Below are 115,343 nucleotides of genomic sequence, written 5' to 3'. Positions count from 1 at the left end.
TTCACCCCGACCGGCGCCGACGTCGACGACGTCCAGCCGGGCAGGACGACCGAGGGCGGTGTCGACCCGGTCGAGCAGGCGCAGCACCGCCGCGCCGAGCACCGGTGCGGCATTCGCGCTGGTACGGAAGTGCGCCGCCGGGCCGGCCCCGGTGACGAAGAACCCGTCGGCGCCGTACAGGGCGGTGGTCATCGCCGCCCGCCAGGTCATCGACATCCGTTCATCCGTTGTTCAGGGCATGTCACGGTGCAGACCCTACGGTCGGCGAACATGCGACGACTTCTGATCCCTGCCGCGCTGACCGTACCGCTGCTCCTGGCCGCCGCCGCTCCGGTGGGCGCGAACGGGACCGCCGGGGGACAGACCCGAGTGGTCCGAGCCGTGGTCGAGACCCCGGCGCTGTACGACGACGAGGCCGGTGGAGACGCTGACGCCGACGACCCCGCGATCTGGGTCAACCCGGCCGACCGGGCCGGCAGCCTCGTGATCGCCACCGCGAAGAACGGTGGCCTGCGGGTGTACGACCTGCACGGTCGGCAGCGGCAGGCGATCGCCACCCCACCCGCGCCGGGACCGGACGACGAGCCCGGCCGGTTCAACAACGTGGACCTGGTCGACGGCTTCAAGCTCGCCGGGCGGCGGTCCGACCTGGCGGTGGTCAGCGACCGGGGTCGGGACCAGCTCCGGTTCTACCGGATCGACCCGTCGGGGCGCCGGCTGACCGACGTCACCGCACCCGACGTCCCGTACGCCTTCAGCCGGGACCAGGCGGAGGTCAACCAGCAACGCACGGCGTACGGCCTGGCGACCTGGACCGACCGCGACGGCACCGTGTACGTGGTGGTGAGCCGGCGCAGTACGCCGGAGGTCGGCATCTTCCGGCTGGTCGCCCGGGGTGACCGGGTCAGCTACCGCCCGGTGGACCGGCTGACCCTGCCGTCGGAGTTCACCCTGCCCGACGGCGAGCGGTGGGCGCCGTGTGCCGATCCGGGCGACGGGCCGCAGGTCGAGGGGATGGTGGTCGACCCGGCGACCGGGGTCGCGTACCTGGCGCAGGAGACGGTCGGGCTGTGGCGGATCCCGGTGACCGGTGGACGGTTCCGGGGCCAACCGGCGTCGGTCGAGCGCACCCGTGAGTACGGCGTACCGGCGGTGTTCGATGCCGAGGAGGACGACTGCGTGGTCGACTACGCCGCCGACCCCGGATTCGGCGGGCGGATCGCGGCGGACGTGGAGGGCCTGACCATCCACCGGACCGGTCGGCTCGACGGCACGCTGGTCGTGTCGAGCCAGGGCGACGACACGTTCTTCACCTACGACCGGCGGACCAACCGGCCGGTCGGGCGGTTCGTGGTGGCCGACACCCTGCGCGCGGGCGTGTCCGTGATCGACGGCGTACAGGAGTGCGACGGCGCGTCCGTGGTCTCTACGCCCCTTCCCGGCTTCCCCGGCGGCCTGCTGGTCGTGCACGACGGGCAGAACACGCCCGAGGTCGTGGACGGCGACGGTGAGGTACGGGCGAACACCAACTTCAAGTTCCTCGACGCGGGCTTCCTGCGCCGCTGACACATGGCTTCTCGGCGCCGGACGAGTGACCGGGGCCACGGTCGGCGGGGTTGACGAAGGCGCCCTCTGGGAGCGGGAGAACGTCCGGTTTCCGCCGGGCGTTTTTCCGCTGCTCGGGGCGGTGAAGGTTTTCACACATGCTTGTCGCAGATCCGTAACAACGGCGCATAATTGCGATCGACCGGTACCACTTATCGAGGACTGGATCGAAGACATGAGCGCATCGCCGCGCCCGCGTCCGGCCACCCCTGTCGGGGTGACCGCGCCGGCTCACCGCCCCGCTGTCGCCGTACCCGAAGGCGGGCGGCTCGGGGCCAGGACGTTGACCGTCGGTGTGATCGGCACCGGCCGGGTGGGTGCCGTACTCGGCGCCGCTCTGGCTCGGGCCGGGCACAGGGTGCGCGCCGCCTCCGGTGTCTCCGAGGCGGCCAAGGCGCGGATCGCCCAACTGCTGCCCGGCGCCGTGAACCTGCCCGCCGCCGAGGTCGCCCGGGCCGGAGTCGACCTGCTGATCATCGCGGTGCCGGACGACGCGCTCGCCGCCGTCGTGTCCGGTCTGGCGGAGACCCGCGCGCTGCGCCCGGGCCAGCTTGTCCTGCACACCTCCGGCGCGCACGGGCTCGGGGTGCTCGCACCCGCTGCCGCCGTCGGCGCCCGTACGCTCGCGGTGCACCCGGCGATGACCTTCACCGGTACCGCCGACGACCTGGCCCGACTGCCCGGCATCTCGTACGGCGTGACCGTGCCCAGGGACCTCCGTCCGCTCGCCGCCCGGCTCGTCGCCGACCTGGGCGGGGTGCCCGAGTGGGTGGCCGAGGATGATCGCCCGCTCTACCACGCGGCCCTCGCGCACGGGGCGAACCACCTGGTCACCCTCGTCAACGAGGCGATGGACCGGTTACGGGACGCGGGTGTGGCGCAGCCGGAGAAGGTGCTCGGGCCGCTGCTGCACGCCTCCCTGGACAACGCGCTGCGGCTCGGTGACGCGGCGCTGACCGGTCCGGTCGTCCGTGGCGACGCCGGCACCGTGGCCAAACACCTGGACCGGTTGGCCGCGACCGCACCGGAGTCGGTCGCCGGTTACCTGGCACTGGCCCGGCGCACCGCGGACCGGGCGATCGCCGCCGGCCGGCTCCGCCCGGTCGACGCGGTGTCGCTGCTCGGCGTGCTGGCCGACCGGCAGCGGCAGGCGGTGTGATGGCGACCCGCCGGGGCCACCTCACCGAGCACGGAACCGTCGGGAGCCAGGCAAGCGTCGGCGGGCAGGGAAGCGTCGGGAGCCAGGGAAGCGTCGGGAGCCGGGGAAGCGTCGGCGGGCAGGGAAGCGAGGAGCGGGCATGACCGAGGTGGTACGCAGCCGGGCCGAGTTGGCGGCGGCGCGCGACGCGTTGCCGGGCACGGTCGCGGTGGTGATGACCCTCGGCGCGCTGCACGCCGGGCACGAGGCGCTGCTGCACGCCGCGCGCGAGCGGGCCGACCACGTGGTGGTGACGATCTTCGTCAACCCGTTGCAGTTCGGGCCGACCGAGGACTTCGACAAGTATCCGCGTACCTTCGATGCCGACCTGGCGATCTGCGCGGCCGCCGGGGTGGACCTGGTGTTCGCGCCGTCCCGCGAGGAGATGTACCCGGTCGGCGCGCCGCTGGTCCGGGTCGACCCCGGCCCGCTCGGCGGGGAACTGGAGGGCGCCAGCCGTCCCGGCTTCTTCCACGGGGTACTCACCGTGGTGCTCAAGCTGCTCCAGGTGGTCCGCCCGGACTTCGCGTTCTTCGGCGAGAAGGACTACCAGCAGCTCACGCTGGTCCGCCGGATGGTGCTCGACCTGAACGTACCGGTGGAGATCGTCGGTGTGCCGACGGTTCGGGAACCGGACGGACTCGCCCTTTCCAGTCGTAACCGCTACCTGTCGGCGGACGAGCGGGTGACCGCGTCGAGCCTGTCTGCCGCCCTGCGCGCGGGCGCGGCGGCCGCGGCGGCCGGGCTCGGCCCCGACACCGCGCTCGCCGCCGCCCACCAGGCATTCCAAGCCACCGGTACGCCGGGCGCGAAGCTCGACTACCTGGTCCTGACCGACCCCGATCTCGCTCCGGCCCCGCTCACCGGCCCGGCCCGGATGGTGGTGGCCGCCTGGGTCGGCGGTACCCGCCTGATCGACAACCTGGCCGTCCGGCTCGCCGACCCGGCCACTGATTCGTCCGGCCACCCGGCCGTTGATTCGAAGGAAGAAATCTGATGTTCCGCACCATGCTCAAGTCGAAGATCCACCGCGCCACGGTGACCCAGGCCGACCTGCACTACGTCGGTTCGGTGACCATCGACGAGGAGCTGCTCGACGCCGCCGACCTGCTGCCCGGGGAGAAGGTGGCCATTGTGGACGTCACCAACGGGGCGCGGCTGGAGACGTACACCATCCCCGGTGCGAGGGGCAGCGGCGTGATCGGCATCAACGGTGCCGCCGCGCATCTGGTGAACCCCGGTGACCTGGTCATCATCATCGGGTACGGGCAGTTCGAGGACGCCGAGGCGCGGTCGTACCAGCCTCGGGTGGTGCACGTCGACGTGGACAACCGGGTGATCGAACTGGGTGCCGACCCGGCTGGGGTGGCGCCCGGGATGGCGGGCGAACTGGTCCGCGGTGACCTGGTGGCGGACGCCAGCTGAGCACACCGAGCTGATGGGTCGATCACTATCGACCACTTCGCCGAGGCGACGCAACGGCACCGGACGGCTACGCTGTGACTCAGCCGTCCATACTGGTGCCGCCCCGGGGGAGGGACGCGATGCGTCGTTGGTGGAGCGTCCTGGTAGCGGCGGGAGCGGCGGTCGTCCTGCTGTCCGGCTGTGGGAACTCGGCGGGTATCGACGGTTCGCTGATGGACGACTGGGCTCCGCTGGCGGAGGCGAAGCCGTTCGTCCCGCCGGTCGGCACCTGCCATCCGGCCGACCCGGTCAAGGTTGCCCCGCTCTCGTCGTACGCGCCGGTCGACTGCACCGCCCCGCACCGGACCGAGACGGTGCACGTCGGCACGTTCGCCGCCCCGGCCGCCGGGCGGGACGCACCACCGGCCGAGGGTTCGCCGGAGATTCGTACCGCCTTCGGCGAATGCGACGGGAAAGCACGGGAATACGTCGGCAACGAATGGCGGGCTGGCCGCCTCCGGCTGGAGGTGGCACTTCCCTCCCCGGTGGCGTGGACGGGTGGTGCGCGGTGGTTCCGGTGCGACATGGCGGAGGTGGCCAACGTCGAGCCGACCAACGGCGTCGTGACCAGCCGGACGGCCAGCGTACGGGGCGCCCTGAAAACTGCTTCGCCACTGGCCCTGGCCTGCTACTCGATCAAGCGGGCGGCGAACCGGGGCATCACCGGGATGGTGGTCGTCGACTGCGCCAAGGCGCACAACAGCGAGTTCGTCGGGGTGTGGAACGCACCGGAGATGAACTACCCGACCAAGGACCTCGACTGGGTGCCGATCTTCGGCGAGTGCCAGAAGTTGATGGCGACGCACATCGGCACGCCCAATGACGTCAACCTCGCGCTCCGCGCCGGTGTGGTTCCCCTGCCGCCCACCCGCGACGACTGGCAGGCCGGTAACCGGGGTATCCGCTGCTACCTCGACCTGTACGGCGACGGCACGGTCAGCCGCCATCTGCGGGGCGCCGGTCTCGCGGCGTTGCCCATCCCCACCAAGTAGCCGCGGCCCGATCGGATCCAGATCACCCTCGCCGCCCCCGGCCGTCGGGCCGTGCATCGAGCGGAGTTCACTGTGCTGATGCATGTGCCGACCCTGGATCTGCCGGTGTTGCCCACGCTGCTCGCCGCACCCGCGCCGGGCTGGGTGGAGACCACCGACGTGGTGGTGGTCGGGTCGGGTATCGCCGGCCTGACCGCCGCGCTGCAGCTACGCGAGGCGGGCCTGCACGTCACCGTCGTAACCAAGGTCAACATCGACGACGGCTCCACCCGCTGGGCCCAGGGCGGCATCGCCGCCGTACTCGACCCGCTGGACACCCCGGCCGCGCACGCGTACGACACCGAGGTTGCCGGGGTCGGGCTCTGCGACCCGGAGGCGGTCCGGGTGCTGGTCGAGGAGGGCCCGGCCCGGCTGCGCGAACTGATCCGGATCGGCGCCGAGTTCGACCGCAACGCGGACGGCTCGCTGATGCTCACCCGCGAGGGCGGGCACCGCACCAACCGGATCGTGCACGCCGGGGGTGACGCCACCGGTGCGGAGGTGCAGCGCGCCCTGCACGAGGCCGTCGGCCGGGACCCGTGGATCCGGCTGGTCGAGCACGCGCTGGTGCTGGACCTGCTGCGAGCGCCCGGCTGGGGCGACGCGCCGGGCCAGGCCTGCGGTATCACGCTGCACGTACTCGGTGAGGGCAGCGAGGACGGGGTCGGTGCGATCCTGGCCCGCGCGGTCGTGCTCGCCACCGGCGGAATGGGACAGGTCTTCTCCACCACCACCAACCCGGCGGTCTCCACAGGGGACGGTGTCGCGTTGGCGATCCGCGCCGGTGCCGCCGTCACCGATCTCGAGTTCGTCCAGTTCCACCCGACCGCCCTGATCAGCCCGGCCGACGCGACCAGTGTGCTCGGCGCCGCCCAGCAGCCGCTGGTCTCCGAGGCGCTGCGGGGTGAGGGCGCGTACCTGGTCGACGCGGACGGCAAGCGGTTCATGCTGGGTCAGCACGAGCTGGCCGAACTGGCCCCGCGCGACGTGGTGGCGAAGGGCATCCACCGGGCGCTGCAGGCCTCCGGCGAGGACCACGTCTACCTGGACGCCCGGCACCTCGGCGCGGAGTTCCTCAACCAGCGCTTCCCCACCATCGTCGCCTCCTGCCTGGCGATCGGCATCGACCCGGCGGTGGACCTGATCCCGGTCGCGCCGGCAGCGCACTACGCCTCCGGTGGCGTCCGTACGGACCTGCACGGCCGTACCTCGATCCCCGGCCTGTACGCCTGCGGCGAGGTCGCCTGCACGGGCGTGCACGGTGCCAACCGGCTGGCCAGCAACTCGCTGCTGGAGGGGCTGGTCTTCGCCCGGCGGATCGCCGACGACATCACGCACAACCTGCCGCCGCAGGTGCAACCGGCACCGGGCGGGGCCTGGCAGGGCGGCACCGGCTGGGTGGTGCAGCCGGAGAGCCGGACCACCCTGCAACGGGCGATGAGCCGGGGTGCCGGCGTACTCCGGTCGGCGGAGTCGTTGCGGGCGACCGCCGCCGAAATGACCGGGGTCGCGTTGAGCCGGGGCGCGCCCCGAACCGCGAGCTGGGAGGCGACGAACCTGGTCACCGTGGCGTCGGCCCTGGTGGCGGCGGCGTACGCCCGGGAGGAGACGCGGGGCTGCCACTGGCGGGAGGACTTCCCGACGGTGAGCGACGAGTGGCGGGGTCATCTGGTCGGTTCGATCGGACCGGCCGGCGAACTGCTGGACAGCTGGGAGGCGCTGTGAGGACCGCTACCGAGGACGCGTTGCGTACGGCCGGGCTGGATCCGGTGGCCGTGACCCGGATCGTGCAGACCGCGCTGGAGGAGGACCTGGGGCCGGACCGGGTCGACGTGACGAGCGTGGCGACGATCCTGGCCGGACAGGTCGACACGGTGGACGTGGTGGCCCGCGCCGACGGGGTGGTGGCCGGGCTGGCCGTGGCGGCGGCGGTGTTCGAGCTGGTCGGCGACGAGGCGTCCGGTCGTACGGTGGAGGTGTTGGTCCGGGCCCGCGACGGCGACCGGGTGGCCCGCGGCGACGTGCTGGCGACGGTGACCGGGCCGACCCGGGTGCTGCTCACCGCGGAGCGGACCGCGCTGAACCTGCTCACCCGGATGTCCGGGGTGGCGACCCACACCCGGGCCTGGGCGGACGCCCTGGTCGGCAGCAAGTCGACGGTGCTGGACACCCGCAAGACCACGCCGGGCCTGCGCGTGCTGGAGAAGTACGCGGTCCGGGCCGGCGGCGGGACCAACAAGCGGATGGGCCTGTACGACGTCGCGATGATCAAGGACAACCACAAGCTCGCGGCCGGCGGGATCACCCCGGCCTACCAGCGGGTGCGGGAGGCCTTCCCGCAGGTGCCGATCCAGGTCGAGGTGACCACCGTCGCGGAGGCGGTCGAGGCGGTCGAGGCGGGGGCGAAGTTCCTGCTCTGCGACAACATGACACCCGGTCTGTTGGCCGAGGTGGTGGCGGTGGTCGGCGACCGGGCCGAACTGGAGGCGACCGGCGGGCTGACCCTCGACGTCGCGGCCGAGTACGCCGCCACCGGGGTCGACTACCTTTCGGTTGGGGCGCTGACCCACTCGTCGCCTATCTTGGACATCGCACTAGACCTCCGGCCGGCAGATCACGGCCGGGACGAGGGTACGGACCTGGAGCACCGGGGCTGACGAATGCTGCTCTGCATCGACATCGGTAACACCAACACCGTTCTGGCGACGTTCGACGGCGACAAGCTGGTCCACTCGTGGCGGATCAAGACCGATGCCCGGTCGACCGCCGACGAGCTGGGCCTGAAGTTCCGTGGGCTGCTCGCCGGTGACGCGGTGGAGATCACCGGAGTGGCCGCCTGCTCGACCGTACCGGCGGCCCTGCGGTCGCTGCGCAGCATGCTGGGCCGCTACTACGCCGACGTACCGAGCGTGATCGTGGAGCCGGGGGTGAAGACCGGGGTGCAGTTGGCGATCGACAACCCCAAGGAGGTCGGCGCCGACCGGGTGGTGAACACCCTGGCCGCGTACACGATCTACGGGGGGCCGTCGATCGTGGTCGATTTCGGCACCACCACCAACTTCGACGTGATCAGCGGCCGGGGCGAGTTCCTCGGCGGTGCGTTCGCGCCCGGCATCGAGATCTCGTTCGACGCGCTCGCCGCCCGCGCCGCCCAGTTGCGCAAGGTGGAGCCGACCAAGCCGCGTTCGGTGATCGGCAAGAACACCGTCGAGTGCCTCCAGGCCGGTCTCTACTTCGGCTTCGCCGGGCAGGTGGACCGGATCGTGGAGCGGATGACCGAGGAGTTGGGTGAGGTGCGGGCCGTCATCGCCACCGGTGGCCTGGCCCCGCTGGTGATCGGCGAGTGCGCCACCATCACCCACCACGAGCCGATGATCACCTTGATCGGCCTGCGGATGGTCTACGAGCGCAACCTCTGACCGCTGCCGGGTCAGCGGCGGCGGGCGCGGTAGACGGTGGTGCGGTAGGGCAGGTCGAAGGTGTCCCGGCCGGCGAGGTCGGGGTGGTGCAGGGCCAGATCGCGTACGGCCGTCTCCAGCTCGCGTTGCCGCTGCTCGGAGGCGGTCAGGTAGTAGGAGCGGGTGCTGACCAGACCGACCAGGGTGTCGGCGGTGTGGCTGGTGGTGTGCGTGAACTCGGCCCGTTCCAGCGGCTCGAAGCGGTCGCCGAACGTGGTCAGGTCCGGGGCGGTGTCCACGCTCGTCCGGCCGGCGAAGTCGGCCAGCAGCCGGCTGAGCGCGGCCACCCAGTCCACCGACTCGTCCCGGCTGTTCCAGATCGGCGCGAAACGTCCGCCGGGGCGGAGCACCCGGGCGGCCTCGGCGTGCGCGCGGTCGCGGTCGAACCAGTGGTACGCCTGCCCGCTCATGATCGCGTCGGCGTCCCCGTCCGGCAGCGGAATCGACTCCGCGCTCCCGGCCAGCGCCGTCGTACCCGGGGTGGCGACCGCCAGTTGGGCCCGCATCCCCTCGTCCGGTTCGACGGGTACGACCCGGTGCCCGAGCCCGAGCAGTTGCCGGGTCAGGATGCCGGTCCCGGCGGCCAGGTCCACCACCCGGACCGGGGCGGGGGCGTCCACCGCCCAGGCGAGCGCGTCCACCGGGTACGTCGGACGGAAGCGGTCGTAGGTTTCGGCCGCGGCCCCGAACGACAGCGCCTGCTCAAGATCAGCCATGGTTCGATGCTATCCCCGGGTTATCCGCTGCCCGGCCGGAAGGCACTTGAGTAGGCTCGGGGAATTCTGCCGAACTCACTGTCCTGAGGAAGCCTGCCGTGACCGAGCACATCCCCGCCCCCGCCGAACCCGTGGACGACCTTCCGGAGCAGATGCGGGTACGGCGGGAGAAGCGGGACCGCCTGCTCGCCGACGGCGTCGAGCCGTACCCGGTGGGTTATCCGCGTACCGCGACCCTGGCCGAGGTCCGCGCCAGGTACGTCGACCTGCCCACGGACACCCAGACCGGGGACACGGTCGCGGTGACCGGCCGGGTGATCTTCGTACGGAACAGCGGCAAGCTCTGCTTCGCCACCCTGCGCGACGGCGACGGGACCGAGCTACAGGCGATGATCTCGCTGGACCGGGTTGGCCCCGAGCGGCTGGAGGAGTGGAAGCGCCAGGTCGACCTCGGTGACCACGTCGGCGTGACCGGTGAGGTGATCACGAGCCGGCGTGGCGAGTTGTCGGTTCTCGCCGCCTCCTGGATGATCACCGCGAAGGCCCTGCGACCGCTTCCGGTGGCACACAAGCCGCTCAGCGAGGAGGCGCGGGTCCGGCAGCGTTATGTCGACCTGATCGTCCGGCCGCAGGCCCGCGACACCGTTCGTACCAGGGCGACCGCCGTACGGAGCCTGCGCGATTCTCTGCATGCCCGGAGTTTCGTCGAGGTCGAAACCCCGATGCTCCAGTTGCTGCACGGCGGCGCCACCGCCCGGCCATTCGTGACGCACAGCAATGCACTCAGCACCGACCTGTACCTGCGAATCGCCCCGGAGCTTTATCTGAAGCGTGCCGTGGTGGGCGGGATCGACCGGGTCTTCGAGATCAACCGTAACTTCCGTAATGAGGGCATCGACTCCTCGCACTCTCCCGAGTTCGCGATGCTCGAGATGTACGAGGCTTACGGCGACTACGACACTATGGCCAAGCTCACCCGGGAACTGGTGCAGGAGGCGGCGTACGCGGTGGGCGGCTCGCACGTCGTGACGCACGCGGACGGGACCGAGTTGGACCTGAGCGGCCAGTGGCGTACGACGACGCTCTTCGGCTCGCTTTCGGAGGCGCTCGGCGAGGAGGTGACGGTCTCCACCGATCGGGCACAGCTCGTGCGCTACGCCGAAAAGATCGGTCTGGGGGTCGATCCGAAGTGGGTGCCGGGCAAGCTCGCGGAGGAGCTGTTCGAGGAGCTGGTGGTGCCCGGACTGCGTGAGCCGACCTTCGTACGCGACTACCCGGAGGACACCAGCCCGCTCGTCCGCGCCCACCGTGAGCAGCCAGGACTCACCGAGAAATGGGACCTGTACGCGCTCGGATTCGAACTCGGCACGGGCTACTCGGAACTGGTCGACCCGGTGGTGCAGCGTGCCCGGCTGCTCGCCCAGGCGCAACTCGCGGCGAAGGGCGACGATGAGGCAATGCGCCTGGACGAGGACTTCCTCCGCGCCTTGGAGTACGGAATGCCGCCCTCCGGCGGCGTCGGAATGGGAATCGACCGGCTGCTGATGACCCTCACCGGCCTCGGAATTCGGGAAACCATCCTGTTCCCCTTGATCCGCGCGGAGTAGTCGCGTAAGTCCTGTTGAGTAATTTCCGGGTCCTATTGACGCAACGAGCGCGTTGCGGGCTATTGTGCTCTTGTTTGCCGAACAACCTGCGGTTTGCGGAACACCCTGCTCGAGAGGATTACGGCACGTGGCCAAGCAGATCATTCACAAGCTTGTCGATGACCTTGACGGCGGCGACGCGGACGAGACCGTCAAGTTCTCGCTCGACGGCGTTCAGTACGAGATCGACCTGTCGAAGAAGAACGCCGGGAAATTGCGGGACCTATTCGCCCCGTACGTGGCGTCCGGCTCGAAGGTCGGCCGTGGCGGTGTTGTCGTCGGTGGCCGGGCTGCCCGCGGGCGCGGTGGCGCCACCGCGGACCGGGAGCAGAACAAGGCGATCCGGGCCTGGGCCAAGAAGGAAGGCCGGGACATCTCCGACCGCGGGCGGATCCCGCAGGAGATCGTCGACGAGTACCACGCCAAGGCCGGCCGCTGAGGCCTGGTGCGCCTGACCGGCTCCCCGCGCCGGGTCCGGAGCGAATGCGACGCTTCTGGCCCGGCGCTGGATTTTCTCCCCGACACCCCCAACCCCCCACCCCCGCCCCCCCACCCCCCCACCCCCCAGGAAGCGCGCCGATCTTGCAGTTGTGGTTGTTGACAAATCCGATCAAGGCCATGATTCGGGCACCCAAACTGCAAGATCGCCCACGTCGGTGGGTGTGACGGGGTGAGTGACGGGGCGAGCTTGGTTGTGATGGGTGGGGGTCGTGCCCGTTCTGGTCCGACTTGTCTGTTTCGGTTGGATGTTGTTGGACTGCTGCCCGGGACCTGGGCGGTCCGGAAAGATCTGCGGTCACCGGGAACGAACCCGGTGCCGCCGACGTTGTCCACAGGCAGTGGAAGAGTTATCCACAAGCTGTGGATGGACTCGGGACTGCCTGTGGACGTCAGACCGCCCCGCTGGATTTCGCTCTACGCGTAGAGCCGGGGGCCGGGGAACACGCTCTGAGCGCGGGCAGTTGGGAAAAAACGTCGCGGACGTGGCGCATTCCAGCAACACACGACCTCAGAAGAGTCGGTTCGCGGCGATAGAGTGATGGCACGGGTGTCACCTGGACGCCCGGGCGCTGGCCCCGCCAAGATCAATGGCGCACGGCACGTGAGGAGCACGAGGGCATGTTCGAGCGGTTCACCGACCGAGCGCGGCGGGTTGTCGTCCTGGCTCAAGAAGAAGCCCGGATGCTCAACCACAACTACATCGGTACGGAACACATCCTGTTGGGTCTCATCCACGAGGGCGAAGGCGTCGCCGCCAAGGCTCTGGAGAGCCTGGGTATCTCCCTGGAGGGCGTCCGCCAGCAGGTCGAGGAAATCATCGGCCAGGGTCAGCAGGCGCCGAGTGGGCACATCCCGTTCACGCCGCGGGCCAAGAAGGTGCTGGAGCTGTCGCTGCGCGAAGCGCTGCAGCTCGGCCACAACTACATCGGTACGGAGCACATCCTGCTCGGTCTGATCCGTGAGGGTGAGGGCGTCGCCGCCCAGGTGCTGGTCAAGCTCGGCGCCGACCTGAACCGGGTCCGCCAGCAGGTGATCCAGCTCCTCTCCGGCTACCAGGGCAAGGAGCCGGCCGCGGCCGGAGCCGCGCCGGGTGAGGCCGCGCCGTCGACCAGCCTCGTGCTGGACCAGTTCGGCCGGAACCTGACCCAGGCCGCCCGGGAGGGCAAGCTCGACCCGGTCATCGGGCGCGAGAAGGAGATCGAGCGGGTGATGCAGGTGCTCTCCCGCCGTACCAAGAACAACCCCGTCCTGATCGGCGAGCCCGGGGTCGGTAAGACCGCGGTCGTCGAGGGGCTGTCCCAGCGGATCATCAAGGGCGAGGTGCCGGAGACGCTCAAGGACAAGCAGCTCTACACGCTTGACCTGGGTGCCCTGGTGGCCGGCTCGCGTTACCGCGGTGACTTCGAGGAGCGCCTGAAGAAGGTGCTCAAGGAGATCCGCACCCGCGGGGACATCATCCTGTTCATCGACGAGATCCACACTCTGGTCGGCGCTGGCGCCGCCGAGGGCGCGATCGACGCGGCAAGCATCCTCAAGCCGATGCTGGCCCGCGGCGAGCTGCAGACCATCGGTGCCACCACGCTCGACGAATACCGCAAGCACCTGGAGAAGGACGCCGCGCTCGAGCGCCGGTTCCAGCCGATCCAGGTGGGCGAGCCGTCGCTTGCCCACACCATCGAGATCCTCAAGGGTCTGCGTGACCGGTACGAGGCCCACCACCGGGTGAGCATCACCGACGCCGCGTTGGTCGCGGCGGCCACGCTGGCCGACCGGTACATCTCCGACCGCTTCCTGCCGGACAAGGCGATCGACCTGATCGACGAGGCCGGCGCACGGATGCGCATCCGCCGGATGACCGCGCCGCCAGACCTGCGTGACTTCGACGAGCGGATCGCCCAGGTACGTCGGGACAAGGAATCCGCCATCGACGCGCAGGACTTCGAGCGCGCCGCGCAGCTGCGGGACAAGGAAAAGCAGCTGCTCGGCCAGAAGGCCCAGCGGGAGAAGGAGTGGAAGGCCGGAGACCTCGACGTCGTGTCCGAGGTCGACGACGAGCAGATCGCCGAGGTGTTGGCGAACTGGACCGGTATCCCGGTCTACAAGCTGACCGAGGAGGAGACCTCCCGGCTGCTCCGCATGGAGGACGAGCTGCACAAGCGGGTCGTCGGCCAGGAGGACGCGGTCAAGGCGGTGTCCAAGGCGATCCGGCGGACCCGGGCCGGCCTGAAGGACCCGAAGCGGCCTTCCGGCTCGTTCATCTTCGCCGGCCCGTCGGGTGTGGGTAAGACCGAGCTGTCCAAGGCACTCGCCGAGTTCCTGTTCGGCAGCGAGGACGCCCTCATCCAGCTGGACATGTCCGAGTTCCACGACCGCTACACGGTGTCCCGGCTCGTCGGCGCGCCCCCCGGATACGTCGGTTACGACGAGGGTGGCCAGCTGACCGAGAAGGTGCGTCGGCGGCCGTTCTCGGTGGTGCTCTTCGACGAGATCGAGAAGGCCCACCCGGACGTGTTCAACACGCTCCTCCAGATCCTGGAGGATGGCCGGCTCACCGACGGTCAGGGCCGGATCGTGGACTTCAAGAACACGGTCATCATCCTGACCACCAACCTGGGTACGCGGGACGTCGCGAAGGCGGTGTCGCTGGGCTTCCAGGCCTCTGAGGATTCCGAGTCGAACTACGAGCGGATGAAGCAGAAGGTCAACGACGAGCTCAAGCAGCACTTCCGGCCGGAGTTCCTCAACCGGATCGACGACACGATCGTTTTCCACCAGCTCAACCAGAACGAGATCCTGCACATCGTCGACATCATGATCCAGCGGATCGAAACTCAGCTCCGCAACAAGGACATGGGGCTCGAGCTCACCGACAACGCCAAGAAGTACCTGGCGAAGAAGGGGTTCGACCCGGTGCTGGGAGCCCGGCCGCTACGCCGGACCATCCAGCGCGACATCGAGGACAACCTGTCCGAGCGGATCCTGTTCAACGAGCTGACCCCCGGTCAGATCGTGGTGGTGGACTGCGAGGGCGACCCGGAGAACATCGACAAGTCCAAGCTGGTGTTCCGCGGTGCGGAGAAGCCGGTGCCGGTGCCCGACGCGGTGCCCGCCGACCTCGGCAACACGGCCCCTGCCGGCGCGGACGAGTAAGCAGCACAGCAGCACCAGAGCGGCCCCGGACAGCGGCGAGAGCCCGGTCCGGGGCCGCTCTGCATCCACCGGCCGCTCCGAGCAGCTAGGTGTTCTGTTCGCTGAGGTCGCGTACGCGCTCGACAGCCGGGTGGCCGGGAAGGGCGTAGGTGGCGTGCGGGAGGGCGGTCACCAGGCCGTCTTCGACGAGGGTGCTCAGGGCGCGGGTGCGCTGGGTGTCGTCCGGCCAGACGAGGTCGAGCCGGGCGAGCGGGACGGGGGCGGTCGCGTCCCGCAGCACCGCCAGCAGCAGGCCGCGTACCTGGCGGTCGGTGCCGGCGTAGCGCTGGGGGCGGCGGGTCGGACCGGTCGGCGGCAGCGCGCCCGAGGCTCGCCAGGCGCAGCGGTCGGCGAGCGGGCAGTCCACGCACCGGGGCGCGCGGGCGGTGCAGACCAACGCCCCCAATTCCATGAACGCGGCGCTGGCCCGAGCCGCCCTGGCCGGCTCCACCGGCAGCAGTTCCGCGGTGGCGACCAGGTCGGACGGGCGGGTTGCCGCACCCGCGTCCGCCGCGCCGGCCACCGCCCGAGCCACCAACCGTCGTACGTTCGTGTCCACCACCGGGTGCCGCTGCCCGTACGCGAACGCGAGCACCGCCCGTGCCGTGTAGTCACCGACGCCGGGCAGGGCGAGCAGGGCGGTCAGCTCGGCCGGCACCTCGCCACCGTGCCGCTCCACCAGCGCCACCGCGCAGTCCCGCAGACGCAGCGCCCGACGGGGGTAGCCGAGCCGCCCCCACATCCTGATCGCCTCGCCGGGCGGGTCCGCCGCCAGTTCGGCCGGCCCCGGCCAGCGGGCCAGCCACGCCCGCCAGGCGGGCAGGACGCGTACCACCGGGGTCTGCTGCAACATGACCTCGCTGACCAGCACCGCCCAGGCGGCCACGCCGGGCTCCCGCCACGGCAGGTCACGCGCGTTCTCGTCGTACCACCGGATGGCCACGGTGGCGAGCGTTGGTTCGGACATCGCGCCCGATCCTGTCACGGCCGTCGGTGCCGCGACAGCGGGCCGTGCCGGGCGCCGATCGCCAGCCACCATCCCGCAGCGTGGACCGCGGACCGGTCAGGGACGGGAGACGGGCACCGATCGGGCAGAATGCCCGGATGAGCCAGCTCGCGATCACCGTCATCGGTCATGACCGGCCCGGCATCGTGGCCGACGTGGCGGAGCTGCTCGCCCGGCTCGGCGCCAACCTGACCGACTCGACCATGACCCGGTTGCGTGGGCACTTCGCGATGACGCTGATCTGCGTCGGCCCGACCGCCGACGAGGTCGAGGCCGCGCTGGTCCCGCTGCGCGCGGACGGTCAACTGCTCGCCACCGTACGGTCCGTCCAGGCGGACGGGGAACAGCCGCCGACCGGAGAGCCGTACGTGCTCGCGGTCCACGGCGCCGACCGTCTCGGCATCGTCGCCACGGTTACCCGGGTGCTGGCCGAGTACGGCGGCAACGTCACCGACCTCACCACCCGGCTCAGCGGGCAGCTCTATCTGATCGTGGCCGAGGTCGACCTGCCGCCCGGCACCGCTGGCCCGCTCGCCACCCGGCTGAGCGAGGTGGCCGCCGGTCTGGATGTCGAGGTGACGCTACGGCGAGCCGACTCGGACCTGCTGTGACCGCCGAGGACACCGGCAAGGCGACCGCAGCAGAGACCGCCGAGGACACCGGCAAGGTCACCTCGGAGGAGACCGGCGGGGTGACCGCTGGCGATGCGGCCCCGGCCGAAGGGGGTTCGGCGGCGGTCACCCAGGCCGTCGGACTGGACGGCTGGACCCCTGCGACCCTGACCGCGCTCGGTGTGGTGGGACGGGTGCGACCCGTCGTCTGCGCGCCCGACCCGGTGCTGAGCCGGGCCGGCAGCGACGTCGACCCGACAGCCGACGAGGTGGTGCAGCTCGCCGCTGACCTGATCGCCACCATGCGCGCCTCGCCCGGGTGCGTCGGGCTGGCGGCGCCGCAGATCGGCGTCGGGGCGCGGGTGTTCGCGGTCGACGTGACCGGTCATCCCAAGGCGGTGACCGTGCACGGCACCTTCGTGCTGTGCAACGCGACCGTGGTCGAGGCGAGCCGGTGGCGGCCGGGCCGGGAGGGCTGCATGTCGGTGCCGGACCTGACCGGTGACGTCAAACGGGCCAGCCGGCTCGTGGTGACCGGCGAACTGCCCGGTACGGGCGAGCCGGTCCGGCTGGTGGCGGACGGCTTCGAGGCACGGGCGTTGCAGCACGAAATCGACCACTGCGCCGGTCTGCTGTTCCTCGACCGGGTGGCGGGTGCGCACGCGGTGTACCAACGCAAGGTCTACCTGTGATCATGGCCGGATCGGCTTGGCCCACAGGGGATTCCGGGCTCTCGAACCGGCGATTCCGGCCCCGCGAACCCCGGCGCGTCGCCCGAGTCCGCCGAGTGCACCCCGATACGGTGAACGCATCATGCGTTTGACGGTTGGCCCCCTGTCACCCGCCGTCTATTGGCGGCGTCGAGCCGTCGTGCTCGGCGCGGGTTTGCTTTTTCTCATCGTCGTCCTGTGGTCGTGCACCCAGCAGCCGGACAAGCCCGGTTCGAACGCGGCAAATACCACGCCGACGACGCCGGCCGGGGTGCAGCCCACCTCGTCGGTGCTCACCCCGGAGAGCGGTGCGCCGGCTTCGGATCCGGCGGCGGACCCGTCGGCCGGCGTCGACCCGGCAGCGGGCGACCCGCAGCAGCCGGCGGGCGGTGATCCGGCGGGCGGTGACCCGGTGGTACCGCCGGCCGGGACGGTCCCGGACGTGCCGCCGCCGGCCGCCGGTTCGTGCACCGACGAGGAGATCTCGGTGGTGCCGGTGCCGCTGGCGAAGTCGATCCGGCAGGGCGGGACGGTCGGCCTGCAACTCGAGGTCAAGAACACGTCGAACCGCACCTGTAGCCGTGACCTGGGCGCCGACCTCCAGGAACTGTTCATCAAGCGCGGTGCGGAGCGGGTCTGGTCGTCGGACACCTGCGGGGCGAAGGGCACCAGCGTGGTGACGCTCGTGCCGAACGTCAAGCACACCTTCCAGGCCGACTGGAACGGCAACCGCGACACCAAGTGCAGCGGTGCCCTGGCGGCCGGACCGGACGCGGAGGCCGGCGAGTATCAGATCTTCGCTCGGCTCGGCACCAAGCACAGCGACCCGGTGACGTTCACCATCACCGGCTGAGCGTCGGCCTTCACCCCGGACTGAACCCGGTCGCCACCCACGCCGGGGCGTGGACGGCGGCCGGGTGGCGGGCCGAGTTCAGACGTACCGCTCCAGGATGGACGCTTCGGCGAGCCGGGAGAGGCCTTCGCGTACGCCACGGGCCCGCGCGTCGCCGACGCCGTCGACCGCCTGCAGGTCCTCGACGGTGGCGCCGAGCAACTGCTGCAGGCTGCCGAAGTGACCGACCAGCCGGTCGACCACCGCGCCGGGCAGCCGGGGCACCTTGGCGAGCAACCGGAATCCGCGTGGGCTGACCGCCGCGTCCAGCGCGTCGGAGGCACCCGGGTAGCCGATGGCCTTCGCCACCGCGACCAGGTCGATCAGCTCGGTGGCGGTGAGCAGGTCGAGTTCGACCAGCGCCTCGTCGAGCGTACGGGCCTTGCGTCCGGTGGGCAGGTAGTCACGGATCACCAGGGTCCGGTCGGCGTCGACGCCGGCCATCAGCTCGTCCAGTTGCAGGGCGAGCAGTCGACCGTCGGTGCCGAGTTCCACTACGTAACCGGCGATCTCGTCGGCGATCCGGCGCACCATCTCCAGCCGCTGCACCACGGCCACCGCGTCCCGTACGGTGACCAGGTCCTCGATCTCCAGCGCGGAGAGCGTGCCGGAGACCTCGTCGAGTCGCAGCTTGTAGCGTTCCAGCGTGGCGAGCGCCTGGTTGGCCCGGGACAGGATCGCCGCCGAGTCGTCCAGCACGTGCCGCTGGCCGTTGACGTAGAGGCTGATGATCCGCATCGACTGGCTGACCGAGATGACCGGGTAGCCGGTCTGCCGGGCGACTCGTTCCGCGGTGCGGTGCCGGGTGCCGGACTCCTCGGTCGGGATCGACGGGTCGGGCATCAGGTGCACGGCCGCCCGTACGATCCGGGTGCCGTCGCTGGAGAGCACGACCGCACCGTCCATCTTGCACAGTTCGCGTACGCGGGTCGCGGAGAACTCGACGTCGAGCGGGAAGCCACCGGTGCAGAGCGTCTCGACGACCTTGTCGTAGCCGAGCACGATCAACGCGCCGGTACGGCCGCGCAGGATGCGCTCCAGCCCGTCGCGCAGGGCGGTGCCCGGCGCCATCAGCGCGAGATTTGCGCGCAGCGGGTCGCCGGTGGTTCCGGGTACGTTCACGGTCACCCCCGCGCTGATGGTGCGTGCCAGAGAACCCACGGCGCTGCCGTTGGCCGGGGCACTCGCGCCAGCGCTTCTGCTCGCGTCGCGGTCGGTCGGCACCCGGACAGTCTACGGACCGGCATGCACTCGGTGCTGCCGCGGTTACTGTGATGTGCCACTGCGCCCGTTTCCCTTCGCCGCGATCGGGGTCCACGCCACGGTGGCGCTGACCATCCGGGGTCTGTCAGATTCGGTCGTACCAGGATCTATCAGGGACTTTCCGGTCACTCGGCCGACACCCGCGCGGCCTGCTGCAGGGCCGATCGTACGTCGGTGACCTCCAATACCCGCATGTTCTCCTGGCTCACCCCGGTCGATTCGGGTCCGCAGCCCTGCGGCACCAGGGCGAAGCGGAAGCCCAGCCGGGCCGCCTCGGCCAGTCGCCGGGGCACCGCGCCGACCCGGCGCACCTCGCCGGTGAGGCCGACCTCCCCGATCGCCACCAGGTTGGGGGCGATGGCGAGGTTGAGCCCGCCGGACGCGACAGCGAGCGCCACCGCCAGGTCGGCGGCGGGCTCGACCACCCGGATCCCGCCCACGGTGGCGGCGAAGACCTCCCGGTCGTGCAGGGTCAGCCGCTCCGTACGGCGTTGCAGCACGGCGAGCACCATGGCCAGCCGGGCCGAGTCGAGGCCGGAGACCGTACGCCGTGGTGAGCCGGCGACGGTGGCGCCGATCAGTGCCTGGACCTCGGTCAGCAGGGCCCGTCGCCCCTCCATTGCCACCGTCACGCAGGTGCCCGGCACCGGCTCGGTGTAGCGGGTGAGGAACAGTCCGGACGGGTCGGCCAGGCTGCTGATCCCGCCCTCGTGCATCTCGAAACAGCCGACCTCGTCGGCGGCGCCGAACCGGTTCTTGACCCCGCGCACCATCCGCAGCGAGGAGTGCTTGTCGCCCTCGAAGTGCAGCACCACGTCGACCAGGTGCTCCAGCACCCGCGGGCCGGCGACCTGGCCGTCCTTGGTGACGTGGCCCACCAGTACGACGGCGACGCCGCGTTCCTTGGCGACCGACACCAGCGCGGCGGTGACCGCCCGGACCTGGGTCACCCCGCCCGGCACCCCGTCGCTGTCCTGGGTGGCGATGGTCTGCACCGAGTCGAGCACCAGCAGACCGGGCTTGACCGCGTCGAGGTGGCCGAGCACCGCACCGAGGTCGTTCTCGGCGGCCAGGTAGAGCTGTTCGTGCAGGGTCCCCATCCGCTCGGCCCGCAGCCGCACCTGGCTGACCGACTCCTCGCCGCTGACGACCAGGGACGGGCTGCCGGCGACGGCAGCCCACTGCTGCGCCACGTCGAGCAGGAGGGTGGACTTGCCGACACCTGGCTCACCGGCGAGCAGCACCACCGCGCCGGGCACCAGGCCGCCGCCGAGCACCCGGTCCAACTCGCCGATGCCGGTCGGTCGGGCCTTGGCCGGGGCGGCGCTGATGGTCGCGATCGGTCGGGCCGGCTCGCCCGGCACGCGGGAGCTGACCACCCGGCCGGCGACCGTCGGTCCGCTGACGGTCTCGATCACCGCACCCCACTCGCCGCACTCGGGGCAGCGGCCGACCCACTTGGGTGGCTGGTGCCCGCAGGCGTCGCACTGGTAGGCGGGCCGGGGCTCACGGGCCGCGGCTCGGGAGCGCGTGGGGGTCGCGCGGGGAGCGGGGGGCGGGGTCACCCCGCGACGTTAGCCAATCCGTACGACGAAACGGGCCGGTCGTGGTCACTGCCACGCCGGCCCGGTTCGGAGATCTTGTGGTGCACCGGCGTCCGCCGGCCTCGCTGGATGCCGAGGATCAGCCCTCGTGGCCCTCGCCACCGACGATCGGGGTGGCCGGCGGTGCGGCCGTCAGCGGGATCGCGACCGGGGCGGGCGTCTGGATCTGCTGACCGCCGAAGTCGAAGACCAGTTCCACCGACTGTCCCGGCCGCAGCGCCTCGTGGAGCCCGGCGAGCTGCAGGAAGCTGCCGCTGGTGGGGTTCAGCACGACGTACTCGTGCGCCGGGATCTCGATCTTCGCCGGCTGGTTGATCGGCGCCTGGCTGGTCGCGGCGGCGCTGGGCGAGGGGGAACCGCTCGCGGCCCCCGACGGGCTGCCGCTCGGCGAACCGGACGGGCTGCCGCTGGGTGAGCCGGAGGGGCTGCCGCTCGGCGAACCGGACGGGCTGCCGCTGGGTGAGGCCGGCGCCGACGGCGAGGCGCTGGACGCGCTGGGCTGCGGGCTCGGCGCCAGCTTCCCGCCGAGCACCACGCCCTGGGCGCTGGTGGTGGTGACCGACACCGTCACCGGTTTCGCTGAGTCGTTGTAGATGGTCACCTCGATCGGCGCGTCCGAGCCGGCCGGGTAGCCCTTGGTGTCCTTGTAGACGACCGCGAGGTTACGCAGCTTGAAGGCATCGTCCGCCGTCTGGGTGTTCACTCCGGAGACGGTCGGCCGCATGGCCGCGGTCTCGGCGATCTGACCCGTCCCGCACCCGGAGAGCAGCAGAGCGGCAGCGGTCGCCGCACCGCCCAGCAGCAGCGCGGCCCGCCGGGGTCGCCTGATCGAGCGCGTCACGTCGGTCCTCCTCGTTGCGATCCGCGCCCAGCTGACACCGGGCGCGGTGGCCATACCCGCGCAGACCGGCCTCCAGGGTAGTGGGGTGTCGTCCCGTCCCGTACGCCGACCCGGTTAACCGGTGCGCACGGCACTGACCAGGGAGAACCCGCCTACACCACCCGTCCGCTGGCAACCAGGAGCACCACGTCGATCACGGCCACCAGCATCACCGCCCGGAATACTCCGATGCCGCGTTCGCCCCGGCGGCCGGCCGAGCGGCTGGCGTACCAGCCGGCGGGGAGGACCACCGCGGCGGCCGCGATGGCCGCGAGCCCCGCCCACGACGGCGGTCCGGACGGGCCGAAGACCAACACCGCGGTCGCGGTGAGCAGCAGTACGGCGGCGGCGACCCGCGAGCCGGCCGGGCCGATCCGGTGCGGCAGCCCACGCACCCCCGTACGGGCGTCGTCGTCGAGGTCCGGCAGCACGTTCGCGAAGTGGGCACCGGCGCCGAGCAGCGCTCCCGCCGCGACCAGCCAGCCGGGCGGTGCGGGCGATCCGGGCAGGGCGAGTACGACGAACGCCGGCAGGGTGCCGAACGAGACCGCGTACGGCAGCACGGAGGCCGGGGTGAACTTGAGCGGCCAGTTGTAGAGCAGGGCGGAGAGCAGTGCCACGGTGATCGCCGCCGCCGCGGTCGGGTTGAGCAGCAGCCCGAGCGCCGGGGTGGCGAGTGCGGCGGCAACCCCGCACAGCAGCACCAGGCGGCGGTCGAGCGTCCCGTTGGCCAGCGGTTTGTCGGTCCGGCCGACGGCCATGTCCCGGTCGGCGTCGAGCCGGTCGTTGAGCCAGCCGACCGCCAACTGGGTCGCCAGTACGGTCGCCGCCACCGCGACGATGCCGCCGACCCGGTGTCCGACCCCCCACGCGAGTAGTGCCGACACGCCGGTCACGGCGACCGCCGGCTCGGGGTGACTCGCCCGGACCAGGCCTAACACCATTCGCGACATAGAAGAAGTCTGTTCGTTACCGGCGAGTCGTGCCAGGCTCAACGCCATGGCGAGTGAGGATCCCGAGGTGGGCGACGTCGAGACGGCGCGTGCCGGGATTCCGGCCCGGCCGCGTAATGATCCACGACAGTACGACGATCTGGCCGACGAGTGGTGGCGGCCGGATGGTGTCTTCGCGATGTTGCACTGGTTGGCGCAGGCGCGGGCGCAACTGGTGCCGACGGCGACCCGCGCCGGGGCGGTCCTGGTCGACGTGGGCTGCGGCGCGGGTCTGCTTGCCCCGCACGTGGCGGGGCACGGTTACCGGCACGTCGGGGTGGACCTGACCCGGTCGGCGCTCGCCCAGGCCGCCGGGCACGGGGTGGTGCCGGTCAACGGCGACGCCACGGCGCTGCCGTTGGCGGACCGCTGCGCCGACGTGGTGGCCGCGGGTGAGGTGCTGGAGCACGTACCGGACTGGCGGGCGGCGGTGGCCGAGGCGTGTCGGGTGCTCCGTCCGGGCGGGACGCTGGTGTTGGACACGCTCAACGACACGGCGATCAGCCGGTTGGTGGCGGTGACGCTCGCGGAGCGGGTGCGCGGGGTGCCCCGGGGGATCCACGACCCCCGGTTGTTCGTGGACGCGCGGGCGCTGGTCGCCGAGTGCGCCCGGCACGGCGTTGCCCTGCGGCTGCGGGGGATCCGCCCGGCTGTGCCGGGGCTGTTGCGCTGGCTGGCCCGCCAGTCGGCCAACGGTGCCGGCAAGGCGGTGGCGGGCTCGGCTGACGGCGGCGGGGTGGTCGCAGGGTCGGCGGGTGGCGGGAGCGCTCCGGCCACGAGGTCGGCCGGCGCCGACGGCGGGCGCGGCGTGATCGGGCGGGCCGGCAGCGGCCGGGGTACGCCCCGGATCGTGCCGACCCGGTCGACGGCGGTGCTCTACCAGGGCCGCGGGGTGAAGCACGGGTAGGGGTCGAGGAACGGGTACGGGCTGGAGCACGGGTAGGTAGGGGTCGAAGCACGGGATGGGCAGGCGGTAGCCGGCGGTACGGGTGACGTGCAGGAGGGGGCAGGTATGGCGGTGGACGCGCTCGGAACCGCGCGCCGGTTGGCGCCACGGTTGGCCGCGCGAGCGGCCGAGCATGACCGCGAGGGCACGTTTCCCGTTGAGGATTTCGTGGATCTCCGGGATGCGGGCCTGTTCGGGCTGATGGTGCCGGCGACGCTGGGCGGCATGGGTGCCCGCTTCGCCGAGTACGCGGCGGTCGCCACCGAACTCGCTCGGGGCAACGGTGCGACCGCACTCGTGTTCAATATGCACGCGTCGGTGACCGGTGCGCTCGGCGCGGTGACCGAGGAACTGGCCGAGGCGCTCGGCGTACCGGCCGAGGCGTTGGCGGCGCGGGACCGGCTGCTCGCCGAGGCGGCGGCCGGGGCCTGGTACGCCGTGGCGATGAGTGAACGGGGTGCCGGCGCCCGGCTGTCCCAGCTCTCCACCGTGTACGAGCCGGTCGACGGCGGTTTCCACATCAAGGGCGCGAAGACGTTCTGCTCCGGTGCCGGGCATGCGGACGCGTACCTGGTCGCGGCCCGCAGCGTCGCCGACCAGTCGGTGGTGTCGCAGTTCCTGGTGCCCGCGTCGGTGGACGGGCTGCGGGTCGAGCCGACCTGGGATTCGCTCGGCATGCGCGCGACGGCCTCGCACGACCTGCACCTGGACGTGACGGTGCCGGCGGACCGGCTGCTCGGCGGGGTGGAGGGGCTGGCCCTGGTGGTGGCGCAGTTGATGCCGCACTGGCTGGTGGCGAGCTACGCGGCGGTCTACGCGGGGGTGGCCCGGGCGGCGGTGGACGCGGCGGTAGCGCACGTCGACGCCCGCAACCTGGGCGAGTTGCCGGCGATCCGGGCCCGGATCGGTCGGGCGGACGCGGCGGTGGCCGCGGCCGAGCTGGTGGTGGCCGAGGCGGCCCGTCGGGTGGACTCCGAGCCCGGTGACGCGGAGACCAACCGCTGGGTGTGGCGGGCCAAGCTGCTCGCCGGCACCACGGCGGCAGAGGTGGCCGCCTCGATGTTGGAGGCGGCGGGGACCTCGGCGACCCGGCGGGGCCATCCGCTGGAGCGGCTCTACCGAGATGCCCGTTGCGGCTCGCTGCATCCGGCGACCTCCGACGTCTGCGCCGACTGGCTCGGTGTGGCGGCGATCGGTGGGGACCCGGACCGGGACGGGTCGGCACCCCGATGGTGAGCGGCGACGGTACGAGCGGGTTGCCGGTGATCGCCGGCCTGGGTGTCGCCCTGCCGCCCCGGGCGACGCAGAGTGATCTGTGGACGGGCTTCTTCGCCGAGCACTTCGGCGGTACGACCCGTGCGCTGGCCGAGCGGATCTTCGCGAACTCGGGGGTGGTGACCCGGCAGGCGGCGGTGAACCCGCTGCTGGAGGACGTTTCGGCCTGGCCGACCGAGCGGCGGATGCGTCGTTACCTGGTGGAGGCGTTGCCGCTGGGCAAGGAGGCGGTCGGCCGGGCGTTGACCGACGCCGGGCTTGCCGCCGGGGACGTGGGTCTGTTCGCGGTCTGTTCCTGCACCGGGTACGTCACCCCGGGCCTGGACATCCTGCTGGCCCGGGACATGGGCATGTCCACCGCCACCCAGCGGATCTTCATCGGGCACATGGGCTGTTACGCCGCGCTGCCCGGACTCGGCGCGGTGAGTGACTTCGTGGCCGCCCGTGGGCGACCGGCGCTGCTGCTCTGCGCCGAGCTGACCAGCCTGCACATCCAACCGTCGTCGGCCCGGGTGGACACCCAGCAGATCGTCTCGCACGCGCTTTTCTCGGACGCGGCGGTGGCCACGGTGCTCACCCCGGCCGGACGCCCCGGGTACGCGGTCCGCGAGGTCGTCGCGGTGACGGACACCTCGACGGCCGACCACATGACCTGGGACGTCACCGAGACGGGGTTCCGGATGGGGTTGTCCCCTCGGGTGCCGGAGGTGCTCGCGGCGCACGTACGTGGCCTGGTGGAGGACCTGCTGGCCCGGCACGGGCTGGGTATAGCCGAGGTGGACGGCTGGGCGGTGCATCCGGGCGGTCCCCGGATCCTCAACGTGGTCGAGCGGGAGTTGGGCCTGGCACCGGAGGCGCTGGCGGACTCCCGGGCCACCCTGGCCGAGTACGGCAACTGCTCGTCGCCGACGGTGTTGCTGATCCTCGATCGGTTGCGGTCCATGCCGGTGCCGCCGCGCCTGGTGGTGATGCTCGCGTTCGGCCCAGGTCTCACCCTGTACGCGACCCTGCTCGAATTCGCGGCCCCATGCTGACCGGCGCGAGCCCGAGTCCGAGCGGCACGAGCGGGGATCCCGCAGGCAGTGGCACGAGCGGGGATCTCCCAGGCAGCGGCACGAGCGGGGATCCGACGGGCGGCGGTCCGACGAGGGGTGACCGGGGTGTCGGTCTCCTGCTGGCGGCGGGAACGGCCGTGGTACTGGCGGTCGGGGGCTGGTGGTGGGTGTCCGCTGCACCCGCGCCGGCCGTGCCGGTCGCCGAACCGCCGGTCGTGCCGCAGGTGGTGCCGTCGGTCGGAGCGTCCGACCTGTTCCTGCTGATCGATCCGGCGACCGGGGACATGGTGCTGCCGGATGCCGGCAACGCGTTGCCGGAGTTTCCCGGGACGGTACGGCGGGACCTGTTCGCGGTGCACGAGGGAACCAGCACCGACTGGCCGGTCCCGGTCGAGCCCGGTGGGCGTTACCTCCTGCAGTACGTCTGCACCGGTCCGGGCGAGCTGACCATCCGGCTCGACGGCACCCGTACCGGGTCGACCGAGACGGCGTTGGTCTGCGGGGACGGGTTCACCAGCACCGAGGTGACCGCGGCGCAGTCGCGGATGGTCATCCAGGTGTCCCGCTCGCGTCCGCAGCCGGGACGGGCCGAGGTGGCGATCCAGTTGCTCTCCCTGTCCTGACCTGCCCCGGGCAGCACGGGTCCACGGGAGTCGGCCTCAACGACGGGTGAGTACGGGCAGGTCGGTCTGGTAGTCGGTGGGCGAGGTCAGGGTGGGCAGGACCCGGACGATCTCGCCGAACCGGTCGACCAGTACGGCGGTGGCGGCTCCGGGCTGTGGTTCCACCTGGATGGCGCCGCGCAGTTCCGCGGCGGGGTCGGCCAGCGCGCGCAGCGGTGCGCCGGCCACCGGTGGTGGGCTCGGCAGCGGGCTGGGTCGGGACTGGCCGCTGGTCACCACGATCACCGTCACCCCGACGGGTGCCGCCGAGGCGGTGGCCCGTACCTGGTCGGTGCAGGTGCAACTGTCGGTAAGCAGGATCACCGCGGGAAGCAGCCCGCGCAGGGCGACCGGGGTGGCGTTCGAGTCGACCAGGTCGAGCGCGGGCAGGGTGGCGAGCGCGGGCAGCGTACGGCCGGGGCTGCCGCCGGTGCTGGTGCGCGGTGCGGCGGGTTGGCGTTGCTGGCCGGGCCAGACGACGGCGAACAGGCTTCCGAGGGCGGCGATCAGCGCCAGCGGCATGATCAGCAGGGTGAGCCGGACCGCGCTGAGGCGGCGGGTGGAGCCGAGTCCGAGTCGTCGCCGCCAGGCCGAGCGCCGGGCCCGCTGGCGCAGCTCACGGCGGACCAGTGCCGCCTCGGCGGCCAGTTCGGCGGGGTCGTCGGGGATGACGATCGGGCCCCAGTCCGGTGGCAGGTCGGGCAGGCCGTCCGGCGGTCCGCCGTTTTCCGGCCAACCCTCGCTGTTTCCCGGCGTGCCCATCGTGCCCCCTGGCCGGTCACGTGATAATGGATCGGGCTCCTCGTCCAGCGTCCCGTACGGGGGCCCTTACCGCTAGTCTCCGGCGCCCCCTAAGGGGGAGAGATATGATTGAACCACCGGAACGCCCTACATCCGATTCTTCCGACTAGCCTCGCCGGCCGGTGATCCGGAGGTTACGCAGCGTGGTGGAACTCGTGGTCTGGCGGCCTGTCAAGCGGAAGAAAGACCTCTCACAGGGCCTCTGAGCTGCGCTAATGGTCAGGACTGAGGTGGGACATCGGTGCCTGAGCGTGTTACCCTAGACACAGCGAAAGGGGTTTCGAACCTATGGTTTTCAGTGTCGGCGAGACCGTTGTTTACCCCCACCACGGGGCCGCACTCATCGAGGCAATCGAGACTCGGGTCATCAAGGGCGAGCCAAAGCAGTACCTCGTCCTCAGGGTCGCTCAGGGTGACCTGACGGTCCGGGTGCCCGCTGAGAATGCCGAGATCGTCGGCGTCCGCGAAGTGGTTGGCGAAGAGGGCCTGGGCAAGGTCTTCGATGTCCTCCGGGCACCTCACACGGAGGAACCGACCAACTGGTCGCGGCGTTACAAGGCGAATCTGGAAAAGCTGGCTTCCGGAAACCCCCTGAAGGTGGCGGAGGTTGTTCGCGACCTTTGGCGCCGGGAGCGGGAGCGGGGCCTGTCGGCGGGTGAGAAGCGGATGCTCGCCAAGGCCCGTGACATCCTGGTCGGCGAGGTCGCGCTTGCCGAGAAGAGCACCAAGGACGAGGCGGAGAACCTCCTCGACAAGGTGCTCACCGAGGCGTAACACCCGAGTAGGGATGATCCGCCTGAATCCCTCTCACGGATTCGCAGAGAAGACGAGGACCGCGACGTGACCGCGCAGCTCAATCCGCGCGGTGACGTCGCGGTCCTCGTTCCTGCGGCGGGTGCCGGCGTACGACTGGGGCCTGGCGCTCCGAAGGCGCTCCGGCTGCTCGCCGGGGAGCCGCTGCTGGTACACGCGGTTCGCCGGATCGCGACCGCGCCGTCCGTACACACGATCGTGGTCGCCGCGCCGCCCGCCGAGGTCGAGTCCGTACGCCGACTGCTGGCACCGATCGCCGAGCTGACCGTGGTGGTCGGTGGCGCCACCCGGCAGGCATCGGTCGCCGCCGCGCTGGCCGCCGTACCGGACGGGCCGTCGATCGTGCTGGTGCACGACGCGGCACGGGCACTGATCCCACCGGTGCTGGTCGAGTCGGTCGCCGCGACCATCCGGGCCGGGCACGACGCCGCCATCCCGGTGCTGCCGGTGATCGACACGGTCAAGGAAGTCGATGCCGAAGGTCTGGTGCTCGGCACCGTGGACCGGTCGTCGTTGCGGGCCGTGCAGACGCCGCAGGGCTTCCGCCGGGAGGTGCTGGCCGCCGCGCACGCGGCCGCCGTCGACTCGCTCACCGACGACGCCGGCCTGGTGGAGAAGCAGGGCGTACGGGTCACCTGCGTGCCCGGATCGCCGTACGCCATGAAGATCACCCAGCCGTTCGACCTGGCCCTGGCCGAGCACCTGTTGCAGAGCCAGCCGGGCGACGCCTGACCGGTCCCGGGCCAGCCGCTCGGTACCCTGTCCCGGTGATCGTTCCCCGGGTCGGCATCGGCACCGACGTACACGCCTTCGAAGCTGGCCGGGCCTGCTGGGTGGCGGGCCTGCACTGGCCCGGCGTCGACGGGCTGGCCGGGCACTCCGACGGTGACGTGGCCGCGCACGCCGCCGGTGACGCGCTGCTCTCCGCCGCCATGCTGGGTGACCTCGGCGCCAACTTCGGCACCGACCGGCCGGAGTGGGCCGGTGCGGCCGGGGTGGTGCTGCTCGCCGAGACCGCCCGCCGGGTACGGGCCGCCGGTTTCGAGATCGGTAACGTGTCGATCCAGGTGATCGGTGTGAAGCCGAAGATCGGTCCCCGGCGCGACGAGGCCCAGCGGGTGCTGGCCGAGGCGGTCGGCGCCCCGGTGTCGGTCTCCGGTACGACCACCGACGGCCTCGGACTGACCGGTCGGGCCGAGGGGCTGGCCGGGCTCGCGGTGGCCCTGATCCATTCACGTTGACGGTGCCGGCCGTCCATTCCCGCCGAGGCGTGTTCGCCCGGCCCGTCTAGGCTCGGGCGGTGTCCAGCGACGCCGCACCCGAACAGCACGCCTCCGCCGACGACTACCTTCAGCGGGCCGACCTCATGGCCGAACTCGGCCGGTACGACGACGCCGTGGCCGAGTTGGGCTACGCCATCACCCTTGACCAGGCGAGCGTACGGGCGTGGACGATGCTCGCCCGGGTGCAGTTGGCGGCGGAACGCCCCGAGGATGCACTGGCCGCCGCCGACACCGCGGTTGCCGTGTCGACCGCGACGGCAGCCGTACCCGGTGCCGCGCCGGACTGGGCTGCTCCGCTGGTCGCCCGAGGGCTGGCCCTGGTCGACCTGCGCCGGTTCAAGGAGGCCGCCGAGGTCGCCGACGACCTACTGCGTCGGGGACCCGCGGACGCGTACGCCCAGCGCAGCGCCGCCGCGATCCTGGCCGACGCGCGCAACGGCCAGCCGGCGCTGAACGCGGCCTGGCGTGGGGTCGAGCTGGCCCCGCGCGAGGCGCAGGCGCACCTCGTGCTCGGCATGGTCGCCGCCCGGCTGAACCTGTTCGACCTCGCCGAGCGGGCCTACCGGGAGGCGTTGGAACTCGACCCGGAACTGGCCGAGGCCCGCAACGACGTCGGGCAGAGCCGGCTGGAGCGGCGCCGGTACGTGTGGGCGCTGGAGGAGGTGGCCGCGACCGTCGCGGTCACCCCGGTACGCACGAACAGCGCCCGGTCGGTCGGCGAGAGCCTGCTCCGCCTGGTCCTCTACGGCGCCGGTTACTCGATCGTGGCGGCGGTGCTGGTGGCGTTCATGGCCACCGGCAGCGGTGCCGGTTCGAGGCTCTGGGCGGCGCTGCTGGCGATCGCCGGCGGGGTGCTGCTGTGGCGGTTCGCCTCGGCCGTGCCCGGGCTGGTCCGGACGATCCTGCCCGAGCTGCTGCCCCGGGACCGGACCCTGGCCCTGGCGGTCTACGCGTCCCTGGCCGCGCCCGCGCTGATCCTGCTCTACGCCCTGCTCGGCTCCCCGTGGCCGCTGGTCCTGGCCATCGCCGCCGCCTCGGTGGCCGAACTGGCCGTCCTGCGCCGCTACGGCCCCGCCCCGAGCTGAGACCGGGCTACCCACGGCCCTGCGAGACCCGCACCCTTTCAGGGAAAGCGTGCCCACTCCCGCGCGGACGGGCACGCTTTCCGTGGAAGGGTGCGGATCTCGGGTCGGACCGGGCTCAGACCGTACGGCGGGCCCAGGTCCAGGCGTAACCGGGATCCTCGACGCTCAGACCGGGTTCGCAGAGGTCGAGCGGTCGGAACGTGTCGACCATGACGGCGAGTTCGTCGAAGTAGTCGACGCCGATCGCGCGCTCCGCCGCGCCGGGCTGCGGTCCGTGGGTGAAACCGGCCGGGTGCAGCGAGATCGAGCCCTGTTCGATGCCGGAGCCGCGCCGGGCCTCGTAGTTGCCGCCGGTGTAGAACAGCATCTCGTCCGAGTCGGTGTTGTGGTGGTTGTACGGCACCGGGATCGCCAGCGGGTGGTAGTCCACCTTGCGCGGGACGAACGAGCAGATGACGAAGTTCGGGCCCTGGAAGGTCTGGTGCACCGGCGGCGGTTGGTGCACCCGACCGGTGATCGGCTCGAAGTCGTGGATGGAGAAGGCCCACGGGTAGAGGTGCCCGTCCCAGCCGACCACGTCGAACGGGTGGTTGGCGTAGACGTACCGGGTCCAGCCGCGCCGGTGCTGGACGTACACCTCGACGTCCTCGTCCTCGACCAGGAACGGTTCGGCGGGGCCGCGTACGTCGCGTTCGCAGTAGGGGGAGTGCTCCAGGAACTGGCCACGGGCGGAGAGGTAACGCTTCGGTGGGCCGATGTGCCCGGTCGCCTCGACGGTGAGCAGGCGCAGCGGTTCGGGGGCGACCGGCACGATCCGGTGGATCACCGAGGTCGGGATGATCACGTAGTCGCCGGCGGTCACGCCGAGCACGCCGAAGGTCGACTCGATCCGGGCGGCGCCGGACTCGACGTACAGGCACTCGTCGCCGATGGCGTTGCGGTAGAGCGGGGAGGGCCGGTCGGCGACCACGTACGAGATGCGTACGTCGTCGTTGGCGAGCAGGTGCTGCCGGCCCAGTACGGGGTCCGCCCCGCTCGCGTCGAGCTTGTGCGTACGCAGGTGGCGGGGCTTGAGCGGCAGGTTCGGCAGCCGGGACCAGGCCGGCGGGGTGAACTCCTGCGCGCCCACGATCGCGGTCGGGGGGTAACGGTGGTAGAGCAGCGACGAGTCGGAGGAGAAGCCCTCCTGGCCCATCAGCTCCTCGGCGTACAGGCTGCCGTCGGGCTGGCGGAACTGGGTGTGGCGTTTACGGGGCAGCTCACCGACGCTGCGGTAGTAAGGCACTTTGACCTCCGCATTTGTCCCATTCAGCGGCCGAGGGTGTCCGATAATCGGACGCTGTTGTCCGTTAGTCGTAGCGTCCCGTAAGTTCTCTGTTCGTGTCAACGCAGGTGCCCCGGCTCTTCGCCGGCCTGGTCGACGACGCGGCCGTCTTCCCGCCCGGCAGCGCGTCGCTCGACGATGCCGTCGTCGCCCACCGGGAGCACCGCGCCGCCTGGTACGCCGACCTCGTCGGCCCGCTGCTCCTCCCGGCCTCGGCGCTGGTCCACCTGCCCGCCCTCCTGCACCCGGACGAGCGGATCGACGTCGGGGTGATCGGCGACGTGCCGATCCGTCGCCTGTCCGGCCTGCTGGCCGCGGCCGACCCCCGGCTGGTCCCGCGGCAGCTCGAAGCGGCGGTCGCCAAGCGCGGCGAGGACCCGCTTCCCGGCCTCACCGAACTGCTCGCGCTCGGCGCCGACCTGCCGAAGATGGACCTCTACGCCGAGATCCCGCTCACCTGGGGGCTGCTCGCCGCCCTGGACCGGATCGCGCAGGCACGGGCGGACGGCGTACGGGTCGCGGCGAAGTTCCGTACCGGTGGACTCGCCGCCGAACTCTTCCCCAGCCCGGTAGAACTTGCCGCCGTCATCCGCGCCTGCCGGGACCGGGACCTGCCGTTCAAGCTCACCGCCGGGTTGCACCACGCGCTGCGGCACACCGACCCGGAGACCGGCTTCACCCACCACGGCTTCGTCAACGTACTGGTCGCCACCACAGCGGCGGCCGAGGACGCCGAGGTGGCCGAGATCGCCGAACTGCTCGCCAGCGGTGACCCGCTGCGCCTCGTCGAGCCGGCCCGGATCCGCCGCGACGGGCCCCGGCCGCTCTGGCGCGGCTTCGGCTCGTGCAGCATCGACGAACCACTGACCGACCTGGCCCGGCTGGGGCTGATGAACCACGGGGAGACCGAGTGAGCTGGGTCGAGGGCGCGGCGGGTTCGCCGTACGACGTGCACAACCTGCCGTACGGCGTGTTCGTGCGCGGCGACGAGGCAGTGCGGCGGATCGGCGTACGGATCGGGGAATTCGTCCTCGACCTCGACGGCGCGGAGGCGGCCGGGCTGATCCTGGCCGGCGGTGCGCTCCGCGAGCCGTCGCTCAACGGGTTCATGGCGCTCGGGCACGCCCAGTGGGGCACCGTCCGGCAGCGGATCGTGGAACTGCTCACCGGGACCGAGCACCGGGCGGCGGTCGCGCCACTGCTGGTCCCGCTCGCCGAGGTGAGTCTGGTGCTGCCGTTCGAGGTCGGCGACTATGTCGACTTCTACTCCTCCGAGCAGCACGCGAGCAACGTGGGCCAGATCTTCCGTCCGGGTGAGCCGCCGCTGCTGCCGAATTGGAAACACCTGCCGATCGGTTACCACGGCCGGGCCGGCACGGTCGTCGTCTCCGGTACGCCGATCGTCCGCCCGTGTGGGCAACGCTCCACCCCGGACGGTCCGGTCTACGGCCCGTCGATCCGCCTCGACATCGAGGCCGAGGTCGGCTTCGTGGTGGGGCTGCCGTCCGCGCTCGGTGACCGGGTGCCGGTCGAGGACTTCGCCGAGTACGTCTTCGGAGTCGTACTGCTGAACGACTGGTCCGCCCGCGACCTGCAGAACTGGGAGTACCGGCCGCTCGGCCCGTTCCTGGGCAAGTCGTTCGCCACCTCCATCTCGCCCTGGGTGGTGCCGCTGGACGCGCTGGCGCACGCCTGGGTGCCGGCGCCGGAGCAGAACCCGCCGGTTCTCGACTACCTGCGCGACGACCCGCACCTCGGCCTCGACCTGCGCCTGACGGTGGACTGGAACGGCAGCCGGGTGAGCGAGCCGCCGTTCGCCGGGATGTACTGGACCCCGGCCCAGCAGTTGGCCCACCTGACCGTCAATGGCGCCTCCGTACGCTCCGGCGACCTCTACGCCTCGGGCACGGTGTCGGGGGAGCGGCGTAACCAGGTCGGCTCGTTCCTGGAGTTGAGCTGGGGCGGCAGCGAGCCGTCGACGTTGGCCGACGGCAGCACCCGTACCTTCCTCGAAGACGGGGACACCGTCACCATCACCGCCACCGCACCGGGTCCGGACGGCCGCCCGCTCGCCCTGGGCGAGGTAACCGGCACCGTCTCCCCCGCCCGCCGGTAACCCCTTCCGGGGCGCGTCGATCGGTCACAGCGAGCCCGACTCGCATCGATGGTCGAAGAGACAAACCTCGTCCATCGATTGTGGAACGGGCGAAGTGCGTTGTCCGTTGCGCCCATCGCACAGCGCGTCCGTAGCCCCGCCGCTGTTCTCCGGCATGTTGCAGTCGGTAACGCGTGTCGCACTCTGCGCCGTGTAAGAATACCGGCGAATGCACTGTTATGTGCATAAACTCGGACCAAAGGGGTATAAAATGCAGATCGATCTCGCGCGCGCGACGTGGCGTAAGAGCGCCCGCTCGAACGACCAGGGCTGGTGTGTCGAGGTGGCCGACAACCTGGCCGACGTCGTCGGTGTCCGCGACTCCAAGGACGTCACCGGCCCGGTGCTGGCCTTCAGCCCGACCGACTGGTCCGCGTTCGTCGGCGCGGCACGATCCGGCGCCTTCGACGGCTGATTCAGACCAACCGCAACGCTTGGTTTTCGGGCGGCCCCGCCCACTCCGTGACTGGCCGGGGCCGCCCCTGTGCGTCTGCCGCCGAGGCATGCTCGACGTTGATCCACGCGCGCTGAGCTGTTCTGGGAGTGGCCTGGAAACAGCTCAGCGCGCAGTGATCATGGTTCCCGTGGGCGCTGTGGCGGGCGAAGCCCGGATTCTCGTGGTTCTACGAGTCCGCGGGATTGGTGGCGGTGGGGTCGGTGGCGGTGCGGATGCGGCTGACGAGTTGTTCCAGGGCGGCGACCTCGGCCCGTAGGGCGGCCCGCCCCTGCCTGGTGAGTCGGAGCCAGGTGCAGGGGCGGCGCGCCTCGTAACCCTTGATCACCTGCAACAACTCGGCCTGTTCCAGGATCCGCAGGTGCCGGTTCAGGTTGCCGTCGGTGAGCCCGAGTTCGTCCCGCAGGGTGGCGAACTTGCACTCCTGCGTCGCGCTGAGCACGGTGAGAATGCCCAGGCGTACGCGTTGGTGGACGGTGTCGTCCAGCGCGAGCGCCGGATGCGGCGCCTGCGGGTCATTCACCGGCATACCTTCGGGACCGCCGGGCGCGTACGGCGGCGAAGATGACCAGGGGCAGTGCCATCAGCACAAGATAGTGGCCCGGTCGGAGGGCGAGTTCGCCACCGAGCGCGTCCGGGTTGCCGTCGATGAGTTGGATCACCCACGGCGGCAGGTAACCCAGGCGGGGATTGCCGCAGAGCCAGACCGCCAGCAGGGCGATCCACACCCCGGCTACCGCGAGGCCGAGGCTACGTTCCACCCGGGCGAGCGCGACCAGGGCCGCCGCGATCGGCAGCAGTGGTGTCAACAGGCCCTGCCACCAGAAGCCGGTGTTGGCGATCAGTTCGTCGGACGGTGGGCCCTTCGGTACCGCCGCGAGTATCGCGAGCAGCACCAGGACGCCCAGGGCGGTCCCCGCGAACGGCCACCAGGCCACCCGGAGCCCCAGTTGGCGGGAGCGCCACCGGTACCAGGCCCCGATTACCGCGATCAGCAGCGGTGTGCCGAGGAACCAGAACAGGTACGACGCGAGCGGGCTGCGCTGCTGGTCGGGCAAGCCGGCCCAGTACGGGTACTCGGCGGTGATCGCGTACGCCGGCTCGAACGGGTAGCGGTAGAGGGCGATGCTCAGCAGCAGCAGGGCCGCCACACCCGCTGCCGGTAGCCAGGCCCCGCCGTGGGCGCGGGCGTGGGTGCGTTGACGCAGGCGCCTCAGTTCGACCAGTGTCCGTTCGGCTTCCCCCGTGTCAGCCGGGCTCATGGCCCCTCCTCAACTCTGCAACAGTGATTTACTCTGCAATGCAAAGTATGCGGGCGGGTCCCCAGTGGAGGCAAGGCCCGGAGAAGATCAGACGGAGGGACGCCAGCGGTCCTGGTGGATCGCCGCCGACAGTGGACGGCGCCGACGCCAACCGTGTCGTTCCAGGTCGGGGGTCTGCTCGAAGTGGGTCACCGGGCCGAGGCAGAGCCAGGCGACCGGGCGGATGGTGGCGGGGATGCCGAGCAGGTCCCGCAGGAACGGCTCCCGGTAGAACGACACCCAGCCGACCCCGAGCCGCTCGGCGCTGGCGGCCAGCCACAGGTTCTGGATCGCCAGGCAGACCGAGTAGAGACCGGCGTCGGCGATCGCGTGCCGACCGAGCACCGCCGGACCACCCCGGTCCGGGTCGTACGTGACCACGACCGACAGGGTCGACTCGCGTACGCCGTCGATCTTGATCCGGGCGAAGCGCTCGGCGGCGTCGCCGTCCAGGGTGGACGCGAAGGTGTCCCGCTCCCGTTCGACGTGCTGGTGGAACCTCTGCCGCAGGTCCGGATCCCGGACCAGGACGAAGTCCCAGGGCTGGGACAGCCCGACGCTGGGCGCGGCGTGCGCCGCCGTCAGGACCCGGTGCAGCACCTCGTCCGGGATCGGGGCACCGGTGAACTGGGCACGTACGTCCCGGCGGCGGTGGATGACGTCGTAGAGATCGGTGTCCAAGGCAGGCTCCCGCTGCGCTCGCGCCCCCGAAGGGGGCTGGTGACAGCGAGGCCGGTCTTCGGACTTCCGGATCTGCGCTGGTCACCCGCCTTCCCAGCCCCTCGGGCCAGTGGCTGCGTCTCGTACGCGTGGGTGGCAGCTCCCCGGTCACCGCGGCGGGCCCGTGCCGGAATCACACCGGCTTCCCGATTCTCCCCGCTCGCGCGGGGCACCTCGCAACAGTTCGTGCCGCTGCGCACCCTAGCGGGACGGGCTCCGGGATCCGGGCGGGGAGGGTTCGATCGTCACTCGGGTCACGTTCTCGTCGCCTTCCGCGAATGTTCGCGTTAATGGTCGGTCACCGGCCGTACGGTGGAGGTTCGGGAGGTGTGATGGCGACGGTAGCGGTGACCCGGCTGGTGCAGGCGTCCGCCGAGGAGTTGTGGCAGGTCTTCACCGACCTGCCCGGCCGATCCGACTGGCTTTCCACGATCAACGGGATCGAGGTGCTCACCGCCGGCCCGATGCGGGTCGGCACGGTCTGGCGGGAGAGCCACCACCTGCCCGACGGCACCGAGTTGCTGGAGGAGTTCCGGGTGGAGGAACTCAGCCCACCGCACCGGCTCACCGTCAGCTCGTCCGGCGTCGGCGTCGACTACCGGACCGTGTACACCTTCACCGCGGTCCAGGGGCGGCGTCGGCGGCGGCGCAGCGGCTGGACCGCGGTCAGCGTGGTGCAGCAGGGTGCGGTCACGGCACCGTACGCGCGGCTGCTCGCGCTGGTGTTCGGTGGACTCGCCGCTCGTACCGTCGAGGGTGCGTTGCGTCGTGACCTGGCCGACCTGGCCGCCGTGGTCACCTCGACCGGGCATGATCATCGCGGGAACCCGGCCGCTGCCGCCTGACCTGCCAGCCGCACGCCAGGGTTGTCTGGGTAGGGTGCCCAGCGGAGGTACTGGATGCGATCGCGGGGCGGCGTGTGGGGCCGGCGCCGGCCGGCCGTGGTCGCGCTGGTGGCGGTGCTGGTCGTCGCGGCGGCAGCCGTGGTCACCTACCGTGTGCTCGCCCCCGCCGAGGTGCTCACCCCCGCCCGCGCCGACTATCCGGCCCCGGTGCGGGCGGCGACCGGGGTGGTCGGCACGCTCGCCTCCGCCCCGCTGATCGTGGACGGCCGGCTGCGGGTGTACGCCACCACCCGCCAGATCCGCGCCGACGAGCCGGTCGACGCCCGGACCCGGCGTACGCCGTACTGGTCATACCGGCGCTGGCCGGCCGAGCTGATCGGCATCGTGGCCAGTGGCACCACCGTGGTCAGCCGCTGGTCGGACGGGGATCTGGTCGCGCTGGACGCCCGTACCGGCCGGATCCGGTGGCGGGCCGACGGGCCACCACCCGGACACGGGTACGACGGACGCCGTACCGGGGCCAGCACGGTCTACACCCCAGCCGGACTGATCCCGGCCACCGCCAGCGGCGGACGGGCCGTACTGGTGGTGATCGGTGGGTCCGGGCTGCGCGGTCTCGACCTGACCGACGGGCGCGAGTTGTGGCGGGTCGACATCGACGGCTCCTGCCGGGCCGGGGCGCTCACCACCACCGCCGGTCAGCTCGTCACCGTCGACGCCTGCGCGTCGCCCCAGGTGGTGGAGTTCCACGACGTCCAGACCGGTCGGCTGGTCAACCGGTGGCGGCCGGAGGATGCCGGTCCGGAGTTGGCGGTGGCGCCGGTCGGCTGCGGCAACGGTGGCTCGAACTGCCCGGCGTTGCGGACCACCAGTGGTGGCAGCAGCCGGGGTTGGCTTCTGGGCCGGGGTGAGCCGACGCCGATGCCCCTGCTCGACCCGAACGAGGTGGTGCTCGAGGGCGACGTGGCGCTGACCCCGAGCGGGAACGAGCTGGTGGCCCGCTCGGTCCGGGAAGGCACCGAGTTGTGGCGGCGTACCGGGCCCGGGCCGGTGCGGATCGTCGCCGTACAGCCGGGGTTGGTGCACCTGCTCACCGACGCGCACGAGCTGATCACCCTGAACTCGACGACCGGGGCGCAACGGTCGAGCTTCCCGCTGGTCGCCGGTGACGAGGTGGTGCCCTGGCGGCCCGGCTTTGCGTACGCGGCGGACGGCTTCGTCGCGGTGGAGCGGCTGGCGCGGGCGGCACCCTCGGACGCGGCCGACGCGCAGTTCTACGCGGCGCCGCAGCCGGTGATCCTGGCCGCCAGCTGACTCGGCGCCGACGGCCAGGGGTCTCCGGTCGGGCTAGACCGACATCTCGGCCCGGCGGCGTCGGGAGCGGCGGATCAGGAACACCAGTACGGCGATCAGGATCAGGCCTGCCAGTGACCCGGCGGCGAGGACCCACGGCGAGTCGAGGCGGCTCAGGGGCGAACTGGGCTTGCCGACCTTGCCCGGGTCGGGGAAGGTGATCCTTCCGGACGCGCTCTGTTTGACCTGCCCACTTTCCAGGTTGACGTCGATCTGCCAGGGCCCGTTCGGTATTTCGCGGGGAAAGGCCGCGAGTACCGTCCCGGACTCGCCGGGTGCCAGAGTGGTGCCCGCGATCACGTCGAACGGGCCTGCGCGCATGCCGGCGGGGCCGTCGGAGAGGGCGACCGAGCCGGTCAGGTCGAGGGCGCGTTCACCCGTGTTCCTTACGGCGATGCGTACCGAGGGCACGCCGAGAGTGTCCCGGGCCGGGACCAGATCACCGATGCTGAAACTGGACGGAGGCTCGCCGCCGATGCCGATGTCGAGATAGGTCCGGACACCGACTCTGTGGATCTTGTTGACGTTGGCCCCGGGATCGGTCGCCGACGATATCGAGGCCCAGATCACCGCGTACCGTTCGCCCTTCGACGCCGCCGGCGGCACGGTGATGGTGGCCCGGAACCGGGCGTCCTCACCGGGGTCCAACTCCACCGACTCGCGGTCGAGCGAGATCCAGGAAGACAACTCGTTGGCAGTGCGTCCCTCGCCGAACTGGAACCGGGACTCCGATACGGACGCCGCAGCCGGGTAGAGCTCGATCTCCTGCCGTTCGTCGGTGTTGTTCGCTACCAACATCTGTCGATGGATGACCGTGCCGGGTGGCAGGTGGTCCACGATGTAACGCCGGGCGCGTGGATCCGCGCGGCGGTCGGCCGGGCCCTCCAGCAACTGGATGCCGATTCTCTCCAGATCGGGGTCCGGCTCAGCCGCGCTGGCCTGGGCGGGAAGGCCCAGGCCAGCGAGGCAGAGCAGGGCCAGGGACACGTGCCGTGCCGACCTGCTCCGGCGGCTACGCCACCGAATGCGTCACCGTCCCGGTGTAGGTACCGGCCTGGCTGTCCAGCGGTGCGTGGACGATCAGGGTCGGGTTCCAGGTGGCGGTGTTGTTACCGGTGCCGCCGACGTGGGAGAACGCGATCAGCGGCGCGACGTTGTCCAAGGGCGCGGCGAGGAGGGCCGTGGCCTGGCCGGGAGTGAACGTGCCGTCGCCCGTGGTCGCCGTGGCCGGTCCCGACCAGTAGTCGACCTCGGAGGCCAGGATCGTCTCGGAGGCGGTGCCGCCGCCCGTGACGAAGTCGGTCGAGGTCACGGTGACCTCCCACGACGCGTCCGCCGAGGCGCGGGAGTCGGTGACGGTGACCGGGCCGATCGGGCCGGTGATGTCGGTGTCGGGTGCGCCGCCGCCGATGTCCGCGGCGGCGGGCGCCACGATGTCCAGGGTGCCGGCCTCGATGTCGAAGGTGACGACGGTGTCGGCAGTGGGTGCCGCCGCAGCGGGCGCTGCGGCGAACCCTACGGCCGCCACGGCGGCGGTGCCGACGAGAAGAATTTTGCCAATGCGCACGGCTCTAGCCTCAGCTTCCTTGAAGTGTCGATCAGGTCGTGGCGCCCAGGTATGGCGCTACGGGGCACTTCGAAACATAAAGGAGCTAGAGCTGTGATACCCACAAAACGGACCAAATCGGGACTACTGCTGGCAAAGCAGATCAGAGGACCGACTCGGCGACAGCAAGGAAGGCGTCGTTCTCGGCCGGCGTCCCGATGGTGACCCGTACGCCCTCGCCGGGGAACGGGCGGACGATCACGCCCCGGGACTCGCAGGCGCGGGCGAACTCGACCGCCCCGTCACCCTGCCCCGGCACCCCGGACAGCGGCAGCCAGACGAAGTTCGCCTGGCTCTCCGGCACCTCCGGCAGCAGCTTGCGCAGCGCCTCGGTCACCCGGTCCCGCTCGGCCACCACCAGCGCGCAGCGGCGGCGTACCTCCTCGGCCTGCGCGAGCGCGGCGAGCGCGCCGGCCTGGGCGACGATGCTGCTGGAGAACGGGGTGACCACCTTGCGGACCGCGGCGGCCACCTCCGGGTGCGCGACCAGGAAACCAATCCGCAGCCCGGCCAGGCCCCACGCCTTGGAGAGCGTCCGCAGGATCACCACGTTCGGCCGGTCGCCGTACGTGACCAGCGCGTCCGGCACGTCCGGGTCGGTGACGAACTCCCGGTACGCCTCGTCGAACACCACCAGCACGTCGTCCGGAACCGCGTCCATGAACCGGTCCAGTTCCTCCCGGCGCAGGCTGGTGCCGGTCGGGTTGTTCGGGTTGCAGACGAAGATCAGCCGGGTGCGGTCGGTGATCGCGCCGGCCATCGCCGCCAGGTCGTGCCCGTGCCCGCTCGTGTTCGGCACCCGTACGCTGGTCGCCGCGCTGGTCGCAGCGATGATCGGGTACGCCTCGAACGACCGCCAGGAGTAGACCACCTCGTCACCCGGCAGGCTGGTGACCCGTACCAGGTGCTCGGCGAGCGCCACCGAACCACAGCCGGTCGCGATCCGGTCCGCGGCCACGTCGTACTGCTCGGCCAGGGCGTCCCGCAGGGCCACCGCCGCCAGGTCGGGGTAGCGGTGCATGCCGGCAGCCGCCTCGGCGACCGCCTCCACCACACCCGGCAGCGGGCCGTACGGCACCTCGTTGCTGGCCAGCTTGATCGCCTCGGGCAGGCCGAGTTCCCGGGCCAGGTCGGCCGGGCTGCGTCCGGGTACGTAGTTCGGCAGCCCGGCCAGGTCGGCTCGGGTGAGCCGGTTCGGCTGGCTGGGGTCGCGGCCGGTCATGACGTGGGACCTCCTGGGGTGTCGCCACGGTCTGCCGTGGGCGGCGGGGACGGGGTGTGTGCCGACCGGTCGAGCCGTACGACGACGGTCTGGGCGCGCTTGTCGTGCAGGGCCTGGCGCAGCGGTCGGTCGAAGAGCACGAAGGCGCAGTCGATGATCTGCAGCAGGAAGCCGAGACCGCAGCAGTACCAGAAGAAGGTCGGCAGGCCGAGGGTGTTCCACCGGCGGGCGGAACGACCGAAGCCGAGCCGTTCGTCGGTACCGAGCGAGACGACCTTGAGGCGGAGTACGCGCTTGCCGAAGGTCTGTCCGGTGTTCGCCACCGACGGCACCTCGTACGCGAACCAGAGCGCGGCGGCGATCACCAGGATGACCAGGAGCAGCCAGTCGGCCTGCTCGCTGACCGGGGGCAGCCCCTCGGTGGAGGAGTTGCCGGCCACCGAGCGGCGCACGATCTCCCGGTAGACCGGGCCGATCTCCTCCACGTACCGCCAGACGAACCAGCCGTTGACCAGGACGTTGAGCAGCAGGACGGCGCCGATGTCGAGCAGGCGGGCGGCGAGCCGGGCACCGAGCGGCGCCAGCGCCTTGCCGTGCGGCCGCGGCTCCTGGACCGGGAACCGGTAGGGCGGGTAACCCCAGGCCGGCGGGACCGGACCGCCCTGGGCGGGCGAGGTCGGACCGGGCGCGCCGGGCCACGGCGGTACGCCGTTGGCCGGCGGTGCGCCGGGTGGACCGGGCTGGACCGGTGATCCGGGTACGCCCGGCAGACCGCTGGTCGGGCTCGCCGTCGGTGTGGCGGTGGTGGTCGTCCCGGTTCCGCCAGGTGTTCCGGGCGCGCCCGTCGCCGGGGTGCCGGGCGCCGGGCTGGCGGGCGGCTCCGGCTCGGCGGGCGGCGGACCCGGCGGTGGGGTGGCGTCGGCGGGCAGTGGCGCACCGATCCAGCCGCCGCCGTCCCAGTAACGCTGGGTGTTCGGCTCGGCGGGGTCGGTGTACCAGCCCGGTTGCACCGTCATGGCGCCAGCCTCAGTTCGTTCACCCTGGGAACCTTAACGACTGCCGTTCGCGCGGCCTTGTCGTGGAGGCACTGTTGGTACGGCTTGTCCCACAGTTGCCAGAGCACGTCGAGGTAGATCAGGAGGGGTACGAGCGAACTGGCCAGGAACTGCACCAGGTAGCGCTTGACCGCGGCGCCACGGGTGAGGGTGGCGTTCGGGTCGAGCGGCACCACCCGGATTTTCATGATCCGCTTCCCGACCGTCTGGCCGGTCCGGAACATCATCTCGACGTGGTAGACGTACGCCAGCGCGAGCACGACCACGAACAGGACGAGTTCCATCAGCAGCATCGGCACCAGGACCGCGAGGAAGTCCGGCTCCCGCATGGTGCCGTCCGGGTTCGTCTCGAACAGCTCCGGCAGCACCCGGGTGAAGTAGTAGACCATCACAGGCACCGCAAGGACCAGGCTGGTCAGGAAGTAGATCCCGTAGTCGATCAGCCCGGCGAGGAACCGGTCGGAGAACTCGGCCAGCGGCTGACCGGCCGGACTGACCGGCGGCGGGGTCGGATACCCCGGCCGGTAGAGCGGCGGTACGGCCGGTCGCGGCTGCCCGTACGGGCCGGGGGCCGGGTGGGCGGGCGGTGTGCCGTACCACAGGCCGGGCGGCGGCCCGGCCTGTGCCGGGATGTGGCCGCCCGGCGGGACCTGTCCCTGGGGGTTGGGGGTGGGGGTCCCGCCGGGCGGCGGCGACGAGGGTGGGGGCGGGGCGGTCACGCGGACAGTGTTACAGGTTCCCGCGTGCTTCCTGCTCCCGCTCGATCGCCTGGAACAACGCCTTGAAGTTGCCCTTGCCGAAGCCGAGCGAGCCGTGCCGCTCGATCAGCTCGAAGAAGACCGTCGGCCGGTCCTGGACCGGCTTGGTGAAGATCTGCAACAGGTAGCCGTCCTCGTCCCGGTCGACCAGGATCTTGCGGGCCTTCAGCTCCTCGATCGGCGCCCGTACGTTGCCGATCCGGTCCCGCAGCTCCGGGTCGTCGTAGTACGAGTCCGGGGTGTCCAGGAACTCCACCCCGGCCGCCCGCATCGCGTCCACGCTGGCCAGGATGTCGTTGGTGGCGACCGCGATGTGCTGCGCGCCGGGGCCGCCGTAGAACTCCAGGTACTCGTCGATCTGCGACTTCTTCCGGGCCACCGCGGGCTCGTTCAGCGGGAACTTGACCTTGCGGGTGCCGCTCGCGACCACCTTCGACATCAGCGCCGAATAGTCGGTCGCGATGTCGTCGCCGACGAACTCGGCCATGTTCGTGAAGCCCATCACCCGCCGGTAGAACTCCACCCACTCGTCCATCCGGCCCAGCTCGACGTTGCCCACCACGTGGTCGACGGCCTGGAAGAACCGCTTCGGCTGTACGCCCGCGTCGATCATCGGCTGCCGGTTCACGATCGGCGCGCGGGCCACGAAGCCCGGCAGGAACGGCCCGGTGTACTTCGACCGGTCGACCAGGGTGTGCCGGGTGTCGCCGTACGTGGCGATGCTCGCCATCCGGACCGTGCCGTGCTGGTCGGTCACGTCGTACGGGGCGACGATCGCGGTGGCGCCCTGGGTGAGCGCGTACGCGTACGCCGTGTCCACGTCCGGCACCTCCAGGGCGATGTCCTGGATGCCGTCGCTGTGCTTGGCCACGTGGTCGGAGCCGGGCGCGTTCGCGTGCACCCCGCCGGTCAGTACGAACCGGGCCGAGCCGCTGGTCAGCACGTACTCGGCGTGGTCCCGGAAGCCCTGCTCCGGACCCCGGTACGCGACACAGGTCATGCCGAAGGCGGTGGAGTAGTAGTGCGCGGCCTGCTTCGCGTTGCCGACCAGGAACTGGATGTGGTCGATGCCGCGTACCGGGAAGGGGTCGGCCGTGATGTCGTGGTCGACCGCGCCCACCAGCACGTCCACGTCGACGTCCTGGGTGTCGGTCGATGGCCGATCGATCGCCTGGGTCATGGTCGCGACTCCCTCCGTGCCGGCGCCCGACGATGGGCGGCCGTCCTGTGGCGAGGATCTCGTCCCGGCAGCAGGGTGAGCAACCGTCACGTTTTCGGCTGGTCAGCTTGCACATTCGGTATGGTCGAACACCGTGACCGCTGTACAGGATGTCCAGCTTGATCGGCTGGATGCCAGACTGATCGACCTGCTCGCCGCCGAGCCGCGGATCGGGGTGCTCGAATGCTCCCGCCGGCTGCGGGTGGCCCGGGGCACGGTCCAGGCCCGACTGGACAAACTGCTGGCCCGAGGGGTGATCCGCGGGTTCGGCCCCGAGCTCGCGCCGGCCGCGATCGGCTTCGGCGTGACCTCCTTCGTCACCCTGGAGATCAGCCAGCGGCACGGCCACGACCCGGTGGCGGCGCACCTGCGGCAGATTCCCGAGGTGCTGGAGGCGCACACCATCACCGGCTCCGGCGACATGCTCTGCCGGATCGTCGCCCGATCCAACGCCGACCTCCAGCGGGTGATCGACCAGATCGTCTCGTACGAGGGGATCGCCCGGGCCTCGACGATCATCGCGCTGGCCGAGCAGATCCCGTACCGGGTGCTGCCGCTGGTCCGCTCGGCGGCGGCCGGTGGGCCGACGGCCGGCGGGAAGTCGAGCTGAATGCCCTGATAAATCGTTAAGTCAGGACGACACGGGCGGCGAGGCGTCCCGCGTTTGCCCCTCTGGCCTCGCTACGGTAGCCCGATGGCGAAGGGGAGCGCCGGGCGGAGCGCGAAGTGGTTCCTCGCCTTCATGCTGGTCGCGGTCATCGTGCTCTCGGCCACCGGGGTCTGGAACCCCTTCCCCAACTTGGTGGCCTGGATCAACCGCAGCCAGCCACTCTCCGAACCGGACGTGGTCTGGCAGCAGCGGGTCGGCGGCACCCCGCAGAGCGTTACCATCGCCGGCAGCACCGTCGTGGTCGAGCAACGCACCTTCGTGGAGGCTCGCAGCCTGGCCACCGGCAGCAAGCTCTGGGAACGCAAGGTCGACTGGGCCGCGGTCGCGGGCGGCGAGACCGACCCGGTCGTCGCGACCGGCAAGCTGCTGGAGAAGGGGTACGAGCTGATCGACCCCGAAACCGGTGCGGTACGCCGCCGCGACACCAAGGCCAGCGGGGTCTGGACCTACCGCAACGCGCTGCTCGACGTCCGCTGCTCCGAACCGCGCGAGTGCACCCTGAGCCGCTGGGATCCGCGCGGCACCAAACCGGTCTGGACCGCGTTCCTGCCCGGGGTCGGCACCGGACTCTTCGCCGACAACCCGGAGGTCCTCGGCACCCGGAGACTGACCACCAAACTCGTCGCCGACGACGCGAGCGGCCCGGAGACGATGCCGTCGCTGCTCGGCTTCCCGGTCGACGGCCGGGTGCACATCGTGGACACCGCCACCGGGCGGGTGCTGCGCGACATCCAGCCGGGCCGGGCCGACCGGCTGGTGGTGGTCGGCGGACGGATGCTGCGCATCGAGGCCCGCGCCGAGGACGGCAGCTGCTACTTCACCGTACTGGCCCGCGACCCGATCAGCGGCCAGGAGGTGTGGCGGCGCTCCGGGATCAACCTGCGCACCGCGAACGCGGGCGGCTGCGTACAGCGGGAGGACCCGCAGGGCGGCCAGAGCGTACTGGTCGGTGTCGGCCCGGACGGCCGCGAGACGATCCTCGACGCGTACGACGGGCGGGTGCTCTGGTCCGGCGCCGAAGGCGAGAAACTGCTCGCCGTCGACGACCGGTACGCACTGGTCCGCTCCGCCGACCGGCAGACCGTCACCGGTCGGGAACTGGGCCGCGACGCGCCCCGCTGGAACCGTCCGCTGAGCCCGGAGGGCGCCTCGACGCTGACCCGCTCCGCGGCCCTACTGGTCGACGAGAAACCGAACCGGGTGATCGCCCTCGACCCGCTGCGCGGAAGTGAGCTGCTCACCCTCGCCACGTCGGCGAGGGTGCTCGCGGTCGGCCCGGCCGGGATGGTGATCGGCGACGGCCGGGACATCGGTTATGTCCAATTCAGCACGGCGGCCGGTATACCGGGACCCGGTCCCGGCGCCCCCGGCACGTCCCCGGCACCGGGCGCCGGTCCCGGCGACGTCGGGCCTACCTGCGGCGGACCGAAGATGGAGCAGTGCCAGCCCGCCGACTCCGGCAAGGACGGTTGAGCGGCTTCACCCCCTCCCACAGCGCGGCGGAGACCGGAGACGGCACGGGACCGACCCGGCGGCTAGGACGGTTCCGGTCGGCTGGCCTAGGCTTTCCGCTCATGAGCAGTGCCGCCGCGTTCTCCTACGCTCCCTTGCTCCCCGTCGGTGCCGACCAGACCGAATATCGGCTGATCACCGACGAGGGTGTCGACGTGGTACACGGGCCGGGTGGCCGGCGTTTCCTCACCGTGGAGCCCGCCGCGCTGACCGCGTTGACCGCCGAGGCGATGCACGACATCGCGCACTACCTGCGCCCCGCGCACCTGGCCCAGCTCCGGGCCATCATCGAGGACCCCGCCGCCTCGCCGAACGACCGGTTCGTCGCACTCGACCTGCTGCGCAACGCGAACATCGCGGCCGGCGGGGTGCTGCCGATGTGCCAGGACACCGGCACCGCGATCGTGATGGGCAAGCGCGGCCGGCACGTACTCACCGACGGGTCCGACCACGAGGCGGTGTCGCGTGGGGTCTACCAGGCGTACACCCGGCTGAACCTGCGCTATTCGCAGCTCGCCCCGCTCACCATGTGGGACGAACGCAACACCGGCAGCAACCTGCCCGCCCAGGTGGAGATCTACGCCGAGGACCCGGACGGGCACCCGGACGCGTACAAGTTCCTGTTCATGGCCAAGGGCGGTGGCTCGGCCAACAAGTCGTACCTCTACCAGGAGACCAAGGCGCTGCTCAATCCGACCAGGATGATGCAGTTCCTGGAGGAGAAGCTGCGGCTGATCGGCACCGCCGCCTGCCCGCCGTACCACCTGGCGATCGTGATCGGCGGCACCTCCGCCGAGTACGCGCTGAAGACCGCGAAGCTGGCCTCGGCGAAGTACCTCGACGCGCTGCCCACCGAGGGGTCGATGCTCGCGCACGGTTTCCGTGACATCGAGCTGGAGGCCGAGGTGCTGGAGCTGACCCGCCAGTTCGGCATCGGCGCCCAGTTCGGTGGCCGCTACTTCTGCCACGACGTACGCGTGGTCCGGCTGCCCCGGCACGGCGCCTCCTGCCCGGTGGCGATCGCGGTTTCGTGTTCCGCCGACCGGCAGGCGGTGGCGAAGATCACCCCGTCCGGTGTCTGGCTGGAACGGCTGGAGACGGACCCGGCGCGGTTCCTGCCCGAGGTGACCGACACCCAGCTCGACGCGGGCGCCGAGGTGGTCCGGATCGACCTCAACCGGCCGATGGACGAGATCCGGGCCGAGCTGTCGAAGTACCCGGTCAAGACCCGGCTCTCGCTCACCGGTCCGCTGGTGGTGGCCCGGGACATCGCGCACGCGAAGATCGCCGAGCGGCTGGACGCGGGCGAACCGATGCCGCAGTACCTGCGCGACCACGCGGTCTACTACGCCGGCCCGGCCAAGACCCCCGAGGGCTACGCCTCCGGCTCGTTCGGTCCGACCACCGCCGGCCGGATGGACGCGTACGTGGAGAAGTTCCAGGCGGCCGGCGGCTCGCAGGTGATGCTCGCCAAGGGCAACCGGTCCGGCCAGGTCACCCGCTCCTGCCACGAACACGGTGGCTTCTACCTCGGCTCGATCGGTGGCCCCGCGGCCCGGCTGGCGCAGGACTGCATCAAGCGCGTCGAGGTGCTGGAGTACCCGGAGCTGGGCATGGAGGCGATCTGGCGGATCGAGGTCGAGGACTTCCCGGCCTTCGTCGTCGTCGACGACAAGGGCAACGACTTCTTCGCCGAGGTCACCAAGCCGGTGCTGACCGTCGGCCGGCGCTGAGCACCGGACCAACCCGACACCGGTACGACCGCCCGGTGCACCCGTCGCACGACGACTCCGTGGCACCGCCACGGAGTCGAGGAAAACGCCGACGGGTGCACCGCCCCCGATCAGGGCAGACCGACGATCGTCGGGAACCCGCTGCGCATCGTGCACCGGGCCGCTCTCGAATCACTCCCGGACCGCTATCGCCGGCCGATAACGATCTGTGCCGGAAAGGTTAGGCTTCGGTCATCGCTGGTCGCACGAGGGCGGGGAATGCGCTTCGGAATCCTGGGTCCGCTGGAAGTGGACGGTGGAATAACGGTCACCGCCGGTCGAGACCGGACAGTGCTCACCATGATGCTGCTGCGGGCGGGCCGGACCGTACCGGTGGACGAACTGGTGGACGCGGTCTGGGGCGACGACCCACCGGCCACCTCCCGGGCCCAGTTGCAGACCTGCGTGTCCCGGTTGCGCCGGCTGTTCACCCAGGCGGGACTGGGTAACGACGTCATCGTCACCGACCCCGTCGGGTACGGCTTCCGGCCGGGCACCGTCGAGTCGGACGCGCAGGCGTTTTCACGCCTGGTCGACGCCGGACGGGTCGAGGTCGCCGCGGGTGGACTGCCCGCAGCCCGCCAACACTTCCGGGCCGCGCTGGCCCTCTGGCGGGGACCCGCGCTCGGCGGGATCTCCGGTGCCGGCGTACGCCGGGCGGCGGTCGCGCTGGACGAGGAGCGCACCGTGGTGACCGAGGAGTGCGTGGAGGTCGAGCTACGGCTGGGTCGCGACGGCGAACTGATCGGCGAGCTGACCGACCTGGTGGCCCGACACCCGCTCCGGGAGCGGCTGCGCAGCCAACTGATGCGTGCCCTCTGCGGGGTCGGCCGACAGGCCGACGCACTCGCCGTCTACCGGGACGCCCGGCGCGCACTGGCCGAGGAACTCGGCATCGATCCCGGCGCCGAGCTGCGTGAACTGCACCGCCGGATCCTCGCCGGTGAACTGCCCGACCAGGTGCCCGACGGCGACGAGGCGACCCCGGCCCGGTGCCTGCCCCGGGACGTGGCGGACTTCACCGGACGGGCCGAACTGCTCGGCCGGGTGCGGCACGCGATCGAGACCGCCGATCCGGGCAAGCCGGTGGTGGTGCTCGTCGAGGGGATGGCCGGCAGCGGGAAGACCGCGCTCGCGGTGCACCTGGCTACCTCGCTGGCGGCGAACTACCCCGACGCCCACCTCTTCCTCGACCTGCACGGGCACAGCGAACGCAGCCCGGTCGAGCCGGCCGCCGCCCTGGTGACCCTGCTGCGGCAGTTGGGCGTCGGCAGCGAACGGATCCCGGGGGACTTCGAGGAACGGCTGGGGTGCTGGCGTACCGAGCTTGCCCGGCGGCGGGCGGTGATCGTGCTGGACAACGCGGCCAGCGCGCAGCAGGTCGGTCCGCTGCTGCCGGCGGGTGCCGGGTGCCTGGTGCTGGTGACGACCCGGCGCCGGCTGGTCGGCCTGGACGGGGTGCAGCCGTACCCGTTGCCGGTGTTCGACCCCGACGAGGCGGTGGAACTGCTCGCCCGGATCGCCGGCCCGGAGCGGGTACGGGCCGAACCGGCCGCCGCGGCCGAGGTGGTCCGCAGGTGCGGGTACCTGCCGCTGGCGATCCGGCTGGCTGGTGCCCGGTTGGCGCACCGGCCCCGGTGGACGGTCACGGACCTGGTCGAGCGGCTGGCCGACGACGGGGCGGTGCTGACCGAGCTGGCGGCCGAGGAGCGGACGGTGGCGGGGGCCTTCACCCTGTCGTACGTCCAGCTCCCCGCGCCGGCACAGCGGATGCTCCGGCTGCTGGCCCTGCATCCGGGCGAGTTGTTCGACGCGGCGGCTGCGGCGGCGCTCACCGGCGGCACCCTGCTGGCCGCGCGGGACCTGCTCGACAGCCTGGTCGACGGCCACCTGCTGGAGGAGCCGGCCGCGGGGCGGTTCCGGTTCCACGACCTGATGCGCCAGTACGCGGCGAACCTGGTCGCCACCGACCCGCCGGAGGTACGGCGTACCGCCGGGGCCGGGCTGTTGGACCACCTGTTCCACCTGGTCGCCCGGGTGACCCGGCCGATGGAACCGTTGACCGTGCCGCTGACCGGATACGAGCCTGCCGCCCCGAGCCGCCCGGAACTGCTGCCCGGCCCGGGCGAGGGCGGGCTGGACCGGTTGGAGCCGGAGCGGGCCACCGTGGTCCGCGCCGTCCGGTACGCGGCGGCCCAACAACACGACTCGTACGCCTGTGCGCTCGCCCGGGCCCTCTGGTTCTACCTCTACCTGCGCGGCTACCACGACGACCTGATCGACACCCATCAGCAGGCGATCGTCTCGGCGCAACGGCTCGACGACCCGAACCTGGTCGCGTTGCTCCGCGTACAGGCCGCCTCGGGCTACTACGGGGCCGGCCAGTGGGCGGCGGCGAAACATGAGCTCGAAGCGGCGTTGCCGGTGTACGAGACGCACGGGGACCTGCTCGGGGTCGCCCGGGTCCGGACGAACCTGGCCGGGGTGCTCACCCACATGGGCAAATTCGAGGAGTCGGAGCGGCACGTGCGGCTGGCCGCGGTGGAGTGGGGCAGCGAGAAGCTCACCCTGCTCCGCCTCCCGCAGGGGCTCAGCGACCTCTATCTCCAGATGGGCCGGCTGACCGAGGCGTTGCCGCTGGCGCGACAGAGCCTCTTCCTGGCCCGGGTGTACGGCACCGAACGGAACCTGACCACGGCGCTGTGCAACATCGGCCACACCCGGGCCCGGCTGGGCCACCACCGCCCCGCCCTCCGGCTGCTCACCGCCGCGCTGCGGCGTGCGGTCGCCACCGCCGACCGGCTCACCGAGGGGGAGATCCGGCACAGTCTCGGGCTGACCCTGCGTGGGCTCGGGCGGGACGAGGAGGCGGTCGGCGTACTGCACGAGGCCCTGCGGATCCTGCAGGGGTTCGGTGTGACGCGGGTGCTGGTCGACTGCCAGATCGAGTTGGCCCGGGCGGTTTGGGACACGGGCGACCGGGTCAGCCCGCTCCCGCTGTACGAGCGGGCGCTGGCGTCGGCCACCGCGCTCGACTACCCCGCCGGGCGAGCGCTGGCGCGGGCCGGGATCGCCGCCTGCGCGCCGGAACTCCAACCCGTCGGCGGCCGGTGACGGGGATCATCTGCGCGTCGGCGCGAGGCGCGGCAGGATGGAACACGTGAGCACATCAGGGACAGCGGGCTACCGGGTCGAGCGGGACACCATGGGCGAGGTCGAGGTCCCCGCCGATGCGTTGTGGCGGGCACAGACCCAGCGGGCGGTGCAGAACTTCCCCATCTCCGGACGCGGGCTGGAACCGGCGCACATCCGCGCCCTGGCCCAGATCAAGGGCGCGGCGGCCCAGGTCAACGGCGAACTCGGCGTGATCGGCTCGGACGTGGCGGCGGCGATCGCGACCGCGGCGGCGCACGTCGCCGACGGCGGGTACGACGACCAGTTCCCGGTGGACGTGTTCCAGACCGGGTCCGGCACCTCGTCGAACATGAACGCCAACGAGGTGATCGCCACCCTGGCCACCCGCGAGCTGGGCCGCGACGTGCACCCGAACGACGACGTGAACGCCTCCCAGTCCAGCAACGACGTCTTCCCGTCGTCGATCCACCTGGCGGCCACCCAGTCGGTGATCCAGGACCTGATCCCGGCGTTGCGGCACCTGGAGCTGACGCTGCGTTCCAAGGTGGAGGAGTTCGCGGCGGTGGTGAAGGCCGGGCGTACGCACCTGATGGACGCCACCCCGGTCACCCTCGGACAGGAGTTCTCCGGCTACGCCACCCAGGTCGCGTACGGCGCCGAGCGGATGGAGTCGGTGCTGCCCCGGCTGGCCGAGTTGCCGCTCGGCGGGACCGCGGTCGGCACCGGGATCAACACCCCGGCTGGTTTCGCCCCGGCGGTGATCGCGAAGCTGCGCGAGCAGACCGGCGTACCGGTGACCGAGGCGGGCAATCATTTCGAGGCGCAGGGCGCGCGGGACGCGCTGGTGGAGACCTCCGGCCAGCTCCGGACGATAGCGGTCGGCCTCTACAAGATCGCCAACGACATCCGCTGGATGGGCTCCGGCCCCCGCGCCGGGCTGCGCGAGTTGCAGATTCCCGACCTCCAGCCCGGCTCGTCGATCATGCCCGGCAAGGTCAACCCGGTGGTCTGCGAGGCGGTCCGCCAGGTCAGCGCCCAGGTGATCGGCAACGACGCCACGGTCGGCTTCGCCGGCTCGCAGGGCGACTTCGAACTCAACGTGATGCTCCCGGTGATGGGCCGCAACCTGTTGGAGTCCATCCGCCTGCTGGCCGCCGTGAGCCGGTTGCTGGCCGACCGCTGCGTGGCCGGCCTGGTCGCGAACGCGGAGGTCGCCCTGGCGTACGCGGAAGGCTCGCCCTCCGTGGTCACCCCGCTCAACCGCTACCTCGGGTACGACGAGGCGGCGTCCATCGCCAAGGAGGCGCTGGCGAGCGAGTCCACCATCAAGGCGGTGGTGCTCGCCCGCGGCCATGTCGACGCCGGCAAGCTCACCGAACAGCAACTCGACGACGCCCTGGACGTGCTGCGCATGACCCACCCCTGAGCGGCGGGACACTTCAGGCGAGCGCCCGGGCGATGGCGCCGGCGGCGGCGCGTACCTGCTCGCCGACGGTGAGTACGTCCAGCGGGGCGAGTGCCACCACCCCGACGCTCGCCTCCAGCCCCGGTACGCCGAGCACCGGCGCGGCCACCCCGTACGCCCCGGGTTGCAGTTCGCCGGTGGTGGCGACCGGATCGACCTGCCCGGCGCGCCCGCCGATGATCGCCTGCCCGGCGGCCCCCCGGTCCAGCGGGTGCCGGGAGCCGGTGCGGTAGGCGACGTGGAACGAGGTCCAGCTCGGCTCCACCACCGCGACGGCGACCGCCTCCGCCCCCTCCACCACGGTCAGGTGCGCGGTCGCGCCGGCCTGCTCGGCCAACCGGCGCAGCGCCGGCAGCGCGCCCTCGGCGAGCAGCGGCTGGGCCCGCCGGGCCAGGTGCAGCACCCCGACCCCGAGGCGCAGCCGCCCGGCGGAGTCGCGCCGGACCATGCCGTGCTGGGTGAGGGCGCCGACCAGCCGGTAGACCACCGCCCGACCAACCCCGAGACGGGTCGCCGCCTCGGTCACCGTCAATCCACCGGGTGCGTCGGCGACCAGGTGCAGCAGGCGCAGGCCCCGGTCCAGGGTCTGTGCCGTCTCGCCCGCGTGACCCGTCGGCTCCACAACACGCAGCGTACGGCGACGCCGGTCCCCGATCGCGGCTGAGGGCCGCCGCGCGTACGACGGTCGGAACCGGTGACCGTTACCCTGGTGCGGTGACGCTACGCCTATATGACACCGCCACCCGATCGGTGCGGGACTTCGTCCCGCGGCAGCCCGGCAAGGTGGGGGTCTATCTGTGTGGTCTCACCCTCCAGGGCCCGCCCCATATCGGCCACCTTCGCTCCGGTGTCAACTACGACGTGCTGCGCCGCTGGCTGACGTACGCCGGTCTCGACGTGACCTTCATCCGCAACCTGACCGACATCGACGACAAGCTGCTGGTCAAGTCGCAGGAGCAGGAGCGCCCGTTCTGGTCGATCGCGTACGCCAACGAGGTGATCCTGGCGCAGACGTACCGGACGTTGAACGTGGCGCCGCCGACGTACGAGCCGCGGGCGACCGGGCACATCCCGGAGATGCACGAGCTGATCCAGACCCTGATCGACAACGGGCACGCCTATCCGGCCGGGGACGACTCGGGCGACGTCTATTTCGACGTGAAGTCCGACCCCGACTACGGCTTCCTCTCCGGCCAGCAACTGGAGGCGGTGCAGGCCGGTACGGACGAGCTCGAACGGGGCAAGCGTGATCCCCGCGACTTCGCCCTCTGGAAAGGCGTCAAACCGGAAGAGCCGGCAGACGCCTCCTGGCCGTCGCCCTGGGGGCGGGGACGGCCCGGCTGGCACATCGAGTGCTCGGCGATGTGCCGCCGCTACCTCGGCGCCGAGTTCGACATCCACGGCGGCGGTCTCGACCTGGTCTTCCCGCACCACGAGAACGAACTGGCCCAGTCCCGCTCCGCCGGGCTCCCGTTCGCCCGCTACTGGGTGCACCACGGCCTGCTCAACCTCGGCGACGCGAAGATGGGCAAGTCGCTCGGGAACGCGCTCGACCTGGCGCACGTCACCGCGCTCGGCGTACGCCCGGTGGAACTGCGGTATTACCTGGCGTCGCCGCACTACCGGTCCCGGATCGACTACTCCGACGAGGCGCTGGGCGAGGCCGCGGTCGCGTACCGCCGGCTCGAGGGCTTCGTCCAGCGGGCGGTGGAGCGGGTCGGCCCGGCCGAGTTGGGCGCCGTACCGGCTGCCTTCGCCGCCGCGATGGACGACGACCTGAACACCTCGGCCGCTCTCGCCGTGGTGCACGACGTGCTCCGTGACGGCAACAACGCGCTGGCCGAAGGCGACAACAACGCCACCCGCAGTACGCTGGTGGCGGTCCGCACGATGCTGGACCTGCTCGGCGTCGACCCCCTCGATCCGGCCTGGGCCGGTCACGGGCAGGACGGCGAGCTGCGGGACGTCATCGACGCGCTGGTGGCGCTGGCGCTCGAACAGCGGGCGCAGGCCCGCGCCCGGAAGGACTGGACCGCCGCCGACGGGGTGCGCGACCAGCTCAGGCACGCTGGTGTTGTGGTCGAGGACACCCCCCACGGACCCCGTTGGACGATCGGAGAACAGGACTGATGGCCGGCAATTCACAGCGGCGTGGCCGGCGGGTGACCGCCAAGAAGGGCGCTCCCGCCGGATCCGGCGGCAAGAACCGGGCCTCGCTCGCCGGCCGGGGTCGTACCCTGCCCGCGGACGAACGCCCCTGGCACAAGGGCTACTCGGGCACCGAGCAGCTTCCGCAGCGCACCGCCTGGAAGCAGGACAAGGAGCGCCGGGCCGCGGCCGAGGAGGGCCGGGCGCCGAAAATCGGTCAGCCGGGCAGCAAGGACACCACCTGGGGCGCCGGTGGCGGCGGCACGGGTCGGGGCAGCCGGGCTGCCGGGGCGACCCGGGGCGCGGGTGCCGGCCGGGGTGCCGGCGGCCGGGGTGGCGTGAAGCAGCCGAGCCGTGGACCGCGGGTCGCGCCGGGACGCAAGTCGAACCCGGCCAAGGACGTACCGGAGCTGTTGGTCGGGCGGAACCCGGTGGTCGAGGCGCTGCGGGCGAACGTGCCCGCGACCGCGCTCTACGTCGCGCAGGGCATCGAGATCGACGACCGGGTGAACGAGCTGGTCCGGATCGCCGCCGACCGGGGCATCGCGATCCTGGAGATCAGCCGGGCCGAGCTGGACCGGATGACCGGCGGGGTGCTGCACCAGGGTGTCGGCATCCAGGTGCCGCCGTTCGCGTACCAGCCGTTCGACGACCTGATGACCGCGGCGCTCGAACAGACCGCGCCGTTGCTGGTCGCGCTCGACGGGGTGACCGACCCGCGCAACCTCGGTGCGGTGATCCGGTCGGCGGCGGCGTTCGGCGCCCAGGGGATCTTCGTACCGGAGCGCCGGGCCGCGGGCATCACCGCGACCGCGTGGCGGACCAGCGCCGGGGCTGCCGCCCGGGTGCCGGTGAGCCAGGTGGTCAACCTGACCCGGTCGTTGAAGGCGTGCCAGGAGGCCGGCTTCATGGTGGTCGGCCTGGACGCCGACGGCGAGACTGATCTGTACGACCTGGAGGCTGCGGTCGGGCCGCTGGTCGTGGTGGTCGGCTCGGAGGGGCGCGGGTTGTCGCGTCTGGTCGGGGCGACCTGTGATCTGCGGGTGAGCATTCCGATGATGTCCGAGGTCGAGTCGTTGAATGCGAGTGTGGCGGCGGCGGTGACGTTGGCTGAGGTGGCTCGGCGGCGGGCTGCTCTCTGATTTTGGTTTTGGCTCGCCGTGACCGGCGAAGGGTTGGGCCCGCCGTGCCCGGCGAGGGCCGTCAGGCTTGATCCCCTCGCCGGTCACGGCGGGCCCAACCCTTTTCGTGGCTGGCTGGCTGGCTGCCTGGCTGGCGGCGGTGGGGCTGGTCAGCGGGTGGGGGCGGTGGGGGCTGCTCGGTGGGTGGGCGGTGGGGCTGCGGGGTGGCCGTAGCATTCGGGGCCGGGTAATCCCCTCGGGCCCCTAGGAGTCGGTAGATGGCAGGGCAGGACGGCGGCTTCGCACTCGGCGTCGACCTTGGTACGTCCAACACCGTCGCGGTGCTGCGGTGGCCGGACGGGCGGACCCGGCCTCTGCTGTTCGACGGGCAGCCGGTGATGCCGTCCGGGGTTTTCCTCGACGGCGCCGGTCTGTTGCACGTCGGGCGGGACGCGCAGCGGTTGGCCCAGGCGGATCCGGGACGCTACGACCCGAACCCGAAACGGCGGATCGACGAGCCGGGTGTGCTGCTCGGCGACGCCGAAGTGGCCACAGTGGACCTGCTGGGCGGGCTGTTGCGGGCGGTGGCGCAGGCGGCGGTCGAGGCGGTCGGCTTCCTGCCGCCAGCGGTGTTGACGTACCCGGCGAGCTGGGGTGCGCGGCGCAGGGGTGCGCTGGCCACGGCTGTTGCTCGGGCGGGTTGGCCGCCGGTCCGGCCGGTCGACGGCGGGGCGGGTGCCGGTGGTGGCGGGACGCTGCTGGTGACGGAGCCGGTGGCGGCGGCACGGTACTTCGCCGACGTGCTGCGGCGTCCGGTGCCGGTGGGTGCGGCGATCGGCGTCTTCGACTTCGGCGGCGGGACGCTCGACATAGCGGTCGTACGCAACGAAGGGCTCGACCAAAATGGGCGGGCCCGGTTCGTCGTGGTCGGCTCGGGCGGGCTGCCGGAGTTGGGCGGGCTCGACCTGGACGCGGCGCTGGTGGAACACCTCGGTCGGCTGGTCGGCGCAACGCAGCCGGAGGTGTGGCGGCAGCTTTCGCAGCCGGAGAGCACCACCGGTTGGCGCAACCGGCGGCAGTTCTGGGATGACGTACGCGGCGCGAAGGAGATGCTGTCGCGTACGACGGTGGCGCCGGTGGCGGTGCCCGGCGTCGAGCAGGCGGTGCACCTGACCCGCGAGGAGTTGGAGCGGCTGGCTACTCCGCTGCTGCGGCGCGCGGTCTTCGAGGCGGCCACGGTGATCGGCCACTGTGGACTCCGGCCGGACCAGCTCGCCGGGTTGTTCCTGGTCGGCGGCTCGTCCCGGGTGCCGTTGGTGGCCCGGTTGCTGCACGCCGAGTTGGGCGTGGCGCCGACGGTGCTGGAGCAGCCGGAGCTACCGGTGGCGGAGGGAGCACTCGCCGAGCTGAACGGGAACGGGAATGGGAAGGGAAGCGGCGGCGGGGGCGCGATCGGCAGCAGCGTCGGGGGCGCGGTCGGGGGCGGGGGTGCGGTCGGGGGCGTGGCGTCGGCTGGGGCGGTGGTGGATTCGGATGCGTCGGAGCCGACGGTGGTGGGTTCGGTTGTGCCGGTGTCGGGGGCGGCCGGGGGATCCGGGGCGGCGGGTGCGGGCGGGACGGCGTACGCGGGCGGGGTTGGGCTGGCGGGAGGCTCGGCGTACGGCGGGGGTGTTGGTCGGGCGGGTGGCTGGCGTAAGCGGCGCGCGGTCCTGATCGGTGCGGGCGCCGTGCTCGCGCTTGCCGGGGTGGTCACCGCGGCGGTGATCTACTTCGCGCGGGGCGGCTATGCCGACATCGCCTTCGAGCCCTTCCGGGACATCGGCGAGGGCATCCCGTTGGGGGAGGAGCGGCCGTCCTACATCTACACGGCGCTGAGCGGGGACCGGGCCTACGTCGCCTACGAGCGCGAGGACAAGCGGCTGGAGGTGATCGGCGCCAAGGCCGGTACGGGAACCCGGGCGTGGCAGGTGACCACGGAGATGAGTTCCGACGGGTGGGACGGGATCACCGCCCTGCCGCGCGCGTTGGTGCTGCTGAGCGACGAGTCGACCGGTACCCAGTCGCGGGAGTTGGTCGTGCTGGACCCGGCCGACGGGGACGAGATGTGGCGGCGCACCATCCACGGTGACGACTCGGTGCTGTACTTCGACCAGACGCTGGTGCTGGTGGATCGGGTGTCCGCGCAGGTGATCGGGCTCGACCTGGGCACCGGGAAGACGCGGTGGGACGAGCCGAGCCCCAAGGACCCGTACGGCAATGCCCCGACCTCGGTCTATCCGGTGACCGTGCCGGCGGACCTGGGCGGTGCGGCCAGTCTGGCCGGTGGGCAGGCACCCGTCGGTGGGAAGGATCCGCGGATCGTGCAGATCGGTGCGGATCGCTCGGCGCGGGTGATGGACGTGAACACCGGCAAGGTGCTCAAGACGGCGAAGAGTGCCGCCGACTACACCGATCTCGTCGTGGCGCACGACGGTCGGCTGTACGTCGCGCCGAAGGAAGGGGCGTACCGGGTCACCGCGTACGACCTGGAGCGGATGGGGGAGCCGACGAGCCTCTACACGGCCGACCCTCGGCATTATCCGGACAGGTTGGTCGCCTGTGGTCGGGCACGGGTTTGCCTGTTGGACCGGGAGAACTTCGACATCGAGACGACCGAGCTGCTCTCGATTCCGGCCAAGGGGGGCGACGGCGCCAAGGAGGAGGCGGCGCTCTGGCGCAAGCCGGCGGCGAAGGCGGACGAGCTGCTGCCGGTGGGCGACCACGTGGTGGTCGGCAGCGGGACGCTGGACAGCGTCACCGTCTACGGCCCCGACGGCGGTCAGGTGATCAGCAAGGAGGGGGTCGCGGTCCGGGTCGACGGCGGCAACCTGCTGCTCTTCGCCGACGAGCCGTCCTCCGGCACCACCGACGTCAGCGTGGCGGGCGTACGGGTCAGTTCGAGCCAGCCGGTCGAGCTGGGCGAGCTGAGGGGCGTACGGCCCGCGGCCTGCTCGTGGAACAGTTCGGTGATCGTCTGCCCCGGTGAGTCGGATCTCCGCTTCCGGAGCTTCGCGGGGTGACTGGATCGGGCGAGGCGGCGGGTGTACGGGGTGCGGGTACACCCGCCGCCTCAATTCGTACCGGTACTGCCTAGCGGGGGATCCGGGATCCGGCGAACGCCGCCTGGATCCAGTTCGGGTACGCCGCAGGCAGGGCGCTGACCTTGTCGAGTTCGGCGAGATCCTGCTCGGTGAGCGTCAGCCCGCTCGCGCCGATGTTGTCCTCGAGCTGGTCCAGCCGACGGGCGCCGACGACCACGCTGGTGACCCCGCGCTGCGCCAGCAGCCAGGCGAGCGCGACCCGGGCGCAGCTCACCTCGTGCCGGGCGGCAACGGCCCGCACGGCGTCGAGCACGTCGTGCGCACGCTCGTAGTCGATGGGCGTGAAGTCGGCGAAGCCCTCCTGTGCCCGGCGCGAGCCGGTGTCGTCCAGCGTGCCGTCGCGGCCCTGCTTGCCGGCAAGGAATCCACCGGCGAGCGGGCTCCACACCGTCATGCTCAGGCCCTCGGCCTCGACCATCGGCAGCAGGTCCCGCTCCGCGTCGCGGCCGACCAGCGAGTAGTAGGACTGGACCGAGACGAACTTGGCCTGGTCGTGCAGGGCGGAAATGCCCAGCGCCCGGCTGATCTGCCAGGCGGCGAGGTTGGCGCAGCCGATGTAGCGGACCTTGCCCTGGGTGACCGCGTCGTCGAGGGCGCTCAGCGTCTCCTCGAACGGGGTGATGTGGTCGAAGTTGTGGATCTGGTAGAGGTCGATGTGGTCGGTGCCCAGCCGGCGCAGGCTGTCCTCCAGCGCCTGCATCACGTGCAGCCGGGACAGGCCGTTGTCGTTGGGGCCCGGGCCGGTCGGCGCGTGCAGCTTGGTGGCCAGGACGACATCGCGGCGACGGTGCTTGAGCGCCCGGCCGAGTATCTCCTCGGACTCGCCGTCGCTGTAGACGTCGGCGGTGTCGACGAAGTTGACCCCGGCGTCCAGCGCGGTGCCGACCATCCGATCCGCGTCGTCCTGCTGCAAACCGCCCAGACTGCCGTAGATCGGGTGATCCTTACCGCCGAAGGTCATGGCTCCCAGCGAGATCTCGGAGACCCAAACCCCCGTACGTCCCAGAAGGCGGTATTCCATGCGTAACTCCCCTGTTTGTGCGCTCGATCGAGCGTGATCGCGGGCCCACCGCGCCGCTGCCCCAACTGGGCCGGACATGCTGTCCGACGATCCGTCAGACACAGTGTCCGGCGAAATGCTACACCGGTCGGGCGCGGGTCGACAGGGTGTGACGAGAGGGGCCCTGACCTGGGCGGAAGAGGAGCAGAAGGAGGAGGGTCGTCGGATCCTCAGACGTTGGCGGCGGCGCGCTGGGTGGCGCGACGCAGGCACAGCATCGAGACGAGCAGGCCGGCACCGAGAGCGAGCGCGGGCCACCAGGCGGGGTAGCCGTTCACCGAGCCGACCGCGACCATCGAGCCGACGGCGACCACCGAACTCACGAAGGTCCCGCGCAGTACGCCACGGCTTCCGGCACGCGTCTGCCGCCCGGCCTCCTGCGGGCGCAACCCGCGCAGCAGGACCAGCCGGCTGGCGAGCTTCAACGTGCAGAAGGCGAAGACGGGGAAGAGCAGGATCACGGTCACGAACCGGGTCGGGGTCTGCCAGCCCGGATGCACGTCCGTGCCGTTGACCTGGATGATCGTGTTCCGCCAGAGGCGTACCGGTACCTCGGTGGCAGCGGGTCCGACGGTGCCGTACGGGACCGAGATCTCGGTCCGGCCAGCCTGGCCGTGCAGGTCGAGGGTGAGCCGGGTACGGGTCAGCCCGCCGCTGTGGCGGTCGGGCACGGCGGGTTCCGTCTCGGCGTCGACCACCCGCGCGACCTCCGGCCGCAGGCAGCTCTGCGGGCAGGTACGGGCCCGGTCGATGGCGGTCTCGTGCACCGCCCAGCAGCCGAAGAGGAATCCGAGGGCGACCGCCACCAGCAGGTAGTTACGGAGTCCGGCGAGGTCATGGGCGTTGGATGTGGAAACCGACTGCTGCGCCATGACCCGTGCCTCCGAGCTGATCCATGTCTGTCCGGCAGCCTAGTGACCGGCGCCGGTTGCCGCATCGATCGAATCGGGGATGGCGGTGCCGGCCCGCGCCCCGCTGACGGACGGCGGCCGAAAAGGGCTGGGTCGATCCGACCGTTGGCGCTGGTCAGCGGTTGGCGGGGCCCCGTTCGATCCGGCGTACGGTCGCGTGCAGGGCGAGCAGCGTGTATCCGGCGAGGATCGGCGTGATCAGCGGCAGGATCAGACCGCAGAGTACGGCCACCAGCCCGAGCACCCCGGTCAGCGCGATCGGTATGACCGGCCGAGCCACCGAGGTCCGCCCGGCCTGTCGGGCGGCTTGCCGCCACCCCAGCCCACCGAGCCGGCCGAGTTGCACCACGGTCAGCCCGGCGAACCCGGTCACCGCCCCGGCCAGCAGGACGGTGACCACGATCAGCGCCGGACCGCCGGGCACGACACCCCGGCTCAGTGCGAGCAGGTTGACCGTGAACAGGGCGGCGACCCCGGCGGCGATCAGGGTGGCGACGGCGCCGGGCAGCAGGGCGCGTACGAACCCGCGCAGCACCGTACGGATTCCCGGCCAGCTCTCGTTCTCGCTCCAGTGGTGCACGGCCGCGCTGGCGGTGGCGACCGCGGCACCCGCGGTCAGCACCGGCAGCGCGGCCACCGTGGTGAGGATGCCGACCAGGGCAAGGTCGCTGGCGTTGCGCAGGGTGTCGCGCCAGTCCGGCCGCCGGGCCACCGACCCGCCCGGCTCCTCCGGCCACCCCGCCCCGCCCTGAACCACCCGAACCACCCCACCCATCACGACTTCAGCCCTTGAGACCGCTGGTGTTCAGGCCTTCTACCAGCATTCGTTGGAAGGCAACGAAAAAGAGGAAGACCGGTAGCAGGGAGAGTACGGACATCGCGAACATCGGTCCGACCGCGCTCTGGCTGGTCGAGTCGATGAACAGGGTGAGCGCCACCGGCACGGTGTAGTCCTCCAGGTCGGAGAGGTACACCAGTTGCCGGAAGAAGTCGTTCCAGGTCCAGATGAACGAGAAGATCGCCGTCGTGACCAGGGCCGGGCGGCTCAGCGGCAGGATGACGTGCCGGAAGATGCCGAACGGGCTCGCCCCGTCGATCTTCGCCGCCTCGTCCAGTTCACGCGGGATACCGCGGATGAACTGGACCATCAGGAAGACGAAAAACGCCTCGGTGGCCAGGAACTGCGGCACCACCAACGGCAGGTACGGCCACGGGCCGCCGACCATGTCGAAGGTCCGGAACAGGATGTACTGCGGCACGATCAGCACGTGACCGGGGAGGAGCAGGGTCCCGATCATGATGGCGAACCAGAATCCGCGCAGCCGGAACCGCAGCCGGGCGAAGGCGTACGCGGCGAGCAGGCAGGAGATCGCGTTGCCGAGCACGGTGAGCAGGCTGACCATCGCGCTGTTGAGGAAGAACCGGCCGAAGCTGACGTCGAAGTTGCTCCAGCCGTCGGGGTAGTTGCCGGGGGTGAACTCCCGGGGCAGCAGCCCGATGTTGTTGACGATCTCCTCGGGCGACTTGACCGACGTACCGATCATCCAGAACAGCGGGTAGAGCACCACCGCGAGGATCGCGACCAGGACGAGCAGGCGGCCGAGGTGCCGGCCGGTGCCGCTGGGGCGCCTGGTCGGCGTCGACGCGGTCGCCGGGGTCGTGACCACGGCCTCGGTCTGGGTAACCATCAGCGGCCCTCCCCGTCGGAGTAGTGCACCCAGAACCGGCCGGTGCTGAACAGCACGATCGTGATAACCGCGATGGCGAGCAGGAAGACCCAGGCCATCGCCGAGGCGTAGCCCATCTCCAGGTCGACGAAGCCCTTGATGTAGAGGTTGAGCGTGTACATCAGGGTCGAGTCGACCGGGCCGCCGGTGCCGTTGCTGAGCACGAACGCGGAGGTGAAGCCCTGGAAGCCGTTGATCGTCTCAAGCACCAGGTTGAAGAAGATGACCGGTGAGAGCATCGGCAGGGTGACGCTGAGGAACTGCCGGACCTTGCCGGCGCCGTCCACCGACGCGGCCTCGTACAGCTCGGTCGGCACCTGCTTGAGCCCGGCCAGGAAGATCACCATCGGTGCGCCGAACTGCCAGATGGCCAGCACCATCAGGGTCTCCAGGGCCCACTCCGGGTCGTTCACCCAGGGCTTGCCCTCGATGCCGAAGAGGCTGAGGAACGAGTTGAACGCCCCGTCGCGGTTGAACATGCTGACCCAGACGATGGCCAGCGCCACGCTGCCGCCGAGCAGCGACGGCAGGTAGAACAGGCCGCGGAAGAGCCCGACGCCGCGCCAGGCGCGGTTGAGCAGCAGTGCCACGCCGAGGGCGGCGGCCAGCTTCAGCGGTACGGCGATCAGCGCGAACGAGAGCGTCACCTGCACCGCGTGCCAGTACGACGCGTCGCTGGTGAACATCCGCTTGTAGTTGGTCAGCCCCACCCACTCGATCTCCGACCAGGGGGTGAGGATGTCGTAGTTGGTGAAGCTCAGATAGAGCGACAGAAGCATGGGGACCGCCGTGATGGCCATCAGGCCGATCAACCACGGCGACAGGAAAACGTACCCGGCCAGACCCTCGCGCTGCCAGATCCGTCCGGACCCACGCTGGTCAGCGGGGGTCCGGACGGGGCCGGTGGCGCGCGGAGTCGAGCTGGGCGCCGTGGTCAGCGCCACGAGCCGGCTCCTCTCCGAATGGTGCGCCGATCGTCAGGCGATCGCGCTCTTGCAGATCTCCAGGAACGCGCCGGCGGACTGTGACGGTGACTGGCGGTTGTACTGGACCTCTTCGGCCGCCTTGATCAGCTCGGCCCGGATCTTGCTGTGTCCCTTGAGCGGCACCTGCGGGGACTGGCCGAACTTGGCGGCCAGCTCGGTCTCCACGTCGATGGAGAGCTTCATCGCCGGGTCGGTGACGCCTTCGCTGACCGACTTGCGTACGTCCAGGTTGGACGGCAGCCCTCGGTCGGTGCCCAGGATCTTGCCCGCCTCCGGGTCGTTGACCAGGAAGTTCAGTACGTCGACCGCGACGTCCTTGTGCTCGCTGCTGCGGGCCACCGAGTAGTAGAGCGAGGCCCGCGCCCACTGTGCGCTCGGGTCACCGGGGTAGGCGACCACGCCCAGCTCGTCCTTGGTGGCCTTCTTCAGCTCGGGTAGCTGGTTCGCCCAGACGAACGAGGTCGCGGCCTTGCCGGTGACCACCAGCTGCTTGGTGATGTCGGTGGCGTTGCCCTCGTGGATCACGTCCGCGGTCGGGGTGGCACCGCGCTCGCGGGCGCCCTTCCATAGGTCGAACCACTTGGTGACGTCGTCGGCGGTGAAGCCGAGTTCCTTGCCCTTGTACAGGTCCTTGCCCTGCTGGCGCAGCCAGACCCAGAACGCCTTGTAGTCGGCGCTCGGGTCCATGGTGCCGGGGACCTTGGTCGTCTTGGAGACGTTCTCCGCCCAGGTGATGAAGTCCGCCCAGCTCATGCCGGTGGTCGGCTCGGGCAGGTTGTGCTTCTGGAGCAGGGTCTTGTTGTAGACCAGCCCCTGGGTGTTCTCACCACCGGCGATCCCGGCCAGCTTGCCGTCGACCACGCCGTACTGCCAGAGGCTTTCCGGGAGCTTGGTGACGTCGAGCTTCTTGTCGTCCTTGTACTTGGTCAGGTCGAGGGTGACGTTGCGCGACGCGTACTCGGTGAGGAAGTTGTCGTCGATCTGGAAGATGTCCGGCGCGTCACCGCTCGCGGTGAGGGTCGCCAGCTTGTCGAAGTAGCCCTGGTTGGCCTGCCAGGTCTTCTTGAACGTCACGTTGGGGTGCTTCGTGGTGTAGAGGGCGAGGGCGTCCTCGGTGAGCTTGGCCCGCGCCTCACCGCCCCACCAGAAGACCGACAACTCGACCGGTGTGTTCGGGGCGGCGGGACCCTCGTCGTCCTCGCCGCCGCAGGCTGCGGCGCCGAGAACGAGCGGTAGGACGATGGCGGCGGCCACCAAACGGTGGATCAGGCCGCGGCGGGGGAACGGGGTACGGTGATCATGCGCGGCACGTTCGTCCGCCATCGGGGGTGTTGCGGGGTGCATGTGCGCTCACTCCTTGGCGTTAGGAGGCGACAGCTTCGGGGTTGACCGCGGCCGCGTTGACCGGGTCCGCAGGGCTGTGCGGGCCCGGGTCAGCGGTTGTGGTGGTGGCCGCGGGGCTGGTCCGGCCGGAAACGGCCGGTGGGCGGGGCCCCGTCGAGTCGCGGATGACCAATTCGGTCTGGAGCATTACCTGTGCGGTGGTACGACGGTCGTCTGCTGCGACGGTCCTGTTCCCACCCCGGTTGCGGTGGGCGGCGGCACTGTCGTGTTGGAGCAGCATGTCGACGGCCGTCCGGCCGGCGGCCGCTGTTGGTGTGGCCACCGTCGTCAATTTCGGCCGGACCAGTCGGCTCAGCGCGATGTCGTCTATTCCGACGACGCTGACCTCCTGGGGCACCCGGATCCCGAGCGAGTCGAGCCCTTCCATCAGGCCGATCGCCATCAGGTCGTTGTAGGCGAGGACAGCGGTGACGCCCGCCCGGCGGACCTGTTCCGCGTTGGCGATGCCACCACCCTCGGTGGGCGGGTTGGGGCCGAGTACGGTCAGCGCCGCGTCGGCGGAGCGGGCGGCGGCGGTGGCCGCCCGACGGATCTCACGGCTGGTCCAGGAGCCGCGGGGGCCGCCGAGCAGGGCGAGGTTGTGGTGTCCGAGCCCGGTCAGGTGCTCGATCGCCAGCCGGGCCCCCTGTCCGACGTCCATCACCACCGCCGGTAGTCCGGTCACCTGGCGGTTGATCACGACCAGCGGCACCTCGCGGCTGAGCTGCTCGATCAGGCTGTTGCTCATGCGGGGGCTGCAGAGCAGGATGCCGTCGACCTGTTTGGCCAGCGCGTGGACCAGGTCCTCCTCGGCGGCCGGGTCCTCGTTCGTGTCGGCCACGAAGATGTGGTAGTCGCGGTGCCGGGCCTGGCTTTCGGCCGCCTTGATCAGTGGTGGGAAGAAGGGGTTCGCGATGTCGGCGACGATCAGGCCGATGTTGTGCGTACGGCCGGTGATCAGCGCGCGAGCCGCGCGGTTGGGTCGGTAGCCGAGGTGCTCGGCGCAGGCCAGCACGCGGAGACGGGTCTCCGGGTTGACCAGGTGCGGGGCGGAGAACGTGCGGGACACGGTGGAGATGTGCACGCCGGAAGCACGTGCGACGTCTCGGATGGTGGCTGGCACGCGAGTCCCTTCGATCTCCACGCCGGCCGGTGTCCGGTGGCCGACGGTTGTGCTTGTCATCACATTGGGTGTCGCCAATTAATGCAAACGGTTGCTCTGGTGTCAACGGGCCTTGGTTACGGGTTTGTTGCGGCGAGCGGCCTTCGATGCCGTCATACCTTCGTAAATCCGGAGAAAATACGCCGGTTTGTTGTCGATCGTTGACGACGAGAGTCCTCACGTGGTTACTTCGGCTGCAAACCTTTGCAGTCACACCGAGGCCACCACCGGCCTTTGGCAGTCACACGGAGGCCGAGCGGGATGTCCACAGAACCCGGAAAGCGACTTCGTTACGCCGTGGTCGGCACCGGCGCACGGGCCGAGATGTTCGTCCGCGCGCTCGTACTCGACCACCCCGCGACCGCCGAGCTGGTCGCGTTCGCCGATGTCAACCAGGCCAGGATGGACGCACACAACGAGTGGCTGGAGGAACTCGGCTTCGACTCGGTGCCGACGTACCTGGCCGCCGACTACACGACCATGCTCGAGAAGGAACGGGTCGACGTGGTCCTGGTGACCACGGTGGACCGGGTGCACGACGAGTACATCGTGGCCGCGCTGCGCTCCGGCCGGGACGTCATCACCGAGAAGCCGATGACCATCGACGTGCCCCGCTGCCAGCGGATACTCGACGCGGTGGCGACCACCGGCCGAAAGGTTTCGGTGGCCTTCAACTACCGCTACAACCCGTTGCACGAGAAGGTGCGCGAGGTGCTCGCCGCCGGTGAGATCGGCGAGATCGGGTCGGTCCACTTCGAGTGGCTGCTCGACGTCCGCCACGGCGCCGACTACTTCCGGCGCTGGCACCGGGAGAAGGCCAACTCCGGCGGCCTGATGGTGCACAAGGCCAGCCACCACTTCGACCTGGTCAACTGGTGGCTGGACGCGGTGCCGGAGGAGGTCTACGCCTCCGGTCGGCTCTTCTTCTACGGCGAGAACGGCAAACGCCACGGGTACGCGCGCGACTACGAGCGCGCACACGGCTCCCCGGCCGCCGCCGGTGACCCGTTCGCGCTGCACCTGGCCAGCCACCCCCGCCTGCGGGCGCTCTACCTGGACGCGGAGGCCGAGGACGGCTACCACCGGGACCAGAACGTCTTCGCGCCCGGCGTCACCATCGAGGACGACATGTCGGTGCTGGCCCGGTACTCCAACGGCGCCACCATGACGTACCACCTGACCGCGTACGCGCCCTGGGAGGGCTACCGGGTGATGGTCAACGGGAGCAAGGGGCGGCTGGAGCTTGAGGTCGTGGAGAGCGACTTCGTCAGCCCGTACGCGGCCGGTGAACTCAAGGGCGCCGCGCTGCACGGCGTACAGGCCGCGATCGAGGAGGGCTGGGCGAAGCTGACCGTCCGGCCGTTCTGGGAGCAGGCCCGGCAGGTGCCGGTGTCCGGCTACACCCGTACCGGTCACGGTGGTGCCGACGTACGGATGACCGGGGTGCTCTTCGGTGGGCACCCCGACCCGATGGACCGCGGTGCCACCGCCCGCGACGGCGCGCTCGCGCTGCTCACCGGTCTGGCGGCGAACCGCTCCTTCGAGACCGGCCAGCCGGTCCGCGTTGCCGACCTGCTCAACATTCCCTGATCACGAGGAGCCCGCTTCCGTGCCCCCACTACCAGGAGCTGACCTGCTCCTCCCGGCCGAGCCCACCCAACGGGCGATCGCGCGGGAGCTGTACGCGTTGGCGAAGGACCAACCGCTGATCTCCCCGCACGGGCACGTCGACCCGGCCATCCTGGCCGAGGACGCTCCGTTCCCCGACCCGGCGCGGCTGATCATCGTTCCTGACCACTACCTGACCCGGATGCTGCTCAGCCAGGGCATCCCCCCGGCCGACCTGGGCGTGCCCACGGTCGACGGCGCGCCCGTGGAGACCGACGGGCGGACCATCTGGCGCCGGTTCGCCGCGAACTGGCACCTCTACCGGGGCACTCCGTCGCGGCTCTGGCTGGAGCAGACGTTCCGCCGGGTCTTCGGGGTGAGCACCGTGTTCGGGCCGGAGACGGCCGACGAGATCTACGACGAGATCGCGGCGAGGCTGGCCGAGCCGGCGTTCCGCCCCCGGGCGCTGTTCGAGCGGTTCAACATCGAGACCTTGGCCACCACCGAGTCGCCCCTGGACGACCTGGGCCGGCACGCCAAGCTGGCGGCCGACGGCTGGGGCGGACCGGGCGGACGGGTGATCACCACGTTCCGGCCGGACAACGTGGTCGACATGGAGTTCGACGGCTGGGCCGAGAACGTCGAACGGCTCGGTGCCGTCGCCGGCACGGACACCGCGTCGTACGCCGGGTATCTCGAAGCCCTGCGGCTGCGCCGGCAGGCGTTCATCGCGGCCGGGGCGACCTCGTCCGACCACGGTCACCCGACCGCGTTGACCCTGCGGTTGAGCCAGGCCGAGGCGGCCACCCTGTTCGACCGGGGTCGGCTCGGCACCGCCACGCCCGAGGACGCCGAGGCGTTCCGGGCGCACATGCTGGTCGAGTTCGCCGCGATGTCGATCGAGGACGGCCTGGTGATGCAACTGCACCCGGGCGCCGTACGCAACCACAACCGCTGGCTGTACGGCCGGCACGGGCGCGACGTCGGCGGCGACATCCCGCAGGCCACCGAGTACCTGCACGCGCTCACCCCGCTGCTCGACGCGTACGGCAACGACCCCCGGCTGCGGCTGGTCGTCTACACCTTGGACGAGTACACCTTCACCCGCGAACTCGCCCCGCTGGCCGGCGGTTACGCCGCGCTCTACCTCGGTGCGCCGTGGTGGTTCCTGGACTCGCCCGAGGTACTGCGCCGGTTCCGCGAAGCGGTCACGGAGAGCGCCGGTTTCTACAACACCGCCGGTTTCGTCGACGACACCCGTGCGTTCTGCTCCATCCCGGTACGCCACGACGTGTCCCGCCGGATCGACGCCGGCTTCCTGGCCCGGCTGGTCGCCGAGGAGCGGCTGCCACTGGACGAGGCCGCCGAGACGATCGTCGACCTGGCGTACCACCTGCCCAAGCGGGTCTTCAAGATCGGGGAGAAGCTGCAATGACGGTGACCATCACCGCCGCCGAGGTGCACGACGTACGCTTCCCGACCGCGGCGGCCGGCGACGGCTCCGACGCGATCAACCGGGGCGACTACTCGGCCAGTTACGTCGAGCTGCGCACCGACGACCCGAGCGGGGTCTTCGGCGCCGGCTTCACCTTCACCAACGGTCGCGGCAACGAGCTGACCTGCGGTGCCATCGAGGCGCTGGCCCACCACGTGGTCGGCCGTACGGTGGAGGAGATCTTCGCGGATCCGGTCACGTTCTGGCGCTCGCTCAGCGCCGACGTGCAGTTGCGCTGGCTCGGCCCGGAGAAGGGCGTCATCCACATGGCGACCGGCGCGCTGGTCAACGCCGTGTGGGACCTGCGGGCCAAGCTCGCCGGCAAGCCGATGTGGCGACTGCTGGCCGAGATGCCGACCGAGGAACTCGTGGCCAGCATCGACTTCCACCACATCAGCGACGCCATCACCCCGGCCGACGCCACCGCCATCCTCGACAACGGACTCGTCGGGCTGAAGGAGCGGCTGGCCGAGCTGGAGGAGAGCGGCTTCCCGTCGTACACCACGTCGGTCGGGTGGCTCGGTTACCCGGACGAGAAGGTGCGGGCGCTGACCCGGGCGGCGTACGCCGACGGGTGGCGGGCGATGAAGATGAAGGTCGGCGGCCCGATCGACGACGACGTACGACGGGCCCGGATCATCCGGGACGAGATCGGCCCGGACGCGCTGCTGATGATGGACGCCAACCAGGTCTGGGACGTGGACGAGGCGATCGCCAACATGGAGCGGCTGGCCGAGGTGGAGCCGTACTGGATCGAGGAGCCGACGCACGCGGACGACGTACTCGGGCATGCCCGGATCGCCCGCGCGGTGGCACCGGTACGGGTGGCCACCGGTGAGGTCGCGGCGAACCGGGTCATCTTCAAGCAGCTCCTCCAGGCCGAGGCGATCCGGGTGTGCCAGATCGACGCCTGCCGGGTCGGCGGGGTCAACGAGGTGCTCTCGGTGATCCTGATGGCGGCCAAGTTCGGCGTGCCGATCTGCCCGCACGCCGGTGGGGTCGGCCTCTGCGAGTACGTCCAACACCTGGCGATCTTCGACTACCTGCGGGTCGGCACCTCGCTCGACGGCCGCATGGTCGAGTACGTCGACCACCTGCACGAGCACTTCGAGGACCCGGTACGCACCCGCGAGGGCCGGTACCTACTGCCGGAGCTGCCCGGTTACAGCGCCACGATCAAGCCCGCCTCGATCGCGGAGTTCAGCTTCCCGGACGGCCCGGCATGGCGGTGACCGTCGGCGCGTCGCCGCTGGGGCTCGGTGCCCTGCGCCGGCTGCCCTCCTCGACCCGCCCGCTGGTCCGGCCCGGGACCGTTCCGGCCGGCATCGTGCACCTCGGCCTCGGCGCGTTCCACCGGGCCCACCAGGCGGTCTACACCGAGCAGGCGGTCGCGCGGGGCGGTGGCGACTGGGGCATCGTCGGGGTGGCGCCGCGCAGCACCGAGGTGGTGAACCAGCTCGCCGCGCAGGACTGCCTGTTCAGCGTCACCACGCTCTCCGGGGCCGGCAGCGAGACCCAGGTGATCGGTGCGCTCGCCGGGGTACGGCACGCGCCCAGCGATCCGGCCGCGATCGTGGCGCTGCTGGCCGATCCGGCGATCCGGATGGTCACGCTCACGGTGACGGAGAAGGCGTACCAGCTCGATCCGGCCAGTGGCCGGTTCAGCCCGGACGCCGAGGTGACCGCCGACCTGACCACCGACCGGGACCCGCGTACGGTCCCCGGGTTGCTGGTCCGTGGCCTGCTCGCCCGAGCCGTCGCCGATGCCGGTCCGCTGGCCCTGGTGAGCTGCGACAACCTGCCGTCGAACGGCAAGCGGCTGCACAGCCTGGTCGGCCAGGCGCTGGCGATGCTGGCCGAGGCGGCAGGTGGGCGCAACGGGGCCAACCGGGCGCGGGCCGAGCGGATCGCCGACTGGTTGCGTACGAACGTGACGTATCCGGGGACCATGGTGGACCGGATCGTGCCGGCGAGCACGGCCGAGACGTTCGCCGCCGCGCAGACCGCGCTGGGCTTCACCGACCTGGCCGCGGTGGCGGCGGAGCCGTACCGGCAGTGGGTGATCGAGGACAACTTCCTCGGTGGACGTCCGGCCTGGGAGCAGGCGGGTGCGGTGCTGACCGACGACGCCGGCCCGTGGGAGCGGCTGAAACTGCGGGCGCTCAACGGGGTGCACTCGGCCACCGCGTACCTGGGCGCGCTCGCCGGGCGGGAGACGATCGCCGACGCGCTGGAGATCCCGCACCTGCGTGAGGTGCTGCGTCGGCTGATCGCCGAGGACGTGGCACGTAGTTTCAGCCCGCCGGACGGTGTCTCGGTGGTCGACTACGGTGAACAGGCGCTGGAACGGTTCGCCAACCCGGTGATCCGGCACCGGACCATCCAGGTGGCGATGGACGGTTCGCAGAAGCTGCCGCAGCGGATGCTGCACACGGTCATCGACCTGCGGGCGGCTGGACACTCACCCCGTTACGCGGCACTGGCGGTCGCCGCCTGGATGCGGTTCGTCCAGGGGCGCGCCGACGACGGCACCCCGCTGCCGTTGGACGACCCGCTCGCCGACCGGATCCGGGCGGCGCTCAGCGCCGGCAAGGACACCCCGGCCGGCGTGGTCGACTCGCTGTTCGGCCTGACCGAGATCTTCCCCTCCGAACTCGCCGCCGACGAGGTGGTTCGCGAACTGGTGCTGGAGTGGCTGACCGCGCTCGACCGGCACGGGGTCGAGGCGACCCTGGCGGGTGCGACATGACCGACCGGCGGTCCGGAGCGGTGGCGGGCGGGCGACAATCCGCCGGGCCGCCCCGGGTGGCGTTGATCGGTGCCAGTGGCCACGGCCGCTGGCACCGGCAGGTCATCGCCGAACTGGGTGCTGCCGCCCGGCTGGAGTTGGTCGCGCTGGTCGACGTACGGCCGGTCGAGCCGCTGCCGGACGCGGAGGCCGCCGAGACCGCGGCGGTCTTCACCGACCACCGCGAGATGCTCCGGGCCGTCCGCCCGGACGTGGTGGTCGTCTGTACGCCGCCGCACACGCACCTGCCGATCGCCCTGGACGTGCTCGCGTCCGGGGCCGATCTGCTGCTGGAGAAGCCGCCGGTGCTCGGTACGCACGAGCACCGGGCCCTGTCGATGGCGCGGGCGGCCAGTGGCCGGGCGATCCAGGTCGGCTTCCAGGCGCTCGGCTCGGCGGCCCTGGTGGAACTGCTCGCCGCGGTCGCCGATGGCAGGCTCGGCACGATCACCGGCATCGCCACGGTCGCTTCCTGGCAACGCACCGACGCCTACTACGCCCGGTCCCCGTGGGCCGGCCGGCGCAGCCTGAACGGGCATCCGGTGCTCGACGGCGCGCTGGTCAACCCGCTGGCGCACGCGGTCATGCAGTGTCTCGCGGTGGCCGCCGCCGTGCCGTCCCGGCTCGGTGGACGGGGAGCCGATCCGGTGGCGGTCGAGCTGGAGCGGTACCGGACCCGGCCGATCGAGGTGGACGACACCGCCTCGCTGCGGGTGACGCTCCGCTCCGGCCTGCCGGTGGTGGCGGCGGTGACCCTGGCCGGGGAGGAGTTCGTCCCCGGTGAGGTGATCGTGCGCGGTACGGCGGGTCGGGCCGTGTTGGAGTATCCGACCGACCGGCTGCTGTTGCCGGGTTACCCGGAGCCGCGCGAGGTCCCCGGTCGGGTGGGCCTGCTGGCGAACCTGCTGGACCACCGGGCCGACCCGGAAGGGGTGCCGCTGATCGTGCCGCTGGACCGTACGGAGGGTTTCACCGCGCTGATCGAGGCGATCCACGCGGCTCCCGAACCGGCCCTGCTGGGCGGCGAGAACGTGCTCGGTACGGGTGAACCGCCGGACCGGGTGTGGTCGATCCGGGGGGTCAACGGGGTGCTGCGGCAGGCCGCCGAGTCCGGTGCGCTGCTGCACGAGTTGGGCGTGCCGTGGGCGGTCAAGCCGTACCGGGTGACGCTGGGCGAGGAGACGGGCAATGGCTGAGCCGCGTACGGAAAACCGGCTGCAAATTATTGGAACAGCCGTGCGGTAGGAATCGGACCGAATACCCACTTCTCGGCCAACGGGTGGCCGAGGCAATTAATAATGCCTCCATTCTCTGCAACATAACTGCACACGCAGCGCATTGACTCATATGACTGCGTTTCCTTACCGTCTGTTTGTGAACAGGTTTCGTACGCGTTACGGAACCGGAAATCGACAGGCAGACGCGGAGAGTGCAGATGCGACTGATCAGGTTGACCGCCGTACTGGTGGGGATCTCGCTCGCGGTAGTGCCGGGAACGGCCGTAACCGCAGGTGGATCACATGACCGACTGTCCTGGGGAGCCCGTCTGCTGGGCCGGCAGGCATTGCCGGCGAATGACGGTTGGGCCGCCGCCGGACCTGGTACGACCGGCGGTTCCGCCGCCACCGAAGACCAGATCCACGTGGTGGACAGCCGTGCCGAACTGGTGGCCGCACTCGGTGGCGACAATGCCACCAACCGGAGCAACGCCACCCCGAAGATAATCTACGTCCAGGGTTCCATCGACGGTTACGAAGCCGCTGACGGAACGCTCCTGGACTGCGCCGACCTGGCTGATCCGGAATACAGCCTGCCCGCCTATCTGGCCGCGTACGACCCGGCGGTCTGGGGGCGGGTGGCGCCGAGCGGACCGGTCGAGGCGGCTCGGGTGCGGTCGGTGGCGAACCAGACCCGACAGACCCAGATCAACGTCGGGCCGAACACCACCATCATCGGGCTGCGTGGCGCGACGCTGGCCGGGCTGACCCTGATGCTCGACGGCGCCAGCAACTCGATCGTCCGCAACCTCACCTTCGACGACGCCCGCGACTGTTTCCCGGCCTGGGCGCCGACCGACGGTGAGAACGGAAACTGGAACTCGCAGTTCGACCAGGTTTCGGTACGCCGCAGCGAGAACATCTGGGTCGACCACAGCACCTTCACCGACGGCGACAACCCGGACTCGGCGCAGCCGGTCTACTTCGGTCGTCCGTACCAGGTGCACGACGGGTCGCTGGACATCACCCACACCGCCAGCCGGGTCACCGTCTCCTACAACCGGTTCACCGGCCGGGACAAGGTGATGCTGATCGGCTCGTCGAACACGGTCGGCCCGGACGTCGGCCGGCTCAACGTCACCCTGCACCACAACCTGTTCGCCGGCACCCTCCAGCGCCTGCCCCGGGTGCGGTTCGGCCAGGTCGACCTCTACAACAACCACTACCAACTCGCCGGACCGGATTTCCAGTACGCGCTCGGCGTCGGCGTCCAGTCGGCCCTCTACGCGGAGAACAACTTCTTCGCCGTCGACGACGGGATCGCGCCGGAGGACCTGCTCTACGACTGGGGCGGCACCGCGCTCACCGAGCGCGGTAGCTGGGTCCGTACCGATGGGGGTTGGCCCCGGCCGACCAGCCTGCTCGACGCCTACAACAGCACCCACGACCCGGATCTGGGTGCGGACGCCGGCTGGACCCCCACCCTGCGCGCCACCTCACCCCTGCCCACCGCGTTGGTCCCGCTGGCCGTCCAACTCCTGGCCGGCGCCAACCGCCTACCCGTCTGACCCGGTGGGAAGGGCCCGCCCGTCCCGCAGGCCCTTCCCACCACCCCCGAACCCGTCCGCCCGAACCCGTCCCACCCCCAACCCTGTCCCACCACCACAGGAGGCCCACTGTGAAATCCATCCGGACCCGGGGACGACCGACCTGGCGCGTGCTCGCCGCGACGGTCGCCGCCGGCACCCTCAGCGTCGCCGCGGTGACCTTCGGGATGCCGTACGCGTTCGCCGACACGCTGCTGTCGGACACCTTCGAGGACGGCAACTCCAACGGCTGGTCGAAGTCCGGCGGTAGCTGGTCGGTGGTGACCGACGGCTCGCTGGCCTACCGCCAGTCCGGCCAGAGCAGCGACGCCCGCACCCTGGTCGGCCAGCCGACTTGGGGCGACTACGGCGTGCAGGCGCGGGTGAAGCCGACCGGCTTCAACGGCGCCAACCGGCACGTCGGCGTGGTCGCCCGCGCGCAGAGCAGCAGCAGCTACTACGCCCTCGTGGTGACCAGCGGCGGCGCGGTGCAACTGGTCAAGCGGGCCGGCGGCGACCCGGTGGCGCTCGGTACCGGGTCGGCTGCGGTGCCGGTCGGCACCTGGGCGACCCTGCGGCTGGACGCCGTCGGCAGCTCACTGCGCGGGTACGTCAACGGCAACCTGGTGGTCCAGGCCACCGACAGCGGCTTCAGCTCCGGCCGGGCCGGGCTTGCCACCTCGTACGCCAGCGCCTCGTTCGACGACGTCGAGGTGGCGACCGTGACCGGCCCGCCGCCGACGACCGGCCCGACCACCGGCCCGACCCTGCCGCCGACCGAGCCGCCGCTGGATCCGGGTGCGCCGCCGATCGGTTTCGCGTCGGTCAACGCACTCGGCCAGAACGGCACCACCGGTGGGGCCGGCGGCCCGACCGTGACCGTCGACACCCCGGCCGAGCTGCTGAGCGCGATCGCCCAGTCCGGTCCGCTCAACATCCGGGTCAGCGGCATGATCGCGCTGCCCGGACCGATGCACGACGTGACCTCGGACAAGACCATCGTGGGCGTCGGCGCCAGCTCCGGGATCACCGGCGGCGGACTCAACATCGGCATCCCGGTCAGCGACGCGACCAGTCCGCCCGCGGACGCGGTGCACAACGTCATCGTGCGGAACCTGAACTTCCGCAACACGGTGGACGACGCGATCAACGTGCAGATGTTCACGCACCACGTCTGGATCGACCACAACGACCTGTCGCTCGGCTACGACGGGCTGATCGACATCAAGCGGGGGGCCAGCTACGTCACGGTCTCCTGGAACCACACCCACCACCACACGAAGAACATGCTGCTCGGCCACGACGACAGCAACGCGGCCCAGGACGTCGGTTACCTGAAGGTGACGTACCACAACAACTGGTTCGACCGTACGCCGCAGCGCAATCCGCGGGTCCGCTTCGGTGAGCCGGTGCACGTGTTCAACAACTACTTCGTCTACAACACCGATGTCGGTGTCGCCTGCCAGCTCAACTCCGGCTGCGTGGTCGAGGGCAACTACTTCGAGGACGTCGAGGTGCCCTGGTCGGTCAGCTACGCGGGGTCGCGCGGCCGGCTGGTGGCGCGGAACAACGTACTCGCGGGCACGAGCGAGCCGGGTGACTCCGGCGGCACGGTGCAGGAACCGAGCACGTACTACAGCTACACGGTCACCGATCCGAACAACATCAAGTCGGTCGTGACGGCCGGCTCCGGCACGGGCAAGATCGGCCTCTGACGGCCGTCGGGGTCGGCTGCCGACGTACGGCGGCCGAACCCTCCGGTGCGCGCCGGGAGCGGGTACGGGCGAGTCAGCCCGGTTCTCCCGCATCCCTCCCGGCGTGGCGCCGATCGATCCGAGTGGGTCAGGGCGGCACTTTCCCCAAGGGCGAACCCTGTCCACAAAGATCGAAAGCTATCGATCTATCTGTCTACCTGGGCGGATAGCCACCAAGGAGGTTCAGTGACAACCACCGAAACCCGGCGCAGGCATCGCCGCGGTCTCCTGATCGCGGTCGGCGCGGCAATCGCCGCAGTCGCCCTGGCGCTCGGCATGGGCGCCACCGCCTACGCCGCGACGCTCTTCTCCGACGACTTCGAGGACGGCAACTCGACCGGCTGGACGCCGTCGGGCGGAAGCTGGTCGGTCGCCACCGACGGCTCCCGGGTCTACCGGCAGAGCGGCACCAGCAGCGACGCCCGCTCCATCGCCGGTACGGCGAGCTGGACCAACTACTCGGTCCAGGCGACCGTCAAGCCGACCGCCTTCAACGGCTCCAACCGCTTCGTCGCCCTGCTCGGCCGGGTGCAGAGCAGCACCAGCTACTACTACCTGGCCCTGCGCAGCAACAACACGGTCGAACTGAAGCGGCTCTCCGGCGGCTCCTCCACCACGCTCGACACCGCCAGCGTCACGGTGAGCGTCGGCACCACGTACACGCTGCGGCTCGACGTCAACGGCAGCTCGCTGCGGGGGTACGTCAACGGCACCCTGCTCGCCGAGGGCACCGACAGCCAGTACGCCACCGGCCGGATCGGCGTCGCCACCTTCAACGCCTCGGCGAACTTCGACAACGTGCTGGTCTCCTCCGGCGGAAGCGACCCGACGCCGACCCCGACCAACCCGACCCAGACCCCGACCACACCGAGTCCCACCCCGCCCGGCAACCCGGGCAGCAACGTCGCCGACGGCTGGGCCTCGGTCGACGCGTGGGGCCAGAACGGCACCACCGGCGGTGCGGGCGGCCCGACCGTCACCGTCACCAGCGCCTCCCAGTTCATCGCCGAGGCGGCCTCGACCGGACCGAAGATCATCCAGGTCAGCGGCCTGATCGCGCTGCCCGGACCGATGCACGAGGTCACCTCCGACAAGACCATCGTCGGCCTCGGCGCGAACTCCGGCTTCACCGGCGGCGGGCTCAACATCGGCCTGCCGATCGACAACGCGATCACCGCACCCCCGGCGAACGCCGTACACAACGTCATCCTGCGCAACCTGAACTTCCGGGACTGGGCGGACGACGCGGTCAACGTGCAGATGTTCTCGCACCACATCTGGATCGACCACAACACCTGGACCACCGGGTTCGACGGCGGAGTCGACGTCAAGCGCGGCTCGTCGTACGTGACGATCTCGTACAACCACGCCGACGGGACCGACAAGAACATGCTGCTCGGCCACGACGACGGCAACGCCGCGCAGGACGTCGGCCGGCTGAAGGTCAGCTACCACCACAACTTCTTCGACAACACCAACCAGCGCAACCCCCGGGTCCGCTTCGGCGACCAGGTGCACGTCTACAGCAACTACTACCTGAACACCGGCAACTACGGCGTGGCCGCCACCGAGGACTCCGGCGTCATCGTCGAGGGCAACTACTTCGAGAACGTCGACGACCCGTACCACCTGGGTGAGGCGTCCTCCGGGGACGGCCGGCTGGTCGCCCGGAACAACTGCCTGGTCAACTCCGGTGCCGGCGAGACCGGCGGCAGCGTCACCAACCCGCCGTACCCGTACACCATCGGCACCGCCTGCGACACCAAGGCCACGGTGACCGCGCAGGCCGGGGTCGGCAAGGTCGGCCTGCCCGGCGTCCCGACCAACCCGCCGGCCACCACGCCGCCGGCCACCACGCCCCCGGCCACCACGCCCCCGGCCACCACACCTCCGCCGACCGGGCCGCCGCAGACCGGCCTGATCGGCTGGGCCGCGCAGAACGGCGGCACCACCGGCGGTGCCGGCGGCTCGACCGTCACCGTCACCACCGGGCAGGCGCTCGCCGACGCCCTGGAGTCGTCGTCACCGCTGATCATCCGGGTGCAGGGCTCGCTGAGTATGCCCGACACCATGAACGACGTCCGGTCGAACAAGACCGTGCTCGGCGTCGGCACCAACGCGACCCTGGACAACGGGCTGAACGTCAGCTCCGCGACCAACGTCATCATCCGCAACCTCACCTTCCGGGGCTGGGACGACGACGCGATCAACGTGCAGGGCTCACGCAACGTCTGGATCGACCACAACACCTTCGACAGCGGCTATGACGGCGCGGTCGACGTGAAGCGGGAGTCGGACTTCGTCACCGTCTCCTGGAACCGGGTGGTGAACCACACCAAGAGCATGCTGCTCGGCCACGACGACGGGCACACCGCCGACATCGGCCACCTGCGGGTGACGTACCACCACAACTGGTTCGACGGCAGCAAGGAACGCCACCCTCGGGTGCGTTTCGGCGACCCGGTGCACGTGTTCAACAACTACTACTTCGGCGCTGACTACGGCGTCGCGTCCACCATGGGCGCGGGCGTGCTGGTCGAGGGCAACTACTTCGAGAACGTCACCCGGCCGACCGCCGTCGGTTATGCCGAATCGGACCCGGGTGACCTGGTCCAGCGCAACAACTTCTTCGTCAACTCCGGTACGCCGGAGAGCGCAGGCGACGTCGCCGCCATCCCGTACGCGTACAGCACGGATGCGGCGGCGAACGTCAAGTCGATCGTCACCGCTGGCGCGGGCGCCGGTCGCATCAACCCCTGACCCACCAAACCCGTCCCCATACCGGCGGGGCGGCGGCCGCAATCCGTCGCCCCGCCCTCCAACAGCGGAGGAATCGTGCACGTACCAAAGAGAAGAAGCCTGCACCGGCGCGGCCTGCTGGTCGCGCTCGGTGCGGCCGGAGTGGCGGTGGCACTCACCGTCGGTCTGACCACCGCGGCGCAGGCCGCGACCCTGTTCGCGGACAACTTCAACGACGGCAACGCCGACGGCTGGTCGAAGTCCGGCGGCGACTGGTCGGTGGTGACCGACGGTACGGCCGCCTACCGGCAGGGCAACACCGGCAGTGAACTCGCCCGTGCCTTCGCCGGCCAGACGAGCTGGACCGACTACCAGGTGCAGGCCCGGGTGAAGCCGCTGGCGTTCAACGGTTCGAACCGCGTGGTCGGCATCGCCTCCCGGTCGAACAGCGCGACCAAGATGTACCGGCTGGCGCTGGTCAACAACAACCGGGCCGAGTTGCAGGCGGTCAACGGCAGCGCGATCACGGTGATCGGTTCGGCTTCGGTCTCGGTTTCCGCCGGCACCTGGTACACCCTGCGGTTGGAGGCGAGCGGCAGCACCATCCGTGGGTTCGTCAACGGCAGCCAGATCGGTTCGGGTAGCAACAGCGCCCAGACCGCAGGCCGGATCGCCCTGGTCACCACGTTCGCCAGCGCGGTCTTCGACGACGTCTCGGTGGACAGCAACGGCGGCACCACGCCGACCACCCCGCCGACCTCGGGCCCGACCAACCCGCCCACGAACCAGCCGACCACTCCGCCGCCGACCACCGGTCCGACGCTGCCCCCGCAGACCGGGCTCGTCGGCTGGGCCACCCAGAACGGTGGCACCTCCGGCGGCGGCAACGCCTCACCGATCACCGTCTCCGACTCCGGCGGCCTGACCAGCGCCCTCGGCTCCACCAGCGCCTCGGTCATCCGGGTCTCCGGCACCATCTCCTGCTCCGGCATGCTCCGGGTCCGGTCGAACAAGACCATCCTCGGCATCGGCTCCGGCGCCACCATCTCCGGCTGCGGCTTCAACATCAACGGCGACCGCAACGTCATCATCCGCAACCTCAACTTCCGCGGCTGGGACGACGACGCCATCAACGTCCAGGAATCAGCCACCAACATCTGGATCGACCACAACAGCTTCACCGACGGCTACGACGGCGCCGTCGACATCAAGCGCGGCTCCGACTTCGTCACCGTCTCCTGGAACCGCGTCTACGGCCACGACAAGAACATGCTGCTGGGCCACAGCGACGACAACGGCAGCCAGGACATCGGCCACCTGCGGGTCAGCTACCACCACAACTGGTTCGACGGCACCACCCAGCGCAACCCACGGGTCCGGTTCGCGAACCCGGTGCACGTCTACAACAACTACTACTACAACAACAGCGGCTACGGCGTCGCCTCCACCGAGGGTGCCGGCGTACTCGTCGAGGGCAACTACTTCGAGAATGTCCCGGACCCGTACCACCTGGGTGAGGCCGACTCCGGCCCCGGGACCCTGGTCGCCCGGAACAACCACTTCGTGAACTCCGGCAGCGGCCAGACCGGCGGCAGCGTCGCCAGCATCCCGTACTCCTACCAGCTCGACACCGCCAGCAGCGTCAAGTCCATCGTCACCTCGGGCGCCGGCACCGGCCGGATCGGCCTCTGACCGGGTAGCGAAGGGCCCCTTCCGTTAACAGGAAGGGGCCCCCAGCCCACACCGTGACCGAAGGCCCCCGTGATACCCCGACCCCGACCCCGACCCCGACCCCGTCCGTCGTCACAGACACCGTGACGATCTTGCACTTGTGGTGGGTCACAAATCCGGATGAATGCCCTGATCCGGGCGCCACAAGTGCAAGATCGTCGAGGGAATCGGTGGTGCGGGCCGCGCCGTCGCGTCGAAGGCCTTTGGCGGGGTTGGATGAGGGAAGATGTCCTGGTGAAGCAGGTTCTGTACCTGGCAGTGGTCGCGGTCGCGCTGTCGGCCTGCGGCGGACCGAACGAGCCGGACGTGGACGTCGCCGCCCCCGCCGTCGCGGGTCCGGGGGAGGTCACGAACTGTGGGACGTTCGTGCTGTCGCAGGGTGAGGGACTTTCCGAACGTGCCGTCAGGTGCTTCGTGGACGCCGTGCAGGCAGGGCGTCCCGTACGGCTCAAGGAGACCAGTCCCACCACGGAAGGCGACCCGATCATCACCACCTACGAGGCGGGCGTCGATGGCCGGGTCGAGATCGTCACGGATTCCCGGCAGGACAACTTCGGTCCGCAGATCATCAGCCAGCACACCTGCACCGGGCCGACTCCCCGACCGGGGATGATCGACTTCGCTCAGTGTTCCGAGCCCACTCCGGTTGCGAGCTGACCGTACGTCAGCCGGGCCGGTGGGCCTTGTCGTACGCCCGGTGGCGTTCCTCCCACTGTCGGGCGCTCGCGGTACCCGCGTACACCCCAACCGCGAGGCAGGCCGCGAGGCCGAGCGTGGCGAGCAACCCGTAGGAGATGAGCGCCCAGTCGGCGCGGTAGTAATCGGAGTTGTCCGAGACGTACTCCCAGAAACGCCCCGGCCCCCAATCGAGCAGGAGGTCGAAATCCGCCCGGGGCCCTTCCCTCGGCGGGCGGGCTGTCGCACCGAAGAGCAGCATCACGGCGGCACCGGCGATCGCGGCGCGTACGGGTGGCAACCACGACGACGGCCTACCCAGCTCCGGGTGGTAGGCGGAGCCCAACCGGTAGCCGCGCTGGACGAGGACGAACGCGGCTGCGCCGCCCAGGATCAGGGCGTAGTACGTCAGCATCTTCGCGGTGTCGAAGTCACGGCCGGACAGGCACCAGGCCAGCCAGACCGCGACGACGAGAATGAGGCTCCAGCCTGCGGTGACGGCCAGCGCGCGTAGGGCGGCGTGGTAGCGCGCTGCTCGGCTGAGTCTGCTGGCCTCGGCGGTGGACCACCGCTCAGCCCGGCGACGCAGGTCCTCCCGCTCGGCCTCCCGCTGCCGTTCCGACTCGGCCCGGTCGCGGGCAGCCTGTTCCGCGACCGGGGCCAGGTCCGCCTCCAGCAGTGCGCCGAGCACCGTCTCCCGACCGCCGGCGGCGGCGAGCAGCCGCTCGTACCAGGGGATGGGGATCTGCGGCGGGGACCCGGCGGGCAGGTGTCGCGATATCTGGGAAACCCGGTCCTGCGGCAGCAGGCCGAACAGCAGCGCACCGGGACCGTTGGCGGCTGCCCATCCGGGCACGTTGCCGCGTACATCGGGGTGGCCGAGTTCGAACCGCATCTTCTCGACAGATTCTTCCCACGCCCGGCGGGCTTCGTCCCACTTGCCTTGCACACCCTGTAACCGGTCCAGCTCGGTGAATCCGGCCAGGGCGTCGAGCAGCCCGGCCCGGCGCACCTCCTCGAAGAGGCGTCGTTCGACGTCGTCGGCGTCGACCCGCGCGCCCAGGCACCCACGAGCGAGCGTCTGGTACGTGACGTGGTGCCCACGGTAGGTTGCCGCCCCGGCAGGATCGAGCCATCGCAGCAGGTGCAGCAGCTTGAGATCGGCGGAGAGGTTCCGGTCGCCGAGGTACCGGTCGACGAGCGCGATGCGTCCCTCGACGTCGTCGGCCACGGGGTCGTTGAACTGGCGTAGCCAGCCCAGCAGTTCGGTCCAGCTCTCCGAGGGGGCCGCCGACCGGTCCGTGCGGCGGAAGAGGTGCTCGGCGGCGGTTGTCCAGTTCCGGCGGATCGTCGCGGCCAGGTCCTGCTTCGTGAAGTGCAGGGTGCCGGCGAGGCCGAGTGGCTGGGCGACATGCGCCTGTCGGATCGAGATCCGTGGCGGAGGAGCCTGCGGCGGCACCGTCAGCCCGGCGCCGCGAACCGCGGCCGCGTTCCGGGTGAGCGCCAGAAGGTGGGTCATCCCACCGAAGCGCTGTGTGGGTACCGGCAGCCCACGCTGGCGTACGTTGTGCCGCAACTGCTTGAAGACGGCATCCAGCGACAACAACTCCCCGGCGTCCGGTACGCCGCTGCCCAGGACGTGCAGGAGTTCGCCGGTGAAGGAGGTGTGGTGGGCGCCCTGCGGGGCCAGTGCCTGGGCGTTCGCGGCGGTCGCGGTCAGCACATAAGTGCCCTCGATCTCCAGTTGGTCCGCCGTCGCGGCCCCGGCGGCGCTCATCCCCTGGATCGCCCGGCCGCTGAAGCAGCAGTCCAGCACCACGACCTTGTTGACCGCTCTGCTTTTGTCCAGGATCACGTCGCGGAGCACTTCGTAGTCGAATCCGCTGACCGGGAGGTTGACGTCCCGAGTGTTCGCCAGTCCGAGGTACAGCTTGCCGCGTTCCGACCTCAGACCATGTCCGGCGAAATAGACCAGCAGGGTGTCCGTGGCGTTCGTGGCGGAGTCCATCAGCATGTCGTGGAGGGAGATCGGATCGGGTGGGTCGGCCAGCGTGACGCAGCGGTCCGGGGCGAACCCGCCCAGCAGCGGCGAGGTCAGCGTGGCCCGGAGATCCGTCAGGTTGTTGAGTACGGCCGGCAGGTCGGGGAGCTGGTCCGACTGGTAGACGGCGGTGCCGATCAGCAAGGCACGGGAACGCTGTGGGTCAGGCAGCCGGGTCACCGTCGCCCACTTCCCGAGGCTCGGCGAACTCCGCCATCAGCCGCTTCGCTTCCGCCGCCCGCTTGGCGCTCAACTGCACCGTGGTGCCGTCGGGCTTCGTCACCGTGATCGTGATGTCGGTGCGGCGTCGGTCCAACCACAGGGAGACGGACTGCGCCACCGCGGCCCAGAGTGCGCCCGCTCCGGACATGACGGTCGCGATCTGAATCGTGATCTCCATGCCGGATCCCATGGTGCCGGGGACCACGGGTCCGTTCTCCAGCCGTACCAGCCCGCGCAATGCGTGTTCGGCGCGCAGCCACTCCCACAGGTCTTCCAGCTCGGCGTCGTCACCGTCGACATCGATCCGTACCGACACCCCGGAACTCCCTCCGCCCGACTGCGCATCCACTTACGACGTCAAAACCCGTTCCGGTAGGTGAATGTATCGGTGAAGACCACGTATCTCCGACCGTCTCACCGGTCCGGGGTGGCCCGGCCGTAGCGCTCGGTCAGCGTACGGAGGTGTTCGACGAGTTCGGGGGGCTCGGTGACGTCGAAGTCGACACCGAGCAGACCGAGGTACACCGCGAGTGTCTGCACGCTGTCCGCCCCGGTGTTCAGCACACAGGTGCGGTCGTCCACCGCCTCCACCACACCCACCGCCGGGTTGATCCGCTCGGCCACCACGGTCGCGGGCGCGTGCACCAGGACGCGGGACCGATAGCGCCAGGCCGCCGCCGACACACCCCTTGCGACGTACGCGGCAGCGCCGCCCTCCGGCGGGTCGCGCGGTGGGAAGCGTGGCCCGGTGGGCGTACGGGGCTGGATCCGGTCGACCCGGAACGTGCGCCAGTCCTGCCGGTCGACGTCCCAGGCGAGCAGGTACCAGCGGCGTCCCCACGACACCAGCCGGTACGGCTCCACCGCCCGAACCGCGTCGGACCCGTCATGGGCGCGGTAGTCGAACCGGAGTCGTTCGGAGTCCCGACACGCCGCCGCGAGCACGGTCAGTACGCCGGGTTCGACCACCGGTCCGGGCCGGTCCGCCGGCACCGGCTCGGTGTACGTCTGCAACGCGTTCACCCGGTGCCGTAGCCGGGCCGGCAGCACCTGTTCGAGTTTGGTCAGCGCCCGTACCGACGACTCCTCGATCCCGGCGACGGTGCCACCGGCGGCCGTACGCAGGCCGACCGCCACGGCCACCGCCTCCTCGTCGTCGAGCAGCAGCGGCGGCATGGCCGCGCCCGCGCCGAGGCGGTAACCACCGTCGGTGCCCCTGCTGGCGTGCACGGGGTAGCCGAGGTCCCGCAGCCGGTCGACGTCGCGGCGTACGGTCCGTTCGCTCACCTGGAGCCGTTCGGCCAGCGCGGCGCCGGCCCAGTCCCGCCGGGACTGCAACAACGACAGCAGGCGCAGCAGCCGCGCCGAGGTCTCCAACATGCTCACAAGTCTGTCAGGGCTTCCGGACAGAAGCTGACCGGAAGGGTCCGTAGCGTTGTCGACATGAGCGAGAACACCGAGGTCAAGCCCTTTCGCATCGACATCCCGCAGGCCGACCTGGACGACCTCCGCAACCGGCTCGACCGCACCCGCTGGCCGGACGAGATCCCGGACGCCGGCTGGGACTACGGCGTGCCGGTGGCGTACGTGCGTCAACTCGCCGAGCACTGGCGCGACGGTTACGACTGGCGGGCCTGGGAAGCGAAAATCAACCAGTATCCGCAGTTCACCACCGAGGTCGACGGCCAGAACATCCACTTCCTGCACGTACGCTCGCCGCACGCCGACGCGCTGCCGCTGGTCCTGACGCACGGCTGGCCCGGCTCGATCGTGGAATACCTCGACGTCATCGAGCCGCTGACCAACCCGTCCGACGGCTCGCAGGCGTTCCACCTGGTGATCCCCTCGCTGCCCGGCTTCGGCTTCTCCGGCCCGACCCGCGAGCGGGGCTGGAACCGGTACCGCACGGCGAGGGCGTGGGCGGAACTGATGCGCCGGCTCGGCTACGACCGGTACGGCGCGGTCGGCAACGACGGCGGGTCGTTCGTCGCGCCCGAACTCGGCCGGATCGCCCCGGAGCACGTGGTCGGCGTACACGTGACCCAGATCTTCTCGTTCCCGTCCGGCGACCCGGCCGAGTTCGCGAAGATCACCGAGGAGGACCAGAAGGCGTTGGAGGTGCTCCAGTGGTTTTACGACAACAAGATGTCGTTCAACACCCTGCACTCACAGCAGCCGCAGACCCTGTCGTACGGGATCTTCGATTCGCCGGTCGGGCTGCTCGGCTGGAACGCCCAGCTCTTCGGTGACGCCGCCGACGTCGACGCGGACTTCGTGCTGACCAACACGATGTTCTACTGGCTGACCGGCACCGCGACCTCGGCGACCCGGTTCTACTACGAGGACGCGAAGGCCGAGCACCCGACCGAGCCGACCACGGTGCCGCTCGGTTTGGCGATGTTCGAGGGCGACTTCGTCTCCATGCGTACGTTCGCCGAGCGCGACCACCGCAACATCGTGCACTGGAAGTCGTACGGACCCGGCGGCCACTACGCCGCCCACCTCGCCCCGAACGTGCTCGCCGACGACCTGCGCACCTTCTACGCCAAGCTGCGCTGACCGTGGGAGCAGCCCTGACCCGGGTCCGCGCCGGGTCGGGGCTACTCCCGGTACGGCTGCTACCTAAGGTCGGCGTAGACGATGTCATGGTCGGAGTACGGCGAATTGACGACGGTCACGCCGGGCAGGGCCATGTTCTTCCGCAGGAAGATGTAGTCGAACTTCTTGCGCGGAGGACCCGCGTCCGCGGTCGCCTTGCACCTGGAGCTTGCCTTGGCGCCACAGCTCGGGTCGGCATCCCGGTAGTACACCCACATGGGCTGCATTTCCGACGAGTGCGGCTGCGCGTTGAAGTCGCCGAGCACGATGGACCCGGCGTACTGTCTCGCCACCTCGACCAGGGTTCGGACCTGCGCGGCCCGGAGCTTGCCCTGGCCGTGCTCGGACAGATGGGTGTTGTACACCCGGGTTTTCTTGCGGTTGACCGTGGTCTCCACCCACATGTAACCCCGAGCCTCGGTGCCGCCGTCGGCGTAGAGCGTGTTGCCCTTCTTTGTTATCGGCGCGGCCGAGATGATTGCCTGCCCGAAGGCGTTCCCGCCGAAGAGTCCGCAGTTGGCCCGGTCGTTGCGCACCGTGCCGTACGCGATGTGGTACTGGAGTTTGTATTTGCTCTTCAGGATGGCGACCGTCTTCTTGACGTCCTCCCGGCAGGCTTCCTGCATGCCGAGGACCTGCGGTTTGAACCGGGCGATCTCCTTTGCCTTCGCCTCCGGTCCGCCGTCCTTCCCGACGTGGATGTTCCAGGTCATCACACGATTGGACTGGGCCGCGGTCGAGCTGGCGGCCGAGGCCAGCACGGCGGTGCCGGCGATGAGTGCGCCGACGAGTGCGGTGGCCAACGCGAGTGGCAACACCTTCGCGGCGAGCAGTTTTCGTCGTACCGATTGCATGGGTGGCTCCCTCACGACGTCTGGTCGAAGTCGACGAACGACTCAGATCAGCAAAACGTCTGCCGGACGTTCGGTGAAGGCTCGGGGCCGTACGGGTCAGTCCAGGTCATGAAAAAGCGATTTCCGCGCTGCACGTCGGACGGAACAACACTCGGACGGAACAACACTCGGACGGAACAGCACCGGGACGGGACAGGTTCGCCGAAGTTCAGATGGAGCGACGCCGTCTGCCTCGCTGTCTGGCCTCGTGTGAGATCAGCCAGCCGAGAACGCGCACGTGAAGGCCGAAGGCGTCCGCTCGTTCGCCTGCCTCCACCACCACCGTGTCGAGTTCGGCCAGAGCCGTGGTGAACTGCAAGCCGAGATACAGGTACAGCTCGATTCGGCGGGCGGGCAGGTACGCGGCCACCAGGTTGAGTCGGGCATCCGGACAGGGCCACGGGCGGGCGTCGATTCGGCAGATCCAGAGCGGCCGGAGCGGTGTGTGCTCGGCCAGCTCGGGGATGATGAGATCGCCCCGGTCGCTCATAGCGGCGGAAGTTCCCGTTCCATGAAATGGGGCGTGACCAGGTTCAGGCGGGGCGAGATGCAACCGGGAAGGGCCTCGCGGTGGACTGCGACGGACACCTCCTCGCCCTCGGACCGGTCCAGGATCTCGATCCCGCACAGCGTCACCCATTCCGTCACGAACATGTCGATCCGGTCCGGAAGGCGCGTCACTCGAATGATCAGCTCACCCCTGCCGGGCTGAAGCCTGTCTTCGCCCTCCCGGTGGTATTCGGACGGCTGGAAAGTCAGTACGTCGCCCACCCGCAGAGTCGTCATCGCCGCTCGTTCCATCCGGTCGTCCCGTAGCACGTTCGTTGACCCAGGGTCCATGGGCGTTCCTGGAAGTGGGTGGTTTCCTCCGTCGCCCACGCGGGACGCACCGGAGGTGAGGGAACCGGTGGTGCGGGGGCCGGCGGTGCCGGTGGCGCTACGAGTCTCACCAGCCAGTCGGCCCAGATCTGCCAGACGAACATCGCACCTCCTCGTTGGAAGCGGGGTCACCCCGCGCGGTTTTGCGTAATGACAGTCTTCTAAGGACGACGCTATTGTCGGAAGACGTCCACGCGGGTACCGACCTTCGTCTGGCGATTACACCTTCCCCCTGTTGGTGCTTGGCGATCATGACTGAATATCTGGAGGCGCAATGGAACGCGAAGATCCCCTTGCCTTTGTTCGTGATCAACTCCGCAGGCAGCGCGCCCTGCGCAACATGTCGCAGGAGGAATTCGGCAGGCGGGCCAACTACTCGGCATCCACCGTGTCTGCCGTCGAAACCGGCACCCGCTCGCTCGACCTGCCGTACGCCAAGCGAGCCGACGAGATCCTGGACAGTGGCGGCTTGCTGGAGTCCCTGCTGAAGTCAGCGCAGGGCGACGGTGAGCCGCCCTGGCTCAAGCCATACCTGGAAGCCGAGCGCAACGCGAGACAGCTCCGATGCTTCGAGCCGCTGCTGGTTCCGGGTCTGCTCCAGACTGAGAACTATGCCCGCGCGGTGATGCGCTCAGTTGACGTTCGCTCCGAGTCGGAGGTGGAGCAGTATGTCGCCTCCCGGATGGAGCGGCAGGAGATCCTGAAGCGCGAGGACCCGCCCCAGTTCATCGGCGTCATCGACGAGTCGGTGTTGCGACGCCGCGATGCGATCATGGGTGAACAGCTCGCCCACCTGCTGCGCATGGCCGAACTGCCGCACGTCCATCTCAACGTGGTGCCGTTGACCGCCGGCCTGCACGTCGGGCTGTGTGGGCCGCTGGTACTGGTGCGGCTGGTGGACGGGACCTGGGTCGGTCACCTTGACGACCAGCTCGGCGGATCGCCGGTCGGCGCCGAGGAGGGACTGGCTACGCTTCTGGCGAGGTGGGAAGCTGTGCGGAGCGCCGCCCTTCCCGAAGGATTATCGGTCGCCCTGATAAAGGAGATTGAGAGCCAGCATGGACCTCAGTAGGGCTCGGTGGAGGAAGTCCACCAGGAGCAACGCGAGCGGCACCTGCGTCGAGGTGGCCGACAATCTACCTGGCGTGGTGGCCGTCCGGGACAGCAAGGATCCGTCCGGGCCGGTGTTGACCTTCGAGCCGGACGCGTGGCGTGGCTTCGTCAACCGGGCGAAGCGGGCCTAGACCTCACCAACCCGGAGAGCCCCCGCCCCGATGGCCGGGGGCTTCTCTGTCGCCCTCTTATGATCGCCGTCGGGCTTGTGCTCCAGGTGATGGGGGACGAGCTTGGGCTGCACCGCGCCGAGGCGTCCACCACTCTGGAAAATCTGCCGTCGCAGCGGGTGCTGCGCCGCAACGGGTTCAGCCCCTACGGCGTTGCGCACTCCTCGATCTTCCTCGACGGAAGTTGGCGGGACGGGCTGCTGGGGAGCGGATCCTCGGCGACTAGACGAGCAAGTCCTAACTCTGCCTGGTCGCTACACGCCGCCCTCGAAAGCCCCAAAACCACCGCTGTCATACGCCGCAGACCAGGCGGGGCGTCGATCTTGCACTTGTGGTGGGACACAAATCCGGACGAGTGCCCTGATCTGGGCGCCACAAGTGCAAGATCGTCGGGGGAATCGGTGGTGCGGGCATCGGTGGAAGGCAGGGATTACTTGTCTTGGGCGGCGTCACGCCGGCCCGGGGTCGGTGCATGCATGATGTTCGGGTGAGTGTGACCGCGCGCGGACCCGTCACCGCGGCCGGAGCCGCCACCGGGCCGGCGAGCGGTCGGGCGGCCGGTGTGGTGCTGGACGCGGTGCTGGAGCGGATCACCTACGCAAACGAGGAGACCGGTTACACGATCGCCCGGGTGGCGACCGAGCGGTCCGGCAACGAACTGCTCACCGTGGTCGGCGCGCTGCTCGGTGCGCAGCCGGGAGAGAGCCTGCGGCTGGTCGGGCGGTGGGGCTCGCACCCGAAGTACGGGCGACAGTTCGAGGTTCACTCGTACACGACGGTGTTGCCGGCGACGATCCAAGGCATCGAGCGTTATCTCGGCTCCGGGCTGATCAAGGGGATCGGCCCGAAGATGGCCGCCCGGATCGTGGAGCTGTTCGGGGCGGACACCCTGCGGATCATCGAGGAGGAACCGGGCCGGCTGGTCGAGGTGCACGGGCTCGGCAAGAAACGTACGGCGATGATCGGCGCCGCGTGGGACGAACAGAAGGCGATCAAGGAAGTGATGATCTTCCTCCAGGGCGTCGGAGTCTCCACCTCGCTGGCCGTGAAGATCTACAAGAAGTACGGCGACAAGTCCGTGGCCGTGGTCCGCGACGAACCGTACAAGCTGGCCGCCGACGTGTGGGGAATCGGCTTCAAGACCGCCGACACCATCGCCCAGGCCGTCGGCATCCCGCACGACAGCCCACAACGAGTCCAGGCCGGCATCCAGTACACGCTCTCCGAGGCGACCGACAGCGGCCACTGTTACCTGCCCGAACCGAACCTGATCGCGGACGCCACCGAGATCCTTCAGGTTCCCGCCGAGCTGGTCCGCACCTGCCTCGACACCCTCGCCACCGAGGAGGGTGTCGTACGCGAACAGGTGCCGAACCCCAGCACCGAGGGCGGGACCATTCCGGCGGTGTACCTGGTGCCTTTCCACCGCGCCGAGACCGCGCTCGCCAACAGCCTGCTCCGGCTACTGAACCACCGCAGCGACCGGATGCCGGCGTTCGCCGGGGTGGACTGGGAGAAGGCGCTGCGCTGGTTGCGTACCCGAACCGGGGCCGACCTCGCCGAAGAGCAGGAACGGGCGGTCCGGCTCGCACTCACCGCGAAGGTCGCCGTCCTCACCGGCGGACCCGGCTGCGGCAAGTCCTTCACGGTCAAATCGATCATCGCCCTGGCGGCGGCGAAGCAGGCGAAGATCGTGCTGGCCGCGCCGACCGGTCGGGCCGCGAAACGGATGACCGAGCTGACCGGGCACCCCGCCGCCACCGTGCACCGGCTGCTGCAACTGCGCCCCGGCGGCGAGCCGACCCACGACCGGGACAACCCGATCGACGCCGACCTGATAGTGGTCGACGAGGCGTCGATGCTCGACCTGATCCTGGCCAACAAGCTGGTCAAAGCGGTCGCGCCCGGCGCGCACCTGCTGCTCGTCGGCGACGTGGACCAACTGCCCTCGGTCGGAGCCGGTGAGGTGCTGCGCGATGTGCTCGGCGCCGAAGCCATCCCGCGGGTACGCCTGACGAAGATCTTCCGCCAGGCACAGGAGTCCGGCGTGGTGGTCAACGCGCACCGGATCAACGCCGGCCAACCACCGGCCATCGGGGAGTACCCCGACTTCTTCCTCTTCCCGGTCGACGAACCGGAGGAGACGGCGAAACTCGTGGTCGAGATCGTGGCCCGGCGGATCCCGCGCAAGTTCAAACTCCACCCGCGCGACATCCAGGTGCTCACCCCGATGCACCGGGGACCGGCCGGGGCCGGCAACCTCAACACGATCCTCCAGGAGGCGCTCGCCCCGCACCGGGAGTCGATGCCCGAACGGCGGCACGGCGCCAGGGTGTTCCGAGTCGGCGACAAGGTGATCCAGATCCGCAACAACTACGACAAGGGCAAGGCGGGGGTCTTCAACGGCACCGTCGGCGTGATCACCGCGCTCAGCGGCGAGGACCGCCAGCTCACCGTCCGCACCGACGAGGACGAGGACCTGACGTACGACTTCGACGAGCTGGACGAACTGCAACACGCGTACGCCATCACGGTGCACCGGTCCCAGGGCAGCGAGTACCCGGCGGTGGTGATCCCGGTGACGATGAGTTCGTACACGATGTTGCAGCGCAACCTGCTCTACACCGCGGTCACCCGAGCCCGGAAGCTCGTCGTGCTCGCCGGTTCGCGCAAGGCGATCGCGATCGCGGTCCGTACCGCCGGAACCGGTCGCCGGCACACCGCCCTCACCCACCGGCTGACCGCCTCGTAACAGTCGGTCCCGGCCCGCCCGTGCACCCGAAGGTGTGCCGGCCGATCGGCGGGGGCTCGATCAGGCCGGCACACCGGTCCGAGGGTCAGGCGATGGTGAACTGCATGTTCGTCTGGTTCTTGTAGCGGCAGTCGTAGAGCGCCACGTTCGCCCCCTGCTTGCGGCTGTTGCCGTGGATGTTCAGGCACTTCCCGTTGAAGCCCTTGCGGGTGGCGATGTAGCACCGGTCGCCTGGCGCCGCGCAGTTCACGAAGAACATCTGGCGGTATCCGTAGTCGCACTTGCGCTGGACGATCGTGACACCGTTCTTCTCACCACCGTTGGTCGCCAAGCACCAGCCCGCCTTCCACTGTGGGCGGATCGCGTACGTCCACGCGTTGCCCTCGTCCTGCAACGGGACGATCTCGAACCGTTGGGTCTTCTTACGCGGGTCGCAGGACCGCTGCTGGATCTTCGCGCCGTTCGCGCCCTTCTTGGTGGTGCTGGACACCGTCAGACACAGACCACTGTTGCCCGCCCGGATCTGGCGTACGCCGGGCACCGGCCCCGATGCGGTACGCGAGGTCGTACCCGCCGCCCGCGCCGCGGCGTTCGCCTCCGGTTCGGGCTTGAGGTTCGCGACCGCGATGTACGCGGTGGCCACCAGGGCCACCAGACCGAGCACCTGGACCACGCGAGGTACCCGCCGGACCACTCGGTGAATGCGCATTCGGCGAATCATATTGCACCCTTCGTGTTGCAGTATCGTTGGAAGTCACTGCCCTGATAGAGGCAGACCAGTACCCGCACGTCCCGTACGTTCCGCAGCGATTTGTTCACGCTCGCGGACCGTTTGGTGTGCGTTGTCTTCAGTCGGATCTTCTTCACCTTGTTCGTCTTGCAGTCCACATAGGTGAACCAGGCGATGGCGCCGTGTGAGTCGCTGTCCCGGGTGTCCAACAGGGCGCCGCTGACCTTTGCGTCGTAGCAGCGTCCGTTCTTCTTCCAGGTGACCCGACCGGAGATTCCGCCGCCCTGCCCGGAGTCGGTGGTTCGCAGGTCGATGTTCCATGCCTTCTTGGCCGGGGCCGCCGCGCTGGCCACCACCGAACTAGCCAGCAGGCCCGCGATGATGAGTGTTATCGCGCCGAGGAGCGCCAGGACTCCCCTGCGTCCGGGAGGAATTCGTTTCATAGCTTCTCCTGTTCGTGCGGATCGACAGTGGAATTCGGTGATCCGGCGGTGCATCCAGGCAACCAGGAAACGAATCGACGCTTCAAGCCAATCCGGGGTCGGGACAGTACGGGACCTTCCGCCCCTGGCCGAGCAGCGGGTCCGACCGGTCCGGGACAGGTACCAGACAGGCCGCTGGCAGCAACGGAACGACCGGTACGGGCCGGTACGCATGCGCCGCGACGGTCCGAACTTTCCCGTACGGCGCCATTCCTGACAGGACGGGTTCCGACACTGTGCACTGTTCTCCAAGCGCGGGCCGAGCAGGACTCCTCCGCGAATACGTCAGCATCGGCTCTGGAGGTCGACGACATTGAGAAGAATTCGCAAGGTGTTGCCACTGCTGTTCGCGACGACCCTGATCGCGGGGGCAATCGCGCTCACTACCGGCCTTGCCAGCGCGGCTGGTAACTGCACCGGCAACGTCAATAAGAAGGCGTTGTGCCACGCCCAGGAACAGGTGGGGAAGAAGTGCAGTTGGGACACGTCTCAGACGAAAACCCTGGCGTGTGCCCGGATCGGTTATGAGGCGTACCGCAAGGCGGGACTGAAGGGGAATTACCTGCCCGCGTCCGCCAGCTACGACCAGGGAATCAAGTCGGGCTGGACCGTACCGGTGAAGGACCGTAAGGCCGGGGACCTGCTCTACTTCAACTCGTTGGACAAGGGTGTCGACCGGGTCGGGATCTATGCCGGAAACGGCAAGGTGATCATCCCTACGGGATCGCCGTCCTCGAAGAATCCCGAAACCGTCAAATCCACCGAGCTGACCGCCGACCGTATCAAGCTGCTCTCGAAGCTGGCGGTACGCCCCGTCGTCGCCGATCCCGAAACTGAAGTGGTCCGGGTGAACACCGCGATGGCGGAGAAGAACACCACCGATCCGTGTCCCGAGCCCGACGGCGCTGCCCCGGAGGGGGACGAACCCACCGACGACACCGAGATCCCGGAAGGTGACACCGCCGCCCCCGAGGGGGACAGCGCACCCGAGGGCGACAGCGCACCCGAGGGCGACAGCGCACCCGAGGGCGACAGCGCACCCGAGGGCGACACGGACACTTCCGACGGGGACACGACGACCAGCACCTCCGGTGGCACCACCACTACGACCACGACGACAACCACCAACGACGGAACCACGACCACGACCACCACCACGACCGGTGGCGACCCCGCCGACCCCGATCCAGCACCGGACGGCGCCGCAACCGACCCGGACCCAGAGGCGCCCGAGGGCGATGCCGATGCGGATGCCCCGGAGGGTGATGCGGACGCGGAGGCCCCGGAGGGTGACGCGGACGCGGAAGCCCCGGAGGCGCCCGAGGGTGACGCGGATGCCGACAGCCCCGAGGGTGACGGCGACAGCCCCGAGGGAGACGCCGACGGGGACGCGGGTTGCGCGGAGACCGACAAGTCGACGACCGATGAGGACCCGGGCGCGGGCGACGAGTCGACCACCGAACCGGCCGACGACTGCGTGGACACCGACGTGGTCGACAACAAGATCGTGATCATCGACCCGTCCGACGTGACGGACGACAAGCCCGGCGTGGTGGAACCGGCCGCGGCCGGGGACCTCGGTGCCGGCGCGAACGACGAGGAGGCATCGTGCGACCGACCCTGATCCGTAACCCCTGGCCCGGACTGCAATCCTTCGCCAAGCTGCTCTTCGCCCTGGTCCTGATCGGCGGCGCGCTGTTCGGGGCGAGCAGTCTGGCCAGCGCCGCAGGAAAGTCGTGCAACAGCGGCAGTCCGGGCGAGCGGGCGGTCTGCCGGGCCGAGCAGCAGGTCGGCGATCGGTACGTCTGGGGCGCCGAGGGTCCCAACACCTTCGACTGCTCCGGTCTCGCCTACTACGCGTACAAGGGGACCGGGGTGGGTCTGGCGCGCACCACCGCCGAGGCGCAGTCGCACAAGGGGAAGACGGTCTCGACCAAGAACCTTCAGAAGGGCGATCTGCTCTACTTCGACTGGAACGACGACGGGAACGCGGACCACGTCGGCATCTACGCCGGCAAGGGCAAGATGGTGCACGCTTCGTCCGGGTCGGGGAAGGTCAAGAAGGTCACGCTGAGCGCGTACTACAAGAACCACCTGGACACGGCGAAGCGGCTCGCGCCGACCAAGCCGACCAAGCCGCCGAAGGTCGACCCGAAGAAGCCGTCGACGGGGGAGACGCAGCCACCGAAGCCGAAGCCCACGCCCAGCTCGGTCCAGACCTACATCGAGATCACTCCCGCGTACGGGTGAGACGACCCGTCCCGCTTGTCGGGCGTACGCGAAAGGGGCGGTCCGCTCGCGCGGGCCGCCCCTCCGTCGTCGCCTGTCGTGTTACCTCAGATGCGCGCGCCGGTCGTGGCGTGGAAGGTGTGGTTCTTGCCGGTACGCGGCTTCACGTAGACGGTGTCACCCATGTTCGGCATCGTCCGCCGGTCGGTACGGACCACGAACCGCTCCGAGGTGCCGTTGATCGTGGCGGTGCCGTAGATGTTGGCGTCCGAGCCGAGGTCCTCGACCAGCTCGACAACCACCGGCAGGCCACCCTCGGTCGGGCTGACCAGGTCGCAGTCCTCGGGGCGGAAGCCCACGGTGACGTTGCCGTTGCCGCCGTCGGCCTTGGCCGCCTCGACCTGCTCGCGGGTGAGCGGGACGATCAGCTCGGCGAAGTTCGCGCCGTTCTCGGTCAGCGGCACGGTCTTGATGTTCATGGCCGGGGAGCCCATGAAGCCGGCCACGAAGACGTTCGACGGGGTGTCGTAGAGCGCACGCGGGGTGTCGACCTGCTGGAGTACGCCGTCGAGCATGACCGCCACCCGGTGACCCATGGTCATCGCCTCGACCTGGTCGTGCGTGACGTAGACGGTGGTGATGCCGAGCTTGGCCTGCAACGACGCGATCTGCGTACGGGTCTGCACCCGCAGCTTGGCGTCGAGGTTCGACAGCGGCTCGTCCATGAGGAAGACCTGCGGCTCGCGGACGATCGCCCGGCCCATCGCGACCCGCTGGCGCTGACCGCCGGAGAGCGCCTTCGGCTTGCGGCTCAGGTAGTCGTCGAGCTGGAGCAGCGCCGCCGCCTCCTTGACCCGCCGGTCGATCTCCGCCTTCGAGGTCTTGCGGAGCTTCAGCGCGAACGCCATGTTCTCGTAGACCGTCATGTGCGGGTAGAGCGCGTAGTTCTGGAACACCATCGCGATGTCCCGGGCCTTCGGCGGCAGGTGGGTGACGTCGCGGCTGTCGATGAAGATCGAGCCGTCGTCGACGTCCTCCAGGCCGGCGAGCATCCGGAGGCTGGTGGACTTACCGCAGCCGGAGGGGCCGACCAGGACGAGGAACTCGCCGTCGCCGATCTCCAGGTCGAGGTGGTCGACCGCGGGGCGTTCGGTACCCGCGTAGATGCGGGTGGCCTTGGAATAGGTGACCGTAGCCATGGTGAAGCGCTTCCTTTCACCGGCAGGAACGTGCCGGACGATCCGAGTGAAGGAGCTACCGGAGCGGGGGGCCGCACCGGTCCGGGCGGCGCGCCGAGAGCCATTGGGGTGATCGGCGTGTCGTCCGTGTCACGCCACCGTAATCCGCCCGGCCCACCCTGCCAAGGTCAGAGGCGTACGGAGAGACGCGATCGACTCACATTTCGGGCATCAGGGCACGGCAAGTCATCAATGGGTACGGCGAATGTGCCGAACTTGTCGGTCGGCGACCGTGGCGGCGTGGGGATCGGCACGCAGGTGGCTATGCTGACCCGGAACACTGCCCCTGTAGCTCAGCTGGCCAGAGCACCCGCCTTGTAAGCGGGATGTCGCCGGTTCGATCCCGGCCGGGGGCTCTCATATTGTCCGACCTGCGGAAACCGCGGCCTGTGCAAGGTGCCGCGACGAGGGCCTGTAGAGGTTCCGTGGAGATTGCCGCTCCGGCGCTGCGCGAGACGCCCCCGGGCGCGCATCCTCGACCGGTGACCCTCATCGTCGGCTGTGCCGCACTGCCGGCGTTGGCGTGGCTGCTCGGCGCCCGTACCCGGCGGGTCGGCTGGATCGTGGGGCTGGCGCTGGTGGGCTGGCTGGCCACCCTGATCCTCCTGGTCGCCGTCTTTCCACGTGCCGGCGCCGAGGCCGTCCTCGGCAGTCTGCTGGGAGCCGCGCTGATCGTCGCCGTCGGGCACGCGGTGGAGGACCGCCGCGTCGGCGGGACCACACCGGTACGGGGAGCGGGTCTTCGCCGCTTCTCGATGGCGTCGGCGATCGGGGTGACCGGTGTCTGCGCGCCGCTGGTCATCCTGGGACTCAACACCGATCCGTTCATCCCCTCCGCCGACGAGCTGCTGCCCGTACCGGCGGGTCTGGTCGCCTCCGTCGACCGGACCGACGGGACCTCGTGCGGGTCGGGCGTGTGCGACGTCTCGGTATCGGTGAGGAGCGGTTCCGGGCAGCCGGTCGGTGAGGTCCAGCGGTTGGTCCGGGACCACCTGTCCGCGCGCGGGTGGCGCCTGGACGATGACGGGAGGTCCTGCCGACCGGCCGGCTGGCTCCTCGACCGGCGTACGACGTGTGTCGACGTCCGGCAGAACGCCGCCCTGGTACGGGTAACGATCGAAGGACACCGCGCCTTTGCCTGACCGGCGACCGAACCCATCCGTCCGACGTGGGTGTTCGGCGGCGACGCGTCTTTCACCGTCACCGCACCCCTGGGCTGACCCGCCGACTCGGTAGCCTTTGGGGATGCATGACCTGCCGAAGGCCGAATTCGCCTTTCCCGGGCCACTGCGCGACCTGCTGGTCGCGTCCATCCTGAACGGCACGAAGACGCCGGCCAGCGCGGCCGTCGAGCGGTTCTGACATGGCATACCACTACCTGACCTCGCCGACCCTGGCGCGCGTACCGGGCCTGCTCGACTTCGTCTCGGCCAAGACGGGTGAGCCGAGTCCGGACACCAGCGCCCGGTTGACCTCGTACTTCGTCGACAACAGCGAGGATGGCGGCTTCCTCGAACACACGGACGTGGTGGCGCGGGCCCAGGAGGGGCTGCCGGCACGACTGGTCCGGGAGGCGGACTACCTGACCGCGAGCGTACGCATCCCGATCTTCTCGGCCGCGTTCGTGGCGGCGACCCGTACGGAGTTGGAACGGGATCTGGAGTTCCACCGTTGCGTGGTGCGCTGCGAGGACGAGGAGTACGACGACTTCTCGGTTGCCCGGGTGAAGACCGTGCTGCCGCTCATCGACGAGACCCGGTCACGGCAACGGCCGGCGGCCGGCGGTGGACCGCCGATCCTGACCGAGCCGTTCTTCCGGGAGGAGTACGCCGACCGGTTCCTGATCGCCCGCGACGCCCGCTACCGGACCCTGGTCTGCAGCCCGCGGCTGGTGGAACTGGTCCAGTCGCACAAGCTGCGGGTCCGGTTCACCGCCACCGCCTGAGGGGCGGGGGAGGGAGCATCAGCCGGCGATCGGGCCGGTGAAGCCGTTGCCGGCGAAGTTGTCGCGGTGCTGGACTTCGCCGTCGGCATCCTGGTCGCGGTGCCGCCAGGCCGCGTCCGTACGGACGTGCTCGGGTCGTACCCATTTGGCGACCGGCGGCCGAACTCGGCCTCGGGGACCGGTGCGGCGCCGCGCAGATCGTGGCATGGGCCCGGCCCGCCGGGCGCTCGCTTCATGAGAGAGATTCATGACTATTTGCACCGAACGGGGGATAGTGCCTATTCATCCCCCGCTACGACACTGACCTGGTGGAACGCTCACTGACGGCAGCCATGCTGGCCCTCGGAGTGGTGCTCGGGCTTCTCGCCGGCATCGCGTACGCCGTCGCCCGACGGTCCTGGGTCGACTACCGCAAGACGAAGGCGAGCGTGCCCGGCATGCGCAAGGCGGCCTGGGCGCTGATCCGGATCGCGGTTAGTAAGGGGGGAATTGTCCTGTTGCTGTGCATTGCGGCGGCAAGTTGGGCCGCCACCAGCGACAACTGATCAGCATTCGGTACCGGTAGGCGGGTGCAGAACGCACCAGGGAGTTAGCACCGATTTCTTCGTCACTAGTATCTCGGCGTGAACTCCAGACGACGGTCCATGGCTGTTCTCTTAGGACTGCTGGCCGCCCTTACCCTTCCCGGCATTCCACCGGCGGTCGCCGACGACGAACCCATCAGCGAGCCGCCGAAGCTCGAACTCGTGCTCGACGTCAGCGGCTCGATGCGGGCCAAGGACATAGGCGGCCGCAGCCGGATCGCCGTCGCGCAGCAGGCGTTCCACGAGGTGGTCGACGCGGTCCCCGACGAGACCCAGCTCGGCATCCGAGTGCTCGGCGCCACCTATTCCGGCGACGACAAGAAGGTCGGCTGTCAGGACACGCAGCAGATCGTGCCGGTCGGCCCGGTCGACCGGACCCAGGCCAAGGCGGCCATCGCCGGGCTGCGCCCCACCGGCTTCACCCCCGTCGGAAGGGCCCTGCGCGCCGCTGCCGAAGACCTGGGTACGGGAGGGACCACCCGCCGGATCGTACTCATCACCGACGGTGAGGACACCTGCGCTCCGCCCGACCCCTGCGAGGTCGCCCGCGAACTGGCCGCGCAGGGCACCCACCTGGTCGTCGACACGCTCGGCCTGGCCCCGGACGAAAAGGTACGCCGACAGCTCGTCTGCATCGCCGCGGCGACCGGCGGGACGTACACCTCCGCACAGAGCGTCGAGCAGCTCAGCGGCCGGATCAAACAGCTCGTCAACCGGGCCAGCGACACCTACACCCAGACTCCGGTGACCGTCGCCGGCTCCAACCGGTGCGAGAACGCGCCGATCCTGCAGCAGCAGGGCGTCTACACCGACCGGGAGCGGCCGCAGGAACAGCGCTTCTACCGCGTACCGGTGGCGAGCTACCAGGAGCTGCGCGCCTCGGTGAGCGTCGCCCTGGACCGCCCGCTGAACCCCCACTACGGCGTACTGCTGCGGGCCGTCGCCGCCGACGGTCGCGAACTCGTCCGCGGTACGGACGCCGGCAGCGGCCGTACGGACGTGCTCTCGACCGGTGTGCGGTGGTCGGGGGCGGAGGCACCGGCCGAGTCGCCCTCGGCCAGCCCGAGCGGATCCCCCACCGCCGCCCCGACACCCTCGGCGGGTTCGTCCGCCAGCCCGTCCGTCGTCGCCCCGGGCAACGGACAGCCCATCGTCTGCCTGGTGGTCAGCAACTCTTTCTCCACACCGACCGGAGCCAACGACGGTCCGGGCATGCCGATCGAGCTGACCATCGACGTGGTCGACGCGTCGCCCGCGCTGGACACCCCCGGCCTCAGCCGGGGCTGGGTGCTGCTCGGCGGGCTGGCCGTAGGACTGATCCTCGGCTGGTTCATCCGTTGGGTGATCGCCACCAGGAGGGAAACCCGATGACCCGGGACGAAACCACGACCCGTCCGGAACCGACCGGGCGGCCGATGCCGGCCCGGCGGCTGGGCGCGATCAGGGCCGCCGTGCTCGCGGTGGCGGTCGGTGCCGGCATCCTGGTGCCGGGTGCGATCGCGGCCGCCGCGCCGGCCTCGCCGTCACCGACGCCGACGTCCTCGGCCGACCCGGACACGGACACCGTGACCACGGCCGGCACCTCGTTCCTCACCGCGACCACGATCAGGGCCGAACAACCGGTCGACGTGGCCGCGTCGAGCGGCGACTACCTCTACTGGCAGTTCACCGCGTTCGCGGGGGAGACCAACGACCTGAAGATCAACGTCACGCTGCCACCGGCGGCGGACCGACACGGCCCGTCCACCTGGACAGTCGACGTCTTCGACGGCCTCCGGCGCCGCCAGGCGTGCACCGAAGGCGCCCAGACCCGGACGGCGAAGGTCGCCGACACCACGCTGTCGCTCGGATGCAAACTGCGGCAGGTCCGGTCCTGGGCCGAGCCGTGGTCCGGCGACCCGCTCCCCGGCGCCTACTACGTCCGGCTCTCCGTGACCGACCTGCCGGAACAGGACCTGGGCCTACCGACCCGGGTAGGACTGGGGCTCAACACTGTCGGCGACGACGAGGGCGGCGGAGAGGGTGTGCTGAGCGCGCCCCTCGGACCGTCGCCGAAGCCGAAGGTCACCGGGTCCTCGTCGAAGAGCCCGACCGCCTCACCGAGCGCCAGCGAATCGGCTCAGGCGGGCGGGACGGAGAGCGGCACCGGCGGTGGCCTGCTGCCGGACCTCTCGGCCGAGGCGAAATGGATCCTGGCCTGTGTGGTGGTCGGGATCGTCGCCCTGGTCGGCTTCACCCTGGCCTGGCGGACACGCCGCCCGTGACCTGACCGGCCCCGAACGGGCTGCTCGCAGTGATCGGCCCGGGACGCTGGTGCGTCCCGGGCCGATCGTCATCACCGGCCTGCGGCTACGGTTCCTGCCGGAACAACCCGCCGCCGCCGTACTTGCGGTGGGCGGCCTGCTTGGACACGCCCAGCGACTCGGCCACCTGGGCCCAGGACGCACCCGCAATTCGGGCCCGGCGGACCAGCACCGCCTCCATCCGCTCGACCCCTCGGCGCAACTCGGCCGCGGCCCGCAGACTCTCCAGCGGCTCGGGGCCGGCGCTGAGCTTGAGCAGGTCCTGGAGTGGCTCGTCCGACACGTCGTCAATATACGCTGACGGACCCGTTCCCCGGCCTGGTCAGAGGCGTACCAGCGTGGACCAGCCGGGAACGCTCGGCTCGTACCGCAGTGGCATGCCCGCCTCGGCCGGCGTGCGGTCACCCTTGCGCTGGTTGCAGGCGTAACAGGCCGCGACGGTGTTCTTCCACGTGTTCCGTCCACCTCGCGAGCGGGGCAGGACGTGGTCGATGGTGGTCGCCCGCGCCGTGCAGTAGGCGCACCGGCTGCCGTCGCGCACGTGCACCCCGGACCGGGACCAGGCCGGACCCGAGCTGAACCGCCAGCGGGTGACCACGTACCGCACCAGGCGGACCACCCGGGGCATCGGGAAGACCCCGATCCGACGGTCGGGCTCCGCCTCGTGAATCTCGGCGACCCGGCGACAGAGCATCCGGATCGCGTGCTGGACACTGACTTTGTGTAGTGGGCCGAGGTCGGCGTTGATGACGAGCACCGCGTCCACCGGGTCCTCCTTTCGATTCGTATTTCGTGGGCGTCGAGTGGGATGGATCGACCGCCGACTTCTCGTCGGCGGTCACGGATACAAAAAGCCGCCCGGATCCCGTACGTGCTGGGTGGGCGGCTGGGTCGCGGTGTCGACGTCGATGTCAGCCGCGAAGCCCGTCCAGCTCGTGTTCCGTACCGTCCGCGTACCAACAGGTGGGCCGGCTGTGGTGGGGCAGGCCGGCGACGAGCGGTCGGAACCGCCGCATCGCGCTGACGCCTGTCATCCTCATGCCGACCCCTCGCTCGGTGGTTTTCCCTGACTGCGTAAACGGTAATTGCGTACACCGCCGAGCGGCAACGGATTTGATCAGAATTCGTCAGGGTTTGGCGAGCAGGCCGCGTCGGCGTACGGACCAGATCGGTTCGGGTGCCGTACCGCAGCGGCGCAGGATCTGGTTCGCGGCCAGGATGCCGGTCACGGCGGCCCGTTCCATCAGCGCGCTCGGCAGGTCGGCCCGGATCCCGTCGCCGGCCAGGAAGAGCCCGTCGGCGTCGGTCGCCACGGTCGGGCGGTCGGCGTGGCTGCCGGCACGGAACGAGGGAGCCTGCCGCTGCACCCTTGCCCGCAGCTCGACCACGGGCAGCCGGGCCACCTCCGGCCAGAGCCCGATCAACTCGGCCCGCATCCGCTCGGCCAGTTCCTCCGCCGGCAGATCCTCCGCACAGGCGTACGCGTGCAGTTCCACCACCGCGCCACCGGTCCGGTCGGCCCAGTCCCGGGCCCCGGCCTCCAGCCGGTGGTAGAGCGTCACCGAGTCGAGCGTCGGCTGCCGCGACACCCCGCTGAACACGGCCCGGTCCGGTGCCACGTCCCCGGCCAGCCAGTACCGTGCCACCGTGTACGGCGGTCCGGGGGTGAACGCGGCGACCTGGGCGGCGAGCCGCGGCGCCTCGGCGGCGAGTTCCGGCGCGGCGGCGAGCAGGTCGCGCAGTGCCGGTGGGTCGACCGCGAGCACCAGGAACTCGGCACGGTGCCCGGTCCCACCGGCGGTGACCCGCCAGCCGCCACCGTCCTGGCGGTTGATGCCGGTCACCGGCGTGCCGGTGTGCACCCGGCCCCCCAGAACCCGCAGGTACGCGGCCAGCGGGCGCCAGATCGCCGAGTCGTAGTCCCGGTCCGGTGCGTCGAAGGACAGCCCCTCGGCGTTGCCGAGCAGGTAGAAGTGGAAGTTCGCGACCAGCTCGGCAGCCGACATGTCGTGCTCGTGGTTGAAGAACGAGTGTGCGAACACCTCGAAGAGCATCGCCCGCGCCCGGTCCGGCAAACGCAGCGAGTCGAGCAGCCGCGCGGCGGTGACCCGGTCGAGTTCGGCGTAACTCCGCTCCGGGTGGTACGCCAGCAACGGCAGCGCCGCATTTCCGTCCATAGTGCGCAGATCGCGCAGACGCAGGCTGGGGCTGCGAGCGATCAGGGCGAGCAGGTTCAGCGGCGGCGCACTCGGCAACCGGGCGAACTCCTCGGTCGGCCAGTCCGCCGAAAGCACCGGATAACCCGGCACCGGACGCAGGAAGCCCAGCGCGGGATCGATCCGCCGCAGAATCGACCGCCAGTTGTAATACTGCCGGAAGAACGCGTGGAAACCGTGGTCGACGGCCTGGGCGGTGCCGTCGGCGAGCGCGTCGGGCCAGGCCGCGAGGCGCCCGCCGAGGGTCGGCCGGGCCTCCAGCACGGTCACCCGTACGCCACGTTCGGCGAGCACCACGGCGGCCGAGATGCCCGCGATCCCGCCACCGACCACCAGCGCGCCGGTCCCGTTCGGCACCCTCGGCGTACCGGCGGCGCCGCCCTCGGGATCCACCCGGACCGGGTGTACGCCGAGCAGCCGGCCCAACCCTCGCGACAGCTCCATGGATCCCTTCCGATGCAAGCGCAGTCAGTGTCCCCCGTTTCCGGTGTCAAGAGGGGGCCCTTCGGACACAAACCCCTACTCCGGGGGCCGGCAGGCAGGAGGGCGGTCCGACGGTGGCCAGACGTACGGGAGGTCGGGCGGCAGGTCGCCGAAGCGGGGGCGGTAGAAGTCGGGGTCCTTGCGCAGCAGCGACACCCGGTGGCTCAGGTGCAGGTCCTCCCGGCCCAGCCAGGGCGGCAACTCACCCGCGGCGGCCAACTCGGGCTGGAGACGTACGCGGTCGATGCCGCAGGCGGTGGTCAGGTCCACCATCAGGGTGCCGGCGACGGTGTCGGCCCGACCGGTGGCGGACCACACGTCGCAGACGTCCAGCCCGTACCGGACCAGTGCCTCCTCGTACCCGGCCCACATCTTGACCGCCGGATGGTGCCGCCAGCCGTACCGGGGCCAGGTCAACCCGCGCAGCACCTGGAGCGCCTCGACCCGTTGCTTGCCCAGCCTCAGCGGATCCAGCGACCGGGCGCTGGCGCCGAAATCCGGGTACGGCAGGAACGTCTGCATCCCACTCCACCACCCGCGACCGGTGCCCGCACGCCCGGACGACGCACCGTCCACGCCCGCCGACGGCTCGGCGGGCAGCGATGGATGATCGTGGTGGCTACGATCCGGGCATGGCGGACCCGTGGCGCAATCGGGCCCGACGCGCGGTCGAGACCCGACTTCGCGACGGGCTGCGGACCAACGAGGGCCGTCCACACTATGTTGTCTGCGGCCAGGACGCCCTGGCCATCCATCTGGTCAACGCGCTGCTGGCCGAGTCGGTACGGGTAACCGTGATCGTCCCGACCCGACGCCGGGCCGACGGCCCGGACATCCGCACGATCCGGGGCGTACGGGTGATCTCCGCCGATCGGCTCGACGAGGAGACCTTCCGCACCGCCGCGTTGGCCGGGGCGCACGGCCTGGCCCTGATGCACCAGGACGACGTCGGCAACATCCACGCGGCACTCTGCGCGCAGGAGGTCGAACCCCGGCTGCGCCTGGTCCTGCGCATGTTCAACACCGGGCTCGGCAACAGCGTACGGCCGCTCTTCGCCGACTGCGCGGTGCTCTCCGACGCCTCGATGGCGGCGCCCACCTTCGTCGCGGCGGCGCTCGGTGCCGTGACGCCCACGCACTTCCGGTACCGCGGCCGGACCATGACCGTGGCCCGGCGCACCGACGTACGCCCGGAGCACGTGGTGTGCGGCCTGGCCGACACCAGCGACCCCCAACACGTGCGGATCCTGCCGTCGGACGAGGCGCAGGCCGACCTGGTGCTGGCCGAGGCGACCGGCCAACCACCCGGTACGGAGGTGGCCGCACGCCGGATCAAGCGGGCCCGCCGCCGCCAACGGCGCCCGACCGCCGTCTTCTGGCGGGCGCTGCGCTCCTTCGCCACCCGCAAGATCGGCATCGCCACCCTCGCGGTGCTCGGGATCATCCTGGTCTTCGGCTTCCTGCTCGCCCGCGCCGAAGACGTCAGCATCGCCGAGGCGCTCTACGTCGCGTTGCTGACCACGATCAGCGGTGCCGACGCGGACCCCGAGAAATCCGCGTCCGTGAAGGTCATGCAGGTGGTGCTGAACCTCGCCGGGCTGGCGCTGATCCCGCTGATCACCGCCGCCGTGGTGGACGGCATGGTCAACGCCCGGCTGGCGCTCGACGACAGCCGCGTACGCCGTCCCCGCGAGGGACATGTGGTGGTGGTCGGGCTCGGCAACGTCGGGACCAGGGTGATGTGGCAGCTGCACGACCTCGGCATCGAGGTGGTCGCGGTCGACAAGGACCCGCAGGCGCGAGGGGCGACGGTCGCCCGCCGCCTGAACATCCCGCTGATCGTCGGCGACGGTGCCCGGGAGGAGATCCTGGAGGCAGCCTCGGTGGCCACCTGCCAGGCCCTGGTGGTGGTCTCCACCGACGACGTCACCAACCTCCAGGCGGCGTTGAACGCCCGGGCGGCCAAGTCCGACCTGCGGGTGGTGCTGCGCCTGTACGACGGCGACCTCGCCGACCGGATCCAGAAGGCATTCAACATCAACATCTCGCGCAGCGTGTCGTACCTGGCTGCGCCGTCGTTCGCCGCCGCCCTGCTCAACCGGGAGATGATCGCGACCATCCCGATCAACCGGCATGCGCTGCTGGTGGCCGAGGTCCCGATCGCCGAGGGCGCTTCGCTGGTCGGCCGCGCGCTCGTCGAGGTCGACCAGGCCGCCGGCGTACGGGTGATCGGGCTGACCCCGGCCGGTCAGCCGAACCTGATCTGGTCCCCGTCGCGTACGCACCGCCTCGGTGCCGGGGACCGGCTGCTGGTGGTGGTCCGCCGGGCGGCGCTGAGCGCACTGCTGAAGCAGGCGAACCCGCCGGTGGTCGAACCGGAACTGCCGGCACTGCCGACCCAGCCGCCCTATCCCACGGGCAGCCCCGGCTGAACGGCCCGTCGGCGGGGTAACCGCGCGATCCTGACCGGGTAGGGTGCACGCCGTGCTCGGTGGCGGGGTGGGTAACGGGGTTCGGCAGCGTGGGCGGTCCGATCGTGGGTCGAGCGTCCTGCGGCAATGGATGCTGGCCCCCAGGCCCCGGGGCGGGCGTCGAGTCTGGTGGCTGGTCGCAGCCGTGGTGGTCGTTGCCGGCCTGGTGACCTGGGCGGCGTGGCCGTCCCCGCCGGAGCCACTCGCCCGTCAGTACGGCGAGGCCACCGCATGCCTGCTCACCGACGAGCACGGGGTGACGAGCCCGGAGGCCGCCGCGGTCTGGGCCGGCATGCAGGAGGCGTCCGAAGCGACGCTGACCAAGGTGCAGTTCCTCGAAGTCGACGGCCCGCAGACCGCCGACAACGCCAAGACCTACCTGGCCAGCCTGGTGCAGAGTCGGTGCGACCTGGTGCTCGCCGTGGGGCCGGGCCCGCTGTCCGCAGTGGACGAAGAGGCACCTCGGTTTCCTCGCGCCAAGTTCGCCCTGGTCGGAGGCGGTACGGCCGCCGCGAACGTGTCCCTTGTGGATGGACGGGCGCCGGAAACCGTACGGGAAAACGTGCGCAAGCTCGTCGCATCGGTCAAACCAGCCGCTCAGTAGCCCTGCGCTAGCTCTGCGTCGAAGATTTCCTTGACGCCAAGATCTCTGGTGCCGCAGACTCCCGCTGTTTGATTCACAGCGGGGGAGGAGACGGCCGATGCGCCGTTCGGGGAGTCGTGTCCTGGTAAGGGGCGCTTTGCTCGTCGCGGTCGTCTTCGGACTCACGGTGGCGCTGCCGCCGGGAGCTGTTCGGCCGGGGGGTGACTTCCCCCTGACCTGGCTTTCCTGGCTCACCCAACGGCCCGCGTGGTCGTCGTGGTCGGCCGCGAAGGCGCTGGACGGGCTACCGACCCAGCAGCGCGGACCCAAGACCCCGCCAACCGGCCAGGTTTCGGCCGCGTCGACCGACGCGCCGGGCGGAGCCGGCCGCGTGCCGGTGCCGGCCCCCGGCACGCTGCCGCCGTACCAGCCGTACGAGCCGCCGAGCACGCTGAAGACAACCGACGCGGAGGGCTTCGACGCCCAGAAGAGCCGGCGGTTGGCGGCGAAGTCCGACGCCGGCTCGGACGTCTACTCCAACCCCGACGGCTCGATGACCCGCCGGCTCTACTCGGGCCCGGTCAACTATCGCGCCGCCGACGGCACCTGGCAGCCCATCGACACGAACCTGGAGCGACGGTCGGACGGCCGCCTCCACACCAAGGCGAACTCGCTGCGTGTCTCCGTCGCCGACCCGGACGAGGACGCGAACGGGCGGGCGCGAGGCCTCGCCGCGGCCGGAACGGCCGCCACCGACTCGTCGACCGTCGCCGAAACCGAACTCGTCTCGGTGACGCTGCCGACCGGCGAGGTGTTCGGGTACGGACTCGAAGGCGCAGCCGACGTCGAGCCGGTGGTCACCGGTGCTCGGGCCACCTACCTGGAGATCCTGCCGCAGACCGATGTCGAGCTGCACTCCGTCGACAGCGGCCTGAAGGAAACCCTGGTCCTGAAGTCGCCGGAAGCGGCGTCGTCCTGGGTCTTCCCGCTGCGGCTCGACGGGCTCACCGCCCACCTGCTCCCCAGCGGTGCGATCGAGTTGCGAAACGTCGACAACAAGGCGGTCGCCTCGATCCCCCGCGGCTTCATGGAGGACTCCAAGGTCGACCCGCAGTCCGGCGCCCCGCTCCAGTCGCCTGACGTCACGTACGAGCTGATCACCCTGGCCGGCGGCAAGACGGGGCTGCGGGTGACCGCCAGCGAGGCGTGGCTGCACGACCCCGCCCGCGTCTACCCCGTACGAGTGGACCCGACCACGTACACCGACACCACCGCCGACGTCTTCGTCGACAACGATTCCAGCACGGTCAACACCAACGGTGACAACCTCGCGATCGGCACCTACAACGGCGGCGCGGTCAAGGCCCGTTCGTTCATCGCCTTCGAGCGGTGGGCGTCAGACGGCTTGAACGGGCTGCGGTTCAAGAGTGCCCGGCTCAAGCTCTACCTGTCCTGGGCTTTCAGCTGCTCCGAGCACCGGCCGTTCTACGTACACCAGGTCACGGGCGACTGGCGGGTGGCCGACCTTGCCGTTGGCGGTTTCCCCGGGCCGAGTATCTCGACGAACGCGATCGGCTCGCTGACCGTGACCGACAACTACCCGGCCTGCCAGAACACCTCCGGCAACCGGGGCGTCGGCAAGTGGGTCACGGTAGCGCTGAATCCGGCCACCTTCGACGACTGGTCCACCGGCGGCTGGAACCGCGGCCTCGCCCTGGTCACCTCGGAGAGCGACAACCAGGCGTGGAAGCGGTTCACCTCGGCGAACGCGCTGGGCGGGGAGCTCCGGCCGTACCTGGAGCTGGAATACGGCGCCAACGAGCCCCCGCAGATCAACGGCCGGTACCCGGAGAACAACGCGGTCGTGCCGACGCTGACCCCGGAACTGCTCGGGCGTGGCTACGACGCGGACAACTGGCCGAACAAGGGTCTGAGCTACCAATTCACCGTCGGTGACCCGACCACCGGGGCAACGATCGCCCAGTCGGGCTGGACCGGCGCGTCGTGGACCGTGCCGGCGGGCAAACTCGCCTGGAACAAGCGCTATGTCTACACCCTCCAGACCTTCGACAAGTCCGGATACAGCCAGATCGCCCCGCTGTACCAGTTCACCACCGCAGTGCCGCAGCCGCAGCTGACCGGGAGCCTCGCGCAGAACTCCGGCAAGGGTTACGACCCGAGCATCGGCAACTACACCACCTCGGCGACGGACGCGGCCATCAGTACCGTCGGTCCGTCGCTGGCCGTCACCCGCAGCTACAACAGCCTGGACACCCGTCGGTCCGGCGCGTTCGGTGCCGGCTGGTCCAGCGTGCTGGACGTACGCGCGACGCAGGTGAAGGACATCGCCGGCTCGGTGCAGACGGTGCTGGTCACCTATCCCACCGGGCAGGACGTGGCGTTCGGTCGTAACGCGGACGGGAGTTTCACCCCGCCGTCGGGCCGGTTCTCGATGCTGAAGGAAACCAAGAACGCGGGCGGCGCGCTCACCGGTTACACGTTGACGGACAAGGACGCTTCGGTCTACACCTTCGGGCAGGCAGCCGAGCCGGGTGTGTTCAAGGTGACCGGCGTCGCCGACGCGAACGGCCGGCAACTGTCGTTCTCGTACGACGGCGCGGCACGGCTGAGCCGGATGACCGCCGCCTCGGGGCGTTTCCTCCAGTTCACCTGGAGCACCCCGGCTGGTTCGGCGTACCCGCACGTAGCCCAGGTCGCCACCAACCCGGTGGTGCCGACCGACCCCGGCACGGTCGACACCTGGACGTACGGTTACGGCCCGGACGACCAGCTGACAAGCGTCTGCCCGCCGGCCAGCGCCAGCCAGTGCACGACGTACCAGCAGGACTCCACCTCGCAGTACGCGAACACGGTGTTGAACGTCGGCCCGTCCTCGTACTGGCCACTGGACGAAGCCCCGGGGGTGTCGGTCGCGGGCAGCAAGGTGCTGGCGAACGCGGGTACGGACAACGGCCGGTACAACAACGTGACGCTGGGCCAGCCGGGCGGCCTGCCCGGTTCGACCGCCACGGCGGCCGGCTTCGACGGCAGTTCGTCGTACGTGCAGCTACCCGGCAACCTGATCGCGGACGGCCAGTACCAGACGGTCTCGCTGTGGTTCAAGACCACCACGACCGGAGGAGTGCTGTTCAGCTACAACGGCGACCCGATCGCCAACGGGACCACGCCCGGCAACTACACGCCCGCGCTCTACATCGGCAGTGACGGCCGGCTGCGCGGCGAGTTCTGGCAGGACGCGACCGTTCCGATTACCACGGACGTCGCCGTCAACGACGGTGCCTGGCACCACGCGGTGCTCTCCGGCGCCGGTGACTCGCAGACCCTCTACCTCGACGGTGTGGCCAAGGGCTCGCTGGCCGGCACGATCAACATCGCGGCGACCGGTGGCGCCAACAACGTGAGCATCGGTGCGGGCTTCATGGGCGGCGGCTGGCCGAACCACCCGAGGACCGGCCAGCCGGCGGTGGCGACCTTCTTCAACGGCTCGATCGCGGGTGTCGCGATCTTCGACCAGGCGCTGACCGGATCGACCGTCTCGGCGCTCTACACGGCCGGCAACAGGGCGCACCCGGTCCTCTCGAAGGTCACCCGGCCGTCCGGCGGGGTGACCGCCGAGGTCACGTACGACAAGGTGACCGGTCGGGTCGCCAGCGTGACCGACGAGAACGGCGGCGTGTGGTCGATGGGCGCGCCGACGGTGTCCGGCAGCAGCGGGGTGTATGCGGCGTCGGTGCTGGGCGGCAAGCCGGCCGACTACTGGCGGCTCGGTGAGACCGACGCGACCGACGCGGTCAACGAGGTCCAGGGCGGTACGGCCACCTACAGTTCCGTCACCCTGAACGCCGACGGCCCGTTCGCGGACAGCCGCGCGGCGTCGTTCAACGGCACCTCGTCGCACCTGCGGCTGCCCACCAACCTGCCCAATGGCACCAGTTCGGTCGAGACCTGGTTCTCGACCACCCAGGGCGGCGGCATCCTCGCTTCTTCGCAGGCTTCGACGCTCGGCGATATCCAGTGCCCCTGCCTGCCCACGCTCTGGATCACGCCTGACGGCAAACTGCGCGGGCTGGCGCAGTCGATCATCCCGACCGGCCCGATCAAGGCGGCGCAGCCGGGCAAGTGCATCGACAACGACTGGGCCCTCCCCAACGACCTCAACCCGATCCAGCTCTACACCTGCGGTGGCCACGAACCACAGAACTTGTCGGTCCACCCGGACAGGACCATCCGGACCGCGGGCAAGTGTCTGGACCTGCTCAACCACGGCACGGCTGACCTGACCAAGATCGTGCTCTTCACCTGTGACGGTGGGCCGAGCCAGCAGTGGGAGCCGATCAACGGCGGGCTGCGCAACGTGTTGTCGGGTAAGTGTCTTGATAATCCCGGCAATTCAAACGTGGACCGGACCCAGTTGCAGATCTACCCCTGCAATGGAACCCCGGCGCAGCAGTGGACCCAGTCGCTCACCTCCTCCGTGCCCGTCAACGACGGCCAGTGGCACCACGCGGTGCTGACGTCCAACGGAGACAGCCAGGTGCTCTACCTGGACGGCGTCCGCGTCGACGGCTCCACCGGCACTACCCCGCTGACCGCGACCGCCCAGGCGTTCTCGTACGCCGGAGCCGGCGCGACGGGTACGGGTCTGTCCGGCCTCACGCCCAACACGACCGCCTACCTCAACGGTCGGATGGCGGAGTTGGCGTACTACCCCAGCCAACTGTCGGCGGCACAGGTCCAGGCGCACTTCGACGCGTCGAAGCAGACCATCCCGGTGGCGATCACGCTGGTTTCCGGGGTGGCCACGACCATCCCGATGCCGGTTTCCACGACGACAGTGACCGGTCCGACCGGCGAAGAGGTCTCCTACAGCTACGACCTGGTCAACGGCAACCGGATCGTCGCGCAGACCGACGGCATGGGCAACACCACCAAATTCGGCTACGACGTCGGCGGCTACAGCAGCCTGGTCTACGACCCGCGCGGTGTCTGGACCCAGGATCTGCAGGACGTCCGGGGCAACACCAAGCAGAAGATCACCTGCCAAGACCAGGCGACGAACAAGTGCTCGTCGATCTACTACACCTACTTCCCGGACGCCACCAGCACCAACCTGCCGCCGGACGCCCGTAACGACCTGCTGCTGGAAACCCGGGACGGGCGGTCGGCGTCGGCGACCGACAACACCTACCTGACGAAGTTCGGTTACGACGCCAAGGGCAACCAGACGACGATCACGGACCCGCTCGGGCGGGTCACCGCGACCACGTACACCGATGGCACGACGGTGGCCGGCTATGCCGGCGGGATCGCGCCGGGCGGACTGCCGACCACGGTCACCACGCCGGGCGGGGCGAAGCAGACCGTCCGCTACTTCGCCAGCGGTGACGTCGCCGAGGTGGTCGACCCGGTCGGCAAGATCACCCGGTTCACCTACGACGGCCTCGGCCGCCGGCTCACCGAAACCGACATCACCGACACCTACCCGGCCGGTCTGACCACCGTGAACACGTACGACCGCCAGGGTCGGCGGGTCACGCAGACCGAGCCCGCCGTGACCAACCGGGTCACCGGCGCGGTGCACACGGCGAAGACCACCACCTCGTACGACCCGGACGGCAGCATCCTCTCCGAGACGACCGCCGACCTCACCGGCGGCGACGCGTCCCGGACCGAGACGCACGTGTTCAACGGCTACGGGCAGGAAACCTCGGTCACGAACGGGGCCGACGCGACAACCAGGTTCGAGTACGACGCGTACGGCAACGTGGTCAAGGAGACCGAGCCGGACGGCGGCATCACCGCGAACGCGTACGACATCAGGGGCAACCTGCTGACCACGACGGTGGTCGGCTTCACCGGTGACCCGAACAACCCGAGCCCGGCGCAGAACCTGGTCACCGTCACGAAGCAGTACGACCCGGCCGGACGTCTCGCCACCGAGACCGACGCGATGGGCTGGACGACCTCGTACACGTACACCGACAACGGGCTGACCGCGAAGATCGTCCGTTCCGACGGCACCAGCACGTTCGTGGTCGAGGAGAACACCTACGACGCCGCCGGCAACGTGGTGAGGCAGGCGACGAACAACGGCGTCACCGTCAACACCTCGGTGTACGACGCCGCGAACCGGCAGACCTCCTCCACCGCCGACCCGAACGGCGTCAACCGGACCACGACCCTCGGCTACGACCGCGACAACAACGTCATCACCACGGTCGAGTCCGACCCGAACGGCGTGGTCGCCCGGTCCGAGGCACTGTACGACCACAACGGTCGGGCGGTGGCCGAGACCACGTACCCGTCGACCGCACCGACCCCGGTCGGTCGCTGGCGACTCGACGAGACCTCCGGGACGACCGCCGCCGACACCAGTGGTAACAGCGCGGCCACCGCGGTCGGCCCGGTGGGCTGGTCGCCCGAGCGCGGCGGATCCGCGACGTTCGACGGAAGCGCCCTTGTCACCGACGGTCCGGTGGTCGACAGCGCTCGCAGCTACACCGTCTCCGCCTGGGTGAAGTTGCAGAGCGTGGGGTGGAACTATTTCGCCGTCACGCAGGCCGGCGAGCAGACGTCCGCCTTCTCACTGGGGTACATCCTCCAGACGAATCGTTGGGGTCTGATGACCGCCGACAGCGACGTGGTCGGACAGACGGGCGCGTTCGTCTACTCCACCTCGGTGCCCGTCGTCGGCGCCTGGACCCACCTGGCCGGTGTCTACGACGCGGGTGCCGGCAACATCTCGATGTACGTCAACGGGCAGCTCGAAGGCACCGTGCCGACCTCCTCCGTCTGGTCGTCCAAGGGCGCCTTCACCATCGGACGGGGAAAGTACGCGGGACAGCTGTCGGACTACTGGCCCGGTTCGATCAACGACGTACAGGCGTACCAGCAGGCGCTGACGCCG

Annotated in this window: 99 protein-coding genes, 1 tRNA gene, 2 pseudogenes and 1 riboswitch (2 of these 103 cut by a window edge); of the genes and pseudogenes, 61 read left to right on the top strand and 41 right to left on the bottom strand. The window is 70.4% G+C overall.

Annotation, left to right across the window (positions count from 1 at the left end; genetic code table 11):
• Positions 1-216, bottom strand: the 5' portion of a protein-coding gene (locus AB0J90_RS16640) for an SAM-dependent methyltransferase (RefSeq protein ID WP_363596619.1). It extends 831 nt beyond the left edge of the window; 216 of the gene's 1,047 nt are visible here — the first part of the coding sequence; the start codon lies at positions 214-216; the stop codon falls past the left edge of the window.
• Positions 217-270: 54 nt separating this feature from the next.
• Here AB0J90_RS16640 and AB0J90_RS16635 point away from each other — a divergent pair, with 54 nt between their 5' ends.
• The 8 genes from AB0J90_RS16635 to AB0J90_RS16600 all read left to right on the top strand — a co-directional run bounded on the left by AB0J90_RS16635 (position 271) and on the right by AB0J90_RS16600 (position 8,717).
• Entirely contained in the window at positions 271-1,566 is a 1,296-nt protein-coding gene (locus AB0J90_RS16635; RefSeq protein ID WP_363596617.1) for a phytase, read from the top strand.
• Between the two features lie 214 nt (positions 1,567-1,780).
• Positions 1,781-2,764: a DUF2520 domain-containing protein gene (locus tag AB0J90_RS16630; RefSeq protein WP_363596615.1), complete on the top strand. Its 984-nt coding sequence runs from the start codon at positions 1,781-1,783 to the stop codon at positions 2,762-2,764.
• 139 nt (positions 2,765-2,903) lie between these two features.
• Positions 2,904-3,800, top strand: a complete 897-nt coding sequence (panC, locus tag AB0J90_RS16625) for a pantoate--beta-alanine ligase (RefSeq protein WP_363596613.1) — start codon at positions 2,904-2,906, stop codon at positions 3,798-3,800.
• Positions 3,800-4,228, top strand: a complete 429-nt coding sequence (gene panD, locus AB0J90_RS16620) for an aspartate 1-decarboxylase (RefSeq protein WP_363596611.1) — start codon at positions 3,800-3,802, stop codon at positions 4,226-4,228. The genes panC and panD overlap by 1 nt, the downstream gene beginning before the upstream one ends.
• Positions 4,229-4,347: 119 nt before the next feature.
• Positions 4,348-5,259 carry a septum formation family protein gene (locus AB0J90_RS16615; protein ID WP_363596609.1) on the top strand — a complete coding sequence of 304 codons (912 nt, stop codon included), beginning with the start codon at positions 4,348-4,350 and terminating at the stop codon, positions 5,257-5,259.
• Between the two features lie 78 nt (positions 5,260-5,337).
• Positions 5,338-7,023, top strand: coding sequence for an L-aspartate oxidase (locus AB0J90_RS16610; RefSeq protein ID WP_363596607.1), 1,686 nt, complete (start codon positions 5,338-5,340; stop codon positions 7,021-7,023).
• A complete protein-coding gene (gene nadC, locus AB0J90_RS16605) occupies positions 7,020-7,955 on the top strand; it encodes a carboxylating nicotinate-nucleotide diphosphorylase (RefSeq protein WP_363596605.1) in 936 nt (311 codons plus the stop codon). The genes AB0J90_RS16610 and nadC overlap by 4 nt, the downstream gene beginning before the upstream one ends.
• A 3-nt stretch (positions 7,956-7,958) precedes the next feature.
• Positions 7,959-8,717: a type III pantothenate kinase gene (locus AB0J90_RS16600; RefSeq protein ID WP_363596603.1), complete on the top strand. Its 759-nt coding sequence runs from the start codon at positions 7,959-7,961 to the stop codon at positions 8,715-8,717.
• 11 nt (positions 8,718-8,728) lie between these two features.
• Here the strand turns inward: AB0J90_RS16600 and AB0J90_RS16595 are convergent, their stop codons facing one another.
• Complete coding sequence (locus tag AB0J90_RS16595) at positions 8,729-9,472, bottom strand: class I SAM-dependent methyltransferase (protein ID WP_363596601.1); 744 nt, start codon at positions 9,470-9,472, stop codon at positions 8,729-8,731.
• A 152-nt stretch (positions 9,473-9,624) separates the two neighbouring features.
• Here AB0J90_RS16595 and lysS point away from each other — a divergent pair, with 152 nt between their 5' ends.
• From lysS to AB0J90_RS16580, 3 genes are all read left to right on the top strand, one after another.
• Positions 9,625-11,079: a lysine--tRNA ligase gene (gene lysS, locus AB0J90_RS16590; protein ID WP_363596839.1), complete on the top strand. Its 1,455-nt coding sequence runs from the start codon at positions 9,625-9,627 to the stop codon at positions 11,077-11,079.
• A 127-nt stretch (positions 11,080-11,206) separates the two neighbouring features.
• A complete protein-coding gene (locus AB0J90_RS16585; protein WP_326562180.1) occupies positions 11,207-11,557 on the top strand; it encodes an Lsr2 family protein in 351 nt (116 codons plus the stop codon).
• A 680-nt stretch (positions 11,558-12,237) separates the two neighbouring features.
• The gene (locus AB0J90_RS16580) at positions 12,238-14,769 is read left to right on the top strand and encodes an ATP-dependent Clp protease ATP-binding subunit (RefSeq protein WP_326562181.1); all 2,532 of its coding nucleotides are present in this window, start codon (positions 12,238-12,240) and stop codon (positions 14,767-14,769) included.
• Positions 14,770-14,854: 85 nt separating this feature from the next.
• On the opposite strand, the gene AB0J90_RS16575 is transcribed toward AB0J90_RS16580, so the two are convergent.
• Entirely contained in the window at positions 14,855-15,775 is a 921-nt protein-coding gene (locus tag AB0J90_RS16575) for an A/G-specific adenine glycosylase (RefSeq protein WP_363596599.1), read from the bottom strand.
• Positions 15,776-15,912: 137 nt separating this feature from the next.
• Between AB0J90_RS16575 and AB0J90_RS16570 the strand changes: the two genes are divergently transcribed.
• The 3 genes from AB0J90_RS16570 (at position 15,913) to AB0J90_RS16560 (ending at position 17,988) form a co-directional block, all read left to right on the top strand.
• Positions 15,913-16,425, top strand: coding sequence for an ACT domain-containing protein (locus tag AB0J90_RS16570; RefSeq protein WP_363596597.1), 513 nt, complete (start codon positions 15,913-15,915; stop codon positions 16,423-16,425).
• 143 nt (positions 16,426-16,568) lie between these two features.
• Positions 16,569-17,117 carry a peptide deformylase gene (locus AB0J90_RS16565; protein ID WP_363596837.1) on the top strand — a complete coding sequence of 183 codons (549 nt, stop codon included), beginning with the start codon at positions 16,569-16,571 and terminating at the stop codon, positions 17,115-17,117.
• 121 nt (positions 17,118-17,238) lie between these two features.
• Positions 17,239-17,988 (top strand): hypothetical protein, encoded by a 750-nt coding sequence (locus AB0J90_RS16560; RefSeq protein ID WP_363596595.1) that lies wholly within the window; start codon positions 17,239-17,241, stop codon positions 17,986-17,988.
• Positions 17,989-18,066: 78 nt separating this feature from the next.
• Here the strand turns inward: AB0J90_RS16560 and disA are convergent, their stop codons facing one another.
• From disA to AB0J90_RS16540, 4 genes are all read right to left on the bottom strand, one after another.
• Entirely contained in the window at positions 18,067-19,251 is a 1,185-nt protein-coding gene (gene disA, locus AB0J90_RS16555; protein ID WP_326562185.1) for a DNA integrity scanning diadenylate cyclase DisA, read from the bottom strand.
• Positions 19,252-19,415: 164 nt separating this feature from the next.
• Entirely contained in the window at positions 19,416-20,855 is a 1,440-nt protein-coding gene (gene radA, locus AB0J90_RS16550) for a DNA repair protein RadA (RefSeq protein ID WP_363596593.1), read from the bottom strand.
• Positions 20,856-20,973: 118 nt separating this feature from the next.
• Positions 20,974-21,735: a hypothetical protein gene (locus AB0J90_RS16545; protein ID WP_363596591.1), complete on the bottom strand. Its 762-nt coding sequence runs from the start codon at positions 21,733-21,735 to the stop codon at positions 20,974-20,976.
• Positions 21,736-21,887: 152 nt separating this feature from the next.
• The gene (locus tag AB0J90_RS16540) at positions 21,888-22,727 is read right to left on the bottom strand and encodes a UbiA family prenyltransferase (RefSeq protein WP_363596589.1); all 840 of its coding nucleotides are present in this window, start codon (positions 22,725-22,727) and stop codon (positions 21,888-21,890) included.
• A 46-nt stretch (positions 22,728-22,773) separates the two neighbouring features.
• Here AB0J90_RS16540 and ubiG point away from each other — a divergent pair.
• From ubiG to AB0J90_RS16520, 4 genes and pseudogenes are all read left to right on the top strand, one after another.
• Positions 22,774-23,451 (top strand): annotated as a pseudogene (gene ubiG / locus AB0J90_RS16535) (bifunctional 2-polyprenyl-6-hydroxyphenol methylase/3-demethylubiquinol 3-O-methyltransferase UbiG); the annotation flags it as partial.
• A gap of 327 nt (positions 23,452-23,778) precedes the next feature.
• A complete protein-coding gene (locus AB0J90_RS16530) occupies positions 23,779-24,948 on the top strand; it encodes an acyl-CoA dehydrogenase family protein (RefSeq protein WP_363596587.1) in 1,170 nt (389 codons plus the stop codon).
• Complete coding sequence (locus AB0J90_RS16525) at positions 24,942-26,021, top strand: type III polyketide synthase (RefSeq protein WP_363596585.1); 1,080 nt, start codon at positions 24,942-24,944, stop codon at positions 26,019-26,021. The genes AB0J90_RS16530 and AB0J90_RS16525 overlap by 7 nt, the downstream gene beginning before the upstream one ends.
• Positions 26,022-26,209: 188 nt before the next feature.
• Positions 26,210-26,665: a hypothetical protein gene (locus AB0J90_RS16520; RefSeq protein WP_363596583.1), complete on the top strand. Its 456-nt coding sequence runs from the start codon at positions 26,210-26,212 to the stop codon at positions 26,663-26,665.
• Positions 26,666-26,701: 36 nt separating this feature from the next.
• Here AB0J90_RS16520 and AB0J90_RS16515 read toward each other — a convergent pair whose 3' ends face one another.
• On the bottom strand, positions 26,702-27,466 hold the full coding sequence (locus AB0J90_RS16515; RefSeq protein WP_363596581.1) for a hypothetical protein: 765 nt from the start codon (positions 27,464-27,466) through the stop codon (positions 26,702-26,704).
• Positions 27,467-27,793: 327 nt separating this feature from the next.
• Between AB0J90_RS16515 and AB0J90_RS16510 the strand changes: the two genes are divergently transcribed.
• The 4 genes from AB0J90_RS16510 to AB0J90_RS16495 all read left to right on the top strand — a co-directional run bounded on the left by AB0J90_RS16510 (position 27,794) and on the right by AB0J90_RS16495 (position 30,686).
• Complete coding sequence (locus tag AB0J90_RS16510; RefSeq protein WP_121157498.1) at positions 27,794-28,279, top strand: CarD family transcriptional regulator; 486 nt, start codon at positions 27,794-27,796, stop codon at positions 28,277-28,279.
• A 66-nt stretch (positions 28,280-28,345) separates the two neighbouring features.
• Positions 28,346-29,050, top strand: coding sequence for a 2-C-methyl-D-erythritol 4-phosphate cytidylyltransferase (gene ispD, locus AB0J90_RS16505; protein ID WP_363596579.1), 705 nt, complete (start codon positions 28,346-28,348; stop codon positions 29,048-29,050).
• A gap of 35 nt (positions 29,051-29,085) precedes the next feature.
• The gene (gene ispF / locus AB0J90_RS16500) at positions 29,086-29,559 is read left to right on the top strand and encodes a 2-C-methyl-D-erythritol 2,4-cyclodiphosphate synthase (protein ID WP_363596578.1); all 474 of its coding nucleotides are present in this window, start codon (positions 29,086-29,088) and stop codon (positions 29,557-29,559) included.
• A 59-nt stretch (positions 29,560-29,618) separates the two neighbouring features.
• Positions 29,619-30,686 carry a tetratricopeptide repeat protein gene (locus AB0J90_RS16495; protein WP_363596576.1) on the top strand — a complete coding sequence of 356 codons (1,068 nt, stop codon included), beginning with the start codon at positions 29,619-29,621 and terminating at the stop codon, positions 30,684-30,686.
• Positions 30,687-30,801: 115 nt separating this feature from the next.
• On the opposite strand, the gene AB0J90_RS16490 is transcribed toward AB0J90_RS16495, so the two are convergent.
• Positions 30,802-31,971, bottom strand: a complete 1,170-nt coding sequence (locus AB0J90_RS16490; RefSeq protein WP_363596574.1) for a homogentisate 1,2-dioxygenase domain-containing protein — start codon at positions 31,969-31,971, stop codon at positions 30,802-30,804.
• Positions 31,972-32,066: 95 nt separating this feature from the next.
• Between AB0J90_RS16490 and AB0J90_RS16485 the strand changes: the two genes are divergently transcribed.
• The 3 genes from AB0J90_RS16485 (at position 32,067) to AB0J90_RS16475 (ending at position 34,580) form a co-directional block, all read left to right on the top strand.
• On the top strand, positions 32,067-32,924 hold the full coding sequence (locus AB0J90_RS16485) for a hypothetical protein (protein WP_363596572.1): 858 nt from the start codon (positions 32,067-32,069) through the stop codon (positions 32,922-32,924).
• Positions 32,921-34,126 (top strand): fumarylacetoacetase, encoded by a 1,206-nt coding sequence (gene fahA, locus AB0J90_RS16480; protein ID WP_363596570.1) that lies wholly within the window; start codon positions 32,921-32,923, stop codon positions 34,124-34,126. Before AB0J90_RS16485 ends, fahA begins: the two co-directional genes overlap by 4 nt.
• 250 nt (positions 34,127-34,376) lie before the next feature.
• Positions 34,377-34,580: a DUF397 domain-containing protein gene (locus AB0J90_RS16475; RefSeq protein WP_363596568.1), complete on the top strand. Its 204-nt coding sequence runs from the start codon at positions 34,377-34,379 to the stop codon at positions 34,578-34,580.
• 208 nt (positions 34,581-34,788) lie between these two features.
• On the opposite strand, the gene AB0J90_RS16470 is transcribed toward AB0J90_RS16475, so the two are convergent.
• The 3 genes from AB0J90_RS16470 to bluB form a co-directional block, all read right to left on the bottom strand.
• Positions 34,789-35,142: a transcriptional regulator gene (locus AB0J90_RS16470; protein ID WP_363596566.1), complete on the bottom strand. Its 354-nt coding sequence runs from the start codon at positions 35,140-35,142 to the stop codon at positions 34,789-34,791.
• Entirely contained in the window at positions 35,135-35,881 is a 747-nt protein-coding gene (locus AB0J90_RS16465; protein ID WP_363596564.1) for a hypothetical protein, read from the bottom strand. Before AB0J90_RS16465 ends, AB0J90_RS16470 begins: the two co-directional genes overlap by 8 nt.
• Positions 35,882-35,968: 87 nt before the next feature.
• A complete protein-coding gene (gene bluB / locus AB0J90_RS16460; protein ID WP_363596562.1) occupies positions 35,969-36,601 on the bottom strand; it encodes a 5,6-dimethylbenzimidazole synthase in 633 nt (210 codons plus the stop codon).
• Positions 36,602-36,632: 31 nt separating this feature from the next.
• A riboswitch (cobalamin riboswitch) is annotated at positions 36,633-36,832 on the bottom strand.
• Positions 36,833-36,972: 140 nt separating this feature from the next.
• Between bluB and AB0J90_RS16455 the strand changes: the two genes are divergently transcribed.
• Positions 36,973-37,485, top strand: coding sequence for an SRPBCC family protein (locus tag AB0J90_RS16455; protein ID WP_363596560.1), 513 nt, complete (start codon positions 36,973-36,975; stop codon positions 37,483-37,485).
• A 54-nt stretch (positions 37,486-37,539) separates the two neighbouring features.
• Entirely contained in the window at positions 37,540-38,799 is a 1,260-nt protein-coding gene (locus AB0J90_RS16450) for a PQQ-binding-like beta-propeller repeat protein (RefSeq protein ID WP_363596559.1), read from the top strand.
• Positions 38,800-38,832: 33 nt separating this feature from the next.
• On the opposite strand, the gene AB0J90_RS16445 is transcribed toward AB0J90_RS16450, so the two are convergent.
• The 6 genes from AB0J90_RS16445 to hppD form a co-directional block, all read right to left on the bottom strand.
• Positions 38,833-39,825, bottom strand: coding sequence for a hypothetical protein (locus AB0J90_RS16445; protein ID WP_363596558.1), 993 nt, complete (start codon positions 39,823-39,825; stop codon positions 38,833-38,835).
• Between the two features lie 25 nt (positions 39,826-39,850).
• On the bottom strand, positions 39,851-40,405 hold the full coding sequence (locus AB0J90_RS16440) for a hypothetical protein (protein WP_363596556.1): 555 nt from the start codon (positions 40,403-40,405) through the stop codon (positions 39,851-39,853).
• A gap of 142 nt (positions 40,406-40,547) precedes the next feature.
• A complete protein-coding gene (gene hisC / locus AB0J90_RS16435) occupies positions 40,548-41,666 on the bottom strand; it encodes a histidinol-phosphate transaminase (RefSeq protein WP_363596554.1) in 1,119 nt (372 codons plus the stop codon).
• Entirely contained in the window at positions 41,663-42,682 is a 1,020-nt protein-coding gene (locus AB0J90_RS16430; RefSeq protein WP_363596552.1) for an RDD family protein, read from the bottom strand. The genes hisC and AB0J90_RS16430 overlap by 4 nt, the downstream gene beginning before the upstream one ends.
• Positions 42,679-43,440 (bottom strand): RDD family protein, encoded by a 762-nt coding sequence (locus tag AB0J90_RS16425; protein ID WP_363596550.1) that lies wholly within the window; start codon positions 43,438-43,440, stop codon positions 42,679-42,681. Before AB0J90_RS16425 ends, AB0J90_RS16430 begins: the two co-directional genes overlap by 4 nt.
• Positions 43,441-43,450: 10 nt before the next feature.
• Positions 43,451-44,659 carry a 4-hydroxyphenylpyruvate dioxygenase gene (hppD, locus tag AB0J90_RS16420; RefSeq protein ID WP_363596548.1) on the bottom strand — a complete coding sequence of 403 codons (1,209 nt, stop codon included), beginning with the start codon at positions 44,657-44,659 and terminating at the stop codon, positions 43,451-43,453.
• 133 nt (positions 44,660-44,792) lie between these two features.
• Here hppD and AB0J90_RS16415 point away from each other — a divergent pair, with 133 nt between their 5' ends.
• From AB0J90_RS16415 to AB0J90_RS16395, 5 genes are all read left to right on the top strand, one after another.
• A complete protein-coding gene (locus AB0J90_RS16415; RefSeq protein ID WP_363596546.1) occupies positions 44,793-45,308 on the top strand; it encodes an Lrp/AsnC family transcriptional regulator in 516 nt (171 codons plus the stop codon).
• Between the two features lie 84 nt (positions 45,309-45,392).
• Positions 45,393-46,841 (top strand): PQQ-binding-like beta-propeller repeat protein, encoded by a 1,449-nt coding sequence (locus AB0J90_RS16410; protein WP_363596544.1) that lies wholly within the window; start codon positions 45,393-45,395, stop codon positions 46,839-46,841.
• Positions 46,842-46,942: 101 nt separating this feature from the next.
• Positions 46,943-48,613 (top strand): fumarate hydratase, encoded by a 1,671-nt coding sequence (locus tag AB0J90_RS16405; RefSeq protein WP_363596542.1) that lies wholly within the window; start codon positions 46,943-46,945, stop codon positions 48,611-48,613.
• A 258-nt stretch (positions 48,614-48,871) separates the two neighbouring features.
• A complete protein-coding gene (locus tag AB0J90_RS16400) occupies positions 48,872-51,766 on the top strand; it encodes a BTAD domain-containing putative transcriptional regulator (protein ID WP_363596540.1) in 2,895 nt (964 codons plus the stop codon).
• 37 nt (positions 51,767-51,803) lie between these two features.
• A complete protein-coding gene (locus tag AB0J90_RS16395; RefSeq protein ID WP_363596538.1) occupies positions 51,804-53,213 on the top strand; it encodes a class II fumarate hydratase in 1,410 nt (469 codons plus the stop codon).
• A gap of 13 nt (positions 53,214-53,226) precedes the next feature.
• Here AB0J90_RS16395 and AB0J90_RS16390 read toward each other — a convergent pair whose 3' ends face one another.
• Entirely contained in the window at positions 53,227-53,874 is a 648-nt protein-coding gene (locus tag AB0J90_RS16390) for a helix-turn-helix domain-containing protein (protein WP_363596536.1), read from the bottom strand.
• 92 nt (positions 53,875-53,966) lie between these two features.
• Here AB0J90_RS16390 and cysS point away from each other — a divergent pair, with 92 nt between their 5' ends.
• The 3 genes from cysS to AB0J90_RS16375 all read left to right on the top strand — a co-directional run bounded on the left by cysS (position 53,967) and on the right by AB0J90_RS16375 (position 59,580).
• Positions 53,967-55,382: a cysteine--tRNA ligase gene (cysS, locus tag AB0J90_RS16385; protein ID WP_363596534.1), complete on the top strand. Its 1,416-nt coding sequence runs from the start codon at positions 53,967-53,969 to the stop codon at positions 55,380-55,382.
• A complete protein-coding gene (rlmB, locus tag AB0J90_RS16380; RefSeq protein ID WP_363596532.1) occupies positions 55,382-56,542 on the top strand; it encodes a 23S rRNA (guanosine(2251)-2'-O)-methyltransferase RlmB in 1,161 nt (386 codons plus the stop codon). Before cysS ends, rlmB begins: the two co-directional genes overlap by 1 nt.
• A gap of 257 nt (positions 56,543-56,799) precedes the next feature.
• Positions 56,800-59,580, top strand: a complete 2,781-nt coding sequence (locus tag AB0J90_RS16375) for an Hsp70 family protein (protein ID WP_363596530.1) — start codon at positions 56,800-56,802, stop codon at positions 59,578-59,580.
• Positions 59,581-59,650: 70 nt separating this feature from the next.
• On the opposite strand, the gene AB0J90_RS16370 is transcribed toward AB0J90_RS16375, so the two are convergent.
• The 7 genes from AB0J90_RS16370 to AB0J90_RS16340 all read right to left on the bottom strand — a co-directional run bounded on the left by AB0J90_RS16370 (position 59,651) and on the right by AB0J90_RS16340 (position 66,851).
• The gene (locus tag AB0J90_RS16370; protein WP_363596528.1) at positions 59,651-60,682 is read right to left on the bottom strand and encodes an aldo/keto reductase; all 1,032 of its coding nucleotides are present in this window, start codon (positions 60,680-60,682) and stop codon (positions 59,651-59,653) included.
• A 209-nt stretch (positions 60,683-60,891) separates the two neighbouring features.
• Positions 60,892-61,593, bottom strand: coding sequence for a hypothetical protein (locus tag AB0J90_RS16365; protein WP_363596526.1), 702 nt, complete (start codon positions 61,591-61,593; stop codon positions 60,892-60,894).
• Positions 61,594-61,747: 154 nt separating this feature from the next.
• Positions 61,748-62,389 (bottom strand): DUF624 domain-containing protein, encoded by a 642-nt coding sequence (locus AB0J90_RS16360; protein WP_363596524.1) that lies wholly within the window; start codon positions 62,387-62,389, stop codon positions 61,748-61,750.
• A gap of 25 nt (positions 62,390-62,414) precedes the next feature.
• Positions 62,415-63,176 carry a carbohydrate ABC transporter permease gene (locus AB0J90_RS16355; RefSeq protein ID WP_363596835.1) on the bottom strand — a complete coding sequence of 254 codons (762 nt, stop codon included), beginning with the start codon at positions 63,174-63,176 and terminating at the stop codon, positions 62,415-62,417.
• A 143-nt stretch (positions 63,177-63,319) separates the two neighbouring features.
• On the bottom strand, positions 63,320-64,303 hold the full coding sequence (locus tag AB0J90_RS16350) for a sugar ABC transporter permease (protein WP_363596522.1): 984 nt from the start codon (positions 64,301-64,303) through the stop codon (positions 63,320-63,322).
• A gap of 33 nt (positions 64,304-64,336) precedes the next feature.
• The gene (locus tag AB0J90_RS16345; protein WP_363596520.1) at positions 64,337-65,689 is read right to left on the bottom strand and encodes an extracellular solute-binding protein; all 1,353 of its coding nucleotides are present in this window, start codon (positions 65,687-65,689) and stop codon (positions 64,337-64,339) included.
• 19 nt (positions 65,690-65,708) lie between these two features.
• Positions 65,709-66,851, bottom strand: coding sequence for a LacI family DNA-binding transcriptional regulator (locus AB0J90_RS16340; protein WP_363596518.1), 1,143 nt, complete (start codon positions 66,849-66,851; stop codon positions 65,709-65,711).
• A gap of 300 nt (positions 66,852-67,151) precedes the next feature.
• On the opposite strand from AB0J90_RS16340, the gene AB0J90_RS16335 reads away from it, so the two are divergent.
• From AB0J90_RS16335 to AB0J90_RS16290, 10 genes are all read left to right on the top strand, one after another.
• Positions 67,152-68,480, top strand: a complete 1,329-nt coding sequence (locus AB0J90_RS16335) for a Gfo/Idh/MocA family oxidoreductase (protein WP_363596516.1) — start codon at positions 67,152-67,154, stop codon at positions 68,478-68,480.
• Between the two features lie 19 nt (positions 68,481-68,499).
• Entirely contained in the window at positions 68,500-69,933 is a 1,434-nt protein-coding gene (gene uxaC / locus AB0J90_RS16330; protein WP_363596514.1) for a glucuronate isomerase, read from the top strand.
• Positions 69,930-71,225, top strand: a complete 1,296-nt coding sequence (locus tag AB0J90_RS16325) for an enolase C-terminal domain-like protein (protein ID WP_363596512.1) — start codon at positions 69,930-69,932, stop codon at positions 71,223-71,225. Before uxaC ends, AB0J90_RS16325 begins: the two co-directional genes overlap by 4 nt.
• A complete protein-coding gene (locus tag AB0J90_RS16320) occupies positions 71,216-72,742 on the top strand; it encodes a mannitol dehydrogenase family protein (protein WP_363596510.1) in 1,527 nt (508 codons plus the stop codon). Before AB0J90_RS16325 ends, AB0J90_RS16320 begins: the two co-directional genes overlap by 10 nt.
• Positions 72,739-73,977, top strand: coding sequence for a Gfo/Idh/MocA family oxidoreductase (locus AB0J90_RS16315; protein ID WP_363596508.1), 1,239 nt, complete (start codon positions 72,739-72,741; stop codon positions 73,975-73,977). The genes AB0J90_RS16320 and AB0J90_RS16315 overlap by 4 nt, the downstream gene beginning before the upstream one ends.
• A gap of 245 nt (positions 73,978-74,222) precedes the next feature.
• Positions 74,223-75,566, top strand: a complete 1,344-nt coding sequence (locus AB0J90_RS16310) for a pectate lyase (RefSeq protein ID WP_363596833.1) — start codon at positions 74,223-74,225, stop codon at positions 75,564-75,566.
• Between the two features lie 110 nt (positions 75,567-75,676).
• Positions 75,677-77,299, top strand: a complete 1,623-nt coding sequence (locus AB0J90_RS16305; protein ID WP_363596506.1) for a family 16 glycoside hydrolase — start codon at positions 75,677-75,679, stop codon at positions 77,297-77,299.
• Positions 77,300-77,524: 225 nt separating this feature from the next.
• Positions 77,525-80,098: a right-handed parallel beta-helix repeat-containing protein gene (locus tag AB0J90_RS16300; RefSeq protein WP_363596504.1), complete on the top strand. Its 2,574-nt coding sequence runs from the start codon at positions 77,525-77,527 to the stop codon at positions 80,096-80,098.
• Between the two features lie 75 nt (positions 80,099-80,173).
• Positions 80,174-81,769, top strand: a complete 1,596-nt coding sequence (locus AB0J90_RS16295) for a family 16 glycoside hydrolase (protein WP_363596502.1) — start codon at positions 80,174-80,176, stop codon at positions 81,767-81,769.
• Positions 81,770-82,042: 273 nt separating this feature from the next.
• Positions 82,043-82,465 carry a DUF4362 domain-containing protein gene (locus AB0J90_RS16290; protein ID WP_363596500.1) on the top strand — a complete coding sequence of 141 codons (423 nt, stop codon included), beginning with the start codon at positions 82,043-82,045 and terminating at the stop codon, positions 82,463-82,465.
• A 7-nt stretch (positions 82,466-82,472) separates the two neighbouring features.
• On the opposite strand, the gene AB0J90_RS16285 is transcribed toward AB0J90_RS16290, so the two are convergent.
• From AB0J90_RS16285 to AB0J90_RS16275, 3 genes are all read right to left on the bottom strand, one after another.
• Positions 82,473-84,704 carry a caspase family protein gene (locus AB0J90_RS16285; RefSeq protein WP_363596498.1) on the bottom strand — a complete coding sequence of 744 codons (2,232 nt, stop codon included), beginning with the start codon at positions 84,702-84,704 and terminating at the stop codon, positions 82,473-82,475.
• The gene (locus tag AB0J90_RS16280) at positions 84,688-85,062 is read right to left on the bottom strand and encodes a hypothetical protein (RefSeq protein ID WP_363596496.1); all 375 of its coding nucleotides are present in this window, start codon (positions 85,060-85,062) and stop codon (positions 84,688-84,690) included. Before AB0J90_RS16280 ends, AB0J90_RS16285 begins: the two co-directional genes overlap by 17 nt.
• Before the next feature lie 98 nt (positions 85,063-85,160).
• Positions 85,161-86,126: a YafY family protein gene (locus tag AB0J90_RS16275; protein WP_363596494.1), complete on the bottom strand. Its 966-nt coding sequence runs from the start codon at positions 86,124-86,126 to the stop codon at positions 85,161-85,163.
• A 63-nt stretch (positions 86,127-86,189) separates the two neighbouring features.
• Here AB0J90_RS16275 and AB0J90_RS16270 point away from each other — a divergent pair, with 63 nt between their 5' ends.
• On the top strand, positions 86,190-87,305 hold the full coding sequence (locus tag AB0J90_RS16270) for an epoxide hydrolase family protein (RefSeq protein ID WP_363596492.1): 1,116 nt from the start codon (positions 86,190-86,192) through the stop codon (positions 87,303-87,305).
• Positions 87,306-87,364: 59 nt separating this feature from the next.
• On the opposite strand, the gene AB0J90_RS16265 is transcribed toward AB0J90_RS16270, so the two are convergent.
• From AB0J90_RS16265 to AB0J90_RS16255, 3 genes are all read right to left on the bottom strand, one after another.
• The gene (locus tag AB0J90_RS16265) at positions 87,365-88,198 is read right to left on the bottom strand and encodes an endonuclease/exonuclease/phosphatase family protein (protein ID WP_363596490.1); all 834 of its coding nucleotides are present in this window, start codon (positions 88,196-88,198) and stop codon (positions 87,365-87,367) included.
• 208 nt (positions 88,199-88,406) lie between these two features.
• The gene (locus AB0J90_RS16260) at positions 88,407-88,727 is read right to left on the bottom strand and encodes a hypothetical protein (protein ID WP_363596488.1); all 321 of its coding nucleotides are present in this window, start codon (positions 88,725-88,727) and stop codon (positions 88,407-88,409) included.
• Positions 88,724-89,023 carry a hypothetical protein gene (locus AB0J90_RS16255; protein ID WP_363596486.1) on the bottom strand — a complete coding sequence of 100 codons (300 nt, stop codon included), beginning with the start codon at positions 89,021-89,023 and terminating at the stop codon, positions 88,724-88,726. Before AB0J90_RS16255 ends, AB0J90_RS16260 begins: the two co-directional genes overlap by 4 nt.
• 367 nt (positions 89,024-89,390) lie before the next feature.
• On the opposite strand from AB0J90_RS16255, the gene AB0J90_RS16250 reads away from it, so the two are divergent.
• The 3 genes from AB0J90_RS16250 (at position 89,391) to AB0J90_RS16240 (ending at position 93,151) form a co-directional block, all read left to right on the top strand.
• Positions 89,391-90,188, top strand: coding sequence for a helix-turn-helix transcriptional regulator (locus AB0J90_RS16250; protein ID WP_363596484.1), 798 nt, complete (start codon positions 89,391-89,393; stop codon positions 90,186-90,188).
• Entirely contained in the window at positions 90,175-90,360 is a 186-nt protein-coding gene (locus AB0J90_RS16245; protein WP_363596482.1) for a DUF397 domain-containing protein, read from the top strand. The genes AB0J90_RS16250 and AB0J90_RS16245 overlap by 14 nt, the downstream gene beginning before the upstream one ends.
• A 601-nt stretch (positions 90,361-90,961) precedes the next feature.
• Positions 90,962-93,151, top strand: a complete 2,190-nt coding sequence (locus AB0J90_RS16240; RefSeq protein WP_363596831.1) for an ATP-dependent RecD-like DNA helicase — start codon at positions 90,962-90,964, stop codon at positions 93,149-93,151.
• Between the two features lie 85 nt (positions 93,152-93,236).
• Here the strand turns inward: AB0J90_RS16240 and AB0J90_RS16235 are convergent, their stop codons facing one another.
• Together AB0J90_RS16235 and AB0J90_RS16230 are read right to left on the bottom strand one after the other, a co-directional pair.
• Positions 93,237-93,860: an RICIN domain-containing protein gene (locus tag AB0J90_RS16235; RefSeq protein WP_363596480.1), complete on the bottom strand. Its 624-nt coding sequence runs from the start codon at positions 93,858-93,860 to the stop codon at positions 93,237-93,239.
• An 8-nt stretch (positions 93,861-93,868) separates the two neighbouring features.
• Positions 93,869-94,324: a hypothetical protein gene (locus AB0J90_RS16230; protein WP_363596478.1), complete on the bottom strand. Its 456-nt coding sequence runs from the start codon at positions 94,322-94,324 to the stop codon at positions 93,869-93,871.
• 370 nt (positions 94,325-94,694) lie between these two features.
• Between AB0J90_RS16230 and AB0J90_RS16225 the strand changes: the two genes are divergently transcribed.
• Positions 94,695-95,987, top strand: coding sequence for an NlpC/P60 family protein (locus AB0J90_RS16225; protein WP_363596476.1), 1,293 nt, complete (start codon positions 94,695-94,697; stop codon positions 95,985-95,987).
• Positions 95,972-96,613: a C40 family peptidase gene (locus tag AB0J90_RS16220; RefSeq protein WP_363596474.1), complete on the top strand. Its 642-nt coding sequence runs from the start codon at positions 95,972-95,974 to the stop codon at positions 96,611-96,613. Before AB0J90_RS16225 ends, AB0J90_RS16220 begins: the two co-directional genes overlap by 16 nt.
• 86 nt (positions 96,614-96,699) lie before the next feature.
• On the opposite strand, the gene ugpC is transcribed toward AB0J90_RS16220, so the two are convergent.
• Positions 96,700-97,791 (bottom strand): sn-glycerol-3-phosphate ABC transporter ATP-binding protein UgpC, encoded by a 1,092-nt coding sequence (ugpC, locus tag AB0J90_RS16215; RefSeq protein ID WP_363596472.1) that lies wholly within the window; start codon positions 97,789-97,791, stop codon positions 96,700-96,702.
• 321 nt (positions 97,792-98,112) lie between these two features.
• Here ugpC and AB0J90_RS16210 point away from each other — a divergent pair.
• The 4 genes and pseudogenes from AB0J90_RS16210 (at position 98,113) to AB0J90_RS16195 (ending at position 99,775) form a co-directional block, all read left to right on the top strand.
• Positions 98,113-98,186: transfer RNA gene (locus tag AB0J90_RS16210), tRNA-Thr, on the top strand.
• A gap of 126 nt (positions 98,187-98,312) precedes the next feature.
• A complete protein-coding gene (locus AB0J90_RS16205; RefSeq protein WP_363596470.1) occupies positions 98,313-98,972 on the top strand; it encodes a hypothetical protein in 660 nt (219 codons plus the stop codon).
• A 103-nt stretch (positions 98,973-99,075) separates the two neighbouring features.
• Positions 99,076-99,162 (top strand): annotated as a pseudogene (locus AB0J90_RS16200) (RNA-binding protein); the annotation flags it as partial.
• A gap of 31 nt (positions 99,163-99,193) precedes the next feature.
• On the top strand, positions 99,194-99,775 hold the full coding sequence (locus AB0J90_RS16195) for a hypothetical protein (protein WP_363596468.1): 582 nt from the start codon (positions 99,194-99,196) through the stop codon (positions 99,773-99,775).
• An 18-nt stretch (positions 99,776-99,793) separates the two neighbouring features.
• Here AB0J90_RS16195 and AB0J90_RS16190 read toward each other — a convergent pair whose 3' ends face one another.
• Entirely contained in the window at positions 99,794-99,982 is a 189-nt protein-coding gene (locus tag AB0J90_RS16190) for a hypothetical protein (protein ID WP_363596466.1), read from the bottom strand.
• A gap of 101 nt (positions 99,983-100,083) precedes the next feature.
• Here AB0J90_RS16190 and AB0J90_RS16185 point away from each other — a divergent pair, with 101 nt between their 5' ends.
• The 3 genes from AB0J90_RS16185 (at position 100,084) to AB0J90_RS16175 (ending at position 102,623) form a co-directional block, all read left to right on the top strand.
• A complete protein-coding gene (locus AB0J90_RS16185; protein WP_363596464.1) occupies positions 100,084-100,320 on the top strand; it encodes a hypothetical protein in 237 nt (78 codons plus the stop codon).
• A 78-nt stretch (positions 100,321-100,398) separates the two neighbouring features.
• Positions 100,399-101,730, top strand: coding sequence for a VWA domain-containing protein (locus tag AB0J90_RS16180; RefSeq protein ID WP_363596462.1), 1,332 nt, complete (start codon positions 100,399-100,401; stop codon positions 101,728-101,730).
• Positions 101,727-102,623, top strand: coding sequence for a peptidase (locus AB0J90_RS16175; RefSeq protein WP_363596460.1), 897 nt, complete (start codon positions 101,727-101,729; stop codon positions 102,621-102,623). Before AB0J90_RS16180 ends, AB0J90_RS16175 begins: the two co-directional genes overlap by 4 nt.
• 85 nt (positions 102,624-102,708) lie before the next feature.
• On the opposite strand, the gene AB0J90_RS16170 is transcribed toward AB0J90_RS16175, so the two are convergent.
• The 5 genes from AB0J90_RS16170 to AB0J90_RS16150 all read right to left on the bottom strand — a co-directional run bounded on the left by AB0J90_RS16170 (position 102,709) and on the right by AB0J90_RS16150 (position 105,883).
• Positions 102,709-102,921 carry a helix-turn-helix domain-containing protein gene (locus AB0J90_RS16170; protein WP_363596829.1) on the bottom strand — a complete coding sequence of 71 codons (213 nt, stop codon included), beginning with the start codon at positions 102,919-102,921 and terminating at the stop codon, positions 102,709-102,711.
• 63 nt (positions 102,922-102,984) lie between these two features.
• Positions 102,985-103,428, bottom strand: a complete 444-nt coding sequence (locus AB0J90_RS16165) for an HNH endonuclease (protein ID WP_363596458.1) — start codon at positions 103,426-103,428, stop codon at positions 102,985-102,987.
• 145 nt (positions 103,429-103,573) lie between these two features.
• A complete protein-coding gene (locus AB0J90_RS16160) occupies positions 103,574-103,702 on the bottom strand; it encodes a hypothetical protein (protein WP_363596456.1) in 129 nt (42 codons plus the stop codon).
• An 87-nt stretch (positions 103,703-103,789) separates the two neighbouring features.
• Entirely contained in the window at positions 103,790-105,322 is a 1,533-nt protein-coding gene (locus AB0J90_RS16155) for an FAD-dependent oxidoreductase (RefSeq protein ID WP_363596454.1), read from the bottom strand.
• A 75-nt stretch (positions 105,323-105,397) separates the two neighbouring features.
• Positions 105,398-105,883, bottom strand: a complete 486-nt coding sequence (locus AB0J90_RS16150; RefSeq protein ID WP_363596452.1) for an MSMEG_6728 family protein — start codon at positions 105,881-105,883, stop codon at positions 105,398-105,400.
• Positions 105,884-105,993: 110 nt separating this feature from the next.
• Here AB0J90_RS16150 and AB0J90_RS16145 point away from each other — a divergent pair, with 110 nt between their 5' ends.
• From AB0J90_RS16145 to AB0J90_RS16135, 3 genes are all read left to right on the top strand, one after another.
• A complete protein-coding gene (locus tag AB0J90_RS16145) occupies positions 105,994-107,793 on the top strand; it encodes an NAD-binding protein (RefSeq protein ID WP_363596450.1) in 1,800 nt (599 codons plus the stop codon).
• A 130-nt stretch (positions 107,794-107,923) separates the two neighbouring features.
• Positions 107,924-108,436 carry a hypothetical protein gene (locus AB0J90_RS16140; RefSeq protein ID WP_363596448.1) on the top strand — a complete coding sequence of 171 codons (513 nt, stop codon included), beginning with the start codon at positions 107,924-107,926 and terminating at the stop codon, positions 108,434-108,436.
• Positions 108,437-108,533: 97 nt separating this feature from the next.
• A protein-coding gene (locus AB0J90_RS16135) for a LamG-like jellyroll fold domain-containing protein (protein ID WP_363596446.1) crosses the window boundary here: on the top strand, positions 108,534-115,343 show its 5' portion. The gene runs 4,371 nt beyond the window's last position; 6,810 of the gene's 11,181 nt are visible here — the first part of the coding sequence; its start codon is at positions 108,534-108,536; its stop codon lies beyond the right edge, outside the window.

The organism is Micromonospora sp. NPDC049523, from assembly GCF_040676775.1.
Lineage (GTDB): Bacteria > Actinomycetota > Actinomycetes > Mycobacteriales > Micromonosporaceae > Micromonospora_G.
Note: the sequence above shows the minus strand (reverse complement) of the source record. Positions and strands in the feature narration are given on the sequence as shown.

Excerpts from the sequence above, each read along its gene's own strand:
- AB0J90_RS16635 (WP_363596617.1), top strand. The coding sequence starts at position 271 with ATGCGACGACTTCTGATCCCTGCCGCGCTGACCGTACCGCTGCTCCTG.
- AB0J90_RS16630 (WP_363596615.1), top strand. The coding sequence starts at position 1,781 with ATGAGCGCATCGCCGCGCCCGCGTCCGGCCACCCCTGTCGGGGTGACC.
- panC (WP_363596613.1), top strand. The coding sequence starts at position 2,904 with ATGACCGAGGTGGTACGCAGCCGGGCCGAGTTGGCGGCGGCGCGCGAC.
- panD (WP_363596611.1), top strand. The coding sequence starts at position 3,800 with ATGTTCCGCACCATGCTCAAGTCGAAGATCCACCGCGCCACGGTGACC.
- AB0J90_RS16615 (WP_363596609.1), top strand. The coding sequence starts at position 4,348 with ATGCGTCGTTGGTGGAGCGTCCTGGTAGCGGCGGGAGCGGCGGTCGTC.
- AB0J90_RS16610 (WP_363596607.1), top strand. The coding sequence starts at position 5,338 with ATGCATGTGCCGACCCTGGATCTGCCGGTGTTGCCCACGCTGCTCGCC.
- AB0J90_RS16600 (WP_363596603.1), top strand. The coding sequence starts at position 7,959 with ATGCTGCTCTGCATCGACATCGGTAACACCAACACCGTTCTGGCGACG.
- AB0J90_RS16595 (WP_363596601.1), bottom strand. The coding sequence starts at position 9,472 with ATGGCTGATCTTGAGCAGGCGCTGTCGTTCGGGGCCGCGGCCGAAACC.
- lysS (WP_363596839.1), top strand. The coding sequence starts at position 9,625 with ATGCGGGTACGGCGGGAGAAGCGGGACCGCCTGCTCGCCGACGGCGTC.
- AB0J90_RS16580 (WP_326562181.1), top strand. The coding sequence starts at position 12,238 with ATGTTCGAGCGGTTCACCGACCGAGCGCGGCGGGTTGTCGTCCTGGCT.
- AB0J90_RS16575 (WP_363596599.1), bottom strand. The coding sequence starts at position 15,775 with ATGTCCGAACCAACGCTCGCCACCGTGGCCATCCGGTGGTACGACGAG.
- AB0J90_RS16570 (WP_363596597.1), top strand. The coding sequence starts at position 15,913 with ATGAGCCAGCTCGCGATCACCGTCATCGGTCATGACCGGCCCGGCATC.
- AB0J90_RS16560 (WP_363596595.1), top strand. The coding sequence starts at position 17,239 with ATGCGTTTGACGGTTGGCCCCCTGTCACCCGCCGTCTATTGGCGGCGT.
- AB0J90_RS16540 (WP_363596589.1), bottom strand. The coding sequence starts at position 22,727 with ATGTCGCGAATGGTGTTAGGCCTGGTCCGGGCGAGTCACCCCGAGCCG.
- AB0J90_RS16530 (WP_363596587.1), top strand. The coding sequence starts at position 23,779 with ATGGCGGTGGACGCGCTCGGAACCGCGCGCCGGTTGGCGCCACGGTTG.
- AB0J90_RS16525 (WP_363596585.1), top strand. The coding sequence starts at position 24,942 with ATGGTGAGCGGCGACGGTACGAGCGGGTTGCCGGTGATCGCCGGCCTG.
- AB0J90_RS16515 (WP_363596581.1), bottom strand. The coding sequence starts at position 27,466 with ATGGGCACGCCGGGAAACAGCGAGGGTTGGCCGGAAAACGGCGGACCG.
- AB0J90_RS16510 (WP_121157498.1), top strand. The coding sequence starts at position 27,794 with ATGGTTTTCAGTGTCGGCGAGACCGTTGTTTACCCCCACCACGGGGCC.
- AB0J90_RS16475 (WP_363596568.1), top strand. The coding sequence starts at position 34,377 with ATGCAGATCGATCTCGCGCGCGCGACGTGGCGTAAGAGCGCCCGCTCG.
- AB0J90_RS16465 (WP_363596564.1), bottom strand. The coding sequence starts at position 35,881 with ATGAGCCCGGCTGACACGGGGGAAGCCGAACGGACACTGGTCGAACTG.
- AB0J90_RS16455 (WP_363596560.1), top strand. The coding sequence starts at position 36,973 with ATGGCGACGGTAGCGGTGACCCGGCTGGTGCAGGCGTCCGCCGAGGAG.
- AB0J90_RS16450 (WP_363596559.1), top strand. The coding sequence starts at position 37,540 with ATGCGATCGCGGGGCGGCGTGTGGGGCCGGCGCCGGCCGGCCGTGGTC.
- hisC (WP_363596554.1), bottom strand. The coding sequence starts at position 41,666 with ATGACCGGCCGCGACCCCAGCCAGCCGAACCGGCTCACCCGAGCCGAC.
- AB0J90_RS16430 (WP_363596552.1), bottom strand. The coding sequence starts at position 42,682 with ATGACGGTGCAACCGGGCTGGTACACCGACCCCGCCGAGCCGAACACC.
- hppD (WP_363596548.1), bottom strand. The coding sequence starts at position 44,659 with ATGACCCAGGCGATCGATCGGCCATCGACCGACACCCAGGACGTCGAC.
- AB0J90_RS16410 (WP_363596544.1), top strand. The coding sequence starts at position 45,393 with ATGGCGAAGGGGAGCGCCGGGCGGAGCGCGAAGTGGTTCCTCGCCTTC.
- AB0J90_RS16405 (WP_363596542.1), top strand. The coding sequence starts at position 46,943 with ATGAGCAGTGCCGCCGCGTTCTCCTACGCTCCCTTGCTCCCCGTCGGT.
- AB0J90_RS16400 (WP_363596540.1), top strand. The coding sequence starts at position 48,872 with ATGCGCTTCGGAATCCTGGGTCCGCTGGAAGTGGACGGTGGAATAACG.
- AB0J90_RS16395 (WP_363596538.1), top strand. The coding sequence starts at position 51,804 with ATGGAACACGTGAGCACATCAGGGACAGCGGGCTACCGGGTCGAGCGG.
- rlmB (WP_363596532.1), top strand. The coding sequence starts at position 55,382 with ATGGCCGGCAATTCACAGCGGCGTGGCCGGCGGGTGACCGCCAAGAAG.
- AB0J90_RS16375 (WP_363596530.1), top strand. The coding sequence starts at position 56,800 with ATGGCAGGGCAGGACGGCGGCTTCGCACTCGGCGTCGACCTTGGTACG.
- AB0J90_RS16370 (WP_363596528.1), bottom strand. The coding sequence starts at position 60,682 with ATGGAATACCGCCTTCTGGGACGTACGGGGGTTTGGGTCTCCGAGATC.
- AB0J90_RS16365 (WP_363596526.1), bottom strand. The coding sequence starts at position 61,593 with ATGGCGCAGCAGTCGGTTTCCACATCCAACGCCCATGACCTCGCCGGA.
- AB0J90_RS16355 (WP_363596835.1), bottom strand. The coding sequence starts at position 63,176 with ATGATCGGTACGTCGGTCAAGTCGCCCGAGGAGATCGTCAACAACATC.
- AB0J90_RS16345 (WP_363596520.1), bottom strand. The coding sequence starts at position 65,689 with ATGCACCCCGCAACACCCCCGATGGCGGACGAACGTGCCGCGCATGAT.
- AB0J90_RS16335 (WP_363596516.1), top strand. The coding sequence starts at position 67,152 with ATGTCCACAGAACCCGGAAAGCGACTTCGTTACGCCGTGGTCGGCACC.
- AB0J90_RS16325 (WP_363596512.1), top strand. The coding sequence starts at position 69,930 with ATGACGGTGACCATCACCGCCGCCGAGGTGCACGACGTACGCTTCCCG.
- AB0J90_RS16320 (WP_363596510.1), top strand. The coding sequence starts at position 71,216 with ATGGCGGTGACCGTCGGCGCGTCGCCGCTGGGGCTCGGTGCCCTGCGC.
- AB0J90_RS16315 (WP_363596508.1), top strand. The coding sequence starts at position 72,739 with ATGACCGACCGGCGGTCCGGAGCGGTGGCGGGCGGGCGACAATCCGCC.
- AB0J90_RS16275 (WP_363596494.1), bottom strand. The coding sequence starts at position 86,126 with ATGTTGGAGACCTCGGCGCGGCTGCTGCGCCTGCTGTCGTTGTTGCAG.
- AB0J90_RS16270 (WP_363596492.1), top strand. The coding sequence starts at position 86,190 with ATGAGCGAGAACACCGAGGTCAAGCCCTTTCGCATCGACATCCCGCAG.
- AB0J90_RS16265 (WP_363596490.1), bottom strand. The coding sequence starts at position 88,198 with ATGCAATCGGTACGACGAAAACTGCTCGCCGCGAAGGTGTTGCCACTC.
- AB0J90_RS16260 (WP_363596488.1), bottom strand. The coding sequence starts at position 88,727 with ATGAGCGACCGGGGCGATCTCATCATCCCCGAGCTGGCCGAGCACACA.
- AB0J90_RS16255 (WP_363596486.1), bottom strand. The coding sequence starts at position 89,023 with ATGACGACTCTGCGGGTGGGCGACGTACTGACTTTCCAGCCGTCCGAA.
- AB0J90_RS16250 (WP_363596484.1), top strand. The coding sequence starts at position 89,391 with ATGGAACGCGAAGATCCCCTTGCCTTTGTTCGTGATCAACTCCGCAGG.
- AB0J90_RS16245 (WP_363596482.1), top strand. The coding sequence starts at position 90,175 with ATGGACCTCAGTAGGGCTCGGTGGAGGAAGTCCACCAGGAGCAACGCG.
- AB0J90_RS16235 (WP_363596480.1), bottom strand. The coding sequence starts at position 93,860 with ATGCGCATTCACCGAGTGGTCCGGCGGGTACCTCGCGTGGTCCAGGTG.
- AB0J90_RS16230 (WP_363596478.1), bottom strand. The coding sequence starts at position 94,324 with ATGAAACGAATTCCTCCCGGACGCAGGGGAGTCCTGGCGCTCCTCGGC.
- ugpC (WP_363596472.1), bottom strand. The coding sequence starts at position 97,791 with ATGGCTACGGTCACCTATTCCAAGGCCACCCGCATCTACGCGGGTACC.
- AB0J90_RS16195 (WP_363596468.1), top strand. The coding sequence starts at position 99,194 with ATGGCATACCACTACCTGACCTCGCCGACCCTGGCGCGCGTACCGGGC.
- AB0J90_RS16190 (WP_363596466.1), bottom strand. The coding sequence starts at position 99,982 with ATGCCACGATCTGCGCGGCGCCGCACCGGTCCCCGAGGCCGAGTTCGG.
- AB0J90_RS16175 (WP_363596460.1), top strand. The coding sequence starts at position 101,727 with ATGACCCGGGACGAAACCACGACCCGTCCGGAACCGACCGGGCGGCCG.
- AB0J90_RS16160 (WP_363596456.1), bottom strand. The coding sequence starts at position 103,702 with ATGAGGATGACAGGCGTCAGCGCGATGCGGCGGTTCCGACCGCTCGTC.
- AB0J90_RS16155 (WP_363596454.1), bottom strand. The coding sequence starts at position 105,322 with ATGGAGCTGTCGCGAGGGTTGGGCCGGCTGCTCGGCGTACACCCGGTC.
- AB0J90_RS16150 (WP_363596452.1), bottom strand. The coding sequence starts at position 105,883 with ATGCAGACGTTCCTGCCGTACCCGGATTTCGGCGCCAGCGCCCGGTCG.
- AB0J90_RS16145 (WP_363596450.1), top strand. The coding sequence starts at position 105,994 with ATGGCGGACCCGTGGCGCAATCGGGCCCGACGCGCGGTCGAGACCCGA.
- AB0J90_RS16140 (WP_363596448.1), top strand. The coding sequence starts at position 107,924 with ATGCTGGCCCCCAGGCCCCGGGGCGGGCGTCGAGTCTGGTGGCTGGTC.